The 94,143-nt window shown below is 39.2% G+C and carries 77 protein-coding genes, 5 tRNA genes and 1 riboswitch (1 of these 83 cut by a window edge); of the genes, 26 read left to right on the forward strand and 56 right to left on the reverse strand.

Annotated features, from left to right (window positions below; translation table 11 throughout):
- Positions 1-56 precede the first annotated feature (56 nt).
- Together IGK03_RS12875 and IGK03_RS12880 are read right to left on the reverse strand one after the other, a co-directional pair.
- On the reverse strand, positions 57-4,916 hold the full coding sequence (locus IGK03_RS12875) for a hypothetical protein (RefSeq protein ID WP_049095436.1): 4,860 nt from the start codon (positions 4,914-4,916) through the stop codon (positions 57-59).
- A 366-nt stretch (positions 4,917-5,282) separates the two neighbouring features.
- Positions 5,283-6,296, reverse strand: coding sequence for an alpha/beta hydrolase (locus IGK03_RS12880; protein ID WP_010776194.1), 1,014 nt, complete (start codon positions 6,294-6,296; stop codon positions 5,283-5,285).
- 164 nt (positions 6,297-6,460) lie between these two features.
- Between IGK03_RS12880 and IGK03_RS12885 the strand changes: the two genes are divergently transcribed.
- Complete coding sequence (locus tag IGK03_RS12885) at positions 6,461-7,006, forward strand: cysteine hydrolase family protein (RefSeq protein WP_002389413.1); 546 nt, start codon at positions 6,461-6,463, stop codon at positions 7,004-7,006.
- Positions 7,007-7,219: 213 nt separating this feature from the next.
- Here the strand turns inward: IGK03_RS12885 and lrgB are convergent, their stop codons facing one another.
- The 8 genes from lrgB to IGK03_RS12925 form a co-directional block, all read right to left on the reverse strand.
- Positions 7,220-7,903, reverse strand: coding sequence for an antiholin-like protein LrgB (gene lrgB, locus IGK03_RS12890; protein WP_002354830.1), 684 nt, complete (start codon positions 7,901-7,903; stop codon positions 7,220-7,222).
- Entirely contained in the window at positions 7,900-8,319 is a 420-nt protein-coding gene (gene lrgA, locus IGK03_RS12895; protein ID WP_002354829.1) for an antiholin-like murein hydrolase modulator LrgA, read from the reverse strand. The genes lrgB and lrgA overlap by 4 nt, the downstream gene beginning before the upstream one ends.
- Before the next feature lie 151 nt (positions 8,320-8,470).
- The gene (locus IGK03_RS12900) at positions 8,471-9,199 is read right to left on the reverse strand and encodes a LytR/AlgR family response regulator transcription factor (protein WP_049095874.1); all 729 of its coding nucleotides are present in this window, start codon (positions 9,197-9,199) and stop codon (positions 8,471-8,473) included.
- Complete coding sequence (locus IGK03_RS12905) at positions 9,180-10,949, reverse strand: sensor histidine kinase (RefSeq protein WP_010706971.1); 1,770 nt, start codon at positions 10,947-10,949, stop codon at positions 9,180-9,182. The genes IGK03_RS12900 and IGK03_RS12905 overlap by 20 nt, the downstream gene beginning before the upstream one ends.
- A 91-nt stretch (positions 10,950-11,040) precedes the next feature.
- Entirely contained in the window at positions 11,041-11,859 is an 819-nt protein-coding gene (locus IGK03_RS12910) for a MetQ/NlpA family ABC transporter substrate-binding protein (RefSeq protein ID WP_002354826.1), read from the reverse strand.
- 12 nt (positions 11,860-11,871) lie between these two features.
- On the reverse strand, positions 11,872-12,543 hold the full coding sequence (locus IGK03_RS12915; protein WP_002368484.1) for a methionine ABC transporter permease: 672 nt from the start codon (positions 12,541-12,543) through the stop codon (positions 11,872-11,874).
- Positions 12,540-13,262, reverse strand: a complete 723-nt coding sequence (locus IGK03_RS12920) for a methionine ABC transporter ATP-binding protein (RefSeq protein WP_002354824.1) — start codon at positions 13,260-13,262, stop codon at positions 12,540-12,542. The genes IGK03_RS12915 and IGK03_RS12920 overlap by 4 nt, the downstream gene beginning before the upstream one ends.
- Before the next feature lie 362 nt (positions 13,263-13,624).
- Positions 13,625-14,023, reverse strand: coding sequence for an OsmC family protein (locus tag IGK03_RS12925; RefSeq protein ID WP_002394733.1), 399 nt, complete (start codon positions 14,021-14,023; stop codon positions 13,625-13,627).
- Between the two features lie 200 nt (positions 14,024-14,223).
- Here IGK03_RS12925 and rpsN point away from each other — a divergent pair, with 200 nt between their 5' ends.
- The 5 genes from rpsN (at position 14,224) to IGK03_RS12950 (ending at position 17,456) form a co-directional block, all read left to right on the forward strand.
- Entirely contained in the window at positions 14,224-14,493 is a 270-nt protein-coding gene (gene rpsN, locus IGK03_RS12930) for a 30S ribosomal protein S14 (RefSeq protein ID WP_002354822.1), read from the forward strand.
- A 110-nt stretch (positions 14,494-14,603) separates the two neighbouring features.
- Complete coding sequence (rpmG, locus tag IGK03_RS12935) at positions 14,604-14,753, forward strand: 50S ribosomal protein L33 (RefSeq protein ID WP_002354818.1); 150 nt, start codon at positions 14,604-14,606, stop codon at positions 14,751-14,753.
- A gap of 15 nt (positions 14,754-14,768) precedes the next feature.
- Positions 14,769-15,743, forward strand: coding sequence for a CobW family GTP-binding protein (locus IGK03_RS12940; protein ID WP_049095872.1), 975 nt, complete (start codon positions 14,769-14,771; stop codon positions 15,741-15,743).
- A gap of 34 nt (positions 15,744-15,777) precedes the next feature.
- Positions 15,778-15,900, forward strand: a complete 123-nt coding sequence (locus IGK03_RS12945) for a putative metal homeostasis protein (protein WP_002383181.1) — start codon at positions 15,778-15,780, stop codon at positions 15,898-15,900.
- 20 nt (positions 15,901-15,920) lie between these two features.
- Positions 15,921-17,456: a zinc ABC transporter substrate-binding protein AdcA gene (locus tag IGK03_RS12950; RefSeq protein WP_049095870.1), complete on the forward strand. Its 1,536-nt coding sequence runs from the start codon at positions 15,921-15,923 to the stop codon at positions 17,454-17,456.
- Positions 17,457-17,513: 57 nt separating this feature from the next.
- On the opposite strand, the gene IGK03_RS12955 is transcribed toward IGK03_RS12950, so the two are convergent.
- The 3 genes from IGK03_RS12955 to IGK03_RS12965 all read right to left on the reverse strand — a co-directional run bounded on the left by IGK03_RS12955 (position 17,514) and on the right by IGK03_RS12965 (position 20,379).
- Positions 17,514-18,488: a tRNA dihydrouridine synthase gene (locus IGK03_RS12955; RefSeq protein ID WP_010713692.1), complete on the reverse strand. Its 975-nt coding sequence runs from the start codon at positions 18,486-18,488 to the stop codon at positions 17,514-17,516.
- Between the two features lie 192 nt (positions 18,489-18,680).
- Positions 18,681-19,451, reverse strand: coding sequence for an ABC transporter permease (locus tag IGK03_RS12960; protein ID WP_002354811.1), 771 nt, complete (start codon positions 19,449-19,451; stop codon positions 18,681-18,683).
- Positions 19,444-20,379 (reverse strand): ABC transporter ATP-binding protein, encoded by a 936-nt coding sequence (locus IGK03_RS12965; protein WP_002354809.1) that lies wholly within the window; start codon positions 20,377-20,379, stop codon positions 19,444-19,446. Before IGK03_RS12965 ends, IGK03_RS12960 begins: the two co-directional genes overlap by 8 nt.
- A gap of 257 nt (positions 20,380-20,636) precedes the next feature.
- Here IGK03_RS12965 and IGK03_RS12970 point away from each other — a divergent pair, with 257 nt between their 5' ends.
- From IGK03_RS12970 to IGK03_RS12990, 5 genes are all read left to right on the forward strand, one after another.
- Entirely contained in the window at positions 20,637-21,056 is a 420-nt protein-coding gene (locus IGK03_RS12970; RefSeq protein WP_002354802.1) for a PTS sugar transporter subunit IIA, read from the forward strand.
- Between the two features lie 12 nt (positions 21,057-21,068).
- Positions 21,069-21,560 carry a PTS system mannose/fructose/N-acetylgalactosamine-transporter subunit IIB gene (locus IGK03_RS12975; protein WP_002354800.1) on the forward strand — a complete coding sequence of 164 codons (492 nt, stop codon included), beginning with the start codon at positions 21,069-21,071 and terminating at the stop codon, positions 21,558-21,560.
- A gap of 16 nt (positions 21,561-21,576) precedes the next feature.
- Positions 21,577-22,392, forward strand: a complete 816-nt coding sequence (locus tag IGK03_RS12980; RefSeq protein WP_002365419.1) for a PTS mannose/fructose/sorbose/N-acetylgalactosamine transporter subunit IIC — start codon at positions 21,577-21,579, stop codon at positions 22,390-22,392.
- Complete coding sequence (locus tag IGK03_RS12985) at positions 22,389-23,216, forward strand: PTS system mannose/fructose/sorbose family transporter subunit IID (RefSeq protein WP_002360964.1); 828 nt, start codon at positions 22,389-22,391, stop codon at positions 23,214-23,216. The genes IGK03_RS12980 and IGK03_RS12985 overlap by 4 nt, the downstream gene beginning before the upstream one ends.
- A 147-nt stretch (positions 23,217-23,363) precedes the next feature.
- On the forward strand, positions 23,364-25,883 hold the full coding sequence (locus IGK03_RS12990; RefSeq protein ID WP_002358978.1) for a sigma 54-interacting transcriptional regulator: 2,520 nt from the start codon (positions 23,364-23,366) through the stop codon (positions 25,881-25,883).
- A 42-nt stretch (positions 25,884-25,925) separates the two neighbouring features.
- Here IGK03_RS12990 and IGK03_RS12995 read toward each other — a convergent pair whose 3' ends face one another.
- The 3 genes from IGK03_RS12995 to IGK03_RS13005 all read right to left on the reverse strand — a co-directional run bounded on the left by IGK03_RS12995 (position 25,926) and on the right by IGK03_RS13005 (position 33,542).
- Complete coding sequence (locus tag IGK03_RS12995; protein ID WP_202334929.1) at positions 25,926-28,802, reverse strand: DUF3427 domain-containing protein; 2,877 nt, start codon at positions 28,800-28,802, stop codon at positions 25,926-25,928.
- Positions 28,795-29,211, reverse strand: coding sequence for a (deoxy)nucleoside triphosphate pyrophosphohydrolase (locus IGK03_RS13000; RefSeq protein ID WP_002381045.1), 417 nt, complete (start codon positions 29,209-29,211; stop codon positions 28,795-28,797). The genes IGK03_RS12995 and IGK03_RS13000 overlap by 8 nt, the downstream gene beginning before the upstream one ends.
- Positions 29,212-29,900: 689 nt before the next feature.
- Complete coding sequence (locus IGK03_RS13005; protein ID WP_202334930.1) at positions 29,901-33,542, reverse strand: hypothetical protein; 3,642 nt, start codon at positions 33,540-33,542, stop codon at positions 29,901-29,903.
- A gap of 250 nt (positions 33,543-33,792) precedes the next feature.
- Here IGK03_RS13005 and IGK03_RS13010 point away from each other — a divergent pair, with 250 nt between their 5' ends.
- Positions 33,793-34,737, forward strand: a complete 945-nt coding sequence (locus IGK03_RS13010) for a helix-turn-helix domain-containing protein (RefSeq protein WP_010820350.1) — start codon at positions 33,793-33,795, stop codon at positions 34,735-34,737.
- Positions 34,737-34,907 (forward strand): type I toxin-antitoxin system Fst family toxin, encoded by a 171-nt coding sequence (locus IGK03_RS13015; protein WP_174089884.1) that lies wholly within the window; start codon positions 34,737-34,739, stop codon positions 34,905-34,907. The genes IGK03_RS13010 and IGK03_RS13015 overlap by 1 nt, the downstream gene beginning before the upstream one ends.
- A 286-nt stretch (positions 34,908-35,193) precedes the next feature.
- On the opposite strand, the gene IGK03_RS13020 is transcribed toward IGK03_RS13015, so the two are convergent.
- Complete coding sequence (locus IGK03_RS13020; RefSeq protein WP_373419330.1) at positions 35,194-35,433, reverse strand: helix-turn-helix domain-containing protein; 240 nt, start codon at positions 35,431-35,433, stop codon at positions 35,194-35,196.
- Between the two features lie 100 nt (positions 35,434-35,533).
- Here IGK03_RS13020 and IGK03_RS13025 point away from each other — a divergent pair, with 100 nt between their 5' ends.
- The gene (locus tag IGK03_RS13025; RefSeq protein ID WP_010816860.1) at positions 35,534-35,755 is read left to right on the forward strand and encodes a helix-turn-helix transcriptional regulator; all 222 of its coding nucleotides are present in this window, start codon (positions 35,534-35,536) and stop codon (positions 35,753-35,755) included.
- 314 nt (positions 35,756-36,069) lie between these two features.
- On the opposite strand, the gene rpsI is transcribed toward IGK03_RS13025, so the two are convergent.
- The 5 genes from rpsI to IGK03_RS13050 form a co-directional block, all read right to left on the reverse strand.
- Positions 36,070-36,462: a 30S ribosomal protein S9 gene (gene rpsI, locus IGK03_RS13030; RefSeq protein WP_002354786.1), complete on the reverse strand. Its 393-nt coding sequence runs from the start codon at positions 36,460-36,462 to the stop codon at positions 36,070-36,072.
- Between the two features lie 13 nt (positions 36,463-36,475).
- Positions 36,476-36,904, reverse strand: coding sequence for a 50S ribosomal protein L13 (gene rplM, locus IGK03_RS13035; protein ID WP_048670019.1), 429 nt, complete (start codon positions 36,902-36,904; stop codon positions 36,476-36,478).
- 236 nt (positions 36,905-37,140) lie between these two features.
- Positions 37,141-37,608 carry a Dps family protein gene (locus IGK03_RS13040; protein WP_002354782.1) on the reverse strand — a complete coding sequence of 156 codons (468 nt, stop codon included), beginning with the start codon at positions 37,606-37,608 and terminating at the stop codon, positions 37,141-37,143.
- A gap of 127 nt (positions 37,609-37,735) precedes the next feature.
- Complete coding sequence (locus IGK03_RS13045) at positions 37,736-38,455, reverse strand: DUF5105 domain-containing protein (protein ID WP_033625215.1); 720 nt, start codon at positions 38,453-38,455, stop codon at positions 37,736-37,738.
- An 83-nt stretch (positions 38,456-38,538) separates the two neighbouring features.
- Complete coding sequence (locus IGK03_RS13050) at positions 38,539-40,059, reverse strand: gluconokinase (RefSeq protein WP_033625216.1); 1,521 nt, start codon at positions 40,057-40,059, stop codon at positions 38,539-38,541.
- Between the two features lie 108 nt (positions 40,060-40,167).
- Here IGK03_RS13050 and IGK03_RS13055 point away from each other — a divergent pair, with 108 nt between their 5' ends.
- A complete protein-coding gene (locus IGK03_RS13055; protein WP_002424913.1) occupies positions 40,168-40,860 on the forward strand; it encodes a prepilin peptidase in 693 nt (230 codons plus the stop codon).
- 49 nt (positions 40,861-40,909) lie between these two features.
- Here the strand turns inward: IGK03_RS13055 and rpoC are convergent, their stop codons facing one another.
- From rpoC to IGK03_RS13080, 5 genes are all read right to left on the reverse strand, one after another.
- Complete coding sequence (gene rpoC / locus IGK03_RS13060) at positions 40,910-44,563, reverse strand: DNA-directed RNA polymerase subunit beta' (RefSeq protein ID WP_002354777.1); 3,654 nt, start codon at positions 44,561-44,563, stop codon at positions 40,910-40,912.
- A gap of 166 nt (positions 44,564-44,729) precedes the next feature.
- The gene (gene rpoB, locus IGK03_RS13065) at positions 44,730-48,344 is read right to left on the reverse strand and encodes a DNA-directed RNA polymerase subunit beta (RefSeq protein WP_002389470.1); all 3,615 of its coding nucleotides are present in this window, start codon (positions 48,342-48,344) and stop codon (positions 44,730-44,732) included.
- Positions 48,345-48,969: 625 nt separating this feature from the next.
- Positions 48,970-49,311: a type II toxin-antitoxin system PemK/MazF family toxin gene (locus IGK03_RS13070; protein WP_002360937.1), complete on the reverse strand. Its 342-nt coding sequence runs from the start codon at positions 49,309-49,311 to the stop codon at positions 48,970-48,972.
- A complete protein-coding gene (mazE, locus tag IGK03_RS13075) occupies positions 49,311-49,541 on the reverse strand; it encodes a type II toxin-antitoxin system PemI/MazE family antitoxin (protein ID WP_002354773.1) in 231 nt (76 codons plus the stop codon). Before mazE ends, IGK03_RS13070 begins: the two co-directional genes overlap by 1 nt.
- A gap of 413 nt (positions 49,542-49,954) precedes the next feature.
- The gene (locus IGK03_RS13080; RefSeq protein WP_002354768.1) at positions 49,955-50,170 is read right to left on the reverse strand and encodes a zinc ribbon domain-containing protein; all 216 of its coding nucleotides are present in this window, start codon (positions 50,168-50,170) and stop codon (positions 49,955-49,957) included.
- 138 nt (positions 50,171-50,308) lie between these two features.
- Here IGK03_RS13080 and IGK03_RS13085 point away from each other — a divergent pair, with 138 nt between their 5' ends.
- Positions 50,309-51,301 (forward strand): biotin--[acetyl-CoA-carboxylase] ligase, encoded by a 993-nt coding sequence (locus tag IGK03_RS13085; protein ID WP_010776203.1) that lies wholly within the window; start codon positions 50,309-50,311, stop codon positions 51,299-51,301.
- A gap of 66 nt (positions 51,302-51,367) precedes the next feature.
- Here IGK03_RS13085 and IGK03_RS13090 read toward each other — a convergent pair whose 3' ends face one another.
- Complete coding sequence (locus IGK03_RS13090; RefSeq protein WP_033625218.1) at positions 51,368-52,000, reverse strand: RloB family protein; 633 nt, start codon at positions 51,998-52,000, stop codon at positions 51,368-51,370.
- An 8-nt stretch (positions 52,001-52,008) separates the two neighbouring features.
- Positions 52,009-53,304 carry an AAA family ATPase gene (locus IGK03_RS13095; protein ID WP_002410675.1) on the reverse strand — a complete coding sequence of 432 codons (1,296 nt, stop codon included), beginning with the start codon at positions 53,302-53,304 and terminating at the stop codon, positions 52,009-52,011.
- 203 nt (positions 53,305-53,507) lie between these two features.
- A riboswitch (M-box (ykoK) riboswitch) is annotated at positions 53,508-53,674 on the forward strand.
- A 91-nt stretch (positions 53,675-53,765) separates the two neighbouring features.
- Between IGK03_RS13095 and IGK03_RS13100 the strand changes: the two genes are divergently transcribed.
- From IGK03_RS13100 to pepG1, 3 genes are all read left to right on the forward strand, one after another.
- Positions 53,766-55,382 carry a phosphatase PAP2/LCP family protein gene (locus IGK03_RS13100; RefSeq protein WP_002408396.1) on the forward strand — a complete coding sequence of 539 codons (1,617 nt, stop codon included), beginning with the start codon at positions 53,766-53,768 and terminating at the stop codon, positions 55,380-55,382.
- A gap of 330 nt (positions 55,383-55,712) precedes the next feature.
- Positions 55,713-55,856 (forward strand): putative holin-like toxin, encoded by a 144-nt coding sequence (locus IGK03_RS13105; protein ID WP_430602381.1) that lies wholly within the window; start codon positions 55,713-55,715, stop codon positions 55,854-55,856.
- Positions 55,857-56,149: 293 nt separating this feature from the next.
- Positions 56,150-56,293, forward strand: coding sequence for a type I toxin-antitoxin system toxin PepG1 (pepG1, locus tag IGK03_RS13110; RefSeq protein WP_080270554.1), 144 nt, complete (start codon positions 56,150-56,152; stop codon positions 56,291-56,293).
- Between the two features lie 197 nt (positions 56,294-56,490).
- Here pepG1 and IGK03_RS13115 read toward each other — a convergent pair whose 3' ends face one another.
- From IGK03_RS13115 to pplA, 5 genes are all read right to left on the reverse strand, one after another.
- Positions 56,491-60,426, reverse strand: coding sequence for a WxL domain-containing protein (locus tag IGK03_RS13115; protein ID WP_430602383.1), 3,936 nt, complete (start codon positions 60,424-60,426; stop codon positions 56,491-56,493).
- The gene (locus IGK03_RS13120) at positions 60,413-60,775 is read right to left on the reverse strand and encodes an LPXTG cell wall anchor domain-containing protein (protein ID WP_104845584.1); all 363 of its coding nucleotides are present in this window, start codon (positions 60,773-60,775) and stop codon (positions 60,413-60,415) included. Before IGK03_RS13120 ends, IGK03_RS13115 begins: the two co-directional genes overlap by 14 nt.
- Before the next feature lie 385 nt (positions 60,776-61,160).
- Positions 61,161-62,108, reverse strand: coding sequence for a 1,4-dihydroxy-2-naphthoate polyprenyltransferase (gene menA / locus IGK03_RS13125; protein ID WP_002358958.1), 948 nt, complete (start codon positions 62,106-62,108; stop codon positions 61,161-61,163).
- A 13-nt stretch (positions 62,109-62,121) separates the two neighbouring features.
- Entirely contained in the window at positions 62,122-63,189 is a 1,068-nt protein-coding gene (locus IGK03_RS13130; RefSeq protein WP_002354751.1) for an FAD:protein FMN transferase, read from the reverse strand.
- 255 nt (positions 63,190-63,444) lie between these two features.
- Complete coding sequence (gene pplA, locus IGK03_RS13135; protein ID WP_002367507.1) at positions 63,445-64,374, reverse strand: extracellular electron transfer flavoprotein PplA; 930 nt, start codon at positions 64,372-64,374, stop codon at positions 63,445-63,447.
- A gap of 277 nt (positions 64,375-64,651) precedes the next feature.
- Here pplA and IGK03_RS13140 point away from each other — a divergent pair, with 277 nt between their 5' ends.
- The 4 genes from IGK03_RS13140 to IGK03_RS13155 all read left to right on the forward strand — a co-directional run bounded on the left by IGK03_RS13140 (position 64,652) and on the right by IGK03_RS13155 (position 69,195).
- Positions 64,652-66,598, forward strand: a complete 1,947-nt coding sequence (locus IGK03_RS13140) for an NAD(P)/FAD-dependent oxidoreductase (protein WP_002354747.1) — start codon at positions 64,652-64,654, stop codon at positions 66,596-66,598.
- 581 nt (positions 66,599-67,179) lie between these two features.
- On the forward strand, positions 67,180-67,602 hold the full coding sequence (locus tag IGK03_RS13145) for a NusG domain II-containing protein (RefSeq protein WP_002358956.1): 423 nt from the start codon (positions 67,180-67,182) through the stop codon (positions 67,600-67,602).
- A gap of 11 nt (positions 67,603-67,613) precedes the next feature.
- Positions 67,614-68,171, forward strand: coding sequence for a Gx transporter family protein (locus IGK03_RS13150; RefSeq protein WP_002354743.1), 558 nt, complete (start codon positions 67,614-67,616; stop codon positions 68,169-68,171).
- Positions 68,172-68,208: 37 nt separating this feature from the next.
- Positions 68,209-69,195 carry a polyprenyl synthetase family protein gene (locus tag IGK03_RS13155; protein WP_002358954.1) on the forward strand — a complete coding sequence of 329 codons (987 nt, stop codon included), beginning with the start codon at positions 68,209-68,211 and terminating at the stop codon, positions 69,193-69,195.
- A 1,256-nt stretch (positions 69,196-70,451) separates the two neighbouring features.
- On the opposite strand, the gene folP is transcribed toward IGK03_RS13155, so the two are convergent.
- From folP to folB, 5 genes are read right to left on the reverse strand one after another with little or no spacing between them, the layout of a single operon-like run.
- Positions 70,452-71,243, reverse strand: coding sequence for a dihydropteroate synthase (gene folP, locus IGK03_RS13160; protein ID WP_049095924.1), 792 nt, complete (start codon positions 71,241-71,243; stop codon positions 70,452-70,454).
- On the reverse strand, positions 71,236-71,829 hold the full coding sequence (locus IGK03_RS13165; protein WP_010713670.1) for a non-canonical purine NTP pyrophosphatase: 594 nt from the start codon (positions 71,827-71,829) through the stop codon (positions 71,236-71,238). The genes folP and IGK03_RS13165 overlap by 8 nt, the downstream gene beginning before the upstream one ends.
- A 3-nt stretch (positions 71,830-71,832) precedes the next feature.
- Complete coding sequence (gene folE / locus IGK03_RS13170; RefSeq protein ID WP_002381007.1) at positions 71,833-72,402, reverse strand: GTP cyclohydrolase I FolE; 570 nt, start codon at positions 72,400-72,402, stop codon at positions 71,833-71,835.
- Entirely contained in the window at positions 72,396-72,881 is a 486-nt protein-coding gene (gene folK, locus IGK03_RS13175; RefSeq protein ID WP_002410681.1) for a 2-amino-4-hydroxy-6-hydroxymethyldihydropteridine diphosphokinase, read from the reverse strand. Before folK ends, folE begins: the two co-directional genes overlap by 7 nt.
- Entirely contained in the window at positions 72,882-73,244 is a 363-nt protein-coding gene (gene folB, locus IGK03_RS13180) for a dihydroneopterin aldolase (RefSeq protein ID WP_002354733.1), read from the reverse strand.
- 177 nt (positions 73,245-73,421) lie between these two features.
- On the opposite strand from folB, the gene IGK03_RS13185 reads away from it, so the two are divergent.
- Positions 73,422-74,195 (forward strand): helix-turn-helix domain-containing protein, encoded by a 774-nt coding sequence (locus IGK03_RS13185; protein WP_016617644.1) that lies wholly within the window; start codon positions 73,422-73,424, stop codon positions 74,193-74,195.
- A 113-nt stretch (positions 74,196-74,308) separates the two neighbouring features.
- Here the strand turns inward: IGK03_RS13185 and gor are convergent, their stop codons facing one another.
- Complete coding sequence (gor, locus tag IGK03_RS13190; protein WP_002354732.1) at positions 74,309-75,658, reverse strand: glutathione-disulfide reductase; 1,350 nt, start codon at positions 75,656-75,658, stop codon at positions 74,309-74,311.
- Between the two features lie 424 nt (positions 75,659-76,082).
- Between gor and IGK03_RS13195 the strand changes: the two genes are divergently transcribed.
- The gene (locus IGK03_RS13195; protein WP_002386215.1) at positions 76,083-77,600 is read left to right on the forward strand and encodes an RNA-binding domain-containing protein; all 1,518 of its coding nucleotides are present in this window, start codon (positions 76,083-76,085) and stop codon (positions 77,598-77,600) included.
- A 56-nt stretch (positions 77,601-77,656) separates the two neighbouring features.
- On the opposite strand, the gene IGK03_RS13200 is transcribed toward IGK03_RS13195, so the two are convergent.
- From IGK03_RS13200 to IGK03_RS13250, 11 genes are all read right to left on the reverse strand, one after another.
- Entirely contained in the window at positions 77,657-79,210 is a 1,554-nt protein-coding gene (locus IGK03_RS13200; RefSeq protein ID WP_002360919.1) for a hydantoinase/oxoprolinase N-terminal domain-containing protein, read from the reverse strand.
- Positions 79,211-80,305, reverse strand: a complete 1,095-nt coding sequence (locus tag IGK03_RS13205) for a DUF917 domain-containing protein (protein WP_002354727.1) — start codon at positions 80,303-80,305, stop codon at positions 79,211-79,213.
- A gap of 19 nt (positions 80,306-80,324) precedes the next feature.
- Entirely contained in the window at positions 80,325-81,599 is a 1,275-nt protein-coding gene (locus tag IGK03_RS13210; protein ID WP_002358943.1) for a cytosine permease, read from the reverse strand.
- Between the two features lie 133 nt (positions 81,600-81,732).
- Positions 81,733-83,295, reverse strand: coding sequence for a PucR family transcriptional regulator (locus IGK03_RS13215; protein ID WP_002354724.1), 1,563 nt, complete (start codon positions 83,293-83,295; stop codon positions 81,733-81,735).
- 23 nt (positions 83,296-83,318) lie between these two features.
- Positions 83,319-84,566: a peptidase U32 family protein gene (locus IGK03_RS13220; RefSeq protein ID WP_202334933.1), complete on the reverse strand. Its 1,248-nt coding sequence runs from the start codon at positions 84,564-84,566 to the stop codon at positions 83,319-83,321.
- 27 nt (positions 84,567-84,593) lie between these two features.
- Complete coding sequence (locus IGK03_RS13225; protein ID WP_002354722.1) at positions 84,594-85,514, reverse strand: peptidase U32 family protein; 921 nt, start codon at positions 85,512-85,514, stop codon at positions 84,594-84,596.
- Between the two features lie 179 nt (positions 85,515-85,693).
- Positions 85,694-86,728 carry an FUSC family protein gene (locus IGK03_RS13230; RefSeq protein WP_430602387.1) on the reverse strand — a complete coding sequence of 345 codons (1,035 nt, stop codon included), beginning with the start codon at positions 86,726-86,728 and terminating at the stop codon, positions 85,694-85,696.
- Positions 86,729-86,945: 217 nt separating this feature from the next.
- Complete coding sequence (locus tag IGK03_RS13235) at positions 86,946-89,441, reverse strand: ATP-dependent Clp protease ATP-binding subunit (RefSeq protein ID WP_002360915.1); 2,496 nt, start codon at positions 89,439-89,441, stop codon at positions 86,946-86,948.
- Between the two features lie 2 nt (positions 89,442-89,443).
- Complete coding sequence (locus IGK03_RS13240) at positions 89,444-89,911, reverse strand: CtsR family transcriptional regulator (RefSeq protein WP_002354715.1); 468 nt, start codon at positions 89,909-89,911, stop codon at positions 89,444-89,446.
- 203 nt (positions 89,912-90,114) lie between these two features.
- Positions 90,115-91,344, reverse strand: coding sequence for an aminotransferase class I/II-fold pyridoxal phosphate-dependent enzyme (locus IGK03_RS13245; protein ID WP_025190606.1), 1,230 nt, complete (start codon positions 91,342-91,344; stop codon positions 90,115-90,117).
- Entirely contained in the window at positions 91,322-92,629 is a 1,308-nt protein-coding gene (locus IGK03_RS13250; RefSeq protein ID WP_033627819.1) for a PTS sugar transporter subunit IIC, read from the reverse strand. Before IGK03_RS13250 ends, IGK03_RS13245 begins: the two co-directional genes overlap by 23 nt.
- Positions 92,630-92,774: 145 nt before the next feature.
- Here IGK03_RS13250 and IGK03_RS13255 point away from each other — a divergent pair, with 145 nt between their 5' ends.
- Positions 92,775-93,632 (forward strand): MurR/RpiR family transcriptional regulator, encoded by an 858-nt coding sequence (locus tag IGK03_RS13255; RefSeq protein ID WP_002354705.1) that lies wholly within the window; start codon positions 92,775-92,777, stop codon positions 93,630-93,632.
- Positions 93,633-93,674: 42 nt separating this feature from the next.
- Here the strand turns inward: IGK03_RS13255 and IGK03_RS13260 are convergent.
- From IGK03_RS13260 to IGK03_RS13280, 5 genes are all read right to left on the reverse strand, one after another.
- Positions 93,675-93,748 (reverse strand) — tRNA-Pro (locus tag IGK03_RS13260).
- Positions 93,749-93,837: 89 nt separating this feature from the next.
- Positions 93,838-93,911: transfer RNA gene (locus IGK03_RS13265), tRNA-Arg, on the reverse strand.
- Between the two features lie 14 nt (positions 93,912-93,925).
- Positions 93,926-94,011 (reverse strand) — tRNA-Leu (locus IGK03_RS13270).
- A 15-nt stretch (positions 94,012-94,026) separates the two neighbouring features.
- A tRNA-Gly gene (locus IGK03_RS13275) sits at positions 94,027-94,098 on the reverse strand.
- Between the two features lie 4 nt (positions 94,099-94,102).
- Positions 94,103-94,143, reverse strand: a tRNA-Thr gene (locus tag IGK03_RS13280) (it continues 35 nt past the right edge of the window).

Here is a 94,143-nt window from a genome sequence, read left to right on the forward strand (position 1 = left end):
GACCTAAAAAACAACTAAGCAAAAGGTATTTTTTCATCTCACTTCTCTCCTCCTTGTTATGGTGCCATGACTAATGACCATGACAATGTCCCTTTAAATTCACCGACTTTTTGTTTTTCGACTGGCACAGATAGTTTAAGTCCCCGTTGGTTTGCCGCACCCCAACCTTGGTTAATTGTATAACTACCTGAACCTGAGCCTTCATTTTCTGTAACAACCGTATCTCCCTTATTGAGTAAAAATTCTCCTTTGTCTGTAACCAATGACAAATCTTCCAATTGATCTGTGCCGTTCGTTAAGGGATTCGTTACCTGAACATTCAGTTTCCAAGGCGTACTTTCTGTCCCGCGTGTGTCTTGAACGACTAAATCATCTGAAAGAGTTGGCCAGTAAACTTCTGGCTTGGCAGAAATTTTTTGTTTGCCAAAATCAATTGTTTTAGGTACTTTTTCTAACGTTAATTCGCCTGAAATAGACACATTGACTTTTTTATTTAATGTTTCACCAGCTTCTGTAAATTGATAATTGGCTGGCACCGTTTTAGCTAATTCTTCTGGTTTCGCTTGCTGAATGGCTTGGAAGGTTGCGGCATCAAGACTTGGTGTTTGATTGGCCCGACCATCTGCGAAAATCACCGTTGCTTGTGTCCATTGTGCCAACTCGTCTGAATTCGTTAAGCCATTTGCTTCTTTTAATTTCAAATGCGCACTTGTCGCATACAAGGCAAACGAACGATCTTTGGCAAGGACACTTTCATTTTTCACAACAACTAAATGAACCGTTTTGTTTTGCAAATTATCCCCTGACGTCCCTGCTTCTAATTGAATATCATGTGTCCGCGATACAGTTTTTTCTGCTAACGGCGCTTGAATTTGTGGTAAATCCGTCTCTTTTAATGAGGTTTTGAAAAACGGCCGACCTTTTGCACCAAGCATTTCTATTACTTTATCGACAGTCGTTAGTTGCGCTGCCTCATCTTCTGTGACAATCACCGATTGCCCCGAAAGTTCCACTTTATTTGAAAATTGAACTTTCACCTGATAACTGTAGTTCATATTCGTCGCTTTCCATGAAAGCGGGGTGGTATCTTTTTGCTCTGGAATTTGCTCTATCGCGCTCCCAACTTCACTAGATTTAACCGTTCCTTGGTGCAACCAAGAACCTGTTACTTCGTCAGGAAGGAAGCTTAGGGTTGGTGTTAAAGCACTTGAGGTCGGAATCATCAAACGTCCTTTTTGAACTTTTTGTCCAGCTACTTCGGTGCCCCACGCTTGTAAGGTTAACGGCGCATTGCCAGCTTTGACCTCTTTTACATCATGAGAAATAGTACCTGCACCTGCCACAATCCCAGGCGTTTCCACTTCGTAATCGATGATGGAGCCAGGAATTGCTATTCCATAGCCATTGGCGCCCTTGGTCACATCGTTATCGCCAATAAATGTTTTTCCAGTCGCTTTTTCAATCCCATGAAACGTTGTTGGCGTAAGTTTTGTAGCATTATTGACCGTTGGATTAATCGTCAAGACCTGATAGGCTTTGACATTTCCAAACCAAGTCCCTGTGCTATCCACCAAAGCAGTTGTATCTGTCGTTGGTTTAATCCATAAAAGTTCATCTTTTGTTGGATCGACAGCTTCAAAATCCGCAATGTTTACTTTACCTGTACCAGGAATTGTTTCTAATGTTGCATGATCCTGAACCGTTAGTTTGCTAGCTGAAATTAAATTGGCTGTGTTGGTGATTCCAATTCCAGCGTTTTTAGATAGATGAATTGATCCGAATTCATTGTAAGTCGTACTATGATTCGCGGCAGTAGCAGAAACGCCATTTTTGATGTTCCCACCATTAGCCATTAATTTAATGCCATTGGTGACATTTAATTCCGTAAAGTTGACAACGCCTAAGCCTGTCGCATTTAGTGGTTCTGTTTGATAGTTATTGGTGCCGTCAACGTTAGTCCCAAAGTTAAAGGCCACTTTATTTGAACTAGCATTCACAATTGCATTAGTAAAATTATCTGTTGATGAACCACCGGATAAACCGTTAATACTAACTGCACCTTGAACATTTGCGGTAACATCACGTAAGATTTTTCCGCCACTGATATTGGAATACTGTGTCGCATATAAATTTCCAATACTAGAACCCGCTGCTTGAATATTCATTGTAATCTTGCCGTTCTTGGTATACGCAGCATTGGTTCCACCATCACCGTAAATGCTGGCCCCATTTAAAGATTCCACACCTGTTTTAGTGAAAATATTTAAAGTAATTGTGTTTGATTCATCCGTTCCTAGTGTCGTATTTTGACCATAGGGCCGACCACCAGTAATGTAGGTATTACCAGGCAACTTAAACTCTCCGTTGTAATTTCTTAAATCAATTAAGAGTTTGGCATTTCCAAGAAGTGAGCCCGCATTGGTAATCCCACCTGAAAAACCGTTCGCGCCTGTCCGAGGAGTTCCTGAGAAATTTCCTCCGTAGATGCGATTGTCTGAATTACCAGTAATTGTATGGCCACCGCTTGCTCCATAAGAAGCGCCCATCGAAGCATTAATTACTCCTTCATAAACCGTTACACCGACATTCCCAACATTTTTGGCATCATTCCAGCCACCGCCTGAAAGAAACCAATCGACTTGACCATTATTAACGATTGTTTGACCGTTTCCATAAACTCGAGCTGCTTGATAGCCTGTTCCTTCTAATGTGTCAGCAATCCCGCCATTCAATGTGTTAGAAGTATTGCCTTCAACGACACCTGAAAAAGAGCCACCATATGTCCAGCGAGCAATGGTATTATTTAAAACAGTCTTAGTATCTCCTTTTATATAGATATCCCAAGTATCATTACTAGCAGGATAGCCGCCGCCACCAACAATATCCCAACCTGAATTATTACCACGACTTTTATTGGTCGTTGAATAATCTAAGCTTGTCGGTTTTGCGCCTGAATAAGCCATACCATCGCCACCTAAAGACCCATCACCATTCGCTGTTCCCACTTCAATTGTTGTATTTCCTTCGATATAACCGCCGCGGCCAGCTGCAGTTGAGTAAATTGCACCATTATTAAACGAACCGCTGACTAATTTAGAAGAAATATTTCCGAAAACTTTAAAAGCTGCTGCCGATTTGGCTAATTCTGCTCTTTGCTGTGGTGTATAAGCATCATACGTTGCTTCATTTGAGGCCCCAATTTGACTCTTGTTAAATTTCGAAACATTGTTACCAGCACCGCCGTTAAAATCATTAATACCACCAGCGGTATTCGTTCCTGCTGTAACCACATTCGTAATATCTCCGATGATCGTTCCAGAATATTGGTTGCCTCCTTCAAAATCTGCACGACCCGCACTATACAACTGTGTATTTAAATTTGTAGTAATTCCATCAGTCGTACGATTCGTTCCTATATCGCCACGGGAAGAGCCACCAATAAAACGTTGACCCGCTGTATACCAACGGCCATATCCAGAAATATCGTTTGTTACTTTTCCACCAATATTTCCGTATTGAACACCGCCATAATACGTACTTAATTGGAAACCTGTAGCAGCATTCGTAATCGCAACCTTTGTTGAGACGTTACCAGTAACATTCGCTGTGTTGGTTGCGTTGGTCCCATAACCGCCCCCATAAATTGAAGCAATTCTGCCACCAGAATCATTGACAACCAATGAAGTATTCCCAGTCACTGTCCCAATATTGGCGCCCCCACTTAATGTATTTAGTCCGCTCCGTGTATTGTTAATAACAATCGTAGGATTTCCAGCTAAATTACCACCATTTTGGTTTCCGCCATAGAAATTCCATGTCCCTGTACCTGTACTATTTACTGTTAAAGTTGGGTTTCCTGAAACATCTCCTGTATCCGTTCCACCGTATACGGTCAGACCGTTTCCACTAGAACCGCCATTCAAGTTCAAACTGTAACCATTTAAATACATATTCGTACCTGTATAGTTTAGATTTCTCAAAGTGATGTTTGAGCCAAAAAAGATATTTTGATTAAATCCTAACGTCTTAGAACCCGTTGGCGCCGTTTGATCCATACTAATCGGATCCGCACTGTTTCCAGTAATCACTAAATGATTGACCTTGCCTTGCAAGGCGTAAAAAGTCATATTACTTGCCGTAACGGTGTCAGGAATCACTTTAGCGGTGGTCGCCGCACTCGTCGTAATATTGTTTCCTATATAAAGAGTGAAATCGCCATTGTTTCCCTGTTGATACAAATCAAACAAGGCTTCTTTCAAGCCAGCCTCTGTCGATGCATATTCTTTGTACGCTGCTCCATCTCCTGCTGGACTTGGCACAACAATCACTTTTGTTTTATCCGCAGGAGCAATTGTGTCCGCAATGGACTGATCAACTGAGATAGCTCTGGCCATGCGTGTCAGTTTCTGTTTAAAGACAGCCGTAAGTTGTGTATCTTCTGAAAACTCTAATTGAAGAAGTTCTTCATTTGTATATGTTTTTCCTTGGTAAGACCAGCCAACGAAAGTCGCATTTTCCTCACTATTCGCCCATTTTGGTAATTCTTCTGTCCGAAGTGGCTGATTTTTTTCTTTTACCACTTGATAACTTTTGGCATCATTTAGAAACAAAGCTTGATCCGTTGTTTCAAAGGTCAAGGTGATTTGCTTCTGCTCTTCGCTTGGTTTTGTTTCTGTGGAAGAGGTGGTTACTTTTTCTGTGATAGCACTAGATTCCGTCATTGATGACTGTTCTGTAGAATGTGCGCTGCTTTCTTTTGTTGCTTCACTTGTACTGGTTTCTGCTGTTTTTGGCTGTGTCTGCGTACGTTCCGTTTGTTGCTCCCCTTCAATCGCCCACGCTGAAACAGATAAAAATGGTTGTACAAGTAAACAAGTTGCCAATAAAACAGCGATTTTCTTTTTCATTAACTTCATCACTCCTCCCTCGAAGTAAACTTTCCACAACCAACCTATGGCTCAAGTATACGAAGTTTTCTTCTGATTTTTTTAAAGATATTTTCTTAATTTCAAAAAAAAAATTTATTTTTTAATTTTCTTTTTGTTAACTAAACGAATTTTTTGCTGTTTTTGTAAGATAAAAATGTTAATTTGTTCACAAAAATAACAAAAACGTTATTTTTAACATTAAAATTAACAAACGAGTTCGTAGTATAGCACGGATTTTTTCTCATGTAAACATCATTAAATAAACATTTTTGTTTAATTTATACATATTTCTCAGCTAAAAAAATGACAAAAATAAATAAACAGAGGCCTTAGAAATATTTCTAAGGCCTCTGTTTATTTATACGTATTCACAAACTGGACTGTTTCTTGGTAACATTGTTTAGCTTCTTTTGTTTGATAGTCGAATTGATATTCGTGGGTGATTGTTGCTTTCTTATCTTTGAAAAAGAGAGTTGAAACTGGAACATTTAAAGTTTTTAACCGCTGAACCAAGGCTAGTCCTTGATCTTGGAATGAAAAACTATTGCCATCTGTTAGATACGTCGGGGGAAATTCTTTGGTGACTTTATCCACTAAACTCACTTCTTGCAGTTCTGCACTCGTCTGCCAGTCTTTAGTGCCGAGCAAGGACCAAGCCACTGTTTTAACGAAAAATTTCATAAAACGATTATCACTTTGTTGGTTGGCCATTTGTTTCAAATCCACCGGACCACAATACGAGAGTGTGCCTTTTAAATGGCTAGCCGGCAACGCTGCAGTCATCCCTAGTTCTTTGGCATAGTTGGCATTGGTTTGAACTGTTGCATATTGTAGAGCAATCTGTGCACCCGCACTGTCCCCGCCAATAAAAAGCTTAGATAAATCTAACATGGGATATGCTTGTTTCTTTTCTAATAAAAATTGAACAAGTTCATTGACCTGCTGGAGCTGGCTTGGATAAGGTGCGTCTGGTGCTAATTCATAATTCATTGAAATAAAGGCAACTGAGGAATCAGCCACTAAACGTGTCGCAAATTCTTTCATCCCAGACTTATCTCCTCCCACATAGCCACCACCATGGACCCATAAAACGACTGGTACCGCTTGTTTTGACGTTTGGGGATAATACAAATCAAAGGTATTCTTTTTTCTTGAAGAAGGGTATGTTTGATTTTCTTGCAATTGAACATTGGGCAATGCTTTATCATAGGAAGCTGAATCTTTTATTTCAACTTCGCCTGCGAATAACTGGTTGATGACCCAAGCGCCTGGCTTAGGAGATAATTGAAAGGCGAGAAACACACCTAAGCAAATAACCACAATGATTCCTAACAACCAAAGGATAAAACGTACGATTTTTCTTTTCACTCTATTCACCTGCTTTAATTTGTAGCAAAATTATAGCATGTTTTTTAGCCAAAGCGTTTATTTTGAAACAGCTTTTTAGAATTTGATGTACTTTTATCATTTGAAATGCCCTCTTAAAAGCTGTAAAATGAACAAAATGACTTTAACCTTTAGGAGGTTGCCAAATGAAAGCTCTGATTTCCATTGATTATACAAATGATTTTGTCGCCACAGACGGAAAACTAACCACTGGTGCCGCTGGACAAGCTATTGAAACGGCCCTTGTTCAACAAACAAAGCACTATTTTGACAATGGCGATTTTGTGGTTTTTGCCATTGATGGGCATGACCCCCTAGATCGCTATCATCCTGAAAATAAACTTTTCCCGCCCCACAATGTCTTAGGAACTGACGGGCGTAATCTGTTTGGCTCGCTAGCTGATTTTTATCAAGCTCACAAAAATGAGGCAACCGTTTATTGGATGGACAAACGGCACTATTCTGCTTTTAGTGGCACGGATTTGGACATTCGGTTACGAGAACGAGGAATTACAGAGCTTTGTTTAACTGGTGTTTGTACAGATATTTGCGTGTTGCATACGGCTGTTGATGCCTATAATTTAGGCTATCAATTAATGATTCCTGAACGCGCCGTTGCTAGTTTTGATGAACAAGGACACGAATGGGCGTTACGCCACTTTAAACAAACTTTAGGAGCAACCATTCTATAAAAAGACTGGTCAATCCTTCCATGCGCCCTATCTATACTCAAAAAATCCTGTAAACAACACAAAAGCCAACCTTACTATGGATAAGGTTGGCTTTTTTACACTCATTTTAACTCCGAGCCTGCGGATTAGTGATAACTAGCATTCACAGAATAAGCAGAGACTGCTAGCTGATAGAAATTAGCTACTCATAAAAAAGTGGGATTCCTCACTTTTTTATAGACCAATGACCGTTGCAAAGAAAGGAACTACTAAAACAGTAACTACGCCAACCACTACGACAGAAATACTAGCCATAGCAGCCTCTGTTTCACCCATTTCCATGCCAACTGCCACACCTAGGGCATGTCCGGCCGCACCTAAAGCTAAACCTTTGGCGATTGGATTGTTAATCTTAAACCATTTCAATGCAATTCGACCCAAGGCATAGGTTAGTACACCATTGAAGATTACGGTAAACGCCGTAATAGAAGCAATGCCGCCAACAGTTTGAGAAATAGGTACGGCAATCGCTGTTGTAGCAGCTTGTGGTAAGATTGAGGCCACTAAATGATTATCCATGCCAATCACTTTTCCTGCAAAATAAACAGCCACTAGCGAACCAAAAGAACCAATTGTTAACGCCGTTAAAATTTCTAACCAATATTTTTTCAATACGTCTCTCTTTTTATATAAAGGAATCGCAAACGCTACTGTCGCAGGCTCTAGAAAGAAGCTGATATATTTGCCACCTTCATTGTATTGCTCGTAACTAATTCCTGTTACTTTTAAAACGACAACGCCTAAAATCATCGCAACGAATAATGGCGTAAATAAGAAGAAACCTTTGCTTTTTTTAAACAACCAAGTACCTATGCCAAATACAGCTAATGAAATAATAATGCCAACATACGGATTCATGCGCGAACCTCTCCTTTCGCTTTCTTCGTTGCTGCGGGTTCTTTTTCTTTTCGAGCATCTTTCATATGCAATAAAAAGGCGCCCGTCCAACCAGTCGTTGCTAGTAACGCTAGTGTCGCTACTAAAATAACAAAAACAATTTGAACGCCAAATTGTTGCATAATCCCTAAAGAATTAACTAAGGAAATCCCTGAAGGAACAAATAAAAATGTAATAACCGTTGATAAGCTATTACCTAGCCCTTCCACTTGCTCCAATTTAACAACTTTTGTACATAAACCAATGAACAATAACACCATGCCAATTACTGAAGCAGGCATTGGTATTGGGGAAATGAACGCCAAGCCGTTGGCGATTAACATAATAATGGCAAAAACTGCTGCTTGTTGTAAAAATGAATATACTTTCTTTTCCATTCTTCTTCGCTCCCTTTTCTCTGTTTTCTATGGGTTAAGTATATAAAGAAAACGTTTTTTTAAGGGCTTTTTTTCATGAAATGCCAGAATTTCTTCACCAAATGCAAAAATCACCACTTGAAATGCATTCGACATTTCAAGTGGTGATTTTTTAACTTAAGCCAAGTTTTTCTTTAAATTCTTTGACGTATGAACGGCTAACAGGTACTTTTGAGCCGTTGGTTAAAATTACTTGCAACGTGTTATTAAACCACGGCTGGATTTCTTGAATTTTTGTTCGATTCAAGATGAAACTTCGATGCGTTTTAATAAAGAGCGTGGCAGGTAATTTCTGTTCGATACTGTTGAGGGTCCCTGTCATCTTGTAGACCTGTTGATCCACAAAAATGCTCAGTTGCCGTTCTTCGACAGAAACGAGGTAAATATCTTCTGGCGCCACAAGATAAATGCGGTCTTCTCCTTGAATAGGTATTGCTTCAGATTTCGGTCCTTTTTCAGCAGTGTTTTCTGGGACAGCTTGAGCCATTTCTTTCGATGCTTTTTCAATGACTTGTGTTATTTTTTCTTCTTCAAAAGGTTTCAAAATATAATCTTTTGCATTCACTTGAAAGGCCTTTAACGCATATTGATCATAGGCGGTTGCAAAGACCAAGTAGGGCGCTTTTTTAAGATGGGTTAATTTTTCCGCTAAATCAAACCCGCTTTCATCGGTCAAATGAATATCTAAAAATAACAAATCTGGCTTTTGATCCATCATCTCTTCCATTGCCTCCGCCACAGAATCCGCTTCTGCAACGCTCATCACTTGCGGATGTTGGGAAACAAGATAACTCAATTCTTCTCGTGCTAAGGGTTCATCATCAACGATTAATACGTGCATCTAATTCCTCCTGTTCCATCGGGATTTCTAAATGAACATGGCTCCCGCCTGTCTCTAAATTTTCAATTAAAAAACAACCTTCTGATCCATAAAGGTTCGCCATTCTGCGGGACAAGTTTTCCAGTGCCGTGCCGGTGCCTTTTTCCGAAGTCACTGTCGTCTTTCCTAATAACAAGCGGCGTTCTTCAGGAATCCCTTGCCCATTGTCATACACATCCACATGTAATTTATGTTGTTTTGCTTTGACCACTACCCGAACTTGATTGTTCTCCTTCCGGCTGCCAAATGCATGCTTGATGGTATTTTCCACTAACACCTGAATCGCATACGGCGGTACTTTTTCTGAAGCAACCGCTTCTTCCACGTCAAATGTTACTTGATAACGATTCGGAAACCGTGCTTGTTCTAATGACAAATAGGCTTTTACTTGTTCTAGTTCTTGTGAAACTGGGATCGTAGTTTGCACGGCTCCCTGTAAGTTGCCTCGAAAGTATTTACTTAATTGGAGCAATAGTTTCCGCGCTTTTTCACTGTCTTTCCGCATTAATGCGGAAATAGTATTGATGGCATTAAAGAAGAAATGCGGGTTCACTTGCGCTTGCAAGGATTTAATTTCAGCTTCTTTAAGTAATTTTGATTGTACTTCCGCTTCCCCTAATTCAATTTGTGAAGAAAAAATTGTCCCAAGACCTTCTGCTAACTGTTCCTCGACATGCGTTAACTGCGCTGGATCCGTAAAGTACATTTTTAAGGTGCCAACAATTTGCTGATGGGAAAATAATGGAATCACAATCGCCGCTTGCAACGGACAATTAGGGTCCGAACAACCAACTTCTTCTTTGGCATGTGCGATGGTCATTCGGCCCGTCCGTAACACTTCCCGAGAAAGCTCTGTAATGACTTCTAGCTCTGGAATATGATGGTCGCTTCCTGCGCCAACATGAGCTAAAATTTGATGACTGTTTGTCATGCTAATCGCACTGACTTTTGTATAATGCTTAATAATCTCCGCAACTTTTTTGCTGGAATTTTTATTGAGTCCTTCTCGAAAATATGGCAGTGTTTCCGCTGCTAATTCCAAAACATCGTGCGTCTGAACCGCTTTGGCCTGCTCTTCTTGTTTCAATGTCGTCGTTAGAATCGACATAAAAATGAACGTTCCTACGCTATTTAACAAAATCATCGGCAGCGCAATAAAACGAACCAACGTGGCTCCATCCGATAGATCACCGCTGAAAAAGAAAATAAACATCATCTGAATCATTTCCATGCACGCTCCGACAATGGCAGAAAAGCCGGCAGACGGAAAAACGGTTTGCTTTGCCATGCGGCTCCCTAAAAAACCAGCAATTAAGCCAACAATTAAAGAAGCAGGCACATAAAAGAAACTATGCCCCCCGCCTTGAATAACCCGATGAAAGCCAGCAATTAAACCAACCGTACTGCCGACAATCGGACCACCCACTAATCCAGAAACGCCAATTACTAACGTACGCGTATTCGCAATGGAAGCATTGCTGCTTAAATAGGTTAGTAAATTATTGGGAACAATCTGATTCTTAGCGATTTCGATACCTGTAAAATTAGAAATAATAGCAAATAAACCAAAAATCAAAATCAACTGAACTTTTGAAGACATTTTTTCACGACTTAATAAAACACGCTTAAAATAAGGCACATTCACTAAAAGAAAGGCCAGTAAAATAATTAAGCCCACCCGTTCCATCATTAAAATAAATAATTCGACCACACCGGCACCTCCTTCCTATTAACTATACTATAAATCAAGGAAAAGAAAAAAATGAAGCTTCTCAAAAAAGAGGCTTCATTTTTTCTATTCATTAAAACGCAGGGATATTAGCGCCTTTAGAATTTTTCTTGATGTATTCAGCAACTTCTTTTGTTGTCATCGCTTCTTTTAAAACCTTGATCTTTTCGCTATCTTTTTCGCCTTTACGTGTCACAACTTGCAATGCGTAATGTTTACTTGCTTCTTCATCTTCTAACAAAATCGCATCTTTCGTTGTTAAACCAGCAGGTTCTAAGTAGGCTGGGTAGCAGAACACCATAGCGATGTCTTTTTCATCATAGGCTTTAGCTAAATTCAGTAAATCAATGCTTTCAAAAGTAATGTTTTTAGGATTTTCCACGACATCTGCCACCGTGCCGTTAAAGCCGACACCTTCTTTTAATTTAATCACGCCGTTTGCATTTAAAATTGCTAAAGCACGACCTTCATTGGTTGGATCGCTAGGAATCCCCACTTTGGCATTTTCAGGTAAATCTTTCGCATCTTGGTATTCTTTTGAATAGAAACCACCAGCAAAATAATAAATCGGTTGCACAGCCACTAAATCAGCTTTTTTCTCTTTGTTAAACATTTCCATGAAGGGTTGATGTTGCGCAAAATTAGCATCCGCTTCGTCATGTTGCACGGCATCGTTGTAGGCAACATTGTCGCTCACTTCCATAATGTTAATTTTGTACCCTTTTTTCTCAGCTTCTTTCTTGGCAATCTCCAAGATATCTTTTGAAGATTCCAATTGCACGGCCACGGTAATCTCCTTGTCTTCTTTCTGATCTGCTTGTTTATTTCCCCCACAGGCAGCTAAAATAACTGTTGCAATAACAGCGAATGTTGCTAAATAAAACTTCTTCATTCTTTTGTCCTCCTACTTTCTTTTGTCTAGTTTTTGGGCAATGAAGTTCCCAAGCATTTGTAAAATGAAGACCAGTGCAATCATAATCACAATGGCAACATACATAATACCGTATTCATACCGTTGATACCCGACACGAACTGCAAAATCGCCAATCCCGCCGCCACCAACAACACCCATCACCGTGGAATATGAAACCATACTCACTGTCGTGGTTGTGTAAGCAAGGACCAATCCGCTACGTGCTTCCACCAATAAAAAGTGCCAAATGTATTGGACTTTCGAGGTGCCTAACGAATTAGCTAAAAAATAAATTTCTTCTGGAACATCCAACAGCACTTGTTCAACCAAGCGAGCAAAAATCGCGATCGCAACAATACTCAATGGCACAGATGAAGGAATTGGGCCAAACGCCTTTCCTAAAACAGAACGAGTAACTGGAATCAACGCAATCACAAATAATAAATAAGGAAACGAACGAATAACAGTTACAATGAAATTTAAAACCCAGTATAGCCAAGGTTGATGCCCTTTGACTTTCGGATTAGCCAAAAATAGTCCTAAGCCTAAAGGCAAGCCGACAAGCAAACAGATAGCCATCGAAATCGACATCATAATCCCTGTTTCTTTTAAACCGACCAGCATAGATGGCCAATATTCGGCAAAGGTTTCTGAAAAAGTCATGGACGCAAACTCCTTTCCACTTTTTCTAAATAGGAAAGCGGTTCTTCCTCATATTGCTGAGGATTATTCAGAAATTCGCCAATTAACTGACCTTTTTCCATCACTAAGATACGATTACATAAGCGCTTCACGGTTTCTAATTCGTGACTAACAAAGAAAATAGTCGGTCGGAATTCCTGATGCGTCTTATGTAATAGTCGAACGACACTTTCTGTATTTTCTTCATCTAATGAACTCGTTGCCTCGTCACATAATAACCATTTTGGATTACGGCTCAACGCTCGAGCAATAGAGACACGCTGTTTTTCCCCACCAGAAAGCTGAGCAGGATACGCTTCTGCCTTATGGGCCATATCAACAAACGTTAATAAACGCTCAATTTTTTCAGGCTGTTTCTCTTTTAAAAGTTTCAAAGGCAACGCAACATTATCATAAATTTTCAAATTTTCTAACAAATTGTAATGCTGAAACACCATCCCCATTTGTTGTTGCTGCTGGCGAACTTCTTTTTTAGAGAAGGTTTGAACATTTCTGCCATCAATACGAATCTCCCCTTCACTCGGTTGTTCCATTAAATTCAACAAACGTAACAACGTGGACTTGCCAGAGCCACTTTTCCCAACAATCCCAACGATTTCTCCTGGTTGGACAGAAAAGTGAATATTTTTTAACGCGTGTGTCTCTTGATAGACTTTCGACACATTCACTAACTCAATCATGATTACCTCCTAAAGGCCGACAAACAAACTATAACAACTAAAAAAACTGTATAACAATTAAAGTAATTCTGTGAAACGATTTAAAAAAACTATTACGAATTAAAAAATAACACACGTTTCGAAAAACAGCGGTATATCAGAGATGTAACTACTTACATCATCTACTAAAACAGAAAAAAAAGCAACCTTTTTATTTGTGAAAAAAACACTATCTGTTTTTTGTCTGTATTATTTTGTACAAATGAATTAAAAATTTCCTGTTTCTACAGCTATTTCCCCACGCTCCTACTAAAAAAAGACATTCTCAGAAACGAGGCATCCAAAAAGGGAAAAGCGCTCGTAACGATAATGTCTCTAATGGTTTACTTTTTAAATACAACTGTTTCTTCGACAGTAATTCTTTCAGCTAATGATTGAATCACTGGACAGTTTGGGGAGACAAGCTTCAAACACCGTGTCGCCCGTGCTTGAAAGGCTTCTGGAACAGACACATAAAAGAGAATCGTCACCTGTTTTAATGGTTGTGCGCGTCTCTCTACTTCTCTTGAATACGTGACTTCTATTTTTTCAAACTCAAAGGGAATGTGCGAATTTTCCAAAACGGATTGATACACGTACCCCCCACAAGCGCCAATTGCCGAAACGAGCATTTGAACTGGCGAATATCCCTCTTCTTTTGCTAACACCCAGCGCGCTGTTTTCGTTTGTAATTCAAATTTTTCCACACCACGAATAATCGTCAAACGTTCTACCATTGCCATCTTCACTCCTTTTTACTCTTTCTTAAAAGATACTACAAAACAGCGCTAAAACAAACATTTCTAACTTCTCAACTTAGCAAGTCCTAAAAAAAACGAAATTCTAACTTGACAAACAACGCAACACCTGATAATATACTTCCGTTCAAATCGTAACCATTACGATTTAGATTTTATAAATCCAAAAAGAAAGGAAGTGCCTTATGGCTAAAAAATCAAAAATTGCTAAAGCAAAAAAACAACAAGCAATGATTGCAAAATATGCGCCTATTCGCCAAGCCTTAAAAGAAGCTGGCGATTATGAAGGTCTTAGCAAATTGCCAAAAGATGCTCATCCAAGTCGCTTAAAACTCCGCGATCAAACAGATGGGCGCCCACGTGGCTACATGCGTAAATTTGGCATGTCTCGGATTCGTTTCCGTGAATTGGCTCACCAAGGCTTGATTCCTGGCGTCAAAAAAGCAAGCTGGTAACTCATTATTTCGATAAAGACAACTAGCGAGGACGGTCGCATTTGGGCTGACCTCGCAGCCCCCTTTATCTTTTATACGCAATTAAAAAAATCAAATTGGAGGACGGTACTATGCGCCAAACCATTACGTTAGCTTGCGCTGAAACTGGCGAGCGCCTTTACTTAACAAGTAAAAACAAACGAAATACACCAGAAAAATTACAGCTGAAAAAATATTCACCAAAATTACGGCGCCGCGCACTTTTCACTGAAGTCAAATAACAGGAGGAAAACTTGATGGGCATTCCAATCACCATTGTTTCTGGCTTTTTAGGCGCAGGAAAAACAACCTTAATTAACCATGCGCTTGCGCAGTCACCGTTTCCTAAAGAAGAAATTATTATTATTGAAAATGAATTTGGTCAAACAGGCGTTGACCACGCATTACTTTTACAAACCACGGAACGAATTATTCAATTAAATAACGGTTGCATGTGCTGCAGCTTACGAGGAGATCTTCTTGCCTCTTTATCAGCAATCTTAGAAGTGTACCAAGAAGAACAACAACCCATTGCCCAAGTCATTTTAGAAACAACGGGCATTGCTGATCCGCAACCAATCATTCAAACAATTTTAACGACCCCGCACATCAAAAATCATTTCTATATAGACAGTCTCTTAACGGTCGTTGATGGGCATCATTGGCAACAACAGCTTCAAGAAGCCGAAGCCATCAAACAACTGGCCTTAGCAGATCGCCTCTTTTTTTCTGTCAAGGAACCAGCAGACAGCACTCAGCTATCAACGTTCCAAGAAACCCTTCGTACCATTAATCCTTTTGCTGATATTTTATCCTTTCAAGCCAACGAGCCTCTTTTGGCTAGTGACTTTTTTCAATTAAATAAGTTTACGGCAACACTTACAGAACACGAAATGACTCATTCCCCGCATGAGCACGCCCATGAGCATCATCACCATACCTTTCACTCCCTTACGTTAACGGCGTCCTCAGCCCTCAACGAACCTCTTTTCACTCGTTGGCTTGATTGGTTAATGTATACACATCAGGAAAAGTTATACCGTTTCAAAGGGATTCTCGCCTTACAGGAGCATGACTTGGCCATTGCCATGCAAGGCGTCAACCAGCAAGTGGCCTTTCAAATGACGAATCAACCCCCTCAAGAAACGACAATTGTTCTGATTGGCAAAGAATTAGAGACAAAAAAAATCCAAGAAACCTTTCAAACCCTCAACAAAATAGCTACTCCGTAAATTAATTTTTTACGAAATGGAGGTCCTATATATAATGGAAAAAACTGACTTATCTAGCGCTTATCGTCGACTGAAAAGTCCCAACATCAAAACACGAAAACGCGCACTTAAAATCATTAAAGAACATAAGCGCAATAAACAAAAGAAAATTGCGTAATTCACTAAAGGAGCACACCTATGAAAAAATTTACTCTTCCCCTGTTAGCCGCCTTAGCGCTAATCCTTTTCGGCGCTTGCGGCAAAACAAACACCTCTGATAAAACCGCTGACGGTAAAGAAAAACTATCCATTGTCACGACTTTTTATCCTATGTACGATTTCACTAAAAATATTGTAGGCGATGAAGGAGACGTCAAATTGTTAATCCCTGCTGGTTCTGAACCCCACGATTATGAACCATCCGCCAAAGATATGGCTACCATCCATGATGCGGATGTTTTCGTTTACCACAATGAAAATATGGAATCTTGGGTACCAAAAGCTGCTAAAGGCTGGAAAAAAGGAGCCCCGAACGTCATTAAAGGTACCGAAAACATGGTCTTACTTCCTGGCAGTGACGAAGACGGACACGACCATGACCACGAACATGGCGAAGAAGGCCACCACCATGAATTAGATCCGCATACTTGGGTTTCGCCCCATCGTGCCATCCAAGAAGTTACAAACATCAAAGAACAATTAGTCAAACTTTACCCTAAAAAAGCCAAAACATTTGAAACAAACGCAGAAAAATACTTAACAAAATTAACAGCCTTAGACAAAGAGTTCCAAACAGCTTTGAAAGACGCTAAGCAAAAAAGTTTTGTTACCCAACATGCTGCATTTGGTTATCTTGCCTTAGATTACGGCTTAAAACAAGTGCCAATAGCTGGTTTAACACCTGAACAAGAGCCAACAGCAGGGCGCTTGGCAGAGTTGAAAAAATATGTCACAGACAACCAAATTCGCTATATTTATTTTGAAAAAAATGCCAACGATAAAATTGCTAAAACGTTAGCTGACGAAGCAAATGTTCAATTGGAAGTCCTAAACCCGCTAGAAAGTTTGACACAAAAACAAATGGACAATGGCGAAGATTATCTTTCTGTAATGAAAGAAAACTTAACTGCTTTGAAAAAAACAACAGATACAGCCGGGAAAGAGGTTCAACCAGAAACCTCTGAAAAAACAGAAAAAACCGTGGCTAACGGCTATTTCAAAGACAGTGAGGTGGCTGAGAGAACACTGACAGATTACGCTGGAAATTGGCAATCCGTCTATCCTTTATTAAAAGATGGCACATTAGACCAAGTCTTCGATTACAAAGCGAAACTGAAAAAAGATAAAACACCAGCCGAATACAAAACCTACTATGATGCCGGTTATCAAACCGATGTCGACCATATCAACATCACTGATTCCACCATTGAATTTCTGGTCAATGGCAAACCACAAAAATTCACCTATAAAGCAGCCGGTTATAAAATTTTAAACTATGCAAAAGGCAACCGTGGCGTCCGTTTCCTTTTTGAAACAGACGATGCCAATGCTGGGCGGTTTAAATACGTCCAATTTAGCGACCACAACATCGCACCAACGAAAGCCGCTCATTTCCACATCTTCTTCGGCGGCGATAGCCAAGAAAGTCTGTTCAATGAAATGGACAACTGGCCAACGTATTATCCAAACGACTTAAGCAAACAAGAAATTGCCCAAGAAATGATTGCGCATTAAGCATTCAAAAGAGAGGAGGTAGCATTAGCTAAAATGCTACCTCCTCTCTTTTTTTATTTAGTCAAGCACACCATGTTCTGCTTCAAACGTCGCTAACAACTGGCGCACTTCATCCGTTGATTTTGTATTCATTAATTGTGCTCTTAAATCACTGGCACCTGGAAAGCCTTTGACATAAATTTTGAAGAAGCGATGCAGCCCAACGATGGAGCGAGGCACCAATTCTGCATACTTGTCTTGCAAATCCAATTGTAAACGTAACAAGCCCAGTAATTCTTGTGGCGTATGTGTTTTGGGTTCTTTTTCAAAGGCATAAGGATTTTTAAAAATCCCCCGACCAATCATGATGCCATCTACACCATATTGTTCTGCTAATTCTAGGCCCTTTTGACGATCGGGAATATCCCCATTAATCGTAATTGTCGTTTGCGGTGCGACACGGTCCCGAATAGCCATAATTTGCGGAATGACCTCCCAATGGGCATCCACTTTGCTCATCTCTTTTCGTGTTCGCAAATGAATGGATAGATTCGCAATGTCTTGCTCTAATAAATGCGTGATCCACGCCTCCATTTCCGCCATTTCAGTAAACCCAATGCGTGTTTTGACACTAACAGGTAAGCCACCTGCTTTGGCGGCGTCAATCAATTCAGCCGCAACTTCTGGGCGCAAAATCAGCCCGCTGCCTTTTCCACGCTCAGCCACGTTAGGCACAGGACAGCCCATATTTATATCTAATCCTTGAAAGCCCATCTCCGCTATGCCGATACTCATTTCACGGAAAAATTCCGGTTTATCTCCCCAAATATGTGCCACCATCGGCTGTTCATCTTCTGTAAAAACGAGGCGCCCGCGCACACTGTCTTTCCCTTCAGGATGACAATAACTATCTGAATTAGTAAACTCTGTAAAAAACACATCTGGTGCCCCAGCTTCTTTCACGACATGACGAAAGACCACATCAGTGACATCTTCCATTGGTGCTAAAACAAAAAAGGGCTTTGGCAATGTTGCCCAAAAATTCTTGCTCATCTTCATATACTCCGTTTCTGATTTTTTCTTTATTTTCAACGACAACTTGTCGACATATTCTGGTGCGAAACATTGCTATTATACAGGGAAATGCACGAAGAATCAAAAAAGGCATACTTAGAAACAAGAAAACTGTCTGAATCTGCTCGCTAGAATGAGTGATTCAGACAGTTTAATCTTTTTACGTCAGGCTTAACTACGTAAGCCACGCCCTGTTTCTACAAGGTACCAACAAATGCCATATAAAACGACAATAAATAAGATTAAAATGGTCATAGAAATACCAATTGGCACATCTTGAACCCCTAGGAAACCGTAGCGGAACCCAGAAATCATGTAAACAATCGGATTAACTTTTGAGACAGCTTGCCAAAATGGCGGCAACATGGAAATGGCATAGAAAACCCCACCCAAATAGGTTAAAGGCTGTAACACAAAGGTCGGCACAATCGATACATCATCATAGGATTGCGCAAAAATACCATTTAACAAACCAGCTAAAGAAAAAAGAATCGCTGTCATCAATAAAGTCATGATGACCATCAGCCAAGAAACAACGTGCAATGGGACAAAAAATAGAGAAATGATGGTGACTAACGCACCGACCAAAATACTACGACCAACGCCACCAATCACAAATCCCCAAATAATCACATGAGTTGGAACTGGCGCCACGAGAATTTCTTCGATATTTTTCTGGAATTTTTGTGAGAAAAAGGAAGATGAAACATTGGCGTACGAGCTTGTAATGGCTGACATCATAATTAAACCTGGCACGATAAATTCCATATAAGAAAAACCGCCCATGTCGCCAATTCGCCCGCCAATCATTTTCCCAAAAATCACAAAATATAAGGACGTCGTAATCACTGGCGGTACCAGTGTTTGGACCCAAATCCGTAAATAACGGTTGGTTTCCTTCACAGCTAAACTTTTTAAAGCAGTAAAATACAGACTAAACATGTTGATCCTCCCTTTGGTACGTATCCTCAGTAATCTTCAAGAAGAGCTCTTCCAAACGGTTGGACTTATTCCGCATTGACAATACTTTGATTCCTTGTTGACTTAGCTGTTCAAACAAGTGATTGACTCCTTGGTTTCGTTCTACTTCCACCGCTAACGTTAACTCGTCCTCAAATACGCTTTGATAGCCTTCAATAACTGGCGCCTGCGTATAAGGTGCTAAATCAAAAATAAACGTTTCAAATTGTAATTTTGCTAACAAGTGCTTCATGCTGGTGTTTTCAATCAATTCACCAGACTGAATAATCCCAATGTTGCGACACAACATCTCAGCTTCTTCTAAGTAATGGGTCGTCAAAATAATCGTGGTTCCCTGCGCATTTAACTCTTGTAAAAAGGCCCACATTTCACGGCGCAATTCAATATCGACACCTGCAGTTGGTTCATCTAAAATCAATAACTTCGGCTCATGCATCAGCGCGCGAGCAATCATCAAGCGACGTTTCATTCCGCCAGAAAGCATTCGAGCCCGCTCGTTCCGTTTTTCCCATAAATTGGATTGTTTTAAATACTTTTCACTCCGTTTCATGGCTTCTTTACGAGACACCCCATAATAGCCCGCTTGATTGACCACAATCTGCTGGACCGTTTCAAACGGATTGAAGTTAAACTCCTGCGGCACTAACCCAATCTGTTGCTTCGCCCGCACCATCTCCGTATCTAAATCATACCCAAAAATTTTGACTTTCCCCGAAGTCTTATTAACTAACGAGGTCACAATCCCAATCGTCGTTGATTTTCCTGCGCCATTCGGTCCCAAAAGAGCATAAAAATCGCCTTCTTCGACTGTTAAATCAATCCCCCGCAACGCTTCAACACCTGAAGCGTACACTTTGCGTAAATCTTGTATCACAAGAGCATCAGTCATTCGTAACTCTCCTTAATGTATAAATATTCATGAATATTATTGTAACACTTCTCGATAAAAACGGGGGTTATTTTGATTAAATTTCACAGTTTTGCTTAGCTATTTTTCAACAACAAACTAGCCAACGATTAACGTGTTTATTTTGACTTGAAACTGTTTAAACAGTTTCGAGAGCGTTAAAACCCTTTCAAATCAAGGATTTAGAGTTCTCTTTTTTTGGCACAGAACTTGCTTTATATAAAAGTGAGGTGAAAAGAATGAAAAGAAAATTTTTAATTGCTAGTCACGGAAACTTAGCGAAAGGCTTCCAAAGTTCCTTGGATATTCTCGCAGACAAAGGAAAAGAGCTGGCGGTCATCAATGCCTATGTGACTCCTGAGGACTACACGCCAATTATTCAAACGTTTCTTCAGTCCCTTGGCGCAGAAGAACAAGCTATTATTTTAACAGATTTATATGGTGGTAGTGTCAATCAAAAAATTGTTCAAGAAGTCATGACGACAAAACCAGACAATGTTTTTATCATTTCCAATGCCAACTTAGCCATTGCCTTGTCGCTGATTTTCTTAAAAGAAGGCGAAAAGCTAACCAAAGAAGATATTCAAGCAGCAATTGCTGAAGCACAAATTCAATTCGTTGAATTAAACCCATCAAATGAAGAAGAAAACTTTTTTTAGGAGGAAATTAAAATGATTACACAAGTACGAGTAGACGACAGATTAATTCACGGCCAAGTAGCCGTAGTTTGGACCAAAGAATTGAATGCCCCCTTATTAGTTGTAGCGAATGATGAAGCAGCCAAAAACGAAGTAATGCAAATGACGTTAAAAATGGCTGTCCCTAATGGCATGAAACTATTAATTCGCTCAGTCGATGATGCGATTGATGTCTTTAATGATCCTCGTGGCAAAGACAAACGAATTTTTGTAATTGTGAACAGTGTAGCGGATGCTACTAAAATTGCGAAAAACGTGACAGATATTGAAAGTGTGAATGTTGCCAACGCTGGCCGCTTTGATAAATCAGATCCAGCCACCAAAACAATGGTTTTCCCAAGTGTCCAATTAAACCCTGAAGAGTTAGAAGCTGCCAAAGAATTAGCCAGTTTGACTCACGTGGAAAGCTATAACCAAGTACTGCCAACCAACTCAAAATTAAGTCTAAAACAAGCCGTCAATTAAAAGGAGGAAATGAACAATGCTTATGCATGCAACAATGGCAGCCTTAGCTGTATTTATCTGTTTTGCTGGGAACTATTTAACTGGTCAAAGTATGATGGAACGTCCCTTAGTCGTTGGATTAGTCACAGGAATTTTAATGGGCGACATGAAAACAGGGGTCTTAATGGGGGCCTCTTTGGAAGCAATTTTCTTAGGAAATGTTAATATCGGTGGTGTTATCGCCGCGGAACCTGTAACTGCGACTACTTTAGCCACAACGTTTGCAATTATTTCAAATGTCGAACAAAAAGCCGCCATGACGTTAGCCGTACCAATTGGGATGTTAGCTGCTTTCGTGGTGATGTTTTTAAAAAATGTCTTTATGAATATCTTTGCTCCTTCTCTTGACAAAGCAGCACGTGAAGGCAACCAAAAAATGGTTGTGACACTGCATTACGGAACGTGGATTATTTATTATTTAATCATCGCTTCGATTTCATTTATCGGAATTTTAGCAGGAAGCGGGCCAGTAAATCTGTTTGTTGAAAGTATTCCACAAAATTTGATGAACGGCTTAAGCGCAGCTGGCGGACTTTTACCTGCCGTTGGGTTTGCTATGTTAATGAAACTGTTATGGGATAATAAATTAGCCGTCTTTTACATTTTAGGCTTTGTTTTAACCGCGTACCTACAATTACCAGCCGTTGCGGTAGCGGTCATCGGAACAGTAATTTGTGTCGTGAGTGCCCAACGGGATGTAGAATTTCGCGACATTCTAAAAAGAAAACCTGCGGCGTCTTCTGCGGTTGAAGGCAGCGCGAAAGAAATCGAAGAGGAGGACTTTTTCGCATGAAGTTAAAAGAGAATTTATCTAAAGAAGAGAAAAAAATGATGCGCTCTGTTTTCTGGCGTTCTTGGACGATGAACGCTAGCCGGACAGGAGCTACACAATACCACGCAGTGGGTGTCATGTACACTTTACTCCCAGTTATCAATCGTTTTTATAAAACCAAGGAAGAACGGGCCGAGGCATTGGTGCGTCACACCACTTGGTTCAATGCAACCATGCATATCAATAACTTCATCATGGGGCTCGTTGCTTCGATGGAAAAACAAAACAGTGAAGACGAAAATTTTGATGCTAGCTCTATTACAGCGGTTAAAGCCTCACTAATGGGGCCACTTTCAGGCATCGGTGATTCCTTCTTCTGGGGCATCTTGCGTGTCATTGCTGCCGGTATTGGGATTTCATTAGCCAGCACTGGTTCGCCATTAGGGGCGATTGTCTTCTTACTTTTATACAACGTCCCTGCGTTCTTAATTCACTATTATGCGTTGTATAGCGGCTACTCAATCGGTGAAAGTTTTATCCAAAAAATGTACGAATCAGGCGGAATGAAGATACTCACAAAAGTATCGAGTATGCTAGGCTTAATGATGATGGGCAGTATGACTGCTTCAAATGTAAAATTCAAAACGATTCTTGAAGTTTCCGTTAAAGGAAGCGAAGACGTAGTTAAAATCCAAGACTATTTGGATCAACTATTCGTCGGTATCGTACCATTAGCCGTGACATTACTTGCTTTCTGGTTATTACGCAAAAAAGTCAATGTTAACGTAGTGATGTTTGGCATCATGTTCTTAGGCATCTTGCTAGGATTACTAGGCATCTGTTAAAATTGAAACAATAAACATTTAATTATTAAACACTTAGAGCCTGAGACAAAAATCCAAAGTGATTTTTATCTCAGGCTTAAAAGCTGATAAACGGCGGGAACAGAAGCAACCCCTGTCCCGACCTCTCTTTTGGAAGGACGATGAATCATGCGCTTGGAGACCTACCAACACTTAGTTGATATTTTAGAAACCAGCAACACCCCGATGAGCACACAAGAAATTGCCACAAAAATTCAATTAAGCCGCTCGGTAACCAGCTTATACTTAAATAAATTATTGGAAAAAGGTGAAGTCCAACAAACGGGAAAAAAACCCGTTTATTGGCAATTAACCCGTGCAACAACCCCCACGACCGATGTGTTTCGACAATACATCGGTAGCCAAGGCAGCGCCAAAAAAGCCATCGAACAATGCAAAGCCGCTATGTTGTATCCCCCATTGGGTATGCCTTTATTAATCCATGGAGCCAGTGGCGTCGGCAAAAGCTTTTTGGCAAAGTTGATTTATGAATATCTGAAAAATGAACAAATCATTGGCCTGGAAAAATTCTACACCTTTAACTGTGCCGATTATGCCAACAATCCCGAATTGCTATCATCCATTCTCTTCGGCCATACCAAAGGCGCATTCACTGGAGCTGAATCAGAAAAGCAAGGACTCTTAGCCCAAGCTAATAATTCCGTACTCTTTTTAGATGAAGTACATCGATTATCCAACGAAAACCAAGAAAAACTCTTTCAGTTTATGGATACAGGGACCTTCCGCCCCATTGGTGAAGAAGGAAAAATGGTGCATTCCAAGGTTCGACTACTATTTGCGACCACCGAAAACCCGAAAAAAGTCTTATTACCAACCTTTTATCGCCGAATTTCCGTAATCGTCTCACTTCCGAACTTCAAAGAGCGCCCCATTCGAGAACGGATTGCGATTTTGAAAAACTTATTCCACCGAGAAGCGAAACGAATGACCAAAGACATCAACGTGGACGAAGAAATCTTTACGGCATTATTAGAAAATGACGAACCTGGTAACGTGGGAAGTTTATCCAACAAAGTGCAGCTCCTTTGCGCGTCGCAATTACGAAAAACTTTGCCCAATCAACCCGTCGTCATTGGCGATGCGACTCAACCAATGATTGCGATTCCTTTAGACAAAGAAGTGTTAGAAGAAGACACACTTTCTTCCGATATTTTCGCAACATTTGAAGCCTTATTTACAAAAGAAAAAACACTGGCCCACTTAAAAACTGAACTGACACAATTCATTAAATATTGTTTAGACGATGAAATAACCTTAGAAAATGATTACTTTTTACAAAACCTAGTCACGGAAGTCCAAACCAAAAACAAACTAATTATTAACCAACCTGAACAAACTGAAAAACCGATGAAAGATGTTGCCAAATTGCTGAAAATTTTACCGCCAACATTTAACGAAACAATGCTCCTTCCAGTCCAAGCACAGTTAAAAGAACACTATCCGCGAACGGTTTCCCTCGTCAAAAACTTAGTCAGTCCGCTGCCAGAAGAATACCGTTTCTTGACAGAGGTACTCTTATCTGTATTACTCAGCGGGGAAATTTCTGAAACGATTCCTTACCAAGCGCTCCTCGTGGCGCATGGTGAATCGACTGCCACAAGTATTCAAGCCGTTGCCAACAAATTATGTGGTACCTATATTTTCGATGCGATTAACATGCCCTTAACCTCCTCCGTCCGAGATATCGTCGCCGAAGTTAAAGACTGGCTTTCTCAGCGGGACACATCACAAGGCGTCATTATGCTCGTCGATATGGGTTCCCTGACACAACTTTATAAAAGTTTGAAACCGCAAATTCTTGGAGAACTCTTGGTGATCAACAACCTGACCACTGCCTATGCGTTGGAAATTGGTCATCAATTAATGAACGAACAACTTTTCTATGGTATTGCTAAAACCGCTGAAAAAAAATTTAAAACCGATGTACAGTACTTTGAAGGCTTTTCAGTGGAAAAAAATATCATTGTCTCTAGTATTTCAGGTCTGGATATTGCCAAGCAAATCAAACAAATCTGTCAAAAATACCTGTATACTGACATTAAAGTCATTACCCTAAAATACAAAGATTTGGTAAACACGTTAGACATTGCCAACGCCGAAGAAAATTATTTAAAAGAAACCTCGCTCATTTTGACGACGTCCTACTTAGACAATCATACGAATGTTGCTAGCGTGAATCTCTTAGACATGTTAGACGAAGATGCAGGAACCCAGTTGATGGAACCTTTCCAAAACTTGATGCATCCCAATAACATTGATAGCATGATTAACGAGTTTGTTCACTTCTTCTCGAAAGAAGGCTTGTCAGAAAAACTAGAATTTCTAAATCCTGACGTCATTATTAAACAAGTCGAAAACGTTACAAAAAACATTGAAAAACGCTTCGACCTCACACTCAGCGGCAAAATGAAATTTAACTTAATGATGCACAACGCGCTCATGGTAGAGCGGACAATGCTCGGCGTTGAAGACTATGAAATCCCTGCTAACCTTGAGGAACTAACCATTAACCAAAAACCATTTTTCCAAAATGCTAAGAACATTTTCTATACCCTAGAACAGTTTTATCGAATAGAAATTTCCAACTGGGAACTCTATGTGATTTATGAAATTTTGTCTTCTCGGTGAGAGGGGATGGGAAAAGCCACTTTCCAGAGGAAAGTGGCTTTTTTAGTTTGTGTTCTGCGTTAAAAATTCATACATATTAGGTTCTACAGGTGTTTCTAAGGTAAAGTCTAGTTTAACGACGCTTTTTTTCTTACCCTCTTTGTCTTGTTTTTCGACTTGTTGGATAGTTTCTTGAAGAGGGGCTACTTCGCCTAGATAATAGAAATCTGTTTCGTTCTCTTTTTGATTATATTTCCGTTTCACAAATAAATGAAATTTATATTCCCCAGGATTCCGCAAAAGTTGAACTTCTGGCGAGCGTAGATTTCTAGGCGCTTTTGTATACCAATGGAATGTTCGTTCATCAATAAATTCATCCTCATAAGCAATACGTGCAGCTTTAAAATCTTTGCCTTTATCCAAAGTTACAAAAATAGCAAAATGATTATTACTGTTTGTATATCCACCAATACTTTGTTCATTTTGATTAAAGTTCATATTTAATAATCGTAAAACATCTTTACGACGATATTTTTTGTATAAATTTAACGGTTGGGATAAATCATACTCCATAGATTTGTTAATCCCTGTATGGATTACATCTAACATCAAATTGATGAAATAAGAATTCTTTTTAAACTCTCTGAATTTTTCTGTTATTTGTAAACAATTTTCTTTCATCTTAAACATTTGTGATAACAAATAACGTTTTCTAATTGTTGATTCGTAAAAAGATAAATCTAAGACTTTAACAACAGATGCTAGAGTATCTGTCGTATACGTCAGGTTAAACGTATCAAACAGCGCTGTGATTTCCTCTAAAGATAACTGTTCTTTATCTGTCATTAAAAATTCTTCAATAACATAAAGTTCATGCGGGCGAATTCCTGATAGCAATTCTACAGAAACAAATTTTAGTGCACCGTTTTCTTCTTCACTTAATTTAGCTTCTGTTTCCCCAATTCTCTCCAAGAAATTATAGTATGTTTTTTCTTTACCTATAATCAACAATGGATCCACGCCATTTAACACTTGAAAATCATTCAGGTAAGGAACCCTATTCAACCGATTTTTCAACTTAAAATAACTAGCTTTTAGTTCCGACATCGCATCTAATTTAGCTTGATCAATTGATTTAAAGATACGTTCACGAGCAACTTTTTCAAAATTAATTGAAGATAAACCACTGATATACGTCACATCAATTGTATCGCGACGTAAACTATTCTTAGTTTGAGAACTATCTCCAGATAAAGCCATAGGAATCATATAGTTATTTTTATAATTACCAATAAAATCAATTACCGTAACAAATTCTTTTGATGGGTCTTTTCTTAGCCCCCGACCTAATTGCTGAATAAAAATAATACTAGATTGCGTATTTCGCAGCATAATTACTTGATTTACTTTAGGGATATCAATGCCTTCATTAAAAATATCAACCGTGAAGATATAATGAATCTCTCCAGTATCTAAACGCTTAATTTCCTTTTCTCTTTTATCAAAATTATGGTCACCAGATAAATAAGCACTCGGAATTCCACGATCGTTAAACATCTCTGCTAACTGCCTTGCTTCGTCTTTACGACTACAAAACACCAAGCCTCGAGGACTATCTCCCGAATAACCATAATAGTTAATTTTTTTTATTAAAAAATCAACTCGTTCTTCCTGTAGCAAACGTTTTAAATCGGTTGTTTCATCAATGATTTCACCATCTTTTTCATAATCAGTTACGCCAAAATAATAAAATGGACAAAGCAGTTCTGCTTCTAAAGCGGCTTGCAAACGTATTTCATACGCTACATTATAATCAAATAGCTCAAAGATATTAAAATTATCTGTTCTTTCAGGTGTAGCCGTCATTCCCAATAAAAACTTGGGATTGAAAAATTCAATGGCTTTAATATAAGATTTCGCTCCAGCTTTATGGACTTCATCAATCAAAATATAGTCAAACGCTTCTTTTCCTAAACGCTCTTGATATTCACTTTTAGATACTGTTTGAATTGTTCCAAATAGATATTTTGCATCAAAATTCTTAGAATTCCCTGATAAAACACCATAATCATCATCTTTTCCACCTAAAATCAATTTGAATGATTCTAATGCTTTCATTAAAATTAGCTCACTATGAACAATAAATAATACACGTTTAGGATTGAATTGCTGCACATCAAATGCTGCTAGATACGTTTTCCCTGTACCAGTCGCCGAAACAATCATTCCCTTAGTTGCGCCCGTTTCTCTAAGCGCTTTTAAACTTCTAAGCGCTTCTTTCTGCATAGAGTTCGGCAAAATATATTGCGTATCTAAACACTCGTTTTCAGAAACATCTTGCACTAACATCTTTCTATTAACAATAGGATGATAATTTTTTTCAAATGCATCGACCCATTCTAGGGTTAGCGACTGTGCCTCATGCCATTCTTGAATGAGATGCTTTTGAATAGAAGAAACCATCTCGCCATTCTCTCTTGAAGTTAATCTAACATTCCACTCATAGTTAAGTTTCAAAGCAGACATTGTTAGGTTCGAACTACCAATAACAAAGCTTTGATAATCCTCCATCTCAAACAAATATCCTTTTGAATGAAAACCTTCTTTTTTAGAAACTCGTACTTCTACATTTGGAATATTCAACAATGCTCGAAATACGTGTGGATCATTAAAATTTAAGTATGTTGATGTTAAAATTTTTCCAGAGATTCCACGCAAAGCCAGATCAGCCAGTTGTGTTTTTATTGCATTTAAGCCACTAGGTGTTATAAATGCAACGGCTATAAAAAAAGTCTTACAGCTTTTCAAATCTTTACTCAATGTATTCAATAAATAATCATGTTTTTTGGGATTGTTAACAATAAATTTAGGTGTAAGTTCGTCACCTAGAGCTTCCTTATTAATAAATGCCTTTTGTAACGCCAATTCTAAATTATCCATTTTGTTCAGTTCCCACACCTTTTTCTACTAATTTTTCCACAGTAGGAATATCAGCAGGCGCCCACTCAAGTTGGTTTAATTCATTTGGCGTTAGCCATTTAATTTGTAGATGTTCTGTCAACTGAGGTTCACCTGATTCTAAATAACAGATAAATGTAGTTAAATTAACGAAACCAAAATCATACTCATATCGACAAAAAGCATACTCTTCCTTGACGATCGTTACTTCTATTTTTAATTCTTCTTGCAATTCACGTTCAAGCGCTTGAACTTTCGTCTCACCATTCTCGATTTTTCCACCAGGAAATTCCCAAAGATTTGCTAATGCACGTTCAGGTCCTCTTTGACAACACAAAACTTTCCCGTTCTCCACTATGATTGCTCCTACTACGTGAATTTCTTTTTTCATATATTTTAACCCTCTAATCTAATTGATTTTGTTAGTTTTATTATATTTAGGATCGCATAAATAAGCTATGGTTGCAATATTAGTGGCGTAAATTTCATTTATTATATTTGTTTTTTGATTTACTATACTTTAATTATTTAATAACTCTTCAGTTTAAACATACTAATCTCTCAAAAAACCGCAACTTACTCCCTCCAAAACGCAAGAGAGAAAAAGTTAATAAAGAAATATCTCCCAAAAACGTATGATGAATTCAAAGAAAAAAGAAATAGCGGCGATCAAAATGAGGAAATCAACTAAAAAGAAATGTATCATCTGCGTAAGTGCGTTATTCGGAATGAGGATACTTGCTGAAATCGGAATCAATTATTCTCTTGGTAAGCGAACATGTTCGCAACGACTCCAAATAATTAACGTTTTGAGAACTGTGAAGCTTTACGGGCTTTTTTAAGATCTGATTTTGTGACAGAGATTTTGAAATAGTTGAAGAATCCTTTAACAGCAATAGATTAAACAATTTTTCAAAATGAATTTCAGCACATTTTAAGACCATCATACCTCAAGACGTACCCAAAAATATGCGTGAATCAGAACAATAATAAAATAAAAATCAGAAGATATATTTCACGTTTTTATCGTTCATTTTTAGTAACTAAAACAGAGATTTAAAGAGTATCATATCTATATATTTATCTCAAATAGTCCGACAGAAGTTCTTTTTCTTTTTGTTTTCTAAGTGAATCTATCCTTGTTGTAATAACTAAAGCATGTGAAATATATTTTATACCTTCAAAAATATCAAGCAAGCTATTCAAGAAATTAATTTCTTTATCCAATAAAGGAACTAAACTACCTGTCCAACTATGTGTACGCATGGTTAAATATAATTTTTCAACAAAAGGAGCGTCAATATCTTTATCTTTGAGCAATTCGAATAACTGTAGTAATACCTCATCATCAAATATTTCAAGAGACAGATTGTACAAATTAACCAATCTATTCTCATCCTCAGTATCAAGCACTTCTGCTTTTACAAACTCTAAAGCACGTTCAGTATTTGCTTTGAATATTCCTTCCAAATATGGGTCTACTCCAACATAAATCACACGATTTTCTCGGATTAAAAAGTCTAAATACTTTCTAATCCCATCCTCTGCAACTTCGGATGTCCATATGCGCTCTAATTGAGCATCATATTTGGCAAAACTTAAACTTCCTCTTAAAGCATTTAGTTTCACAAGAAATAAATAAATAAAATTAATATCTTGCTCTTCTAATAAACTCTTGAAAAGTTCTCCTGATTTATCAACTTCTTCACTACCTAAAATATCTAAATATATTTCTTTTAAATCTTTGTAGCCCACTATATTTATAATTCTTTTTGCAATATCTTCAAAAACATAATCAGGTATGAAAAATCGTCCCAATATTTTTCCTTCTCCAAGCTTATTCCTTAAAACATCTAAAATAGCTCTATCTTTTTCAATATAATTTTCAAAAGATAAAATATTAAAAGTATTTATTTTCTCATAATTTTTAAGTTCCTTTAAAAATAAGATAAGCTCTTGTATCCTATCTTTATTAATACTTTTACATGTTAACAGATTGGAAAGATACCATCTTTCATCAAGTTCTTTTTCAATGCTACTTAAAATATTTTTACCTTCTTCAAATGATAACTTTTCCATGTAAAAGTTAAAGTTGTAATACGAGAGAACGAAATCACTATTCAATAGAACTGTTAACATTTTCACTTTATCTTCTACGTTCAATTTTAAGTACAATAAAAGTAGTGATTCTTCCAACTCATATTTATTTAGTAATTCATCTGACTGGTATTCCGCAAGTACATTAAACAACCATAACCAGTCATTAGAATGTTCGCCAAAAACTTCACTAAGATTTTTTATTCTTAATTTTTGAATCTTTTCATAGTCAAATTCCTCTGCCATATAATCTAGCCCATTAGATGAAAATATCTCATAAATTTTTTGCCTAATTGATGGTTCATATTCAAAGAATGGCTGAGATTTCAGTTTTAGCTTCTTTGCTTCTGAATTCAATTTGAATACTATCGCTTCTTGTCTAACACCTGGCTTACTCAAATCTTTAAAAAAAAGATTTTCTATACATTTTAAATCCGAACTAACTGTTTCTAAAAAACAGTTCTCCACTTCATAGACTGGATAATTAAATAATAGTTTATCTATATGGTTATTAACTTCTACATATTCCAAATTAAAAATTTCAAAGAGCATATAAAATATTTTTGTATGAAGTTCAATTAGGTAATCTCCATCAACTAATCTGTAGTGCCTAAAGCCCCCTGCTTGACCATAAGAAATTAACTTTTCCCCAGAAAACTCTAAAAATTTTTCAGCAATATTAACAATTAGCAATGCTGTCAACTCATTAATAGTTTCTTGTTTTGAGAAAATTTCAAAAATACAAAATCTTTTTTCTAGATAAGAATTCCGATCCTCTTCAATATCAAAATTCGATTTGATCGCTGAAAAAACTTCATAAACTTTATCCTGTCTCCTTTTTAAGTATTCCATAAGAAGTATACCAGCATCATTAAATCTTTCACCGCTTGACAATGAACAAAGAATCTCAATAATCGGATCATCGACTCGATTATTTCTTTTTTTCTCTTCAAATTCTTTTTGAGATATTTGATACTCACTAGGGTTAGCAGATTGTATCTTCTCGTTAACGTAGGCAAGTGCTTCAATAGGTATTAATACCCCGTATTGTGTTAGAAAACGTTCTTTATCCACATCTATAATACCTTCATTATAGACATACTTTATCTCAGCTGTTAAGTAATCTATCCAGTCATTTGAGGATTTAAAATTATTAACAAGTACAAGCATCTCAACAATCTCTTTTGCATTTTCAGGGAACAAACTGATGAAAAAGTCTCTTACTTTAAAAACTTTGTTATCTGCAATAAAATCTATTATCACAAAATCAGACAAACTTTGGTCACTGATCTTAGCCGCTTTATCTTGAAATATGTCACATAACTCTTTATCGTGTAATTGCCTTATTGCAAGTAAAAAGCTATCAAAATCTATTTTAAAAAATTTCAGCAATTCTCCCAAAGATTCTTTATCAGTCAAATTCAACTTATGTTTAAAACTCAAAATAAACAAACTGATTTTCTCATTTGGAGAAAGAGAATTTTCTTTGATAATTTGATTATAATAACTACCTAATACCTCTTTTTCATTATCAATAAATTCATACTTTTTTTCTTTCGTCATAATAGCTGCAATTACTGCTATTCTAGGATTATTATGAGATAATTTCATTATTTTTCTCAAGTTACTAGTAGAAACTTTATTTATACTGTTGATTAGTAACTCAATCTGTTTATCACTCATTAAAGTCACTTTTTGTATTTTTGTTTTAAAAGACTTTAACTGATTAATAATTCCTGAAAGTGCATAGTCTCTTACAGTAATAATAATTTTCAACTTCTGTTCATACTCTTCTAATCTCAACAAATTAACAATTGCATCGAAATTAGTGATCGTATTGGCATCATCTAAAAATAAGTAATTTACTTTATTGCTATCTAATGCATCCTTAACATCTTGATAAACAGGCATACTATTGCTTTTAACACAAATCACATTACTATTTAAAGGCAATCTTTTGCATATCTCAATAGCTAGCTTCGTTTTTCCCGTTCCAGATACTCCGGATAGTAAAAGAATCTGATAATCATTTATGCCTTCTACCAATTCTTCAATTGTTTGTGTTTCATCAATATAAGAGGTATTTAGAGGAGCATTAGTTTTACTTTTATCATGAACGGAAATAAATTGTTCTATATTCCAAACTTGCTCCGTTGATTCTATTATTCCAAGAAATTCCTTTGTAATATCTTGATATTTAAACTGAAGAAGGTCGTGGGATAATGTGTCTATACCAATGAGAGTTAGCTCTATTGAACCAGCCAACTCTCTGAGCTCTTTATCTTTTGCTACAGTTAAATTAGAAGAGGTGTGACAACAAATTATTTCTTGAATATCTTTTTTGCTAATTTTTGTTTTTTCAATTGCTTCTTTAATATCTATCTCTAACTTAGCTGTAGAGTCTGCTCTCGTACCATACATAACTAAAACGTATCTATTAATTTGATTATCAAAGAAGTATGTATCAGGTATTCCTTTTGTTGTCTTATCAGTCCCCTCCATAGAACCTAGAGATACGATATTTCCCCAACTTCTTTTACGATAAAGATAACTATCACATAATTTTTGAAATTTCCCTCCCTCTAGTTGTTTGATTTCATTTTGAATTCTATTCAACCTTGACATTTTCCCCCTCCTAATCTATCCACATCAAAACTGCTACTAGAATAGCTCATAGTACTTCGTTTGTAACAACTTTCTATACCATTATATATTTTATTGTGTACTTTCCCTATAAAATATAGTTTATCATATTTTCATTGAACAGAAACCTTATAACATCAACTAAAAATTTGATTCATTTTACAGTTTGCCTACTTAAGTTACAGTTTTAATTTTTTTCTTCTTTTGCTAAACTCATTTTGAGGTGATGAATATGTATAAAAATAGACTGAAAGATTTAATGCTAGAAAGAAATATTAGTAACCACAAACTAGCAAAAGAAACTGCAATATCTCGGCAAGCTATTAGTAAGATTAAAAACAATGAATTTCATGATATTTCCGTTAATGTATTAACTGAGTTGTTAGAATATTTTGACGTATCTTTTGATGAATTTGGAACAATATATACCCGTGAAGAGTGCTTACAAGCATTCCTACCTAATAAAGGTTTTAATCATGAAAATTTGGATCTATTAGAATCTTTACTTTCTAAAAACCTTCATATTTCATGCAAGTATCATCCTTATTCGTCAAAACAATGCTTGAATATTTATTCCAAAGGATATTTCAAAAAGTTTTCTTTTTCAGGAAATATGCGAATCAATACTACTTTATATGGATTAACATTTGAGATAACAGATTTTGATTTATATAAAAAAAGTGAAAATTTTCACTTTGATGATTTCTATAATTTCTATAAAAAATTCATTATTCAACTAGAGAACTATGCTTTAATATTAGGATTTACTCAAATAGTTATAAATATCAACTCTTATACGGACAAAGATTTACAAACATACTTAGAGCCTAGAGCAGTAAATTTAAAAGATTTACAGTTTTTAGTAAATAATTACAAATATTCTAATAGAGAAAATGAATTAATTAAAACATCAATCATTAAGAATCGAGGTTACATAGAACATAGCAGCAATAATTCCTATCAAAAAATAAAATCTGAAAAAGAGAGGATAAACAATTATGTAGACTGCCTAAACCAGTTGACATTTTTTGAAAAAGAACAAAAACGTATTTCTATGTTTTCAGAAGGAAATATATATTCCAACCACGATACAAAAAAATTTATCAAACAACTAAATACAGAAATTATCCCCAAAGAAAAGCTCGAAAAGGATGTCAAAAGACGATGGGGGTGGTGATGTTCTCATTTTCTTTCATCTTTCTCTATGCTATACTAATCTCGGCAACTTGCCCCCAAGGGGGGTGTGTAATATTGGATGAGCTTCTATCGTTAGTCATTGCGCCTATATTTGTAGGTATTGTTATTAAACTTTTTTCTCACTGGTTAGATGAGAACGACAATGACTAAAAGCAGGTTGCCTTCTAACTCACACATTCGTCGTCGCAACGAATGTAAAGAAAAACCACTCTATTCGCCGTAGAGTGGTTTTTGTGTAATATTGATAAAGCGACTATCGTTTCGCACCATCATAGTACCAAAAATAGAGTGAAAAAGCAACAATCCTATTTCATTAAACGTTTCAATAATATTTTACCATATTCTTTAATATACCTTGGAGGTAAGAAAAACAGCTTGCTACTCTTCTCATTTAATACAAAGCTATAAGTAAATATATTAATATAATCTATATTTTTTAGTCAAGTCTTCGTAATTTTATAACCTTGGATATATCATCAATCTCCAAAGCATCTGCAATACGTTCAATGTGTTCCAAATAGATTCTTTTTCGCTTGCCATTCGCAAGATTACTGAGATTAGATGGTTCAATACCTGATAATCTCGCTAGTTCTCTCAGAGACATATTTCTTTCAGCTAGTAAGTCATTGATCAATACTTCTACTTTAACCGATGTTTTTTCTTGACTCATAGTCATTTTCTCCTTTCTAACTGTTGTCTATATAAACATCGTATAGTAAACTATTTTTATAGTGTTGTTCGTATAGACATGCATTTTATAAAAAAGGAGTGTATTTATGAGTAAAGTAGAAAAAGAAAATTTCGTCAGTTCTATCCATGTATACAGAGCAATTCATCGTATGACTCAACAAGAACTTGCAGAAAAGGTCGGTGTTTCGAGACAAACCATTCTTCAATTAGAAAAAAATCGCTATAACCCTTCTTTATTATTAGCTTTTAGGATTGCTAAATTTTTCCATGTGAGGATTGAGGATATATTCGTTGTTAAGGAAAGTTAAACAGAAAAATATGTAAGTGAACAAAATTAGAAAATTAACTAAAAAGAAATTTATCCTCTGCATAAGTGTATTTTTAGGAGGCGTATAATTTTGAAATCAGGATCCGTCCTTCTATTGGTAATAAAGATAAGCGTGTAATCAGTCTATAAGACTTGTATAGCAGAAATAATACTGTAACTGCTACAACAAAAAAAGACACTTTCCAAATTGGAAAGTGTCTTTCAAAATGATAATTGAGTGGCACTCGATTTCCAAGGAAATCTTCGTCCCAGATTGTCTTCGTAAGCGAACATGTTCGCAACGACTCCAAATAATTAACGTTTTGAGAACTGTGAAGCTTTACGGGCTTTTTTAAGACCTGGTTTTTTACGTTCAACCATACGTGCGTCACGAGTAAGTAACCCAGCGCGTTTTAAAGCAGAACGGAAGTCAGGATCTACTTGTAACAATGCACGAGCGATTCCGTGACGGATAGCTCCTGATTGTCCAGCATAGCCACCACCGTTTACGTTTACGATTACATCGTAAGCGCCTTTTGTTTCAGTTACGCCAAATGGTTGGTTGATAACTTCACGCAAGTCAGCATGTGGAATATATTCTTCTACGTCTTTTTTGTTTACAGTAATTTTACCAGTACCTGGTACTAAGCGTACGCGGGCAACTGCATTTTTACGACGGCCTGTGCCGCTATATTGTACTTGTGCCAATGAATTTCCCTCCTTAAATTAAGTTCGTGATATCTAATACTTCTGGTTGTTGTGCAGCATGTGGATGCTCAGCTCCACCGTATACGTTCAATTTAGTAAATTGTTTACGTCCTAAAGTGTTTTTAGGTAGCATACCTTTTACAGAAGTTTCGATAAGACGGCGAGAGTTTTTGTCGCGTAATTCACCAGCTGTCACTGATTTTAATCCTCCAGGATACATTGAGTGACGGTAGTAAATTTTGTCTGTAGCTTTTTTACCTGTTAATTTTACTTTATCAGCGTTAATTACGATTACGAAATCTCCAGTATCCACATGTGGTGTGAATGTTGGTTTATTTTTACCACGTAGTACAGAAGCAACAACTGCTGATAGACGTCCTAAAGGAACATCTGTTGCATCTACTACGTACCATTTACGTTCTACTTCGCCAGCTTTGGCCATATATGTTGTACGCACGTTTCTTTCCTCCAATTTTGTTTTCGATGTTTGACATACACTTGAGTTTCCGGGGCTCATTGTGGGGCAAACAATACCATTTAATATTTTACCTTCAATCACTGATAAAGTCAATGTTTTTCTGCGCTTTCAGAAAATAGATTTTCACTTATTTTTTTGTGCCTTTTAAACAGAAAAAAACCGCCAACGTCAACGTCAGCGGCTTTGGGAGTTGTTTTAAATTATGCGTCAATACCAGGCGCTTTGCCAAGTTTGGCTTGTAACATCCAAATATTTTTTTCGATGTCTGTTTTGTTTGCGATGAAAATGTCTTGTGTGCAGTCGTCGCCTTCTTCACCAGAAACTTCGATTCCTTTTGCGTAAAGGTCTGCTAAATAACGGTAGCCTGCTACTAATTTTTCCATACGTTCTGGAATGGTGCGGTCCCAGTTACCAATTTCATCTTCAATTTTTGTATTTTCTGCGAATTCACGCAATGTTGAGAATGGAGAGCCGTCCAATGTGATTAAACGTTCTGAAACAACATCTAATTGCTCATTGATTTGATCCATGTATTCATCCATTTGTGGGTGAAGTGTTAAAAATTCAGGTCCACGCATATACCAATGTGTTTGATGAATTACCACGGAAAATTGGCTTAAATCTGCAACGAGTTGGTTCAAAATTTCTTTTGTTTTTTCAAATTTCATTCTTTGTCATCCTCCTAAATATTATTTCTACACTCTTAGTGTAATATGAATTGTGAAAAAAGTACACTGAAAACCTTTCTTTTTTAAAATTATTATCAAATTATAATAATTACAATTAAGAATCTAATTAATTTCCTGAAATCGCTGTTTTTTCATCCGCAGTGACGACTTTTTGTTCCGCTTGAGTGAGGATCGTGTCGAGTGCCTCTGTCAACTGGTCAGTATCTTCTTTTCCTGTGACGAAAGCTAAAAAAAACTGATTCAGTCTCAGTTGCTCCGCTGCCGGCAAGTACCATTGTCCTTCTACTTGCTTAACCGTTAATGGCAGTTCAACTGGCTCATGGCTGACATTGATTTGTTGGATTTCTTTTTTTAAAACGTCTAACGTGTGCTGCATGTCTAGCGCTTGTGTCGCCTGTTGCGTTTGCTGAAGAAGAGCAGTGGTTGTATCTTCAATCGCCGTCACAAAATCTAAGCCCTTAATCTGAAAAGTGATTGTCGCTTGCCCATTCAATTCTTTTGTGGCTACTAGTTGATATGACGCTTTTTTCTTCACTTGAGCCAGTAATTCTGCGCTAAGCTTCTGGGCTTCAGTTTCGGTGACTTCAGCGTTCATTTCTTTTAAGCTATTGAAAAATTGCTTCTGGAACTGTTGACGGCTCGTCTGCAAATGCTCCACCAAGACTTTCGGTTCACGAAAAGTTTGAGAGAATGTCGCTGGCTTTTCTTGATAAATAAAGTAATCTACCAACTGTTGCGCTGCTTTTTCGCCGGAACGAGACGGTGCACTGCAGCTTGCTAACGCCCCAATGAATAACAGAAATAGTGGTAGTAGCTGTTTCTTCATTCCTCATCCTCATTTCCTCAAGTCTTCGTCTCTCTTCTAGTTAAGCAACTTCTCAGCCATTTGTCAAAGCTATTTACTATCAATTATTTGCGGAATTCTGCTAATTTTTGATAACTTTGTGCTAAAACTTGTTGGGTTTCTTGAAAAACAGGATACAGTTCTTGATAAACTAGCAATTGATCCGCCCGTGGCGTGACCGTTTCATGAATCAGCACCTGTTGCGCCGCTGCTTGTAAATTTGGTAACTGCCCTAAGCCTTGCCAACCTAGCAAAACAGCGCCTAATGCCGAAGCTTCGGTGCTATCAGTGAACGATAACGTTTCTCCCAGCACATCAGCCATGATTTGACGGAACACAGGGGAATCAGCAAAGCCGCCTGTCGCTCGAATCTCCTGAACGGGTCCACCGAGTTGTTTCAAATCTTCTAAAATGGTTTTTAAATTGAAACAGATGCCTTCCACCACCGCTCGAGCTAAATGTCCGGCATGGTGATTTTTGCGCAAGCCAATAAAACTTGCGCTCGCCTCTGCATTCCACAGCGGTGCTCGTTCACCTAGCAAATAAGGATGAAACAGTAAGCCATTTGCCCCGGCTGGCACAGTTGCAATTTTGGCCATAATTGGGTCATAGAGATCGGTCCCGTTTTGGATAGCTTGCTGACGTTCTTCTGCAAAAATCGTTTGGCTCGCCCAATCTAACGCAACTGCACCATTACTACTTGCGCCACCAATCACCCAGTGCTGTTCATCTAGAGCAAAACAAAACGTTTCACCTTGCGGATGCAAAAAAGGTTCCTCGACAATATACCGAAGTGCGCCGCTCGTACCAACGGTCAAAGTCGCTACACCCATTCCTAGCGCTCCCAAACCTAAATTAGACAATGGACCATCCGCGCCACCAAGAACTAAAACCGTTTCCTCCTCAACACCAAGCATCTCTTGCCAAGAAGGCGCTAACGCTGGAAAAATGAACGTTGACGGGGCAACTTTTGGCAACTGTTCCTCCTCAATAGATAAATACGCTAAAATCGACGATTCCCATTGCCGTGTGTGAATATTAAATAAACCCATTCCTGAAGCACTACTATAATCTGTCCAGTATTCGCCAAAGAAACGGTAAAAAATGTAATCCTTAATCCCAATAAACTTGGCCGCGCTCTGCGCAACGGCTGGCTGATTTTCCTGCAGCCAGCGAATCTTGTACAAAGGCGCCATTGGATGAACTGGCATGCCTGTCAATTGATAAAACAATTGGGCCGCTGGCGTTTCTTTTAACGCTTCCGCATAATCAGATGCTCGTGTATCAGCCCAAGTAATCACTTGGGTCAATGGGCGTCCTTGCGCATCCATGGCAATTAAGCCATGCATCGCTGAAGCAAAAGAAATGAGCCCAATTGGTTGATTCTTCACTTGCTGTGTGACGGTTCGAATACAGTTCACCACAGCTTGGAACAGCGTTTCTGGGTCTTGCTCCGCCATTCCTTCAGTCTCTTGAATTAATGGATAACGCACATAGCTAGAAGCTACGACTGTGCCATTTGCTTGAAAAGCCACTGCTTTGGCTTGCGTGGTGCCAACGTCGACACCAATCGCTAATTTTTCCATTTGATTCCCTCATTTCTTGTTTCTTTTATTATTCCTAACAAAAAAAGATTTGTCTAGTCAAACGAAAAAGTTTAAAAAAAGCGTAGTTTATTTTTAAGGAGGTAACCTATGTTTTTCTTGAGTCTCTTTTTGATTGGTGCCTGTTTCGGTTCTTTTTTATGCTTAGTGGCGGAGCGCTTACCAGTAGGGCGTTCTCTGTGGTGGCCCCCTTCCCACTGTCAAGGTTGCCACCAGCCTCTACAACTCTATGAATTAATTCCAGTTGTTTCGATTTTGCTGCAGCGCTTTCGTTGTCGAAAGTGTCAACAGCCAGTAGCTAAGAGTTATCTTTTAGCAGAACTTGTCATGGGCGGCTTAACCGCAAGCTGTTTTTCAGCTGGCCTGACGATTGATGCTTTGATTCTCTGGTGGTGGCTGACGAGTGCTTTCACATTATCCTTGATTGATTACTGGTATTTAGTGGTTGAACCGAAGATTCTTTATCCTAGTTTTTTTGTGCTTTGCTTACTGAAAGTGGCGGGTCAGCATTCGTTTTACTTACTGACTGGTCTTTTTTGTTTTTGTTTTTTCCAAGCCGTCTTACATTATTTTCCGGAAGCCATGGGGCGAGGGGATCTTTTGTTACTGGGTTTGTGGGGCTGTTTTTTACAGGTACCTCAGTTACTGATGCTACTATTTTTTGCCAGTAGTTATGGCCTAATCTATGGCTACAGCTGTAAATTTTTGGGGTATCCAGTTGAACAGACACTTCCTTTTGTCCCCTTTTTAAGTTTGGGCTTACTCACAATCAGTTGCTTATAGCAAATAAAAAAAAGCCGCAAGGAGCATGCTCCTTACGGCTTTTTAGGGTTTATTTATTGATGTTTTTCATCGCATCTTCAGCAGCCATTTGTGCTTCAATGTCTGAAATACTATAAACGTTTTCGCTAGCTACGCCAACTTCTTTTGGTTCCATGTTACGGTAACGAGCCATACCAGTACCAGCTGGGATGATTTTACCAATGATAACATTTTCTTTCAATCCAAGTAATGGATCTTTTTTGCCACGGATAGCAGCATCTGTTAACACGCGTGTTGTTTCTTGGAAGGATGCAGCAGATAAGAAGCTGTTTGTTTCCAATGACGCTTTGGTAATACCAAGTAAAACTGGACGACTAGTAGCAGGGACGCCACCAGCAACTAATGTGTCGTAGTTACGGTCTTTAAATTCTGCGATGTCCATTAATGTTCCTGGAAGGATTTCAGTGTCACCTGGATCCATTACGCGGATTTTACGTAACATTTGACGAACCATTACTTCGATATGTTTGTCGCCGATTTCTACCCCTTGCATACGGTAAACACGTTGTACTTCACGTAATAGGTAGTTTTCAACAGATAAAACATCACGAACTTGTAATAATTGTTTTGGATCAATTGAACCTTCTGTCAACGGTGCACCACGGTGGATGATGTCGCCTTCAGCAACTTTCATACGTGCAGTGTAAGGGACAGTATAGGTACGTGTATCTGTTTTTCCTTTGATGGTTACTTCTTTTTGACGTGTGGCAGGATCTTCAGAAATATCGATAACTTCACCGGTTACTTCTGTAATCACTGCTTGCCCTTTCGGATTACGTGCTTCAAAGATTTCTTGGATACGAGGTAAACCTTGCGTGATATCGTCACCGGCAACCCCACCGGTATGGAACGTACGCATGGTTAACTGTGTACCAGGTTCCCCGATTGATTGAGCGGCAATTGTACCAACTGCTTCTCCGACTTCAACGTCAGAACCAGTTGCCAAGTTACGTCCGTAACAGTGCTTACATACACCATGTTTTGTGTTACATGTAAAGACAGAACGGATGGTTACTTTTTCAATACCAGCGTCCACGATTTCTCTTGCAAGATCTTCAGTGATTAATTGATCCGCACCAATGATGATTGCACCAGTTTCTGGATGAACAACTGATTTACGTGTATAACGACCTAATAGACGTTCGTCTAATGGTTCGATAATTTCATTACCTTCACGAATTGCTTCGATTTCAAGACCACGGTCAGTGCCACAGTCGTCTTCACGAATGATTACGTCTTGGGCAACGTCAACTAAACGACGTGTTAAGTAACCTGAATCGGCTGTCTTCAAGGCCGTATCGGTCATCCCTTTACGAGCCCCGTGAGTTGAGATAAACATTTCTAAGACAGAAAGTCCTTCACGGAAGTTTGAGATGATTGGTAATTCCATGATTCGTCCATTCGGAGCGGCCATCAAACCACGCATACCAGCTAACTGTGTAAAGTTGGAGATGTTACCACGGGCTCCAGAGTCAGACATCATGAAGATTGGGTTACGAGCTTCCATACTTTCGATCAGTTTTTGTTGGATTTCGTCTTTGGCACCGTTCCAAACGCCGATTACACGTTCATAACGTTCGTCATCAGTAATTAAACCACGACGGAATTGTTTAGTAATTGTTTCAACTTGTTTGTGGGCAGCATCAATGATTGCTTGTTTTTCATGAAGAACCATGATATCGGCAATCCCTACCGTCATCCCAGCATAAGTTGAGTGTTTGTAACCTAAGTCTTTCATGCGGTCAAGCATTTTAGAGGTTTCCGTAATGTGGAATCTCTTGAAGACTTCAGCAATGATATTTCCAAGATTTTTCTTCTTGAATGGTAAAACTAATTCTTGCTCTTTAATGTGTGCAGGAATGTCTGTACCAGCTTCTACGAAGTATTTATCTGGTGTTTGAACAGTTAAGTTATAGTCTGTTGGTTCGTTCAAGTAAGGGAACTCAACAGGCATGATTTCGTTAAAGATGATCTTACCAACTGTGGTGATTAAGATTCGTTCTTTTTGCCAATCAGTAAATGGTTTGTCACCTAAAAGTGTTGTTTGAACCCCAATCCGTGAGTGTAAATGCACGTAGCCATTTTGCCATGCTAAAACAGCTTCGTTCATGTCGCGGAAGATCATGCCTTCCCCTTCACGGCCTTCTTCTTCCATTGTTAGGTAGTAGTTACCTAAGACCATATCTTGAGATGGTGTAACAACTGGTTTACCATCTTTCGGGTTCAAGATATTTTGGGCAGCAAGCATTAACATACGAGCTTCTGCTTGTGCTTCTTCATTTAGAGGCACGTGAACCGCCATTTGGTCTCCATCGAAATCGGCATTGTAGGCTTCACAAACTAATGGGTGAAGACGGATCGCACGACCTTCAACAAGAACAGGTTCGAAAGCTTGGATCCCTAATCTATGCAACGTAGGTGCCCGGTTAAGTAAAACTGGGTGTTCTTGGATAACTTCTTCTAAGATATCCCAAACTTCATCTTCGCCACGTTCGATTTTACGTTTCGCATTTTTAATGTTTGTCGCAATTTCACGTTGTACTAATTCACGCATTACAAATGGTTTGAATAATTCAATCGCCATTTCTTTTGGTAAACCACATTGGTACATTTTTAAGAACGGACCAACGACGATTACGGAACGACCAGAATAGTCAACACGTTTACCTAGTAAGTTTTGACGGAAACGACCTTGTTTCCCTTTCAACATGTGAGAAAGAGATTTCAATGGACGGTTACCTGGTCCAGTAACTGGACGGCCACGACGACCATTATCTATTAAAGCATCGACCGCTTCTTGTAACATCCGTTTTTCGTTTTGAACAATGATGCTTGGTGCATTTAAGTCTAATAAACGTTTTAGACGGTTGTTACGGTTGATAACACGGCGGTATAAGTCGTTTAAGTCACTTGTTGCAAAACGACCACCTTCCAATTGAACCATCGGACGTAAATCTGGTGGAATAACTGGGATAACATCCATTACCATCCAGCTTGGTTGGTTACCAGAGGCACGGAAGGCTTCTAAGATGTCTAAACGACGGATGGCACGTGTCCGTTTTTGACCAGAAGCTGTTTTCAATTCTTCTTTTAATTGCGCAACTTCGCCATCTAAATCGACGTTATCTAATAATTGTTTCACGGCTTCGGCACCCATAGCAGCTTTGAAGGCTTGGCCATATTGTTCACGTTTTTCACGATATTCGCGTTCCGTTAACAATTGTTTTTTCTCTAATGTTGTGTCACCTGGTTCGATGACAACGTATGAAGCAAAATAAATGACTTCTTCCAATGCACGAGGGCTCATGTCTAAAACAAGACCCATCCGAGATGGAATTCCTTTAAAGTACCAGATATGTGAAACTGGTGCGGCTAATTCAATATGTCCCATACGTTCACGACGTACTTTTGAACGAGTGACTTCAACGCCACAACGGTCACAGACAATACCTTTATAACGGATACGTTTATATTTACCACAAGCACATTCCCAGTCTTTGGTTGGACCAAAAATGCGTTCACAGAATAACCCTTCACGTTCGGGTTTTAATGTACGGTAGTTAATTGTTTCGGGTTTTTTAACTTCCCCATAAGACCAGCTTCTGATCTTTTCTGGTGAAGCAAGCCCTATTTGCATACTTTCGAATTTATTTACATCGATCAAAAGGAATTCCCTCCATTTCCTTATTTAGAGAAGCTGAGTCAGCAACTTGTTAGCAAATGGCAAGCATCACTTGAAAGAAGGTCTGACGACACTTGGAACAAGTAATGGCTTGCGCAGTTGCAACAAAGTCGCAGTTGAATCAACTCATCAGAGTGGTAGCGACAAATTAGTCTCTGTCTTCGGCTGTTTCAATTTCTTGAACAACGTCTTGTGCTTCTTCTTTCACGACTGATTCTGCTTCTTTTTCCAGCTGTTTCGCTGATTGTTGTTCCGCAAATTTGGTTAGTGCGTCAACGGTGATTAAATCATCATCGTCATCGTCCATATCGCGTAACTCAATCTCAGCTTCCTCAATGTCCAAGACACGCATGTCTAAACCAAGTGATTGTAATTCTTTCACTAATACTCGGAATGATTCAGGCACACCTGGTTTTGGAATTGGTTCACCTTTAACGATGGCTTCGTATGTTTTCACACGTCCGACAACGTCATCAGATTTGTAAGTTAAGATTTCTTGTAATGTGTAAGCAGCACCGTAAGCTTCCAGTGCCCAAACTTCCATTTCCCCGAAACGTTGTCCACCGAATTGAGCTTTACCACCCAACGGTTGTTGCGTAACAAGAGAGTAAGGTCCGATTGAACGAGCATGCAATTTGTCATCAACCATGTGGGCTAATTTAATCATATACATGACACCAACGGAAATACGGTTATCAAATGGTTCACCTGTACGTCCATCGTAAAGAACTGTTTTAGCATCGCTAGCCATACCAGCTTCACGAACAGTTTCCCAAACGTCTTCATCGGTTGCCCCATCGAAAACAGGTGTTGCGACGTGAATACCTAATTGGCGAGCAGCCATACCTAAGTGTAATTCAAGTACTTGTCCGATATTCATACGAGAAGGTACCCCTAATGGGTTCAACATGATATCAACAGGTGTTCCGTCAGGTAAGAATGGCATATCTTCTTCCGGCATAATACGGGAAACAACCCCTTTATTTCCGTGACGTCCCGCCATTTTATCTCCTTCGTGAATTTTACGTTTTTGAACGATATAGACACGAACTAACATGTTGACACCTGGTGATAATTCATCGCCAGCTTCACGAGTAAAGATTTTCACATCATGAACGATACCGCCGCCACCGTGAGGTACACGGAGAGACGTATCACGAACTTCGCGGGCTTTTTCCCCGAAGATTGCGTGTAATAAACGTTCTTCTGCAGATAATTCTGTAACCCCTTTAGGTGTGACTTTCCCAACTAGTAAGTCGCCATCTTGAACTTCAGCACCAATGCGGATAATCCCCATTTCGTCTAAGTCTTTCAACGCGTCTTCCCCAACGTTTGGAATTTCACGGGTAATTTCTTCAGGTCCTAATTTTGTATCACGTGCTTCTGATTCATATTCTTCAATATGCACAGAAGTGTAGACATCGTCTTTAACTAAACGACGGCTCATGATAATGGCATCCTCGTAGTTGTAACCTTCCCATGTCATGAAGGCAACTAAGACGTTTTGCCCTAAAGCCATTTCGCCTTCTTCCATAGAAGGTCCATCCGCTAAAGTATCGCCTTTTTCAACTTTTTCACCTAAGTGAACAATTGGGCGTTGGTTGTAGCTTGTTCCTGAGTTAGAACGACGGAATTTTGTAACCATATATTTGTCTAATGCGCCATTGTCGCGACGAACGCGAATTTCTTTTGCATCGACGAATTCTACGACACCGTCATGTTTACATAGTAAAGCAGCACCTGAGTCATGGGCTGATTTATATTCCATACCTGTACCTACCCACGGAGAGCGTGGTTGAATTAACGGCACCGCTTGACGCTGCATGTTGGCACCCATCAAGGCACGGTTGGAGTCATCGTTTTCTAAGAAAGGAATACATGCTGTTGCGACTGCGACTACTTGTTTTGGTGAAACGTCCATGTAGTCAACTTTGTCTACGGCAACTTCTAAGTTTTCACTTTGTAGACGCGCCATAACAACATCATTGGCAAATGTGCCATCTTCATTTAAAAGTGAGTTCGCTTGCGCTACGATATAATGGTCTTCGATGTCTGCTGTTAAGTAATCTACTTGATCAGTAACACGGCCTGTCGCACGATCAACACGGCGATAAGGCGTTTCGATGAAACCAAATTTATTCACTTTCGCATAACTAGATAAACTATTGATCAACCCGATATTTGGTCCCTCAGGCGTTTCAATTGGACACATACGACCATAGTGAGAGTAGTGAACGTCACGAACTTCATAACCGGCACGGTCACGAGTCAAACCACCAGGCCCTAAGGCTGATAGACGACGTTTATGGGTTAACTCACCTAATGGGTTTGTTTGGTCCATGAACTGTGATAACTGTGAAGAACCAAAGAATTCTTTGATACTTGCTACCACTGGACGGATGTTAATTAATTGTTGTGGTGTCAATGTTTCTGTGTCTTGAATAGACATTCTTTCACGAACCACACGTTCCATACGGGCTAAACCAATACGGAATTGGTTTTGTAATAATTCGCCTACTGAACGGATACGACGATTACCTAAGTGGTCGATGTCATCGACATTGCCGATATCTTCCATTAAGTTGAAGAAGTAGCTCATTGAAGCAACGATATCTGCTGGACGAACTGTTTTTACGCTGTCGTCTGGATAGCCGTTACCAATCACATTTACGATACGTTCAGGATCTTTTGGTGAAAGAACTTGAATCACTTGGATTGTCATTGGTTCAGTTACTACCGCATCTTCACTTGGATAGTAAGTTACGCTGTTTAAGCCGTTGTCAATGTATTCGCCTAATGTTTCCATGATTTGGTGTGTTAAAACCGTGCCTTTTTCGACAATGATTTCACCAGTTTCTGGATCAACTAGCGTTTCCGCTAAGGTTAAGTTTAATAGACGTGTTTTTAAGTCTAATTTTTTGTTAACTTTGTAGCGACCAACGTTTGCCAAATCATAACGTTTTGGATCAAAGAAACGTGCAGTTAACAAGCTACGTGAGCTATCTGCTGTTTTTGGTTCGCCTGGGCGAAGACGTTCATAAATGTCTTTCAAGCCTTCTTCTGTACGAGAATCACTTGCGTTTTTGTGTAAATCTTTTTCAATTGTGTTGCGTAAGCTTTCGCTGTCGCCGAAAATTTCGAAGATGGTATCATCTGAACCGAAACCTAAAGCACGAACTAACACAGTTAAAGGAATTTTACGTGTGCGGTCAATCCGAACATAAGAAATGTCTTTCGCATCTGTTTCCATTTCTAACCATGCACCACGGTTAGGAATGACTGTTGAGCCAAAACCTTCTTTGCCGTTTTTGTCCACTTTTCCATGGAAGTAAACACCTGGAGAACGAACTAATTGGGAAACGATAACACGTTCTGCCCCGTTGATGATGAAGGTACCCATTTCTGTCATTAATGGGAAATCGCCGAAGAATACTTCTTGGGATTTAATTTCACCTGTTTCACGGTTGGTTAAACGTAATGTTACATGTAATGGCGCAGAATAGTTGGCATCATGTGCGCGGGCTTCTTCTACTGTGTACTTTGGTTCTTTTAATTCATAGTCAACAAATTCTAAGGATAAGTTTCCTTGGAAATCATCAATTGGTAAAATGTCTTCAAACATTTCACGAAGTCCCTCATCTAAAAACCATTGATAAGAGTCTGTTTGGATTTCAATTAAATTTGGTAATTCCAATACTTCACTGATACGTGCGAAACTTCTACGTTCGCGATGCTTTCCGTATTTTACTACGTGTCCAGCCAAGCTCTTCACCCCTCTAGTTATAAGTCTATCAAAACACCGATCCGAAAAATTACATTTACGTTACATATATTAAATATATGTAACAAAAAGCATTTTTTGCAGTTTTTAAGCAAAAAAAAACCAAAAATAGAACATGCTTCCGAAAAATTTTCTGGCGTTTCTACTTTTGTTTTCCTATAAAAAACCGGAACGGACAATATTTCGCTCCTGCTTCGTCACTTTCAGATAGTTTTTGCTCTATAGATTCTACTACCTTTGTCTAGAAAAGTCAAGGGTTTCTTTAAGGTTTTCTTTTTCATAAAAAGGAGTTTTTTTGTAAAGGGTTTTAATGAAAAAAGGAGCCTGGGACAAAAATCACTTTGGATTTTTGTCCCAGGCTTAAAATCTTATAAACGGCGGGAACAGAACCAACTCCTTCGGAAATAAGCCGAAATTCTCCAAAAATTAAAGAGCACCGAGTAGGTATCATGCAACATCAACTCTTTCCTCGTTGTGTTTTATGACAATTTTCGGAAATTCCTTCTTATTGCTGAGAAACACTATTTGCAAAGCAAATAGATGTTGAACAGTACCTACTTGGTTCTCGGAGCTAAACGTTTCTGTCCCGACCTCATTTTTTCAACAACTAGAAAATATATTCAATTATTTGGTCAATTTTCGCCATATCTTTTAATGGCAAATGCTCAATTTGACTTAATTTTCTTTCAGTGAAGTCCAAAGATTTCAGTTGTGAGATCACTACTTGCCCATGGGTTTCTATGTCATCGGGCAACGTATATCGAGTGGGAATATTTTTAATGGTGGAAGTAATCGGGCAAATCACAGCAAACATGGTTTTCCGATTAAATTCATATCTTGACACGACTAAACCAGGCCGTCTCTTCTGAATCTCTTTACCTGCAGCAGGATCAAAATCAATCCATACAATATCTCCTTTTTTGGGAATGTACTTCTTTTCAACGTTCATTAAAAAAGTTCTCTCCCCTCAGGTGCAAGATCATGCCACTCATCTTTTTCATAATACTCACCTTCTGGACCTTCACTAAATGGATCCTGAATTTTAGGGACTAATGTAATTGTACCGTCGTCAGAATACATCACAATATATTCTTGGTCGACTTTTGGTTTTTTACCATTATCAGTGGGTAAAGTTAAAACGACCGAGCTTCCTTGTCTTCTTGATTTAGTTGTTAGCATGAAATCACTCCCTTCGCTTCATTATACTATGCCTTTGCAATGATGGAAAGAATTTTAAATCACACTTAATGTGACTGAGTTTACTATATAATTCGATAATGCGCGTGGGACAAAAATCACTTTGGATTTTTGCTCCACGCTCAAAAACTGATAAACGGCGGGAACAGAAGCAACACTACGCGTTGCTCCGATCTCAACAACTTCTAAGGTGTTTTCTCGACATGCGTCTCGTCACAGTACAGCCTTCAAAAGAGCTACAGCTCTAAGAGTTGCGATGTTTCACTGTGAAGCATGAACAGATGAAATCATCGTACCTACTTATTTCTCGGAGTTAAACGCTTCTGGCCCGACCTCCTTTTCCCCTATCTTCTATTCACACAAAAAAACGAATGCAAAGATGCATTCGTTTTTGACTAACCGCCACCTAATAAAAAGTCTAGGACATTCATGCCGCCGCTTGTTTGGCTGCGGTAAAGTTCGGTGTAGCCGCATTGGGTACAGCTAATTGTAATAAATTTTTTATTTTGAACATCAAAAATTTTCGCAAAGTTCCCACCTGTTGCTTGAAATTGGTCCGACACATAGTGCATGTTGCCACATTTCTCACAAACATATTGTTGCTTTTCCATTCCCCTCACTCCTTCTCAATAAAATAAGTATAGCAAACGCCTGCTTCATTTTCCTCCATCCTAAGATGGATTTTTTCACTAGTTGACCAAGCCTTTTCCTTTCCGCTACAATAAGCATAACGAATCGGAGGAAAAAATATGTCGACAAAAAGCCAAGTCCTAACTTTATTGATGAAACAAACGCCCGCATTCCTTTCGGGCGAAGAGATGGCACAACGTCTGTCCTTATCTCGCACAGCTATTTGGAAAGCAATTAATGAATTGAAAAAAGATGGCTATCAAATTACTAGCGTGCAAAATAAGGGGTATCGCCTTGAGAAATCAGATGTCCTTTCTGCAGAAGGCATTCAGTTGGCATTATGGCCCCAAACGCCGCCTTTAACAATTACCGTCCTAGAAACATCTGAATCTACCATGACCGATGCTAAGCGGGCGATTTTAGACCAGACGCCCGACAATACTTTGATTGTTGCTGACATGCAAGAAATGCCGCGGGGCAGGTTCGGCCGACCATTTTTCGCTACGCCAGGTAAAGGGATTTACATGAGCATGGTGCTTCAACCGAACCAAAATTTTGAAGAAATCGCCCAATATACTGTGATTATGGCCGTAGCGGTCGCTCGAGCAATGGATGCTCTGGCAGGCGTTCACACAGAAATTAAATGGGTCAACGACCTTTATTTAAATGGCAAAAAAGTTTGCGGGATTTTGTCGGAAGCCATGAGCAATGTGGAAACAGGGCAGATTTCTAATGTTATCATCGGCATGGGGATTAATTTTTCAATTACAGAAACCGAATTTCCTGAGGACATTCGGCAGAAAGTGACTTCCCTTTTCCCAGATGGTGAACCGACGGCGACGCGAAATGAATTAGTCGCCAACATTTGGAATCATTTTTACCAAATTTTAGACGAACGTTCAACGAAAGACTTTTTAGAAGAATACCGACAACGCTCCTTTGTGATTGGCAAAGACGTCGCTTTTACCCAAAACGGGCAAGACTTCCGCGGCGTTGCGACAACCATTAATGGAAACGGGGAATTGATTGTCCAGTTGCCTGATGGTACGTCCAAAACGTTGTCTTCTGGGGAAATTAGTTTGGACCAGATTGGTGAATGGCGTCGAGGATAAGTGGGGAAATTTAGAAAAAGAGCAAGAAAGCACCTGTCTAAATTTAAACAGATGCTTTCTTGCTCTTTAAAAATCAACTTCTTTTTGTGCTAACATTTCGCACAATTCTTTGGGGAAATTCGTATAGGGATTTTCATTGATTTTCATTTCTTCTAAAGGAGAAAACCAGTTTTTATTCGTATTCTGAAAAGCAATAGCTACTTTTTCTTCAAGATACTTACATACTTCTGCGCCTTTAAAATTTCGATAACTGTCTTTTAAATGCAGAACTTTCTCTAATCTCCCATATAAATTTTCTCTAGTCATGTATCGATTGACTTCCTCAAAGTGAAGTAATAACCAGAGTTCAAAGCATTCATTTGAAAAAATTGTCTTGATTTCAGGACGATGTCGTTGTCCACATCTTACCGCGTTTTCAATCGATTCTGTGGTTTGTTCGTCCTTGTCATACATAACATAAAACAAATCATAATTGTCTCGCTCCGCTTTTCCCATACTCCGAATACAGGAAACGGCGTATTCGACCAACGCCTCTCCTTGACGTCTACATGTTTTTACTTTGAGTTTACTTTTAATATTGACTGCAGAATATTTTCGTTTAATCAATCTAAGGTAAGCTTCTTCTGTTTCTCCTTCGCAAAAAATCATGACATTTGGTTTTAATTTCTTTCCTTTTTTTACCCTTTTTATTTTTGGCATACCAACTTCTACTCCTTTACCTTCACTGCCTGAACGATTTCACTTCGATCAATATGAGGAACACCACCAAACAGACCATTTAAATAACGGCGATAATATGTGATATCTCCGCGACCTTTTTTTGGGTCTGCTTCAAAGTCATACAAAGCGTATAATTCGCTGGCACCACGATAATTCTTATCTGTGAAGTAAATTTGATCCTTTCTCAATTGATTATCCATCAAATGAAGTTCATGGGAGGTCAAGATAAATTGTGTATTCGTCTCCATGGCATTGAACGCTTCTAACAATGTTCCTGACAACTCTTGATGAAACGCATCATCAAATTCATCAAAAACAAAAACTTTTTCTTCTGGATTAAATAAAATATTTAGCGCTAAGCCAATTAATTTTTTCGTCCCAGAAGATTCCAAATCATAATGAATACGTTCTTGTCCGACCACTTGATTCATTTCATCATATTGGTTATAAACAGAGTACAGCGAATACAGACTTTTCTTGACTCGACCAATTTCAATAGTCGGGTCTTTTTCTTGGATAATTCGTTCTAAAACAGCGGCTAATTTTTCTTGTTTCGAGTAATCTTCCTCTTTGTCTTTCACAGGAACTAGGTCAACCATGTTCATATCCGCAAGTTTCAAAAAGTTCAAGACTTTCTCTTTGTCTTTTTCATTGTTCAACCGTTCAATATTCCGTAAAGATCCATCAAAAATAACTAACTGATTGGCAAACCAACGAACGACATTCGTAGCGTGCTGATCATTTTTTGATTCCAACGTATGGATAACTAACGAATTAGACTTAATTTGTGTTTGGTATTCTTGATATTTTTCTGGAAAAACGGAAGATTCCGCACCGTCTCTCTTAAAATAATAAACAAAATCATCCTGCGTTTTGTCATAAATCTCTAAAGATTCCTTAACTACTTCGCGCGCTGTGTTAGCTAACGAATAGCGATACAAGACACTGTCATTAATAAATTCAATGGTCATAACAGATGGGCTTTGTTTAGTGAGAGGGTCTAACGCAAAAGGTTCATATAATAAAGCATCATTAATCGAAGCTTGTTCTCTTAAAACCAAAGTTTTTAACGCATTTAACCCACTCACTAAATTTGATTTTCCTGAACCATTTCCCCCAAAAACAATGGCACTCTTCAGTAACCTTAGTTTTTCTGGATAATTTTTAGGCTTCACTTCGAAACGATTATTGACATACTTTCGTAAATACGCGCCTGTTTGTAGGGAAAGTGTTTGTTCCTCTTTAAAAGATAGAAGATTTTTGACTGTAAAATTAACTAGCATGCTGTTCACCTCCTCGTTTTTTCATCTATTCTTTTATTATATCGTTAAAGACTGATACTGTAAAACGTTTTTCCGTTTTTAAAATAAATTTCCCAAAATAACGCTTTTCCCCCACACCTTTAAATTTATTTAAAAAACAATAAATTTTCTTAAACTTCATTGTGAGAACCGCTGCATAAATTCTATACTTCTAGCGTTAGATAAAATAACCTTGTTAGGTGAGGCTCCTATTCAAACATAGGCTATTGCGCAGAAATGTCGAAAGACACCAATGTGTAAAACAGGAATGGTCGAATTAAGGCTCTTCTAAAAATAGCTAAGAGAAATCTTTACGTTGGATAGTGCTAAAGCTCAGACGATGAGAACCGATTGGCTTGCTGTGTCCTGTTTAGTCGCAAGCGCTTATTTACAATCGATGCTGGCTTAGTCTACTCTTTCAAGGGAAAAAGAAAGGGATTCTCATGCAAACATCGAATAAAAAATTTCCACTTTATGCCCTAACAACGCTTTGTTTTTCTTTCCTCACTTTGTTAGTGGCGGCTAGTCCAAATTGGTTTCAACAAATGGACGAAGCTATCTATCACATCAAATGGCAATTAAATGCCCCACTTTTAACAGCGGTCAATCTGTTAGCAAAAACAGCCACAATTGGACCAATGCTGCTATTCTTCTTATTATTGATGGTGTACCTTTTACGCAAAAAAGAAAAAATTCTAGCCTTTTGGGCTGTCAGTAACCTATTAGCTGTCGGCTTTTTAGGGAGCGTTTTTAAACATGTGGTGGGTCGGGCTCGACCAAACCTAGGCGCTTTAGCTGATCGAAGCTCTGCTAGCTTTCCCAGCGGACATTCATTATTAGCAATGGCGCTAGTCTGTACGATTTTGATCATTTTGGCCTATCTTCATGTCGAAAAAACCAAAGGAATCAAAATTTTCTTACTCACTTATTTAGTTTTGATTGTGTTAGGTCGCTTAATCTTACGCGTTCATTATCCTAGTGATGTCATCGCTGGGATGCTCCTAAGTTATAGCTGGATCAACTTTTCATTTCAAATTGTTCAACGTTATTTGCCGGCACCTGAACCAGAGGAAGCAGAAGTACCGACACAACGCCGGCGCCGCCATTCTCGTAAAAGAAAAAGTTTATTCGTGGTCTTTAGTTTAACCCTTTTATTTTTAGGCACACTTTCTGTTTCCGCTTACGGCGTCAGCATGTATCGTAATTTGCAAAAAACGGCGAACACCATGTATAAACCAAGAAAATCTTCCACGAAGAGTCCCGATTTAGCCAAAGGTGAGCCGGTTAGTTTCTTAATTATGGGAATTGCGAATGACTCAAAACGCAAAACCGATTACCGCTCCAACGCCTTAATGGTGGTTACAGTGAATAATCAATTACAAAAAACTACCATCACCAGCATCCCGCGCGACTACTATGTGGAAATGGCTGGCACCAATGGCGAATACAATAAAATCAATGCGGCCCACGTTTTCGGTGGTGCCGATATGCAAATTAAAACGGTTGAAAATGTCTTGCACATCCCAATCAATCATTACTTTTCAATTGATATGGATGCTATGAAGGACCTTGGCGATGCGGTGGGCGGCGTCACTGTTGACAATGCCTTTGCTTTTGACGCTGAAGGGATTCATTATCCGAAAGGCAAACAGCATTTAGGGGGCTGGGAAGCTTTACAATACGCGCGCATGCGTTACGAAGACCCCGAAGGCGACTATGGTCGTCAACGCCGCCAACGAGAAGTTTTAATCGAATTAACCAACAAACTACTTTCTTTTAACAGCTTGCTAAAATATCAAGAAATTCTGGACGTAATCGGCGAACATGGCGAAACCGACTTATCCTTTGACCAAATGATGGCAATGCTAAAAAAATACACCCCCGCACTAAAAACGATTGAAACCGATCAATTAAAAGGCTACGATTACACTGGCGATGGCGTGACAGGGATTGAAGGTATTTCTTATCAACTTGTGGAAGAGAGTGAACGCCAACGTGTCGAAAATGCTATTAAAGAACAAATGAACCTCTCTACAAAAGACACTGAACAATCGCAATAACGACTAAAAAGCAGCGCCCCTTAATGAAAGGGGCGCTGCTTACTTTGGCTAGTTAGACGGTCATTTCAAAAATATTAATTTTTGTCACCGTTAGTAACGGCTCTACATCAGAGAGGTATGTTAGCGCATAGCTCTCTTTTCATTACCATTATAGTACAATTGCCTAAAAAATATATTGGAAACTAATTATTTTTTGTTTTACATAGTATACTCTAAGCGTAGAGAAGTTATGGCGGCGGCAAGCGCACAGGAACATGCGCCTTGCGACGAGAATCGCAACGAAGTGAGAAGCGTAGGAGCAGATGCTTTCCCCTTTCGGTGGTGGTTCTTATGAATGTAAGTGCTAAAATCTATGAAAGGAGATGCCTTTTGTCTATCGCAGAAGCTTTAGCTCTGATGATTAGTTTCGGTTCTTTTATCGCAACGTTAATCTTCGGAATCCTAAAAGCTGTTAAAGAAGACAAGAAAAAATAACCGTCTACTTTAACTGAGTACGGTTATTTTTTGTAACTAAAAAGGTCACCGTCTTAAACGGCTCTACACTAGAGAGGTATGTTGGCGCATATCTCTCTTTTCATTGCTATTATAGCACAATTGCCTAAAAAAATATATTGTAAACTAATTATTTTTTAGTTCTACATGGTATACTCTAAGCGTAGAGAAGTTATGGCGGCGGCAAGCGCACAGGAACATGCGCTTTGCGACGAGAATCGCAACAAAGCGAGAAGCGTAGGAGCAGATGCTTTCCCCTTTCGGTGGTGGTGCTTATGAATGTAAGTACTAAAATCTATGAAAGGAGAGGCCTTTTGTCAGCATATGAGACAATTCAGACGATCCTAGGGTTTGGTATGTTTACCATTGCTTTGATTGCACTGATTGTGAAATTGCTTAAAGAAGACAAAAAGAAATGACCGCTGTTTAACTTTGCCTAGTTAGACGGTCATTTCAAAATCTTTAAAATTTTGTCACCGTTAGTAACGGCTCTACACTAGAGAGGTATGTTACAGCATATCTCTCTTTTCATTGCTATTGTAGCACAACGCCCCTAAAAAGACCATCAATAAAAGATGCCCGAGCCTCCTATTTCAAGGCTCGGGCATTTTTATTTTTATGGGCCAGTCACTAAATTCCACGTGACTGCAGCTTGGTATTGTTGACCAGTCATGCCTTGACTAGCTGGTACTTCTAATTTGATATTATCAAATGCGAAGTCTAGTTGATAGACATTACTGCCAGTAAATTGTTGGTTGGCAACGATGTTCGTAGCCGTGTTATTTGCCGTTAAGTTAATGGCAGTCGTGGTGCCAATCATGTTTTTCAACTCCGTTGGTTGATTGTAATTGGAGAAACTTGAAACAGGAGCCGTGCCTAATAATAGGCGAGTCGCTGTTGGCAAGCTGTCTGTAGCTGATTTTGGTTGGGACAGTTGTGCCGTTAAGCTCCAATTCGGTTGAGTTTTCTTAATTCGCAGATAGGGATTGCGTGTACCGTTGCCGTAGTAATCAGCGGCTTTCTTCAGGCCATGCTGTTGTGTGTTTCCTGCAATCCCTATCTGACCAAAATTGAAAGTTGGGACACTGATGAAGCCTTCAGCCGTTGGTGTAACAATCGCCTGATCATTGTCTTTCACACGAACAGTTGCCGAAGCAGAAATGCCACTGTAATTCCCACTGGTGGTAATCCCTGCACGCAAGACTTGCCCCGCTGTCCCCGTCGCTTTGGTAGTGAACTGAACCGTGGCAGATTTCCCTACTGGGATGTCAGTCCCTAAGCTAACGCCATTAGTCCAAGTAGTCGCTGTGACTGGGACGGTTTTCGCCGTGCCGCCAACTGGTGTAACGATCATGGCAGTTGGTGCTGCTAAGCCAGTTGTCCAAGCCGTTGATTTCTTGATGGTCGCCGTAGTTAATGGTGCTTGGCTTGTATTGGTAATCGTAGCACGCCATGTGACGTTGCCGCCGCTAGTCACTGTTTCAGCTGTAGTGCGTGTTAAAGTAACACTCGCTTTTGCCACTTCCTCTTTATACACTGCCGTCATGTCGTCATTGCCATCAAAGGTTGTGTTATATGTTGGCGTCGTACTTGTTGTCAATGTGTTTGGTTTGGTTTTACCTTTGTACCAACCTTGGAAAGTATAGGCTTTGCCACCAGCTGAATAACTAGCTGGCAAAGCTCTCGCCGCCGTATACTTGAAGCTGTTGCTTGTCATTGGTGTTTGTTTCCCTTGCGTGAAACCTGTCGGTGGCGTGATTTTAGTACCCGCGGCATCAACGAAGTTTTCGGTGACTTGTTTTCGTGTGACTTTATAGTTTATCGTTTGCTTGTAGTCGCTAGTTCCATCGAAACCAAATAATCTTGGTTGGGAATTTGCACTAGTTAGAAATAATAGACTAGGAAGGACATCTCTTGTTAGTCCTGATTGGCCCCACCTTGCCTTAACAGAAAAAGTATTGTTCGTCTCTCTGTTAAACACTGTTTCAAAACTAGTAAAACTAGTCGTTGCTGAATCTGATAGAAGGTTGGTGCCAATGTCACTAATGGTCTCGTAGTCGTACAACGTAATGGTTTTCGTTGTTGCTTCCACTTTGTCAACATACTTCAATTCATTCGTAATATCAAAGTTGTTCAACGCAAAACCTTTATTTAAAACACCTGTTGGTAGATCAGAAAAAAGTTCATAATCATTAGGAATCAAGACGTTTTGCTTGGTTTCTACTTTATAGCGATTAGCAACGGTTGCCTCTTTACTTCCCACCATTGGGTAAAGCGAACCTGTTGCTTCAAAGGGACTAGTGGCGGTTTTTCTGAAAAATTCTGTATAGTTTCCAGAAAGCGTAAGTGGATTCGTGAACGCTTTTCCTTGTTCATCGACAAACTCTGCGTAGAATCCTGGGTGAACAGTGATTTCTTGGACTTCTTCATAAACCGCCGTCATATCATCTTTGTCATCGTAAGTGACGGCATAACTTGGTGTTTTCGTCGTTTTCATTTTGGTTTGATCAGTGCCTTTGTACCAGCCTTTGAACTTGTAATTTTTGTCCCCTACTGTGTAGGTATCTGGCAAGGCTTTGGCACTGGTGTAGGTGAAGTTCTCACTATCAATCACTACTTTGTTGCCTTGGGTAAAGCCTGTTGGTGGCGTGATTTTAGCACCGCTGGCATCGACGAAGTTTTCGGTGACCTTGCGATTGGTTAACTGATAGTAAATCGTCCCTACTGGCGTAACGTAAGAATTAAATAAACGGGATGCACCTGATACATACAATCGATTATACAGATACTCCGATTGTTCTGGAATTGTAGTAGTCGAATCATACTCACTCACTTTAAATTGTGTCGTTGTCATTTTGTTTAGTCCGTAATACAATGGCGCATTACTGGTTGGGTTACCGATTAATGTATTATCTGCAGTTGAATAACGATTCAACGTAGCTTGTGTATAAGCACTTCCTGTATAGACAGAGATATTTTCATAAAATTTTGGAATAGTGATTCTTGTATTGGTTGTTCCATAATTATTCACACCACCTAAAGATACATCTGCTCTAATCGTTTTGGCAGGAATCGTCACTCGTTTGGTATTTCCTGAATTGATCCCAGTAATCGATCCAAGCTTCGTATAAGTGGAATTAATTTCTTGTTGTAAATCGGTTGTAATTGTAAACGGCGTTGGCGATATAATCGTCCCTGCTTCATCGATAAATTGGAAATTCACAGTCTTACTTGGAAAATTGTAATCTTTACCTGTGTCCACTTCATAAACCGCCGTCATGTCATCCTTGTCATCGTAAGTGACGGCATAACTTGGTGTTTTCGTCGTTTTCAGAGCTGTTTTGTCAGTACCTTTGTACCAGCCTTTGAATTTGTAGGTCTTGCCGCCTGCCTTGTACGCATCTGGCAAGGCTTTGGCACTGGTGTACGTGAAGTCATTGCTCGTAATACTTGTTTGTTGTCCTTGCGTGAAACCAGTTGGTGGTGTAATTTTGGCACCTGTAGCATCTACGAAGTTTTCGGTGACTTTTTTGTGGGTAACTACTAAAGCGTAATCTTGTTGTGTAACATAAAATGCGCTAGCAGAAATATTATAATCTTCAGTACTAGCTGCTGGAGATGAGCGGATTTCTGCTTGATAACCAATTGGTGGTGCTGGCGATACTGGCCAAACAGATGCTTTAGGTTGATTAATTACATACGTATCGTTCGTTTTCACTAAACTAACATTCATAGGATAATCTCCAACATTTGGAGGATTTCCTATTCCCGTAGCACCAATATAGCGTCTGTATGTGTAGCCATTCGCAGGTGCTTTCAATTCAACCGTATCTATATACTTGGGTACAGTCAACTCAGGATCTTTCAGATAGTAAAGGCTTATATCTGATCTGTAAACAAAACCAATTACGGCTGTTTGACTAGGTAAAATAATATCAATCCCCGTCTCTGTGGGGATATTAGGGGCTACCATAGTTTGATCAGAATGGACAAACCACCCACTCGTAGTAGTAGTTTGAATCCATCTCGTTAGGCCCATCTCTGTTTTTAATTTGAAGTCTGATGTATTTAATGGCGTGTTATCCTTCGAAGTAAGATTAAGTCCCAACCGTGCTTCTGGAGTGACTAGTTGCGTCCTATTCCTTTCATTTCTAGATAACTCCCTAAATTGGGAATCAAGCGAGGCTAAATTTCCTGCCTTAACCCCAATCGCTCGATTCTGGATTTGTACTGGGAGTTGCGGTGTGAGTTGCACCTCCTGCTGAGCTTCCGCTTCTTTTTGCTCCGCTTTCACTGGCGGTGCTTCCTTCTTTTCTACCGCCACTTCTGCTTGTTTCTCTATTTCCTTTGTTACTTCTTCTCGACTTGTTTCAGTCGTTGTTTCTTGCGTTTCACTACTTGCTTGCGTTTCTTCCTTGACGCTACTTTCAGCGGTCGGACTACTTTCAATCGTGACGGTTTCCGCAACTGCCGTCACGCCCGAAAAGGCATTCACTAGCAAAGAACCACATAAGCCAATAGCTGCAAGACGTTGCCATTTATTTCGCTTCATGTCGTCCCTTCTTTCTATGTACCATTCCGACAAGGCCAATTAAGACCAAGCCGAGAATGCTAAGATTTGCCTGACTCTTGCTCCCTGTACGAGGGAGCGTTGAGCCAGTTGTGGTGGTCTGTGTCGAACCACCACTTCGTTGATCTCCTTGCGGAGGACCAGCTGGTCCCTTGGGATCAGTAGCTGGCGCATCTGTTTTCGGCGGGGCATCTTTAGGAGCGGGTGTTGTCGGATTTTGGTAAAATTCAATCCCCACCGAACTAGAACCACCATCAGATGCTTCAACATTTATAAAGAAACTAGGAGAAGATAGTAGACACACAATCATTAAATAACGCTTTTTTTTCATTTAAAAACCTCCTTTTAAATCAACAACAGATTTGAGCTTCTGTACAATTACTGCTCAAACAACCTTTTTTCATACCTCTATGATAACAAAGAAACCCCCTGTAGAAGTTGACGATTTTTACGCACCCTATGCGAAATTTTTGAAACACGTTGATAGAACAACGTTTACAAGCTCGTTATTTAATTATCGATAAACAAAAATGTTGTTCTACGCCTACTTTCCCTCGAAATCACGCGTTCAAAGTTTAAGTCTTTACTCTTTTTAACGAGAAAAGCTCAAAATGTTAGCATTAAAGACTAACATTTTGAGCTTTTCTTAATTATTCCGACGCATTCTTTTTAAAAAAAACAAGATTTTTTTCGCATTCCTCGCACTTTTTTAGGTTCTAACCAAGCAAGGCACTGATTAATAGCCCTAAAGCATAGGTGCCATTGAAAACCATTAAGTTCTTAATGGAATGGCGGAAACTTTTCGGCTGCGGCAATTCTTGTTTAAACGTTTGAATATTTTTCCAAATGACAGGCAAAGTGGCAAACGTGATTAACACAGGCCATTGATAAATACCACTAATGAAGCCGAATAAAATCACCAGATAACCAGCTAGCGCTAACACTTGAAACAGCACAATCCCTGCTGGGCGCCCGATATAATAGACTAATGTATAACGGTGGTTCTCAATATCCGTGTCTAAGTCCCGTAAATTGTTGGCGAGCATGATGTTAGCAATCGAACAGACCAAAGGCAAGGACGCCACGACAATCGCAAGCACCGCCCAGAGATTGCCGTCTAAGCGAAAGGCGCCACTGGCGAAATCAACCGTTAAGTAAAAAGGCGGATTGGTGACGACATTCAAGTAAACGGTTAAGACGAAGATGCCTAAGCCCATCGTGAAGCCACTGAAAATTTCTCCTAAGGGCATACGGGATAACGGAATCGGTCCATACGTGTAGAAAATCCCGATGAAGCAGCAAATTCCTCCTAACACAAGGAAGAGCCAACCGGTTTGAACCGTCAAGTACGCACCCACAACGGCAGTGAAGGCAATCATGGCGAAAATCATGTTGCGAACTAGTTGTGGTGAAACGCCTGATTGTCCGATAATATTTTCTTCATATTTGTAGACGTCCGATTTGGCTTTTTTGAAGTCCATGTAATTATTAATGGCGGTGGTGGCCATATCAAAGACCACCATGCCAATGAAGAAAACCAGCGTGTTGCCCCACTGGACTTCCCCAAAATAGGTCATTGAAAACAAGACCCCGATAATGAAGGGAAAGAGACTGGCAAGCTTCGTCTGAATTTCCACTACTTTTAAAAACACATTTAAAGACATTTTTAGTCGCTCCTTATTTCAAATCGGCCCGATTCCCCATCGTATAGCCAGAGTCTTTGCCGATTTCAAAGTTGCCTTCGATATCTTTGCTGATGTAGACTTTGTCGTCTTTTGTGACGAAAATGGCATCGGTTCCTTTCAGACTTTCGACATATTCTAGTCCTTTTTTGACGCCCATTGAGAAGACGGCTGTTGAGAGACCATCACCATCGATGGATTTGTCGGTGATAATGGTAACACCTGCGATGTCGTTATCAAACGGATAGCCAGTTTCACGATCAAAGAGATGGTGGTAGGTTTTGCCATCGACTTTTAAGTAGCGTTCATAAATTCCTGATGTGACTAAGGTTTTGTTGCTTTCTTTGACTTGACCTAAGACTGTGTTGCGGGCTTTATTCGGATCTTGAATCCCGACTGTCCAGTCCATGTCTTTGCCACGTGGGCTGTGTCCTAAGACGTAAACATTCCCGCCTAAATCGACGATAGCGGTGGTGACGCCGTTGTCTTTGAGGACTTTCACGACTTCGTCGGTGATGAAGCCTTTGGCAATTGCGCCTAAATCCAATTGCATGCCTTTTTCTTCAAGGTAAACGGTTTGCTCTTTGTCGTTGAATTTGACTTTCGTGTAATCGACAAGTTTCAAGGCTTGATCAATTTCGGCTTGGCTTGGTTTGCGGGCATCATCGAAGCCAATGTGCCACATAGAGGTGATTGGACCAATTGCCATGTCGAAGCCGCCGCGGGAGTCTTTGCTATATTCATAGGCTTTTTTCAACAAAGGATACAGGTCATCTGAGACTTTGACTGGTTTCACGCCTGCTTCTTGGTTGATTTCATCAATTTCTGAACCTGGTTGGTTGACGGTGATTTTATCGCCTAGTTCTTTGACACGGGCAAAAGCTTTCGGTAAGACGTCTTCTTTGCCATCATCGTAGATGCGAATTTGAACGTAGGTACCAAGCATTGTTTGACGGTCAGAGTATGGTTCTGTATTAATTTTCGCTTCTGGTTTTGAGGAACAAGCAGCTGCCACAAACAGCACTGCTAGAACACTCACCATGAGCAGAAGTTTCTTTTTCATAGGATTCCCTCTTCTTTCCTTCTTTAATTAAAAAATAAGTTCTCTTGCATAGTAGCCTTTTTTGGAAAAAATGAAAAGTCTTTCTCTTGGAAATTCACAAATTTCTGTGAAAAAAATTTGTGAAATGATGGACAGAACTAGCGAAGAAAAAGGGGCGGGAAAGTCAGCCAACCGACTTTTTCCCAACCCCTCAATGGTGTCAAGTAATTGCTGAAAAGCGTTTCAGGAACTACTTCACGATTCATTTATTATTACTTATTTTGTTACGATGTTGTCAACAACGATTTCAGTTGTGTCGCCTTTTTCAGCAGCGTTCACTAATTGTTGTGCGTAGTTGATGAATGAATGTGTGCTGTGTGTTGCACCAGTTACCACTTCAACACCTGCAGGTGAGCCGTCTTCTTCGCCCATTGCTTTAACAAATTCTTTGTTTAATGTTTCGATATATTCTTTTGGTCCAACGCCAGTAACGTCTTTCATTTTGCTTTCGTATTCAGTGTCATCTTTTTTAGATTTGCCGTCAGCGTTCACGTTATCGTAGTTAGATTCAGTTACTTTACCATCTTTCACAGTCATTGAGAATGTTGTGTGGTAGCCGTTTGAGTCATTTTTTTCTTTCAATGAGTACGTACCATCTTTCAATGTTGCCCCATTGTCGATTTCGATTGTGTCTGTGTTACCAGCTTGTGCTGCTTGGATTAATTGTTGTGCGTAGTTTTGGAATGATTCAGATGAATGAGTCGCACCAGTTACTACTTCCACACCGCTTGCGCTTTGTGCTTTAACAAAAGAATCGTTTAATTGTTTGATGTATTCTTTTGGTCCAACACCAGATTTTGCTTTCATGCTTTCTTCATACTTAGTGTCTTCTGTTTTAGATTTGCCGTCAGCATTGATGTTGTCATATTTAGATTCAGTGATTTTGCCGTCTTTTACAGTCATTTCAAAGACTGCACGGTAACCATTTTTTTCATTTTTTTCTTCTAATTTATACGTACCATCTTTTAAATCGCCACCGGCAACTTTTTTCGCTGGTGCTGATGATTCAGTTGATTTTTTCGTTTCTGAAGATGCTGCGCTAGAAGAGTTCGTTGTGTTGTCTTTCTTGTCTGCGCCACAGCCTGCTAATACTAAACTAAATAATGCAATTGCCGCAAAACCTTTAACAAATTTATTCACTTTCATTGATAGTCACCTTTTCTTTCATGATTTTCACAAACATTAAAAGTTTGTGATACATTACACATTATAATGGTTTTAAAAACGTTGTCAAGACCATCCCCTAAAAATATTTACATTTCGGTCTTTTTTTCATCAAAAACTCATCGTTGGAGTAAATTTGTTGACAATTAAAATTTATATTAGACAAATTCGTGAAATACTTATATAATGTTAGTCGATTGTGTACTTATTAATCATTATCACTATTTTACTACTTACAATATTAAGGAGCGGATTGTCAATGACAAAGCAAAATATTGTCGTTGTAGGTGCTGGGTATGCTGGCGTTTCAGCTACTAAATTTCTAGCAAAGAAATTTAAAAAAGATACGGACGTAACAATCACATTGATTGATCGCCATTCTTACCACACTATGATGACCGAATTGCATGAAGTAGCAGGCGGACGTGTTGAACCAGAAGCAATTCAATACGACTTACAACGTTTGTTCTCACGCAAGAAAAACGTAAAATTGGTAACAGATACTGTTACTGGGATCGACAAAGAAAACAAAGTTGTGAAAACTTTAGCAGGTTCTTATCCATTTGACCAGTTAATTCTGGGTATGGGTGGCGAACCAAACGACTTTGGAACACCAGGCGTGAAAGAAAATGGTTTCACCTTATGGTCATTTGATGATGCAGTGAAAATTCGTCATCACATTGAAGCAACCGTTGCTAAAGCAGCCATCGAACCAGATGCTGAAGTACGCAAAGCAATGTTAACATTCGTTGTCTGTGGTTCTGGTTTTACTGGGATCGAAATGGTCGGCGAATTAATCGACTGGAAAGATCGTTTAGCGAAAGATGCCAAAATTGATCCAGACGAAATTACATTAATGGTTGTTGAAGCAATGCCAACCATCTTAAACATGTTATCTCGTAACGATGCTGCCAAAGCAGAACGTTATCTAGAAAAGAAAAATGTTCAATTATTATTGAACTCACCAATCGTTGAAGTTGCAGCAGATCACATTAAATTAAAAGATGGTTCTGAAGTACCAACGCATACGTTAATCTGGACAGCTGGTGTGAAAGCAACTTCTGATGCCGCTGACTTTGGTTTAGAAGCAGCACGTGGTAGTCGTTTAGTTGCGAATGAATACATGCAAGCAAAAGGTTACGAAGACAAAAACATTTATATCATTGGTGACTTGGTTTATTACGAAGAAACACCAAACACACCAACTCCTCAAATCGTTCAAGCAGCTGAACAAACAGGTCATACTGCGGCTGCCAACATCGTTGCAGATATTAAAGGCGGCGAAAAACACGCCTTTAAAGGAAACTACCAAGGATTCATGGTTTCCATCGGCGCGAAATGGGGCGTTGCCAACTTATTCGATAAAATTCATTTGAGTGGTTTCTTAGCCATCATTATGAAACATATCGTTAACTTGAAATACTTCTTTGATATTCGTTCTGGTTACTACATGTTCCAATACATTATGCACGAAATCTTCCATATTAAAGATGATCGTTCTGTTGCTCGCGGACATACGTCTCGTTACGGCAATGTCTTGTGGAGTGTTCCGCTACGTGTCTTCTATGGTATGGTTTGGTTAGTCGAATCAATGAAGAAAATTGTCGGCAACGGCGATTACTTGAAACCAAGCACTTGGTTTGGTGATGGTTCTTGGTTCACAGATAAAGTCGTTTTCCCATTCCCTTGGTTACAAGAACAAGTAACAACAGGTGCTTCTCAAGCAACTGAAACAGCAACAACTGCTGCAAGTGGTGCGGCGGATGCGGCGGCAAGCGGTGGTGCCGATGCGGCAACACAAGCAGCGCACTTTGGTTTAAGCTACGCTTACGGCGAAACACCAATGCAAGTGTTTGATCACATGCCTAAATGGTTCGAAAGCGTAATGAAATTTATGATGCCAAACCAAGAAGTTGCTTTGTTCATGCAAAAATTCATGACAATCGTTGAAGTATGTATTGCTTTAGCATTGATTGCTGGTTTATTCACTTGGTTATCAAGTGCTGCTACAATTGGTTTAACAATTGCCTTCTGTTTATCTGGCATGTTCTATTGGGTAAATATCTGGTTTATCTTTGTCGCTTTTGCTTTGATGAACGGTTCAGGCCGTGCTGTCGGTTTAGACCGCTGGGTAATTCCATGGATTCAACGCAAACTTGGTAAAGCGTGGTATGGTACCCCGAAAGCTAGATACGGCGGTAAGTAAGCAATCGATAATCGATTGACAACTACGAGCAAAAGCTGAGACACATGTCTCCAGCTGACTATCATAGGATTTAGTATGTGGGACAGCAGTCAAGCATGACTTTTGTCCCACATATTTTCTTTTATATAATATGGTGGCTCAACTGAGGTCGGGACAGAATCGTTTAGCTCCGAGAACCAAGTAGGTACTGTTCAACATCTATTTGCTTTGCAAATAGTGTTTCTCAGCAATAAGAAGGAATTTCCGAAAATTGTCATAAAACACAACGAGGAAAGAGTTGATGTTGCATGATACCTACTCGGTGCTCTTTAATTTTTGGAGACCAAGTAGGTATTGTTCATCATCGAATCACTACGTTCTTCGTGATTCTCAACAATTTCGGCTTATTTCCGAAGGACCTTCAACTCTTAGAGCTTTAGCTCTTAGAAGTTGTTGAGATCGGAGCAACGCGTAGTGTTGGTTCTGTTCCCGCCGTTTATCAGTTTTTGAGCTTGGAACAAAAATTCAAAATAATTTTTGTTCCAAGCTCGTTCACTGTGTTATGATAGACAAGAAAAAAACACCAAAGGAGAGAGAAGAAAATGACGATTAAAGAATTCATTAAGAAAAGTCGCTTGAAAACATGGGACGTTATTATTATTGCTGTTTTAGTTCTTGGTTCTTTTCTGCCCCTTGTTGTTTTTGCCATGCAAAACCGTGGTCAAGAAGCGGCTACGTATCAAGCAGTCTTGAAAGTAGACAACAAAGTAATCAAAGTCTTTGACTTAAAAAAGGACGGCCCGCATTATACATATAAATACGAAGCAAAAGACGGTGATTACAACCTGATTGAAGTAGATGGTGATCGTATCCGCGTGAAGGAAGCCAACTGTGCTGACTTAGTGGATGTTCGGCGAGGCTGGATTTCCAAACCTGGTGAAACCCCGATTGCCTGTCTACCCCACAATTTGTTTATCACCGTGGAAGCTTCTGATGGGAGTGAAGACGGTAGCTTAATTTATTAAGCACGACAACTATGAGCAAATTACACAAGAATATTTATATTGCTATGCTCGTTGCCCAAGGGGTCATTATTGGTTTAATCGAAAATATGATTCCTTACCCTTTCGCATTTGCTCCTGGGGCAAAGCTCGGTCTAGCAAATTTAATTACTATTATTGCGATTTTCACCATGCGTAAGCGTGATAGTTTTTTCCTAGTCTGTTTACGTTTGATTTTAACGACATTACTGGGCGGTACACTTTCGACCTTTTTCTATAGTGCCAGTGGTGCCTTATTAAGTTATTTCGGCATGTTGCTTGTCAAGCAGCTGGGGCCAAAACGGGTCAGCATTATCGGGATTAGTGCCGTTGGTGGTTTCTTACACAACGTTGGTCAGTTGCTAACGACCTCTTTCTTTGCTCATTCGTGGGCGCCGATGCTGTACTTACCATTTCTATCTCTGTTTGGGTTACTTTCGGGGATTGCGATTGGGATTGCCGCTAATTATTTACTACAACATGTCCAGACGTTACGAAAATTCCAACTGAATTATGAACAAACAACGAAACATAAGTGGAGTCAATTTTTCTAATTGAAAACCTGTCCGCCACAATTAAAGGAGTCATCTTATGAATATACATCCTATGTGGAATACCTATCCTACGTTATCAAAAGAATTAACAACTACTCTTCGCTTGATGGAACAAGCGGTTCAAATCGATAATCAAGAGATTCAAGCTGCTGTCCATGACATGATTCATTCTGGCGGCAAATTGCTACGTCCAGCCTACCAACTGTTGTTCTCTTATTTTGGTGAACAGCGGGACCCTAAAAAGGCGACAGCGTTAGCGGCTTCCATTGAATTACTGCATACCGCCACGTTAGTTCACGACGATATTGTCGATGAAGCTGATACGCGTCGTGGCTTGCCAACATTGCGTTCGCGCTTTGGAAATAGCACAGCCGTGTATACAGGCGATTATCTTTTTGTTTGCTGTTTCAAGCTCTTATCTGATTATTCTTCTTCATTAAAAAGCATTCAATTAAATTCGCGTAGTATGGAAAAAGTCCTGACTGGTGAGCTTGGTCAAATGGACAATCGCTATAATTTCGAGGTAACGATTGACCAATATTTAAAAAATATTTCCGGGAAAACTGCGGAACTGTTTGCGCTAAGTTGTTTTGTCGGTGCCTATGAAAGTGGCACCTCCCAACGTTTTGCCAAACGTTGTGGTGAAATCGGCGAAAATATCGGACTGGCTTTTCAAATTATTGATGATATTTTGGACTATACACAAACTGCTGACGCTATCGGCAAACCCGTCTTAGAAGACGTACGTCAAGGCGTGTATTCTTTGCCCTTGATTTATGCACTTGAAGCCAATCGTGAAGTCTTGTTGCCACTTTTAATGAAAAAAGAAGCCTTGACCGATGAAGAAACACAGGAAATTTATCGTCTTGTCCATGAACTAGGTGGCGTAGAAAAGGCCCAACAATTAGCCACTCATTACACAGAAAAAGCGCTGAAAGAAATCAGCAAACTTCCTGAAACAAAGGCCCAAGCGAAAGAACAATTGTATGAAATTACACAAACGATTTTGACAAGAGAAAATTAAAAAAGCCGCTGGATCCTATTGAGGATTTAGCGGCTAGCTTTTTAGGTGATACCTTGGTATAATAAAAACGAAGAGAGCGTTTAAGACGGTAGCTGAATTAATTAGGAAATAAACCCGTCAATCTTCGCTAAAGGTTATGACGGGTTTATTTTTTGTCGTTTTTATTACTGATTTTGACAATTAATGTTGCGAAAGCAATCGCAAGCATCAATGCTTCAAAGACAGTCACTACTATTCCTTTCTAGGGAAAGAGCAAACAAGCAAAAACATTGGCAGTCCCCCTTTTTTGAGAAATTGCCACCGTCATAAACTTCCTACTTGTGTAGTATAACACATTTGTGCCTTCCTAGAATACGCTTTCTTTTTTATTTACTATTCGACTTTTCCGTTTCAACTTGCTATAATAAACACGAAGAGAGCGTACTAGATATACGCTCTCGGGTAGACCGTTTAAGACGGTAGCTTTAATTGTGGATAAATAAACCCGTCAATCTTCGCTAAAAGTTATGACGGGTTTATTTTTTGTCGTTTTTATTACTGATTTTGACAATTAATGTTGCGAAAGCAATCGCAAGCATCAATGCTTCAAAGACAGTCACTACTATTCCTTTCTAGGGAAAGAGCAAACAAGCAAAAACATTGGCAGTCCCCCTTTTTTTGAGAAATTGCCACCGTCATAAACTTCCTACTTGTGTAGTATAACACATTTGTACCTTCCTAGAATACGCTTACTTTTTTATTTACTATTCGACTTTTCCGTTTCAACTTGCTATAATAAACACGAAGAGAGCGTACTAGATATACGCTCTCGGGTAGACCGTTTAAGACGGTAGCTTGATTTTGATACGGAAATAAACCCGTCAATCTTCGCTAAAGGTTATGACGGGTTTATTTTTTGTCGTTTTTATTACTGATTTTGACAATTAATGTTGCGAAAGCAATCGCAAGCATCAATGCTTCAAAGACAGTCACTACTATTCCTTTCTAGGGAAAGAGCAAACAAGCAAAAACATTGGCAGTCCCCCTTTTTTTTGAGAAATTGCCACCGTCATAAACTTCCTACTTGTGTAGTATAACACATTTGTACCTTCCTAGAATACGCTTACTTTCCTGATTATTCAACAGCCGCTTTCTTTTGTAATAAAAATCGCGCACCGTTTACTGGGATAAAACGATTCAGCCAACTAAAATTTTTTAGACTAAACAGACCGACCATCTTTTTTGATGGTCGGTCTGTTTAGTCTATTGCTCCGCCCTTACTCCTTCTCCGACAATGCTCGCCAGACATCAAATGTTTGTTTTAAGCCTTGGACATTATGAACACGTAAAATTTCTACGCCTTGTTGTGCTGCATACAAGGAAGCAGCGGCTGAGCCAAAATCACGGTTGGCTGGTTCTGGTTCGTTCGTTAAAGCGCCGATGGTTCGTTTGCGAGAAACGCCGTATAGTAACGGATAATCTTGGTAGCGAAAGGCGTTAGGATCTTTTAACAGTTGAAGGTTTTCTGCGACAGTTTTATGAAAGCCAATCCCTGGATCGAAACAAATTTTTTCTAAGGAAAGCCCATATTTTTGGCATTGTTCAATTTTTTCTGTATAAAATTGGTGCAACTCTTCTTTTAAAGAAAGCGATTGGCGTTTTCTAGAATGCATAATCACAACTTGGACTTCAGGATATTGTGCGAGGACTTCTGCCATCCCCGGAGTGTCTAATCCTTTGATGTCATTAATCATTGTGGCGCCAGCTTGGATCGCGGCTTCTGCTACTTCGGGATAGTAGGTATCCACAGAAATCGGCGCTAGAGAAGTCTCACGTATTTTTTTTATTAATGGTAATACTCGGTCTACCTCAACTTGTGGAGAAACTTCTTCGTAGCCAGGACGTGTGGATTGGCCGCCAATGTCTAAAATATCGGCCCCCGCTTCTAGTAGATGAAGCGCATGTTGATAGGCCACGTCGACCGTTGTGTAGCTACCGCCATCAGAAAAAGAGTCGGGGGTCGTGTTGACAATCCCCATAATTTGGTAATTCTTTTTTAAATCAATCATTGTCACATTGCTCCTTTATCTGCTGAATCATCTTTCGTAAAGCCCGCATTCTAGGACTTATCTTCATTCGTTCACTCGTGGACAACTCCGCTAAGGTTTTGCCTCGATCTGGTAAATAAATAATCGGATCAAAGCCATAACCACCTGTACCGTGCGGTTCAACTAATTCACCAGTCAAAGTGGCTTCCGTTTGCAACAGTTTGTCGTCATCGAGTACATAGACCAACGTGGCTGATAAGGTTAACTCTCGAGTCGACTGTCGCCCTTCAAATAAGTGCAACAGTTCGCGGTTCTGTTCTTCCGGATTGGCTGAATGGAAAAAGCGGCTTGTATGAATACCTAATAAATCAGGAAAAGCAGTTAACGTTAAGCCGCCATCATCACCTAACACTGGGCGGCCAATTAATTGTTGGAAAAAGCGAGCTTTTAGATAAGCATTTTCAGCATACGTAGTGCCAGTTTCTGCAGGTTGTTCTTGACTGGTTGTATACTTTCGATAAGAGACAAGTTGAATAGCGGGGTCCTTAAGTCCTGATTGCATTTCTTTTAACTTACCTTGGTTATTCGTGCCAACAATGATTTCCATTTTCTAACGTATCTCCATTAAAAATTGATTTTTCCACTCTTGTTCTTTAAATAGTCCGGTAAATTGAAATGTTTTGGTGCTACTTTGTGGTGTTTTCACGCCGCGCATCGTCATACACATATGTTCCGCTTCAATGGCTACTGCAATGCCTTTGACGGGAATATTTTCTTGGAGTTTGCGGGCAATTGTCACTGTTAAATCTTCTTGAACTGTGGGACGTTTGGCACAATGTTCTACTAATCTTGGTAACTTGCTTAGTCCCAATACTTTGCCACCTTCTGGCAGATAAGCGACATGTACTTTTCCATAAAATGGCAATAAATGGTGTTCACACATTGAATAAAAGGCAATATCTTTTACTAAAACCATTTCGCCTTCATTTAAGCTATCAAATAATTTATAATCGTCAAATTCAGGTTCGGTTAATCCACTAAAAACTTCTGCATACATTTTAGCTACACGTTTGGGTGTATCAATGAGTCCTGACCGTTGAGTATCTTCCCCCACTGCTTCTAAGATTGTGGTAACTGCCTGCTCAATTTGCGCTTGTTTTTCCTGCTCCATCTCTACCATTCCTTTTCGCTTACTCGCACTTCTTCTTGATTGCCACTGCGCTGAATCCACGTAGCTATTGGCGTGCCCAATAATTGTTCCTCTGCGTAAACATCACTTAAGGGAATCAAAACAAATGACCGTTTTGTTAATTCTTGATGAGGAACTTGTAAGTGGGGCAACGCGACTGACTGTTCCCCTAATAATAAAATATCAATATCAATAATCCGCGGACCCCAGTGAATTAATTTTTTACGTTTCATTACTTGCTCAATCCCTTGGGTAACAGCCAATAACTCTTCAGCGGTATAGCTAGTATCAATTTTCAATACGGCGTTCAAAAAATCATCTTGGTCTGTATAGCCGTAAGGATCCGTTTCATAAAGTTTTGAAGAAGCCACGACCTGAATCTGCGGGTCTTCGTTTAAATAATTGCGGGCTTTCACTAAATTTGCGTATGGATCGCCGACGTTACTACCTAATGCTACATAGCCAATCATCTATACTTCTCGCTCCATTTCAATTTCAATATTGTCAAAAAGGCCGGGCATCGGCACACTATATTTTCTAATTTTAATGATAATTTTGTTCAATTGTTCTTGATAATCTGCGGAAATATCATCTAAAATAGCACTTGCTAAACCTTCGATTAAATCGTACGAGTGATTGTTTACTCGTTGGGCAATCAATTCATTCACTTCGGCATAATTGACGGTTTGGGTGACATCATCTGTTCGCCCTGCCTCGGCTAACGACAACTGCATTTCAAGGTCGATTTCTACTTGCTGCCCTAGACGTTTTTCTTCTGCCAAAACACCATTTTTTGTGAAAAATTTCAAGTTGTTAATTCTAATTTTATCCATCCTCTAACTCCCTACCCTCTGTTTTGCTGATTTTTTTAATCATAGCATATTTCTTGGAAAAGTCAGTAGTTAAAAGATGTTATTGTTTATTTAATAGCAATTATTTGCTTATCAACCACTAGTTGATTGAAACATATAGCGGAATAGACTACTCTAAAATCAAGGAGGTAACGAATAATGTTAATCCAAACTATTTTAAAAACACGGAGAATAAATAATCACTATACGCAAGAACAAATTGCCCAAAAATTACATGTCACTACACAAGCTGTTTCCAAATGGGAAACTGGACAATCCATCCCTTCAATTGATAATTTACTGATGCTTTCTGATTTATACAATATTTCTATTGATGAGCTAATCCAAGGTAGTCCTTATTTTAAAAAGCCCCAAGTTGTTGGAAAAATTTATAATCTAAAAAAAGGAATTTTATTTTGTATTGTTTGGACTTGTTTCTCTTTGCTACTTACTGGTTTTGGTTATCAACCTTTTTGGTTGTTTAGTGCAATCATATTTATCGGTCTACTTTTAGTTTTTCCAATCATCTTTTCAGATTATTGGATAATTAACCAACAAGATATTATGGTCCATCAATTCTCCAGAAACCCGATTCTGAAAATCATTGAATGCATAAAAAACAGTTCTACACAAATAAAAATTCCTTATTCTGAAATTGAATCCATAGAAATCATTTATACCAAAAAGATAAGAGCGTCCGCTTTTGATAGTAGTCCCGACTATTTTTACTTACTAGTCACCTATAATAATCAAACCACAAAGTTATATTTAGATATCTATGCCAAAAGATTTTTACCACAATTTATTGCGTTTTTGTCTCGACAAAGAATTACTATTATAGATAAATCTGAAATCATTGAATTACTCGTTTCTGATACTTCCTTATATCAACATTTTAATGAAAAAAATGTTGCAACTGATAATAGAAAATAGCTAATTTCATCACGTTTGTCAGCACCCAATTGGTTATAAATTGAATGAAATAACTCGTGTATTCAAAAAAGAGCGTTGCTAATGCAACGCTCTTTTTTGGGGTTATTAGCCTTTTATCGCATTGTTACAAATTCTTCTGAGCCTGTTGGATGAATCGCAACAGTATTATCAAAATCAGCTTTGGTCGCGCCCATTTTAATAGCGACTGCAAAGCCTTGTAGCATTTCGTCAACACCGATGCCGATGCCATGCAAACCGACAATTTTTTCTTCTTTACCGACACAGATTAATTTCATGTCGCATTTTTGACGGTATTCTCCTAAAGCGAAGTACATTGGCGTAAAGCTAGAGCGATAGATTTTCACTTGGTCTTCACCATATTCTTCAAGCGCTGCTTTTTCCGTTAAACCAATTGTCGCAACTGGTGGATGGGTAAAGACCACCGTTGGCACCAAGTTATAATCCAGATATAAATCGGTTTGTCCGTTAAATAAGCGTTCAGACAGGCGCCGACCAGCGGCAATCGCGACTGGCGTTAAGTCGATTTTCCCAATGACATCGCCGACTGCGTAGATGCCATTTTGTGTGGTATTTTGGAATTTATCTACTTTGACGTAGCCTTTTTCATCAAGAGCTACTTTCGTATTTTCTAAGCCTAATTGATCCGTGTTCGGCTGACGGCCTGTCCCGAAAATCACGGCATCTGTCGTGATTGATTCACCATTTTCAAATGTAATAACATACTCATTCTGCGCCGTTTTTTCAATTTTAGCTGGTGTTGCATTCGGATGAATTTGCATGCCCATTTCTTGATAGCGTTCTACGACTTTTTCAGAAAGCATGTCATCAAAGCTTCGTAATGGTCGTTCATGACGGAAGGCCCAATGTGTTTCTGCGCCTAAGCCATGTAAGGTTCCTGCTAATTCGGCTGCGATGTAACCCGCACCGACAAAGACCACTCGTTTTGGCATTTCTTCTAACGCAAAGAAGCCGTTTGAATCTAAGGCATATTCTTCTCCTGGAATACCTAGTTTTTTCGGACGACCACCTGTCGCGATTAAAATGTGCGGCGCCGTATATTCTGTCCCATTGACTTCAATTGTTTGCTCCCCAGTAAACGTAGCGTAACCATGGATACGTTCAATGTTGTTACTGTCTAAACCACGATTATACGCACCATGTAAGAAGTCGATATATTTTTCACGATTTTCAACTAATTGTTTAAAGCTAAAATTTTTGATTTCAACATCAAACCCATAGCCTGCTGTGTCTCTTTCCATCATTTCCATCATGCTGCTGGCTTGCCACATGACTTTTTTAGGCACACAACCAACGTTGACACAGGTCCCACCAATTTCGTTGCCCTCAATTAAAAGGACGTTGGCTCCGTGCATTCCTGCGCGGTTAGCAGAAGCAATCCCGCCACTACCGCCACCAATAACAATATAATCATAGGTTTTCATTTATTCTGGCTCCCTTTCAATTTGAACTTTCTCCCTTATTATCGCAAAAAATAGCAAAAAAAGACAGTCGTATTACTTACTTTTGTTTAGTTTTCTGCTGCTTCTGTTTTATTGATTCGTTCCGTAAAAGCACTGGGGGAAAGGAATTCAATCGTAGCATTGTCGAAGGGAATTCCTAGTTATGATTGATTTACTTGGTTCATTTAACTACTTCTTGCTAAAATCTTCTAGAAAAAAAAGTTTTTTAATGATACAATTTAATTATTGAAACCTAAAATTATACCACATTTTATCTATATGTCAATTCTTTTGGTTTTCTTTTCAAAAATGACTTTTTCTTTTGAAAAAATCACTCAAAGGCTTGATACCACTCAGTTTTTTTACTTTTGATTTACTTTTGAATTTATTACTAAGGAGGGGACGTATGAATCAATTTATAGAATTAAAAGACGAAATCTTTTCACATCCAAAAGAAAGTTGGCAATTAGAGTACAAAAAATCACAGACTTCTCTTTCCAAAGATATCTGGAGTACATACAGCGCATTTGCAAATACTAAGGGTGGTATAATTATTTTAGGTGTAGAAGAAATACCCAACGGCTATAGAGTTGTTGGCGTTGATAAGCCAGAAATGATCCTTAGGGATTTTTGGAATCTTATTCACGACAAGAAAAAAGTGAGCGCTAATTTATTGAGTAATGAAGATGTTATTACATTAAAAGTTGCTGGAAAATCAATTATACAAATTAAAGTCCCAAAAGCTTCATTTGAAAGAAGACCTATTTATCTAAATGGAAATAAAACGAATACCTACATAAGAACAGATGATGGCGATCGAAAAGCAGATGATAATCAATTTAAATACCTAATTGTCGATTCTCAGAACGATATAGATACTGAGCTACTAAATAATTATACCCTGGACGATTTAAACACAAAAACAATTCAAGAATATAGAGAATTACTTTATAAAAATACTCAGGAGCAAAAATACTTAGATTATTCAGATGAAGAGTTACTTATAAATTTGGGTGTCCTGAAAAAGGATAGAATGAACAGCGATAATGTATATAAATTAACAACTGGCGGACTATTATTTTTCGGAAAATATCATTCAATTACAGACAGGTTTAAAAAGTTTCAATTGGATTATTTTAAGAAAAAAAGTTCATTAGATAGCGATTGGTTAGATAGAGTTTCCACAGGTGATATGAACTATCCAGAGATGAATATTTTCTCTTTTTACACTATTGTCATTGAAAAATTCGCTCTCGCAATTCCTGATACTTTTAGACAATCACAAGATATGACTCGCGGTTCCTATAAATCAGATCTATTATTATCACTAAAAGAAGCTTTGGTAAATGTCTTAATGCATGCGTATTATGATTCAGATCATGTCATTAAGATTGCAGATTACGATGATTATATTGAGTTCTACAATCCAGGAGAAATGAAAGTGTCTAAAGAAGAATTTATTCATGGAAGTTATTCAGTCACTAGAAATCCGATTATTTCAACTTTGTTTAGGAGAGTAGGAATTGCTGAGAAGGCAGGGTCTGGAGGACCTAGAATAATAGATGCAGCGACTAAAAATAGTTTAAAAGCACCTGATATTGATACCTATTTCGATGCGACCACTATCAAAATCTGGAAAATTAATATGAAAGATAGCCTAAAAGGTTATACTGATATTGAACAATTAATTATTTTATACTTGATGGATCACGGACAAGCAAAAATTAAAGATATTCAAAAAAATAGTGGGTACTCTGACTATAAAATTAGAAAAACCGTTACCAGCTTAGTCCAACAAGGTACTTTGTTAAACAAAGGAAATGGGAAATCAACGATTTATATGCTTAACTCAACAGAAGAACTTGGTATAATTGCGAACAAGAGGATTTTAAAACGCATTGAAACTGAATTGACTCGAAAGTAAAGATGAGACTATAGCACAAAAAGGAAACCCTCATATGCTAGAGGATTTCCTTTCTTTTAGTACATATTCCCAACCACTTTTACTCGTAAGCGGGTTGCATTTTCTGGATGATAGGCAAGTGGTGTTTCTTCCACCTCGACTAACTCGATTGTGCCAGGGACTGCACCCGCAAGTTCAGCTTGTTGGACGGCTTTTTCTTGGGCATCAGTCAACGCCGCATCCCGTTGGATTTTTGAATAGACATAAATTTGTTCGTATTGTCCGCTAATCTGAGCGATAGAGGCACCGATGGCATTCGCCACTGCTCCGTTTTCGTTGCGAATTAGCGCTTTAACGCCTGTCAATTCTTCGGGGATGATAATACTCCCACCACCAACTAAAACGACCGTCACGTCTGCGGAACTGGTCTTCATGCGATCAATCGCTTCACTGACCAATTCGCCAATTTTTTGGTACACTTTTTCCGCAAACGCTTGGTCTAAATGAGCCACTTTGCTAGGATCACCGACTTGGGCATGGCCTAAGCGAACCGCAATATCAGTGGTCGTTAATTGTGTGCCGCCAAAAACAAGGGCCTCTTGTGTAATACGGTAGCCGACACTATCGGGGCCAACTGTCACAGAACCATCTGGTTGTTCACGCACTAGACTGCCGCCGCCGACACCAATTGACACGATATCTGGCATTCTAAAATTAGTCCGTACCCCGCCAACATCAACGGCCAGTGAAGATTCTCTTGGAAAGCCATCCACTAACACGCCAATGTCTGACGTTGTGCCACCAACATCTAAAACAACCGCATCTTTCAAGCCGGCTAAGTAAGAAGCCCCACGAATACTATTTGTTGGGCCACAAGCAATGGTTAAAATAGGAAACTGTTTGGCATACGTTAACGACATTAACGTACCATCATTTTGACATAAGTACACTTGGGCGTGATGAATTTTTTCTTGTTCTAAGGCTTGTTCAAAGCCTTCGCTGGTCACTTTAATTACTTTGTGCAACGCAGCATTTAAAATTGTCGCATTTTCCCGTTCAATTAAACCGACAGACCCAATCATTGAGGAGCAAGATACAGGAACATCTGCCCCTAACACTTCCTTCGCAAGCGCTTGAACAAACAATTCTTGGTCATTTTTTAAAGAAGAAAAAACGCCAATTACTGCGATTGCCTCTACTTCTCCTCGCCAAGAGGCCAAAATCCCACGTAATTCTTCTTCGTCCAGTGCAGTCAATGGTTGTCCATCATATTCGTAGCCGCCATGTGCTAAAGCATACGTTTCTGAAAGAGTGGCCACTAAATCCTTGGGCCAAGCTGTGTAAGGCAAGACCGAAGCGGTTGCTGGATAGCCCAAACGAAGGACCCCAACTTTTGCTAATTTTTTTCGCTCAACAATGGCATTCGTACATTGGGTCGTGCCCAACATTGCATGTGTGACTTTGGTTGGGTCCACTGCTGATTCTGCCAAGACTTTATTTAAGGCACCGGCAATCCCTGTTTGAATATCATCGGTTGTTGGAACTTTCACTGAATGAATCAAGTTTAATTGATGATCTAAAATAACAGCATCTGTATTTGTGCCGCCGACATCGATACCGATTTTATACATTTATTTGTCCTCCTTCGCTACTAAGTTTTCTAGTGGTTGATAATCCATTTCGTAGCCGAAATACCGAGGACCCACTGTTTCGATACCTTTTTTCGTTCGCCAAGCGGCATTCGCTTTCAAGCCCATTACTTGGACACGTTTGCCGTATTTCAAGCTTTCTGTTGTCACAGGCGTTAAAGTTTCTAAATCTACCATACAAATCAAATCAGGCGTCATCGCAATCACCTGACCATCTTTCTCGGCAATTAAATTTTCATTTTGAAAATGGACGACTGCTTCTGAACCAGCATCACTGTTTAAGCCACTCAATTTGACACGTCCCAAATTGAAGCCACCTTTTACTTCTCGTTCCACATCTAGAATTTTTCCTTGGAACAATTCAAAGCCATCCGTAACTTCTACTAATGCTTGGCGTTTTTCTTGTTCATCTGCATAGGTACCTCGAATCACTTTGCCAATTTCTTCTGATAATGTCACGATGTTGTGAATACCATAGTCTTGTAATTGTTTGCCTGTCGCGGGATAAATACTCACTAAAGCACTGGCGCCCATTTCAACTGTTTGAACACGAGCAAGACGTTCTGTCCAAGTATTATCAATCGTTTCCATAATGCCAATATTTCCTTTTTCATCGGTAATTGCCATAGGGGTCGCTGACATCCCATTCAAATGGAACGTTACCATAGGCAATTCTGGAAAGGCCCGACCCATACCATCACAATCCACCAAGGGAATGCCTAGCTTCGCTGCAACAACAATTGGAATCATTGAATTGACGCCCCCAGCTTCCATTGGAAAGGTTCCCGCAATCGTTTCTTGGTCTAAATATTTTCCTAACTTCTCAAAGACACGGACGAATTCGTCGCCTTTGGGAAATTTTTCAATTGCGACAGATGGGGCACCCATCATTGCGGCGGGTAGGAAAAAATCCTCCGCAGCTATCTCTTCTGGAGAAACCAGTTTGACAGGTCCGTTTTCTTCGATGGCGGACAAAGCCATCATTTTACCAATGTAGGGATCACCGCCACCTCCTGTCCCTAAAAACGCTGCTCCTGTAGCTATATTCTCAATTGCTTCTGCATCTAAATAACGCATTCTCCGACACTCCTCTTCTTCATTCCATTTCTAATGATTCGGTGTTCGTCTGTTGACGTTTTGCACCGAAATAATAAATAACAAACGATAAAACAATGCCAATTAGCGGTTGGTTAGGCAATTGAGGGGCATTGGGAAAGAAACTCATAATCACCGGAATGCCCCCCACTGCAGCACCAATTAGCCATGAAAAAACACCTAATTTATTCACGCCAGGCGTTGGCTGCCATTTGGTTCGATCGCCTTTGTTAATCAACCAATAGGCAGCAATCATTACACCAGCCACTGGTGGAACCATCGCAGAAAGGACAGACATAATCGGCGTAAAGTAATTTAAGATCCCCACAACTGCTAATAAGGTTCCAATGGCGCCGGCCGCACCGACAGCGACTTTTTCTTTTTCTTTTGGAATATCAAAGACATTAATCAAGGCCAATCCGCCAGAAAAAGCATTCACGGCATTCGTGGTCCAAGTTGCTAAAATTAGCGCAATAATTCCTAAAACTGGAAAACCGAGATTCATAAAAACTTCCGTGATATCTGCGGTGTTCGATGCAATGGTCAAGACCGCACCAACGCCAATCATCAACAAGCCTGTCGGTAAAATCCCTAATGTGGCCGCTTTAACCACATCTTTACGAGAAGAAACATATTGAGAGTAATCTCCAGCAATTACTGCGCCTAATGCAAAAGAACCGACAGTCATTGAAAGACCTGACATAAAGCTTCCTGCTGTTTGAGGTGTATATTGACTAACAGCTTCCCAACCGTTGTTTCTTAACGAAGCCACCAAGCCATAAAGACAAACCAGAACTAACACAGGAACCGCAAAATAATTCAGAATTTTCAATATTTTTATGCCATAAAGAGCCGAAATAAGCATGATAACTCCCCAGATTAAGGAAGAAAGCGACACAGGTAAATCAATGCCGTAAATTTTTAAAAAGTTCGTGAAGGCGCCGCCGCTGACATTGGCTTGCAAACCAAACCAACCTAAGCAAGCAATCGCTAGAATAATGGAAATAATCTTTTGCGAACCTTGAATGCCAAACACTTGAGAAGCGACTTTGACAGAAGGTTCTTGTAAGTCGGAACTTTGAATTCCTTGTAAAATCATTAAAATAACAATAATACCGTAACCAATAAATCCTGTTAACAAAGCTTCCCATAAAGGCATGCCTGCAACTAACGTTCCTCCAATAATTAATCCTGGCACGCTAATCATTGCGCCCGCCCAAACAAATGCTAAGCTAAGCCACGATTGTTGTTGCTCGTTTTTTAATTTCATTCTCATTCCTCCTTAATTATTTTTTCAATTATAACGAAAAATCAGTCATAGGTCTTTTTCAAATTGAAAAAAATATCGAGGAAGTTTTGGCTTAAAATAAAAAAGCAGACAATCGGCTACTGCCGATTGTCTGCTTTTTTCATTCATTCGTGACCAAGCGATATAAGATCATCGCCAAATAGACTTCATAGGCTTCGGCGGCGTTGGTCATATCATAGCCGAGCGCTTCATTAATTTTACTGATACGATATTTGACCGTATTTTTATGAACAAATAGGCGTTCGCCGCATTCTTTAAAATCACTACTTGCATCTAGTAAAAACGTCCCTAATGTCATTAACTGCTCTGATTCTTTTAAGAGAGGTTGGATAACTGCTAAGCGTTGTTGGATGGCTTCTTCTCCTGCTTGGAGACACGTCATCATTTGTTGAACTGTACGAATTTCTGCGATTGATAACACTTTTCTTTGTGGATAGACACGCTTTAAAAACGGCGCGACTTGATTAGCGGTTTGGTAGCTGACACGCACTTCAGTCGTGTTACGAACTTTCGGACAAAGGATGATTTCACCTAAATAGTCCTGATAGTCTGTGGCTTGCAAGTATTCTTTACTAATCGTGGCTTCAGGCTGTTTGTGTAAATAATTACCTAAGAGAACAATCAGGTAATTTTCTGTTTGCTGGACAATCGTTGTTTGGTAATAGTAACGTAGGAAATCTTTCAAATCTTGCTGAATAGCGTGGATTTCTTGTCCTTGTTGCCAAATAGGCAAAAGCCACATCGTTTCGACAGAAGAAATATCAATCATTAATTTTTTGGCTAATTGGTACATCTTATCACTTTCATCGTTAATGATTGCTTGGACTAAGGCATACTCACTGACTTCGTCATAGTTTTTCCCCCATAAATTCAGAGCCATCTGAACGACTTCCACCGCTTGATTCATCTCAAAAGAGGTTAACTGCTCTTCTTCTCGAATGAAGTAAAGCTTCAATGTTTGTCCATCTTTCTGAGGAAGTTTTTGCGAGGTAATGAAGTAGGTCGTTTCTCCCAGCGCTACTTTCTCTTGTGATTGATAAAGTAACTTGGTTAAGGGCAATTTCGTGCTTCGCGGCCAATTGATGGTGCTGATGATTTCATTGGTATAGGTGGTTAACGCAATATTGACTTTTAAAAAATCGGATAGGATTTTCAAGGTCATTTCCACACTGCGGTTTTGTTCAGGCAAAAGGGAAACTTTTTCCAAGAGGTCCGTTGCAAAAGAAGCCATTTTATTTTTATTGACTAACAATTTCATGACTTCATAAATGACTTCGTTGTAGCGTAATGTGGGATCATTTTTAGGCATTTGGATTAAAATAAAACCTAAAGAATCCGCTAATTGAATCACTTCCTCTGCAACTTTCGGTACGATAATCCCAACGTAGTACAAGATTAGGCCTACTTCGCCTAATTCATGGAGATGCCGAATCGTTTCACATTGCTTCACCACATCATGACGAATGGCACAAAATGAACCAATCAAAATTTCGCCAGCATGGTATTCATTTGTTTTGTGAAGTTTTTCCGAAAACAAAGACATATCAGAGACTTCTAAAAAAGAAAGAGAAGCAACAGATGTGTCCAATTGGTTTTTACCAGAAAGTACCGTTGCTTCTCGCAAAGACGGTAATTTTAATAAATCATTCACACGGACACTCATATTTACTCCTCCTTTTGGCTGGTTTATTTTTTCTTACGAATCATATCGCCGACTGCAACAGGTTGCGTCACTTCCATTGTTAATAACATCATGGGATTAGGTGCCCGATCGATCGCTTCACCGTCTTCATTATACATCTCTTTGACGGTTTGGTGGAAATGGGTAAACCCGGGACCATAAAATTCAATTTCATCGCCGACACTGAAAAGGTTCCGTTGACGAATCGTTGCGACTTGCGTCTTTTCGTTGTACGCAATCACTTCACCAACAAATTTATATTGTGGAATTTTACGACGTTTGCCGAATAATTGTTCATTTTCACTTGGTGTATTGTAATAAAAACCAGTTGCTAATTCACGTTGTGCTACTTTCCATAATTCATCAATCCACTCTTGTTGGCAGACATAGTTTTCAGGATCTTCCATGTAAGAATCGACGGCTTTTTTATACACATTAGCGACTGTCGAAACATAGTGAATGGATTTCATGCGGCCTTCAATTTTAAAACTATCGACACCATTTTCAATTAATTCTGGAATATGTTCAATCATAGACATATCTACGGCGCTCATTGAAAACTCTTCTTCAACTTCCCCTTCGCTGGTTTTGCTCCGACGTTCTGTCCCAAAAGGCATATCAAATAACTCGTATTTCCAACGACAAGATTGAGAGCAACCGCCACGATTGGCATCCCGCATCGACATATGGTTGGATAAAGTACAACGTCCTGAATATGAAATACACATTGCTCCATGAATAAAGGCTTCAATTTCAATGTCCGTATTTTCACGAATCGCTGCAACTTCCTCCATTGAAACTTCGCGCGCTAATACCACACGTTCTAAGCCTTCATTTTTCCAAAATTCTAATGTTTCATAGTTGGTTGCTGAAGCTTGTGTCGATAAATGGATAGGTAAACCTGGTGCTTCTGTCGCACAAATTTCGATTAAAGCTGGATCGGAAACAATCACAGCTGAAATTCCGATGTCTCGCAATTCTCTGAAAAACGCTCCTGCCCCTTCCTGGTTTCCTTCATGAGTGACCATATTGGCAGCGACATAAACTTTCGCATTATGTTCGCGGGCAAAGGCTACGCCTTCCGCCATTTCTTCTGGCGTGAAATTTCCTGCGCGGCTACGCAGACCGTAGGCATTCCCTCCGATATAAACGGCATCGGCACCGTAACGAATTGCGACTTTTAGTTTTTCTAGCGTCCCGGCTGGAGCCAACACCTCGGGACGCTTCAATGTTCGTTCTGTCATTACTTTCATGTTCTTCTTCCCCTTAAATGAATCAATTTATTTTATTGCATCGGCACTTAAATCAAAGAAACCATTGTCTAAGCCACGACCTGTTGGATGTAATTTTTCAATTTCAGCTGTTGCATGAGCTGCTTGATCTTCTGACCAAGTTCCCGCTTCAAGTGCTGCTTTCGCTTCAGCAAATAAGCGAGCAATCGCGACAAAATTTTCACCTGGCGTGTAAAGGCCATCGAGCTTCCATGTACGATAGTGATGGTCATACAAGTTTGTTAACTCATTCATCAAGTTCACATCGTTATTGGCAAAAATATGCGTACCATGACTATCTTCATAAATGGAATAGTGGGTTTCTGGTTTTTTGGGTTCAGAAATAAACAGCCCTTCGTCTTTCGTAACCCCTTTGTCGTTCTTTGTGTAATTGTAGTAATTTTGAATTAATGGGCGTTTCGATTGATGAATACACGTCGCCCCATAGACAAGAATTTCAGCTGGAACTGCTAAGTTTTCTTCCATTGCGACCATTTCTTCAAAAGGTACTTCCCGAGCTAGGACAGCTCCGATGGCTCCTCGTTTACTCCAAAAATTGATTTGACGTGAGCTCGTTACTAAGGTTTCGCCATCATAAACGTAAGGAATTTCTAATCCATCTCGTTGCATAATAAACACAATACCTGGATCACCCAAAGTAATTTTATCGACGTTGATTTCTTTTAAAAATGTCAGATACTCTGGGACTAATTTCATTTTTTCAGGGTGCATAATGCCATTTACTGCAACTAGCACTTGTTTGCCCATTTCATGTGCACGTTTCACAATCTCGCGTTGTTCATCTCGTGTAAAAGATACGGGCAAACGCAACCCGAATGTTTCTTCTCCAATATATAATGTATCCACACCTGTTGCGAGTAATTCTACAGCCTGCTCAACAGATTCTGCAGTTGCAATCAGTTCAATCATAAATATAGCCTCCTTCTTTATGACCGTTTAATAGTATCATACGTTCACAAACTTTAAAAGAGCCCATCTGTATTAAACGTACATTTTTCACAATGTTTCCGAAAAAATTTTGGTAGAAAAGCGCCAACCGCTTACCTACCAAATGCTCTTTTTTTAATTACTGGTCATCTGTTCTTTGGTCACTCGTTCAAGTGGTATTTTCGTTCATAAAACGTTACTACAACGGTGAATAGCCACGCTGCCGCTAAGCCTAACAAGCTGCCTAAAACAATCCCCAAAAAGCGGAATTGAATCAACGTTATCACGTACTGCTGACGAACGAGCAATGAAAGCATCAGAGCCATAGGCGTTGTGAAAAATTGCGCCAATCCATAATTACGACGAATAAAATACTCAACGGTCACAAATAAGATTGTAATCACGACAATCGATTCAAAAGTTGTCAAAGCTAAATTAAGCAGAAAAGCGGAAATAACCAAACCAATCGTTGTGCCAAAAATTCGCTGAATATTTCGCTGCTTAATCGCACGTAAATTGTCTCCTTGTAAAATGGATGCACAGGAAACGACTAACCAATACGGATTCTGTAAATGTAAACTTTCGCTGATATATACAGCAAAAAATAAGACAAAGCTATAATATATGCTATCTAATGGCGCTTCTGGATGCCGATAAATTCGTTCCCGTAATGATCGCTTAGCTAGCGGGGCACTGATTTCCTTCTCTGTAAAATGCAACACTAGTGCAAACAAAATAGAAAAGCCAATGCCTAATAACATACAGCCACTCATGAACGGAATTTTTGCTAACAGAATGCTCGTACTGGCACCCATCGCTGTCACCATCACACCAAAGAAGGCCCCTGGTTTTGAAATATCGTAGACTTCAAAGAAAAAGCGGCCACCAAAACCGACCAGTGCAACAACAATGGGAATGAGCCATGCAATATGGGTCGATAACATGCCTAACAAATTTCCTAAAAAAAGGTAACTACCGACCACAGATAAACGAGTCATTAACTGTTTTAATGGTAACGGCTGATAATATAAAAAAGTAAAAATACCTAACGAGCCAAAGCTTGAAATCAATAATTGATGATTGATATAGCCCAAAAAAAGAATGCTGAACATAACCAAGCCAGCAAACACTAGTCGAAAAGGATTATCCTTTGGACGTTGATAATGTAGTAATTCTCGAAAAAAAGATTGTTCCATTCCATCACCCCTCCTTATTAACGTAGCACAGAAAAATCAATCTGGCAATTCTCAAAAAGAAATCGCCACTGGAAAATAGAAAAAGGAGCGTGGGACAAAAATCACTTTGGATTTTTGCTCCACGCTCAAAAACTGATACACGGTGAGAACAGAAGCAACCCCTTCGGCTTATTTCTCGGAGTTAAACACTTCTGTCCCGACCTCCTTTGCACCTCATCTATACAGTTTGTAATTCTTTCGCTTCTGTTTTTGGTGCTTTTGGTGCCCGCACATTTAACGTGATTTTGCCTTTGCTAGCGCCTAAAGTTACTTTATCCCCTAACTGAATTTGACCAGAAAGAAGGGCTTCACTTAAACGATCTTCCACTTCTTTTTGCAAGGCCCGACGAATTGGACGTGCGCCATATTCTGGATCAAACCCGACTTTACCAATAACTTCAATTGCAGCTGGTGTGATTTTCACTTTAACCTCTTGTTCGGCCATCCGTTTCACGACAGATTGACTCATAATTTTTACGATTTCATGAATTTCCTCTTGTTTCAAGGAATGGAATACAACCGTTTCATCAATTCGGTTTAAGAATTCTGGACGGAAGGCTTTTTTCAATTCTTCCATGATTCGTTTTTGCATTAATTCATGATTTTTAGAAATGTCTTTCACATTGAAGCCGACATGTTTTTCTTCACGAATCGCTGTTGCTCCTAAGTTGGAGGTCATGATTAAAATCGTGTTACGGAAATCGACTTTTCGTCCTTTGGCATCCGTTAAATGGCCATCATCTAAGACTTGTAATAAAATATTAAAGACATCTGGATGGGCTTTTTCTACTTCATCTAGCAAAATAACGGAATAAGGACGTTGACGAATTTTTTCAGTTAGTTGGCCGCCTTCTTCGTAGCCGACATAACCTGGAGGAGAACCGATTAAACGGCTAGTACTGTATTTTTCCATAAACTCAGACATGTCCACGCGAATCAAAGCTTCTTCGCTGCCAAACATCGCTTCGGCTAAGGCTTTGGCAAGTTCTGTTTTCCCAACCCCTGTTGGTCCTAAGAACATGAAGGAACCAATCGGTCTTGCTGGGTCTTTCAAGCCACTACGCGCACGACGGATAGCGCGTGAAACAGCTTCAACTGCTTCATTTTGGCCAACGACCCGTTGATGTAAAATGGTTTCTAATTCCATCAATCGTTCGCTTTCTTTCTTCTCTAGCTGCTGCAAAGGAACGCCTGTCCATTGTGAAACGACTCCAGCCACGTCTTCTTCTGTTACTTGCGTACTGTAACCAGACAGACTTTTTTCTTTCACTGCAATCAATTCTTCTAGTTTTTCCATCACTTGTTTTTCTTTTTGACGAATCCGAGCGGCACTTTCAAATGATTGGTTTTGAATGGCCTCTTCTTTTTCCGTAATTAATTGAGAAATTTCGGTACGCAATTCATTAATTTCTGAAGGTTGATCTGCCTTATCTAAACGAACTTTTGCTGCAGATTCGTCCATTAAATCAATTGCTTTATCTGGTAATTGGCGGTCATTTAAATAGCGAATCGATAATTGAACCGCTGCATGTAGAGCTTCATCTGTAATTTCTACGCCATGATGTTTTTCATAGCGTGAACGCAAGCCTTTTAGAATTTCTTCTGCTTCTTCTGGGGTTGGTTCTGCTACTTGAATACGGGCAAAACGACGTTCCAAAGCGGCATCTTTTTCAATATATTTTTGGTATTCATCCAGAGTTGTCGCACCAATTGTTTGCAACTCGCCACGTGCTAAAGCAGGTTTTAAAATATTTGAAGCATCAATCGCCCCTTCTGCACCGCCAGCACCGATCAAGGTATGCAATTCGTCGATAAATAAAATGACTTGTCCATCTTGATAGATTTCATCGACAACTTTTTTCAAGCGATCTTCGAACTCACCTCGATATTTGGTTCCAGCAACCAAGGCACCCATGTCTAGCATCATTAAACGTTTGCCTTGCATATCTTCAGGGACTTCTCGGTTGACAATTTTCTGGGCTAACCCTTCTGCTATCGCTGTTTTCCCAACACCTGGTTCACCGACTAAGACAGGATTGTTTTTGGTACGGCGACTCAAAATTTGAATCAAACGACGAACTTCGGTCCCGCGACCAACTACTGGATCCAAGCTTTGTTCTCGTGCTAATTTGGTTAAATCCCTCGCTAAAGAATCCAATGTTGGCGTCCCTTGTGGCGTATTTTTATTTTGACCATTCCGACGACGTTGTGCGCCATTGGGTTCGGAAACGCCCATTTTTTTCAATAATAATTGACGCATTTTGGATAAGCTTAATCCCAAATTCACTAAAATTCTAGACGCTAAAATTTCTTCGTCTCTTAACAAGCCTAATAATAAATGCTCGGTACCAATCTTTTGAGCCCCTAAGCGCTTCGCTTCATCTCCCGCATAGGCAAAGATTTGTTTGGCTCTTGGTGAATAAGGTAAGTATAAGTTGTTATTCCCCATTGGACTTTGCATGGTGCCATAGCCACTTAAATGCTCAATTTCTTCACGGATGTCTTCTGTGTCAGTATTCAATTGTCGTAATGTTTTTCCGGCAATCCCATTTGGTTCTAAAACGAGTGCTAATAATAAATGTTCAGAACCGACGGATTGGTGACGAAAATACTTCGCTTCTTCTTGGGCAATCGCCAGTACGGCTTTCGCACTTTCTGTAAATAGTTCATCCATAGTTATTCCTCCTCATAGCTCAAACGCTCTAAAAATGAACGCATTATTTGAGCTCTTAGAAAATCTTCGTGATTCCCCAGACCATTCAATGTGCTTTTACTTAAAGCAGCTAGCATTAAATTGCCTTCCTTTTTCGTAATCACTTCTTCTTCATACAATGTTTGAATAAATGTTAGCGCATCTTTTTCTGTTAAGGTTGCGCCAATCAATTGATCCATTTGTTTTAGTAATTGATCGTTATCTGAAATTTGTACTTTGACAATGCGAATATAGCCGCCTCCACCACGTTTACTTTCAACTGCGTAGCCTCGTTGGATGGTAAAACGTGTATTAATTACATAGTTAATTTGTGAAGGAACGCAATTAAATAAATTAGCCATTTCCGCCCGACGGATTTCAATTTTATTACTTTCTTCTAAAATCTTTTTTAAATAAGCCTCGATTAAATCTGACGTATTTTGATTACTCATAGTCTTCCATCCTTCTTCTCTCTTGACTAATATTGACCATTATTATATCGAACTTTGCCTATTAAATAAAGAGGAACGCTTTGACTTTAATAAAAAAATGCAAAACAGGAGGAGCAACCTCAGTCAAACTGACTTAAGTTCCCCTCCTAAAGTTGAAAATATGTTATTGAATTACAGGCAGACAATGGCTCCGCCTTAATGTCTCACAAAAACGATTCTTCGCCGTAGGCTTGATCCAAGGCTTGTTGAATATCTTCGATAATAGATGTTGGCTCTTCCAAACCAACGTACATGCGAATGTGCGCTGGCGACAAGCCTCTTTTCTGAACAGCCGCCAAGTTATTGCCTTTGAATACAGGCAAGGCCAAACTTTCAAAACCACCCCAACTGACCCCAATTGTGACCAACGTCAATGCATTCACAAATGTTTTCAAACGTTCAAAATCGGTATCTTTTAAATCAATCGCAAACAATGAGCCATAACCTGTTAAATATTTTTCTGCTAACGCTTGTTGTTGTTGATTTCCTACAAAAGGATGATATAAGCGACTGATTCGCGGATCCTTTTGCAAAGCCGACAGCACCGTTTGGATGGCTTGAGACTGATGCGCCAACCGAACGGGCATGGTACGAATACCTCGTAACGCTAACCAAGAATTGAAGGGACTATTGACTGCGCCTAATGCTTGATGACCATGTTCAAAAATTTGATCTACAAGCGCTGCTTTGCCAATGACAGCCCCTGCTACAATATCCGAATGACCACCAATATATTTGGAACAAGAATGAATCACCAGGTCCACATTATGGCATAAAGGATGCTGAAATAACGGTGACGCCCACGTATTATCAATGACAGTGTATGCGCCGATTTTTTGTGCTAACGCAGTTATTTTTTCTAAATCTAGCAGTTCAAACTTTTGTGAGGACGGACTTTCAAAGTAAATGACTTTGGTGTTTTCCTGAACAAATTGAAAAAGTTCTTCTGTTTCTGCAACGTCTACTCGGGTCAAGGATACGCCAAATTTCTCTAAATATTGCACAAACGAAACAGATTCTCCATAAATTGTATTGACCATTAAAACATGATCACCTTGTTGGAGCAACGTAAACAGCGTTGCCGAAATAGCGCCCATTCCTGAGGCAAAAACTTTACATTTTTCTCCACGTTCCAAACGAGCAATTTTTTTCTCTAAAATTTCTGTTGTGGGGTTGGTGCCACGTGTGTAAACATAATTATTTTTTTCATCTATACTCGCTGCCATAAATTCTTCGTAAGTTGGAAAATAAAAGGAAGAGGTTTGAACCAACTCGGGCACCATCGGATGATACATTTTTTCCATTCCTTTTTCCACTTCACAGCAAATATTTTCATCATTCTCAACATGCATTTCCTTCACTCCTCTTTCTCTACAATGTTTCTGGTACTTCATGGGCTTCTTCTTTTTGATATTGTCGATCTAAGGCTTTTACAAATGGATAATAAATAACGACACTAGCGGCAACAGCTAAAACTTGCGTCACTGCACCTTGCCATTTTCCCACTAAAAAGCCCGAAAACAGAAAGGGCGTAGCCCATGGTGCTTGAATGTTTGTAAACATTGGCATGAACCCAATTTTCATTGACAGAAAGGCAATCAAGACCGATACAATCGGCGCGACCGCAATCGGAATCAATAATAAAGGGTTAAAAATAACTGGGAGTCCAAAAATCAAGGGTTCATTAATGTTGAAAAATGCTGGAACAAACGAAATTTTCGACATGGCTTTCATTCTAGATGAATGTCCGACGATGGCCATTGCAATAGCCAAGCCAATCGTGCAACCAGCGCCTCCAATTGTGGCAAATTGATCGAGCATTTGGACCGTGCCAAAGTTGCCACTTTGAGCAGTTAATTGTCCTAATTCCGCTAAGCTTTGGTTTTTGTCTGCATTCGCATATAAAATAGGATATAGCATGGAATTGATGACAGTTGGATGAATCCCAAACCACCAGAACAGTCCATTTAAGCCAGCCACAATAATAATTGCAAAAGGGGTTCCGATTAAACCTTGCAGTGGCGCTTGAATCACCGCATAAATTAATTGCGGGAAGGAATTCGCAAACGAAAGCCCAATCCCATTAATCAATAAAGCCACCGCTACCACAAAAATCCCAGGAATCAATGCACTAAAAGCTTGGCTCACCATAGAAGGCACGCTTTCAGGCATTTTGATGACTAATTTTTTCTTAATACAGAAACGAGTCAATTCAACCGAAAGAATTGACATAATAATGGCCGTAATCACCCCTTGCGTTCCTAACCAATCAAACGATAAAACTTTCGTCACAACTTCGCCTGATTCAGTGGTCACCGTTTTCGGTAAAACGACTACGTAAGCGACAATTCCTAAAATTAATGAAGTTAAACGATCCATTTCGTAACTTTCCGCCAATTTATAGGACATCGTCCCGGCAAAAATAATTCCCATCATGTTGAAAGTTGCTCGATAAGCTGGTGAAATCATATCCGCCCAACCTGCACCGAAAATTCCAGCCATAAAATCGCCATACCCTGCTACTGGAAAATCTGTAATCAACATAAAAATCGATCCAATAATTGTTAACGGCATAATCGCAAAAAAACCATTTCTTAAGGCTTGAAAATAACGTAAACTTGTAATCCTTGAAACTTTAGGCACTACGGCTTGCTCCACCCAGTTTGTTAACTTATCCATTTCACTTCTCTCCTTAATCCTTTGTGATATCCTCATCATAAAGAAACCGCTTTCTGATGTAAATACGACTAACTGATTCTGTAACTATGTTTCATAATTCATACGCTTAAGGTATACTGAAAGCGAAACAAAGTACCACAGAGAGGTGAACCCATTGAATCTAATCGAATGTTTAGAACAAAAAGAACGCTATACATATAACGAAGGGCTAATTATTGATTTTATTTTATCTCATACTGAACGAGTCCTGCATATGTCGATTTATGAACTAGCAGAAGCCACCAACTCTTCAACCTCCACGATTGTTCGTTTGTGTAAAAAAACAGAAACTAGCGGTTTCAAAGAATTTAAAATCCGCTTGTCCCGCGACTTAGAAATTCACTACCAAGCAATCCGGAATGTTGATGCGAATATGCCTTTTTTAGCGCAAGATTCTGATTTACTAATTGCCAAGAAAATTGCGCAGTTAACGACTGAAACTGTTCAATCCACCCAACAGTTATTAACCGAGGCCATGTTAAATAAAAGCATTGATTTACTTTTAACCGCTGAAAATATTTTAGCAGTGGGTGTCAGTAACTCCTACATTCGCTTAACGGATTTTCAAACAAAGTTATTACGCATTCAGCTATTTATCCATTTAATTCCTTATCAAGCTGAACAATTTTATTTAGCCATCAATGCCACCAAAAATGACGTAGCCATCCTCGTCTCTTACAGTGGTAACACTGCAGAAATCGTTAATGAAGCACGGATTTTTGCAGAAGGAGGCACCCCGATTATTGCTATTACTTCAGACTTGAACAGCCAATTAGCTAAATATGCCACAGTGATTTTGCCCATTCCTAACGTTGAACATGCAGATTTCAAAGTCTCGACCTTTTCCTCTCAACTAGCCATCGAATATATTCTCAATGTCCTTTATTCCTGTATTTTTAGTCGCAATTTCGATAAGAATTACACATCACAAAAAAATACACCTACTTCGATACTTAAATTTTAAACAAAAAAAAACAGTACTGATCATCAGTACTGTTTTTCACAATCGGGAAGACAGGATTCGAACCTGCGACCCCTTGGTCCCAAACCAAGTGCTCTACCAAGCTGAGCTACTTCCCGGGCTATGAAGTTAAAGTAATAAAAAAAGACTATCGAATTAAAAAGAAACTCACGTGCACCTTTTTAAAACTTAGTCAATCACTCAACTATGCACCCAAAGGGAGTCGAACCCCTAACCTTTTGATTCGTAGTCAAACACTCTATCCAGTTGAGCTATGGGTGCTAAATATAAAACAATGCCGAGGACCGGAATCGAACCGGTACGGTGATCACTCACCGCAGGATTTTAAGTCCTGTGCGTCTGCCAGTTCCGCCACCCCGGCGTAATGAATTGGCTAAGCGGAAAACGGGGTTCGAACCCGCGACCCCCACCTTGGCAAGGTGGTGCTCTACCACTGAGCTATTTCCGCAAAATGGTGCCGGCTAAAGGACTTGAACCCTCGACCCTCTGATTA

Source organism: Enterococcus sp. DIV2453a (genome assembly GCF_050533535.1).
GTDB classification, from domain to species: domain Bacteria; phylum Bacillota; class Bacilli; order Lactobacillales; family Enterococcaceae; genus Enterococcus; species Enterococcus faecalis.

Coding starts and splice junctions, on each gene's coding strand:
- IGK03_RS13215 (WP_002354724.1), bottom strand. CDS start 83,295: ATGAGTGTCCGTGTGAATGATTTATTAAAATTACCGTCTTTGCGAGAA.
- IGK03_RS12925 (WP_002394733.1), bottom strand. CDS start 14,023: ATGGCAATGGTAGAACGTTTGACGATTATTCGTGGTGTGGAAAAATTT.
- IGK03_RS12920 (WP_002354824.1), bottom strand. CDS start 13,262: ATGATTGAGTTAGTGAATGTGTCGAAAGTCTATCAAGAGACACACGCG.
- lrgA (WP_002354829.1), bottom strand. CDS start 8,319: ATGGAAAAGAAAGTATATTCATTTTTACAACAAGCAGCAGTTTTTGCC.
- IGK03_RS13130 (WP_002354751.1), bottom strand. CDS start 63,189: ATGAAAAAGAAACTTCTGCTCATGGTGAGTGTTCTAGCAGTGCTGTTT.
- IGK03_RS13150 (WP_002354743.1), top strand. CDS start 67,614: ATGAGCAAATTACACAAGAATATTTATATTGCTATGCTCGTTGCCCAA.
- IGK03_RS12950 (WP_049095870.1), top strand. CDS start 15,921: ATGAAAAAATTTACTCTTCCCCTGTTAGCCGCCTTAGCGCTAATCCTT.
- IGK03_RS13240 (WP_002354715.1), bottom strand. CDS start 89,911: ATGAGTAATCAAAATACGTCAGATTTAATCGAGGCTTATTTAAAAAAG.
- IGK03_RS13000 (WP_002381045.1), bottom strand. CDS start 29,211: ATGAAAAAAGAAATTCACGTAGTAGGAGCAATCATAGTGGAGAACGGG.
- IGK03_RS13045 (WP_033625215.1), bottom strand. CDS start 38,455: ATGAAGAAACAGCTACTACCACTATTTCTGTTATTCATTGGGGCGTTA.
- IGK03_RS12910 (WP_002354826.1), bottom strand. CDS start 11,859: ATGAAGAAGTTTTATTTAGCAACATTCGCTGTTATTGCAACAGTTATT.
- IGK03_RS13020 (WP_373419330.1), bottom strand. CDS start 35,433: ATGACTATGAGTCAAGAAAAAACATCGGTTAAAGTAGAAGTATTGATC.
- folE (WP_002381007.1), bottom strand. CDS start 72,402: ATGGTAGAGATGGAGCAGGAAAAACAAGCGCAAATTGAGCAGGCAGTT.
- IGK03_RS13145 (WP_002358956.1), top strand. CDS start 67,180: ATGACGATTAAAGAATTCATTAAGAAAAGTCGCTTGAAAACATGGGAC.
- folK (WP_002410681.1), bottom strand. CDS start 72,881: ATGATTGGCTATGTAGCATTAGGTAGTAACGTCGGCGATCCATACGCA.
- IGK03_RS13085 (WP_010776203.1), top strand. CDS start 50,309: ATGTCGACAAAAAGCCAAGTCCTAACTTTATTGATGAAACAAACGCCC.
- IGK03_RS13210 (WP_002358943.1), bottom strand. CDS start 81,599: ATGAGAATGAAATTAAAAAACGAGCAACAACAATCGTGGCTTAGCTTA.
- IGK03_RS12970 (WP_002354802.1), top strand. CDS start 20,637: ATGAAAAGAAAATTTTTAATTGCTAGTCACGGAAACTTAGCGAAAGGC.
- IGK03_RS13155 (WP_002358954.1), top strand. CDS start 68,209: ATGAATATACATCCTATGTGGAATACCTATCCTACGTTATCAAAAGAA.
- IGK03_RS13220 (WP_202334933.1), bottom strand. CDS start 84,566: ATGAAAGTAATGACAGAACGAACATTGAAGCGTCCCGAGGTGTTGGCT.
- IGK03_RS13185 (WP_016617644.1), top strand. CDS start 73,422: ATGTTAATCCAAACTATTTTAAAAACACGGAGAATAAATAATCACTAT.
- IGK03_RS13195 (WP_002386215.1), top strand. CDS start 76,083: ATGAATCAATTTATAGAATTAAAAGACGAAATCTTTTCACATCCAAAA.
- IGK03_RS13165 (WP_010713670.1), bottom strand. CDS start 71,829: ATGGAAATCATTGTTGGCACGAATAACCAAGGTAAGTTAAAAGAAATG.
- IGK03_RS13080 (WP_002354768.1), bottom strand. CDS start 50,170: ATGGAAAAGCAACAATATGTTTGTGAGAAATGTGGCAACATGCACTAT.
- mazE (WP_002354773.1), bottom strand. CDS start 49,541: ATGCTAACAACTAAATCAAGAAGACAAGGAAGCTCGGTCGTTTTAACT.
- IGK03_RS13230 (WP_430602387.1), bottom strand. CDS start 86,728: ATGGAACAATCTTTTTTTCGAGAATTACTACATTATCAACGTCCAAAG.
- rplM (WP_048670019.1), bottom strand. CDS start 36,904: ATGGCCAAAGCTGGCGAAGTAGAACGTAAATGGTACGTAGTAGATGCA.
- IGK03_RS12885 (WP_002389413.1), top strand. CDS start 6,461: ATGAAAGCTCTGATTTCCATTGATTATACAAATGATTTTGTCGCCACA.
- IGK03_RS13090 (WP_033625218.1), bottom strand. CDS start 52,000: ATGCCAAAAATAAAAAGGGTAAAAAAAGGAAAGAAATTAAAACCAAAT.
- folB (WP_002354733.1), bottom strand. CDS start 73,244: ATGGATAAAATTAGAATTAACAACTTGAAATTTTTCACAAAAAATGGT.
- IGK03_RS12980 (WP_002365419.1), top strand. CDS start 21,577: ATGCTTATGCATGCAACAATGGCAGCCTTAGCTGTATTTATCTGTTTT.
- IGK03_RS13055 (WP_002424913.1), top strand. CDS start 40,168: ATGTTTTTCTTGAGTCTCTTTTTGATTGGTGCCTGTTTCGGTTCTTTT.
- IGK03_RS13005 (WP_202334930.1), bottom strand. CDS start 33,542: ATGTCAAGGTTGAATAGAATTCAAAATGAAATCAAACAACTAGAGGGA.
- folP (WP_049095924.1), bottom strand. CDS start 71,243: ATGATTGATTTAAAAAAGAATTACCAAATTATGGGGATTGTCAACACG.
- IGK03_RS12985 (WP_002360964.1), top strand. CDS start 22,389: ATGAAGTTAAAAGAGAATTTATCTAAAGAAGAGAAAAAAATGATGCGC.
- pplA (WP_002367507.1), bottom strand. CDS start 64,374: ATGAAAGTGAATAAATTTGTTAAAGGTTTTGCGGCAATTGCATTATTT.
- IGK03_RS13115 (WP_430602383.1), bottom strand. CDS start 60,426: ATGAAGCGAAATAAATGGCAACGTCTTGCAGCTATTGGCTTATGTGGT.
- IGK03_RS13245 (WP_025190606.1), bottom strand. CDS start 91,344: ATGAAGTACCAGAAACATTGTAGAGAAAGAGGAGTGAAGGAAATGCAT.
- IGK03_RS12975 (WP_002354800.1), top strand. CDS start 21,069: ATGATTACACAAGTACGAGTAGACGACAGATTAATTCACGGCCAAGTA.
- IGK03_RS12915 (WP_002368484.1), bottom strand. CDS start 12,543: ATGACTTTTTCAGAAACCTTTGCCGAATATTGGCCATCTATGCTGGTC.
- IGK03_RS12965 (WP_002354809.1), bottom strand. CDS start 20,379: ATGACTGATGCTCTTGTGATACAAGATTTACGCAAAGTGTACGCTTCA.
- pepG1 (WP_080270554.1), top strand. CDS start 56,150: ATGAATGTAAGTACTAAAATCTATGAAAGGAGAGGCCTTTTGTCAGCA.
- IGK03_RS12990 (WP_002358978.1), top strand. CDS start 23,364: ATGCGCTTGGAGACCTACCAACACTTAGTTGATATTTTAGAAACCAGC.
- gor (WP_002354732.1), bottom strand. CDS start 75,658: ATGAAAACCTATGATTATATTGTTATTGGTGGCGGTAGTGGCGGGATT.
- IGK03_RS12940 (WP_049095872.1), top strand. CDS start 14,769: ATGGGCATTCCAATCACCATTGTTTCTGGCTTTTTAGGCGCAGGAAAA.
- menA (WP_002358958.1), bottom strand. CDS start 62,108: ATGTCTTTAAATGTGTTTTTAAAAGTAGTGGAAATTCAGACGAAGCTT.
- IGK03_RS13140 (WP_002354747.1), top strand. CDS start 64,652: ATGACAAAGCAAAATATTGTCGTTGTAGGTGCTGGGTATGCTGGCGTT.
- IGK03_RS13095 (WP_002410675.1), bottom strand. CDS start 53,304: ATGCTAGTTAATTTTACAGTCAAAAATCTTCTATCTTTTAAAGAGGAA.
- IGK03_RS12955 (WP_010713692.1), bottom strand. CDS start 18,488: ATGAGCAAGAATTTTTGGGCAACATTGCCAAAGCCCTTTTTTGTTTTA.
- IGK03_RS13235 (WP_002360915.1), bottom strand. CDS start 89,441: ATGGATGAACTATTTACAGAAAGTGCGAAAGCCGTACTGGCGATTGCC.
- IGK03_RS12875 (WP_049095436.1), bottom strand. CDS start 4,916: ATGAAGTTAATGAAAAAGAAAATCGCTGTTTTATTGGCAACTTGTTTA.
- IGK03_RS13105 (WP_430602381.1), top strand. CDS start 55,713: ATGAATGTAAGTGCTAAAATCTATGAAAGGAGATGCCTTTTGTCTATC.
- IGK03_RS12945 (WP_002383181.1), top strand. CDS start 15,778: ATGGAAAAAACTGACTTATCTAGCGCTTATCGTCGACTGAAAAGTCCC.
- IGK03_RS13200 (WP_002360919.1), bottom strand. CDS start 79,210: ATGTATAAAATCGGTATCGATGTCGGCGGCACAAATACAGATGCTGTT.
- IGK03_RS13025 (WP_010816860.1), top strand. CDS start 35,534: ATGAGTAAAGTAGAAAAAGAAAATTTCGTCAGTTCTATCCATGTATAC.
- IGK03_RS13010 (WP_010820350.1), top strand. CDS start 33,793: ATGTATAAAAATAGACTGAAAGATTTAATGCTAGAAAGAAATATTAGT.
- IGK03_RS13100 (WP_002408396.1), top strand. CDS start 53,766: ATGCAAACATCGAATAAAAAATTTCCACTTTATGCCCTAACAACGCTT.
- rpmG (WP_002354818.1), top strand. CDS start 14,604: ATGCGCCAAACCATTACGTTAGCTTGCGCTGAAACTGGCGAGCGCCTT.
- IGK03_RS13205 (WP_002354727.1), bottom strand. CDS start 80,305: ATGCGTTATTTAGATGCAGAAGCAATTGAGAATATAGCTACAGGAGCA.
- IGK03_RS12960 (WP_002354811.1), bottom strand. CDS start 19,451: ATGTTTAGTCTGTATTTTACTGCTTTAAAAAGTTTAGCTGTGAAGGAA.
- IGK03_RS12900 (WP_049095874.1), bottom strand. CDS start 9,199: ATGCACGTATTAATCGTTGATGATGAACCCTTAGCACGAGAAGAATTG.
- IGK03_RS13050 (WP_033625216.1), bottom strand. CDS start 40,059: ATGGAAAAATTAGCGATTGGTGTCGACGTTGGCACCACGCAAGCCAAA.
- IGK03_RS13225 (WP_002354722.1), bottom strand. CDS start 85,514: ATGATTGAACTGATTGCAACTGCAGAATCTGTTGAGCAGGCTGTAGAA.
- IGK03_RS13070 (WP_002360937.1), bottom strand. CDS start 49,311: ATGAACGTTGAAAAGAAGTACATTCCCAAAAAAGGAGATATTGTATGG.
- IGK03_RS13120 (WP_104845584.1), bottom strand. CDS start 60,775: ATGAAAAAAAAGCGTTATTTAATGATTGTGTGTCTACTATCTTCTCCT.
- IGK03_RS12995 (WP_202334929.1), bottom strand. CDS start 28,802: ATGGATAATTTAGAATTGGCGTTACAAAAGGCATTTATTAATAAGGAA.
- lrgB (WP_002354830.1), bottom strand. CDS start 7,903: ATGAATCCGTATGTTGGCATTATTATTTCATTAGCTGTATTTGGCATA.
- IGK03_RS13040 (WP_002354782.1), bottom strand. CDS start 37,608: ATGAAATTTGAAAAAACAAAAGAAATTTTGAACCAACTCGTTGCAGAT.
- IGK03_RS13015 (WP_174089884.1), top strand. CDS start 34,737: ATGTTCTCATTTTCTTTCATCTTTCTCTATGCTATACTAATCTCGGCA.
- rpsN (WP_002354822.1), top strand. CDS start 14,224: ATGGCTAAAAAATCAAAAATTGCTAAAGCAAAAAAACAACAAGCAATG.
- IGK03_RS13250 (WP_033627819.1), bottom strand. CDS start 92,629: ATGGATAAGTTAACAAACTGGGTGGAGCAAGCCGTAGTGCCTAAAGTT.